The sequence below is a fragment of the Nocardia sp. JCM 38205 genome, from assembly GCF_058222935.1.
Genome location: NZ_JBYHFL010000007.1, coordinates 1 through 112,637 on the forward strand (window position 1 = coordinate 1; position 112,637 = coordinate 112,637).

Consider the following 112,637-nt stretch of genomic DNA (forward strand, 5'->3'; position numbering starts at 1 on the left):
CAGACCATGGGGTTGATAGGCCAGAACTGGAAGCCCGGTAACGGGTGGAGGTGACTGGTACTAATAGGCCGAGGACTTACCAACAAAGAAGCTACGCGTCCACTGTGCAGTATCTGAAACAACACACGCATGCTCGCTTGCCCCGGTGCGGGGCGCGCTGGCGTGGATAGTTTCATAGAGTTACGGCGGCTATAGCGGTGGGGAAACGCCCGGTCCCATTCCGAACCCGGAAGCTAAGGCCACCTGCGCCGATGGTACTGCACTCGACAGGGTGTGGGAGAGTAGGACACCGCCGGAACATCCTTTCACGAAGGCCCCCGACCACGGTCGGGGGCCTTCGTCGTTTCTGGGGTTCATCGTTAGGGTGGCTGGCCGACGTGACCGAGTTGGATTGGAAGCGAGGGGGATTCGTGACGAACCCGTACGACGGCAGCAGGCGTTGGACTGTGCCGATCCGGCTGCGACGAAGAAGATCGTAGCTTCGGAGATCGTCACCGACGCCGATCGCGAGGTCGAGTGCGCCGATGCCGGCCGCCGGATGGACATGATCCTGCTCGGCAAATTCCACTTCGTGAACAGAGAAGAGACGCGACCTACTGTTTCGCCCTGCCGAACTGACCGCTGTCGGCTGAGCCCGCTCGAGCCGGGGTAAGCCCGCCCCCTACACTCGTCCCGGTGCGCCTCGTGATTGCTCGCTGTCAGGTCGACTACGTCGGTCGGCTCACCGCTCATCTGCCGATGGCCAAGAGGCTGTTGCTGATGAAGGCGGACGGGTCGGTGCTGGTGCATTCCGACGGTGGGTCGTACAAGCCGCTGAACTGGATGAGTCCGCCCTGCTGGATGGAGGAGCGCGACGGCGACGGCGCGGGGGCGCTGTGGGTGGTCACCAACAAGGCGGGCGAGGAACTGCGGATCACCGTCGAGGAGATCGAGCACGATTCCAAGCATGAGCTCGGGGTGGATCCGGGGCTGGTGAAAGACGGTGTGGAGGCTCATCTTCAGGAGCTGCTGGCCGAGCACGTGCAAACGCTCGGGCCCGGCTACACGCTGATCCGGCGTGAGTACATGACGGCGATCGGCCCGGTGGACCTGCTGTGCCGCGACGCCGACGGGGCTACGGTCGCGGTGGAGATCAAGCGGCGCGGTGAGATCGACGGCGTCGAACAGCTCACCCGCTACCTCGAACTGCTCAACCGTGACCCGCTGCTGGCACCGGTGGCGGGAGTGTTCGCGGCCCAGCAGATCAAGCCGCAAGCCCGCACGCTCGCCGAGGACCGTGGAATACGGTGCCTGACGCTGGATTACGACGCCCTGCGCGGCACGGAGAGCAACGAGTTCCGGCTCTTCTAAGCTTGGACCCATGCCCCGCCGTAAACCGCGCCCAGCGCGCCGGACGGATGCGCCGTCCGAGCGCCCGCTCGGCGATGTGTTCGGACGCACCGAGCCGGGCCCCGGCGACGAGTTGTATGTGGTGCGCACGATCCCCGGCACTCGGGCGGTGAAGACCTACCGGTGCCCCGGCTGCGATCACGAGATCATGCCCGGCGTCGCGCATATCGTCGCCTGGCCGGCCTACGGCGGCGAGGACGATCGCAGGCACTGGCACCGCGGCTGCTGGAACGGCAGGCGCACGCGAGGCATCACCCGACGCTGGTCCTGAGGCCGCCGACGGCCGCGCTCAGCGCCGTGACGCGCGCAGGCGCAGGACGCGAGCGGTCTGCTCGTCGGCGGGCAGGAATGCCTCGAGATGGAGTTCGGCAACGGTGACGTCGGTGGCGGTGGCGAACGAGGTGAGTGTGGTGATCAGCCGCAGGTCGCCGTCGTCGGTGCGCAGGTGCAAGGGCACGGCGAAGCCGAGATGGTCGGGGCCGGGAGTGACGGTGGGCAAGTAGCCCGACAGTTCCGTGATGAGGGCGTCCACGGCGGGGTCCAGGGTGAGGGCCGCGCGGCTGCGCAAGGAGTCGATGATGTGCCTGCCCCATTCCGGCAGGTTGATCACACGGGGCGCCACACCGTCGGGGTGCAGGGCCAACCGCAGGACGTTGATCGGTGCGCGCAGTAGATGGTCGGCGACACCCTCGGTGAACAGGTCGAACGCGGCATTGGCCGTCACCAGTTCGCCGCGCGGGCGCGCTACCAGGGCGGGGTAGGGCAGGTGTCCGTCGAGCACCGCGGCGAGCGCTTCGCGGATCGGCACCAACTCCGGGGCGGCCAGATCGCTTTCCGGGAACACCGGCGCGAAACCGGCGGACAACAGCAGGTTGTTGCGATCACGCAGGGGCAGTTCGAGGGATTCGGCCAGGCGGACGACCATGGTGCGTCCCGGCTGGGACCGGCCCTGTTCGAGGAAGCTCACGTAGCGCTGACTCGTCTCCGCGCGAATGGCCAAGTCGAGCTGACTGACCCGGCGCAGCGTGCGCCAGCGGCGCAGTTGGGGGCCGAATGCGGTGGTCTGCGCGGTCGTCATGGTGCGAGTCAACCGTGTGGGGGCACCGCGCGCCATTCCCGCCAGGGTATGAGCCATCGTGCGCGGACACCGGCCGAGTCATTCCCTGCGGGGAATCGCGGGTCGACGTTCGCCCCGGCAGAGTTTCCGCCATGAGCAACAACGACATCGCCACCCGCTATGTAGCACTCTGGAACGAAGCAGACCCCACTGCCCGCCGCGCCCGGATCGAGGAACTGTTCACCGTCGACGGCATGCAGCTGCTGGTCGACCCGCCGGCCGAGGCCCGCAAGGCCGCCGCCGACCTGTCCATTCCGGCCCCGCCGCTCAGCGTGCACGGCTACGACGCTCTCGAACGCCGGGTCACCCGCGCCTATGAAATGTTCCTCGCCAGTGGCGAATACGTCTTCGCCGCGGCCGGACCAGCCGTCGCACTGCCCGCGAACACGGTCGGTGTCGCCTGGACGATGAACCGCCGCGACGACGGCGAGCCGCAGGGCGGCGGTTTCGATCTGCTCGCTCTCGATGCCGACGGCCGGATCGTGTTCGACCACCAGTTCATCGAGGGATCACGGTGAATGCCCTGGCCTATCGGGCGGATCCGCGGCACGGCCTCATCGTCGGCGCCCAGCGGCGGCCCGAACCCGGTCCACGCCAGGTGGTCATCCGGGTCCGCGCGGCCTCGGTGAACCGGCGTGACCTGATGCTGCTCGACGGAACCTATCCGCTGCCGCTCACACCGGGCACCGTGCCGTTGTGTGACGGCGTCGGCGAGGTGATCGCGCTGGGCGAAGGTGTCACCCGCGCCGCGCTCGGTGATCGGATCACCGCGAGCTATTTCGTGCATTGGGTCGACGGTCCGCAGACCTTGGCGCTGGCCGCCGAACAGTACGGCACCAACCGCCATGGCTTCCTGGCCACCTACGCAGTGGTGGAGGAGGATTCGATCGTGCACGTGCCCGCGCAGCTGACCGATGCCGAGGCCGCCACGCTGACCTGCGCCGGTGTGGTGGCGTGGTCGGCGCTCACCACCCCGGCACCGGTGCGTCCGGGCGAGCGGGTGCTGACCGTCGGCAGCGGCGCGGTCGCGCTGTTCACGATCCAGTTCGCGAAGATTCTCGGCGCGGAGATCATCGCGATCACCTCTAGTGCGGCCAAGGCGCGGCGACTGCGCGCACTCGGGGCGGACACGGTGATCGATCGGAACGAGACGCCGGAGTGGGGCATGGCCGTCTTCGAACTGACCGGCGGCCACGGGGTGGAGCACGTCGTCGACGCCGTGGGTCTGCCGACTCTCGAGCAGTCGGTTCGAGCCGGTGCCTACAACTCGATGGTGACGATGATCGGCGCGATGATGCCGGCGCCGGGAACGACCCTGCCGGATAATCCCTTCGGCTCGTCGTATCTGTCGATCCGGCGGATCGCGGTGGGCAGCCGCGCCGGCTTCGAGGCGATGAATCGTGTGATCACCGAGCATCGGCTGCGCCCGGTGATCGACCGCGAATTCGGCTTCGACGAGGCTGCGGCGGCCTACGACTACCTGCGCTCGGGTGAGTCGTTCGGCAAGGTGGTGGTCGCGGGGAGTTGACCGGCCATCGCGGGTGGCTGGTTCGGAGCCCGAGCCGGCTCCGAACACGAGGAAGGCCGCCCCCGTAGGGGCGGCCTTCGGTGCTGATGGTGTTCTGTCGCCGCGCAGGCCCGAAATCAGTTAGTTGCTGATCTCGGCGTTCTCACGCTCTTCGTCGACCACGTCGTCTTCTTCGGGCGTGACCTCGGGGATGGCCTTGGTGCGCGAACCCGTGACGGACTTGGTGCCGCTGCCGCTGATCGACTTGCGCTGCTGGTCGGGCACACCGTCGAGCAGCTCGCTCTCCCGGTTGACCGCCGCAAGCATCGCCGGAACCGAATCCAGCTGGCCGCGGATGCCGAGCAGCTGGGCCAGGACGCGCCCGCGCAGCACGCGCATCTCTTCGGCCAGTTCCTTGGCGTGCGCGATCTTGCGCTCGCTGGTCTGGGTGGCCGAGGTGATGAGGCGGTTGGCCTCGTCGGTGGCGTCCTTGATCCGCTGCGCGGCCTCGGCGCGGCTGGTGGCCTCCAGCTCTTCCATGGCACGGGTGAGCTTGGTGCGACGCTCGGCCATGGTGACTTCGAAGTCCTGCTGGGCGGCCTTGCGCTTGGCTTCGGCCTCCTTGCCGATGCGGTCGGCCTCGGCCTGGGCGGCTTCGATGATCTTGGCTGCTTCGGTGCGCGCGTTCGCCAGTGTTTGCTCGAACTCGATTTCGAGCGCTTCGCGCTTTTCCTTGGTCTCGGCGAGCAGCGACTCGTACTTGCCACGCATCTCGGTGGCCTGCTGCTCGGCGATCGACACCATTTCCGCGGCCTCGGCCTGCGCCAGGGCGCGGACCTCGGACGCCTCGTCGGAGGCCAGTCGCAGCATGCGAGAAATACGGTCGCTCATGCCTTCCGCGGTGGTCGGCGGCACGGACAGCCGGTCGACCTCCTTGCGGAGCTCATCGATCTCGTCGCGCGCGTCCTCGAGCTGGCTCGCAAGGTTACGAGCCTGCGCGGCGGCCGCATCACGATCGGTAGCGGTGACCCTCAGTTCGGCATCGAAGCGGTCGAAATAGTTACGCACCTCGTCTTGCGCATAACCCTTGCGCACAACGGTGAAGGGCAGTGCAACGAAGCGATTGCGATCGGACTCAGGTGACGACATGGCCAACAAACTACAGCCTGTGTGGGGTAGATGGTGAGTCGACTGCGAATGTCATCGAGACGAGATCTTCCGCCCCGATCTTGGTACTAGTGCGTAACATTCGGGTTCGGCTCGACCAACTCCACCAGCACACCACCAGCATCCTTCGGATGCACGAAATTGATGCTGGACCCGGCGGTTCCGGCGCGCGGGGCGTCGTAGAGCAAACGCAGGCCGCGGCTGCGCAGATGTGCGGAAACCGCCTCGATGTCGGTGACGCGGTAGGCCAGCTGCTGAAGACCGGGGCCGCTGCGTTCGATGAATTTGGCGATGGTGGAGGTCTCGTCGAGCGGGGCCAGCAACTGCAAGGCAGTCGCGTCGTCGGCGGCCGCCGGGCACGACAGCATGGCCTCTTGCACGCCCTGCGCCTCGTTCACCTCGCGATGGGTTTCCACCATGCCGAGATTGGTGGCGTACCAGGCGACGGCGGCGTCGAGGTCGGGCACCGCGATACCGACGTGGTCGACGGCGACCACGTAGTCCGCGGGGATGAATTCGTTCGAGTCGGTTGTAGTGCTCACGCTTCGAACGTAGCGCGTACCTGCGCGGGGTCGTCGCGGCCGGACCCGCTACCGTTGAGTACGAGGCTGTCGTCGCGCCGCGGTGCGGGCAGCGCTGATCCACCGATGCTGTGAACTGCAGAAGGCGAGGCTCGTCGTGACCAACTCCGTGATCGTGTCCGGTGCGCGTACCCCGGTCGGCCGCCTGCTCGGCGGGTTGAAGGATTTCAGCGGGTCGGATCTGGGCGGTTTCGCGATCAAGGCGGCGCTGGAGAAGGCCGGTGTGCGCGGCGACCAGGTCGATTACGTGATCATGGGCCAGGTGCTCACCGCGGGGGCGGGTCAGATCCCGGCCCGGCAGGCGGCCGTCGCCGGCGGTATCCCGATGGATGTGCCCGCGCTGACGCTGAACAAGGTGTGTCTGTCCGGCATCAACGCCATCGCGCTGGCCGATCAGCTGATCCGGGCCGGCGAGTACGAGATCGTCGTCGCCGGTGGCCAGGAGTCGATGAGCCAGGCACCGCATCTGCTGGAGAAGAGCCGCGAGGGTTTCAAGTACGGCGATGTGAACCTGCGCGACCACATGGCCTACGACGGGCTCTACGACATCTTCACCGATCAGGCGATGGGCGCGCTCACCGAGACCCGCAACGATGCCGAGCCGATCAGCCGCGAGGAGCAGGACGCGTTCGCGGCGGCCTCGCATCAGCGCGCGGCCGCGGCGTGGAAGAACGGCGTGTTCGACGACGAGGTCGTCCCGGTGGCGGTGCCGCAGCGTAAGGGTGATCCGGTCATGATCGCCGAGGACGAGGGCATCCGCGCCGACACCACCGTCGAGTCGCTGGCCAAGCTGCGCCCGGCGTTCCGCAAGGACGGCACCATCACCGCCGGTTCGGCCTCGCAGATCTCCGACGGCGCCGCCGCGGTCGTGGTGATGAGCAAGGCCAAGGCCGAAGAGCTGGGGCTGAGCTGGATCGCCGAGATCGGCGCCGCCGGCGTGGTGGCCGGTCCGGATTCGACGCTGCAGGATCAGCCCGCCAATGCCATCGCCAAGGCGTGCGCGAAGGAAGGCATCGAGCCGTCGCAGCTGGATCTGGTGGAGATCAATGAGGCGTTCGCCGCGGTCGGCATCGCGTCCACCCGCAAGCTGGGCATCGATCCGGAGAAGGTGAACGTCAACGGTGGCGCCATCGCCATCGGTCACCCGCTCGGCATGTCGGGTGCGCGCATCCTGCTGCACCTGGCGCTGGAGCTGAAGCGCCGTGGCGGTGGCATCGGTGCGGCCGCGCTGTGCGGCGGTGGCGGTCAGGGTGACGCGCTGATCATCAAGGTGTAGTGCTGGACGCGCCGGTGTACCGAGGTACGCCGGCGCGGTCGTTCTCCCTGTGCCCGCCGGCTGCGCGCGGGTCGGTGTCCGTTCTGTCCAGTGTGACCGGTTCAACTACGACTCGTCGTAGTGCATGCGGCACAATGGGGGCCATGGGTTCTTACGATCTGCGTACCGTCACGGGCAGGTTCCGGTTCTTCGCCATCCTCGAGGCGGTGTCGTGGGCAGGCCTGCTGATCGGCATGGCGTTCAAGTACATCCCCGATCCGGGCAACGAGATCGGTGTGAAGATCTTCGGCCCCGTCCACGGCGGCATTTTCATCCTGTTCGTGCTGAGCGCCCTGCTGGCCTCGCGTGAGCTGAACTGGAACTGGAAGACCACAGTGCTCGCATTGGCCTCCAGCATCCCGCCGTTCTGCACCGTGATCTTCGAAATCTGGGCGGCGCGCACCGGCAAGCTGGCGCAGCCGAGCGCCGTGAGCGAAGCCCCGGCCACCGCACCCGTCTCTTCGTGACAAACTGGACGGCGTGACTCGACCATCCGCTCGTCGTCCTTCGCCAGCCGTCGCCGCCGCCATGTCCGGTGCGGTGGATCTGTCCGCCCTGAAGCAGCCGCCCGCGGGTGCGGGCCCCGAAGGCGGATACACGGTGACCGAGGCCGACTTCGAAACCAAGGTGCTTCGGCGTTCGACCCAGGTGCCGGTGGTGGTGGCGCTGTATTCGCAGCGCAGCCCCGGCAGCGTCGAACTGGTGCAGCTGCTGGAGCGGCTGGCCGGTGCAGGCGACGGCAGCTGGGACCTGGCGACCGTCGAGGCCGAAAGCAATATGCGGATCGCGCAGGCCTTCGGGGTGCAGGGCATTCCAACGGTGATCGCCGTCGCGGGCGGTCAGCCGCTGGCCGATTTCCAGGGCGTGCAGCCGGAGCCGCAGGTGCGTCAGTGGCTGGCGGCCGTGGTAGACGCGGTTGCGGGCAAGCTGGAAGGCGGCCAGGCCGGGCAACCTCAGCCGGCCGAGGATCCGCGGTTCGCCACCGCCGAGGCGCTGCTGGAGCAGGGCGATCTGGCCGGTGCGGAATCGGCGTACGAGTCGATTCTCGAAGCCGAGCCGAACAACGCCGAGGCCAAGGCCGCGGTCCGGCAGGTGCGTTTCCTGGCCCGTGCTCAGCAGCTGCCGGATTCGGCGATCGCCACGGCGGACGCCGACCCCGGCAATGTCGACGCCCAGCTCGACGCCGCCGATATCGAACTGTTCCACCAGCGCCCCGAAGCGGCGTTCGATCGGCTGATCGGCGTCGTCAAGCGCACCGCCGGTGATGACCGCACCAAGGTCCGCACCCGGCTGCTGGAGCTGTTCGAACTGTTCGATCAGGCGGAGCCGTTCGTGGTGGCGGCGCGCCGCAAGCTGGCGGCCGCGCTGTACTGAATGTGCGTCACCTGGGGCGCCGCGTGTTCGCGGCGCCCTGGTGCCTCGCGTTCTCGGAGCCGCTGCCCGCCTTCGGCTTGCGCAGCGGCAACGGAAACGCGCGACGGGCCGCGAACTCTCTGCTCGGTCTCGCTTCGCTCGAAAATTGAGGCATACCTGCCGATGCCTCTGTTGCGTACCGTGTCGTGCCGGTCGTTCATCAGTGTTCGGCGGCGAGCCACACCGCGCTCGACGGCGCCAGCGCGATCACCGCCGACGCCGGCCGCCCATGCCACGGCTGCTCCTCGGCGACGACCACACCGAGATTGCCCATTCCCGATCCGCCGTATTCGACGGCGTCGGTATTGAGGATCTCGGTCCAGCGGCCGGCCGTCGGGAGACCGATGCGGTACTTGTCGTAGGCCGAGCCGGAGAAGTTGTAGACGCAGGCGATGACGGAGCCGTCGCTGCCGTAGCGCAGGAAGGCCAGCACGTTGTGTTCGCGGTCGTCGGCTTCGATCCAGGAGTGGCCGCCGGGGGTGGTGTCCTGGGTCCACAGTGCCGGATGGGCGCGGTAGACGGCGTTGAGATCGCGGACGACGCGCTGCACGCCCCGGTGCAGCGGGTTGTCCAGCTCGTGCCAGTCCAGCCCGCGGTCGTGTGACCATTCCCGGAACTGGCCGAACTCCTGGCCCATGAACAGCAGTTGTTTGCCCGGGTGGGCCCACATGTAGGCGAGCAGGGCGCGCACGCCACTGGCTTTCGTGTAGTCGTCGCCCGGCATCCGCGTCCAGAGTGTGCCCTTGCCGTGCACCACTTCGTCGTGGCTGATGGGCAGCACATAGTTCTCGCTCCACGCGTACATCAGTGAGAAGGTGATCTCGTTGTGGTGCCAGGACCGGTGGATCGGGTCGCGCCCCAGGTAGCCGAGGGTGTCGTGCATCCATCCCATGTTCCATTTCATGGAGAAACCGAGCCCGCCGACCTCGGTGGCCCGGGTGACGCCTGGCCAGGTGGTGGATTCCTCGGCGATGGTGAGCACACCCGGATGGTCGCCGTGGATGCGGTCGTTGAGTTCGGTGAGGAAGTCGACGGCCTCGAGGTTCTCCCGGCCGCCGTGCATATTGGGTTCCCATTCGCCGTCGCGGCGGGAGTAATCGAGATAGAGCATCGAGGCGACGGCGTCGACCCGCAGGCCGTCGATGTGGAATTCCTCGATCCAGTAGCGGGCGTTGGCGATGAGGAAGTTGCGCACCTCGTTGCGGCCGAAGTCGAAGACGTAGGTGCCCCAGTCGGGTTGTTCGCCGCGGCGCGGGTCGGGGTGCTCGTAGAGCGGGGTGCCGTCGAAGCGGGCCAGGGCCCATTCGTCGCGTGGGAAGTGCGCGGGCACCCAGTCGAGCAGCACGCCGATGCCCTGGCCGTGCAGGTGGTCGACGAAGGCGCGGAAGTCGTCGGGTGTGCCGAAACGGGCGGTGGGCGCGTAGTACGAGGTGACCTGGTAGCCCCAGGAGCCGCCGAAGGGATGCTCGGCGACGGGCAGCAGTTCGATATGGGTGAAGCCGGCCTCGCGCACGTATTCGGCCAGCTGCACGGCGAGTTCGCGGTAGCTGAGGCCGGGCCGCCAGGAGCCGAGGTGCACTTCGTAGACGCTCAGCGGCGCTCGGCCGGGTTCGGTGAGGGTGCGGGCGGCGAGCCAGGCGTCGTCGGTCCACACATGCCGCGATTCGGTGACCACCGACGCCGTGGCGGGCGGGACCTCGGTCGCGAAGGCGAACGGATCGGCATGGTCGACGATGCGCCCGTCCGCGCCGTGCACCCGGTACTTGTATCGGGTGCCGGGTTCGACTCCTGGCACGAACAGCTCCCAGATCCCCGAGCCGCCCAGCGACCGCATGGGTGTGCCCGCCCCGCTCCAGCCGTCGAAATCGCCCATCACGCTGACACCGCGCGCGTTGGGCGCCCACACCGCGAACGAGGTGCCGTGCACCTCGCCGTCGAGGGTGGTGTAGCGGCGTGGGTGCGCGCCCAGTACCTCCCACAGTCGCTGATGGTTGCCTTCGCCGATCAGGTGCAGGTCGAGTTCGCCGAGGGTGGGCAGGAAGCGGTAGCCGTCGGCCCCGACGACGGTCTGGCCGCCCGGATAGGTGGTGACGATCCGGTAGTCCAGCAGCTCCGGATACGGCAGCACCCCGGCGAAGACGCCGTGCCCGAGCGAATCGAGCCGGTGTTCGTCGCCGCCGACGCGGGCGGTCACCGTGTCGGCGTGCGGGCGCAGCACCCGCACCACCGTGCCGTCCGGATGCGGATGCGCACCGAGGACGGTGTGCGGGTCGGGGTGGGTGCCCGCGGCGAGCAGCATCAGGTCGCGGCGTTTCACGGCCGGGCCCCGCTCATCAGAAGTTCCTGTGGAAGGCCAGTTCGGTGCGCGCGGCCTGTGGGATCGGTGGTAGCGCGAGGATGTGCGCGACGGCTCTGGTGGGGTCGAGGCGCACGTAGTTGGTCTGCGCCCAGTGGTATTCCTCGCCGCTGACCTCGTCGTACACCACGGGATGATCGTGCCATTCGCGGCCGATGGCCGGCAGATCCAGCGAGAGCATGCCCTGTTCGGCGGCGAACGGATTGAGGTTCACCACCACCAGGACGGCGTCGCCGGTGGCCGGATCGAATTTCGAGTAGGCCAGCAGGGCGTCGTTGTCGACGTGGTGGAAGTGCAGGCAGCGCAGCTGACGCAGCGCCGGATGGGCACGCCGGATCTCGTTGAGCCTGGTCAGCCAGGGTTCCAGCGATTCACCGCGGGCCAGCGCCTCGGCGAACGGCCGTGGACGCAGCTCGTACTTCTCCGAGTCGAGGTATTCCTCGCTACCCGGGCGCACAGCCTGATGCTCGAACAGCTCGAAACCGGAGTACACGCCCCAGGTGGGGGCGAGGGTGGCGGCGAGCGCGGCGCGGATGGCGAACATGCCTGGGCCGCCGTGTTGCAGGCTCTCGTGCAGGATGTCGGGGGTGTTGACGAAGAGGTTCGGGCGGGCTTCGTCGGCCTTGGCGGCCAGTTCACGGCCGAATTCGGTGAGTTCCCATTTGTGCACGCGCCAGGTGAAATAGGTATAGGACTGGCTGAATCCGCGGCGCGCCAGCCCGTACAGCCGCGCCGGACGGGTGAACGCCTCGGAAAGGAACACCACGTCGGGGTCGGTACGCCGCACCGTGGCGATCAGCCATTCCCAGAAATCGGCCGGTTTGGTGTGCGGGTTGTCGACGCGGAAGATCTTGACGCCCAACCCGATCCAATGCCGGACCACGCGCAGTACCTCGGCGTAGAGGCCGTCGGGGTCGTTGTCGAAGTCGACGGGGTAGATGTCCTGGTATTTCTTCGGCGGGTTCTCCGCGTAGGCGATGGTGCCGTCGGGCAGCGTGGTGAACCATTCCGGATGGTCGCGCACCCACGGGTGGTCGGGGGCGCATTGCAGGGCCAGGTCGAGCGCCACCTCGAGGCCGAGCCGTTCGGCGGTGGCGACGAAATCGGCGAAATCGTCTTCGGTGCCCAGTTCCGGATGGATGGCGTCGTGCCCGCCTTCGGCCGAGCCGATGGCCCATGGTGAACCGACGTCGCCCGGTTCGGCGGTGAGCGAATTGTTGCGGCCCTTGCGGTTCACCGTGCCGATGGGATGGATGGGCGGCAGGTAGACCACGTCGAAGCCCATGCCCGCGATGCGCGGCAGCTCCTTGGCGGCGGTGGCGAAGGTGCCGTGCACCGGTGCGCCCTCGGCGTCGCGGCCGCCGGTGGAGCGCGGGAAGAATTCGTACCAGGCGCCGCAGAGCGCGCGCTGCCGCTCGACCAGCACGGTGTGCTGGGGGCCGCGGGTCACCAGGTCGCGTAGCGGCGTCGCCCGCAGGATCTCGGCGACCTCGTCGGTGAACGCCGGTGCCACCCGGGCCGGCAGCTGCTCATCGCCGCGCAAAGCGGCCGCGACCGCGCGCAACCGTTCGAACTGCTTCTTCGGCACCGCTTGCGCGGCGCGATCGAACAACCGGGCGCCCAGCTCCAGATCGTTGGCCAGGTCGGCGGCGCTCTGGCCGACGGCCAGCTTCGCTTCCACCGCGGCCCGCCAGGTGGCGATCGGATCGCGCCAGCCCTCGATGCGGAAGGTCCAGGTGCCAGGGGCGTTCGGGGTGAAGGTGGCGTTGAAGACGTCGGGTTCGTAGTCGGGAGTCATCCGGATGCGCGTGGTGCGCGAGGAGCTCGGCCCGCGCACCGCCAGGGTGGCGGCGACGGCCGCGTGCCCTTCGCTCCACACCACGGCGCGCACCGGGAACACCTCGCCGACGACGGCCTTGGCGGGCCGGCCTCCGGGGATGAACGGGGCAGTGTCATCGATAGCGATGCGGCCGGTCACGTTCCCAACCGTACCGGTCGCCGCCGGGATCCATGTGATGAGCGCCCGGGCGGGGATCGTGCTGGTCTACCCGGGCTGACAATGTTGGGTAGGGTTCGGCTGGTGAAGGCACTGCGTCGGTTCACAGTCCGCGCCCATCTGCCCGAGCGCCTGTCGGCGCTTGGCGAATTGTCGACGAATCTGCGCTGGTCATGGCATGGGCCGACGCAGGATCTGTTCGCCGAACTCGACCCGGCGCGCTGGCTCGAGGTGGGCCACGATCCGGTGCGGATGCTGGGGGAAGTGCCGCCCGAACGGCTCGACGAGCTGGCCGCCGACCCCGATTACACCGCCCGGGTGGACGCCGCTGCGGCGGATCTGCGCGAGTACCTGGAGACCCCCGGCTGGTTCCAGCGGCGCGGCACCGAGGTGCGCGGGGTGGCCTATTTCTCGATGGAGTTCGGCGTCACCGAGGTGCTGCCGAACTACTCCGGCGGGCTCGGCATCCTGGCGGGCGATCATCTCAAGGCCGCCTCCGATCTCGGGTTGCCGCTGATCGGAGTCGGGCTGCTGTATCGCTCGGGCTATTTCCGGCAGTCGCTCACCGCCGACGGCTGGCAGGCCGAGCACTATCCGGCGCTGGACCCGCAGGGCTTGCCGCTGCGGTTGCTGACCGCCGACGGTTCGCCGGTGCTGATCCATGTGGGCATGCCCGATCGCCGGGTGCTGCGCGTCCGGGTGTGGATCGCGCAGGTCGGGCGGGTGCCGCTGCTGCTGCTGGATTCCGATATCGCCGACAACGATCCGGAACTGCGCGCCGTCACCGACCGGCTCTACGGCGGCGATCAGGATCACCGGATCAAACAGGAGATCCTGGCCGGCATCGGCGGTGTGCGCGCGGTGCGCGCCTACACCCACGCCGAGGGGCTGCCCGATCCGGACGTGTTCCATATGAACGAGGGCCACGCCGGTTTCCTCGGACTCGAGCGGATCCGCGAGTATGTGGCCGCCGGACTCGATTTCGATGCCGCGCTGGCCGCGGTGCGAGCCGGGACCGTGTTCACCACGCATACGCCGGTGCCCGCCGGTATCGACCGGTTCCCGATGCCGATGGTGCGCAGGTATTTCGGTGGCCCGCACGGGGAGGCCGAATCGTCACTGCTGCCGGGTCTGTCGGTGGATCGCATCGTCGGGCTCGGACGTGAGTCGGATCCGTCGGTGTTCAACATGGCGCATATGGGGCTGCGGCTGGCGCAGCGCGCGAACGGGGTGTCGAAGCTGCACGGCGAGGTCAGCCGGGAGATGTTCGCCTCGCTGTGGCCGGGGTTCGATGCCGCGGAGGTGCCCATCGGCTCGATCACCAACGGCGTGCACGCCCCCACCTGGGCGGCGCGGGAGTGGATCGACAAGGCGCGCGAGCGGATCGGCGCCGAACTCGTCGAGGAGGCGCGTGGCTGGGAGAAGCTCCGCGATATCGACGCCGCCGAACTATGGGCGACGCGCAATACGCTGCGCGCCACCCTGGTCGACGAGGTGCGCCGCAGGCTACGGGTGTCCTGGTTGCAGCGCGGCGCCGCCGAAGCCGAATTGGGCTGGATCGACGGCGTGTTCGATCCCGAGGTGCTGACCGTCGGTTTCGCCCGCCGGGTGCCCACCTACAAACGGCTGACGCTGATGCTGCGCGATCCCGAGCGGCTGCGGTCGCTGCTGCTGGATCCGGACCGCCCGATGCAGCTGGTGGTGGCCGGTAAGAGCCATCCCGCCGACGACGGCGGCAAGGCGCTCATCCAGCAGGTGGTCCGTTTCGCCGACGATCCCGAGGTGCGCCACCGCATCGTCTTCCTGCCCGATTACGACATGTCCATGGCCCGCTATCTGTACTGGGGCTGCGATGTGTGGCTGAACAATCCGCTGCGCCCGCTCGAGGCCTGCGGCACCTCCGGCATGAAGTCGGCGCTCAACGGCGGGCTCAACCTGTCCATCAGGGATGGCTGGTGGGACGAGATGTACGACGGTGAGAACGGCTGGTCCATCCCCACCGCCGACGGTATCCGCGACGAACACCGCCGCGACGATCTGGAGGCCGCAGCGCTCTACGAGCTGTTCGAGCGTTCGGTGGCCCCGCGCTTCTACGACCGCGACGCCACCGGGATGCCGGTGCGCTGGGTGGAGATGGTGCGCCACACCCTCCAGACGCTGGGACCGAAGGTGCTGGCCTCGCGGATGGTGCGCGATTACGCGCTCGACTACTACGCGCCCGCCGCGGCCGCCTGCCGCCGCGCGGTCGCCGATGATTTCGCCGGCGCCCGAGCGGTGGCCGAATATCGCCGCCGGGTGGAGTCGGCCTGGCCGTCGGTGCGGGTGGTGCAGGTCGACAGCGCCGGTCTGCCGGATACGCCGATCATCGGGGCGCCGCTGTCGCTGACGGCGCGGATCGACCTCGGCGGGCTGATGCCCGACGACGTCACGGTGCAGGCGGTGCTCGGGCGGGTTTCGCCCACCGACGACCTGTCCGATGTCACGGCCATGCCGATGAAGCACACCGGCTCGGATTCGGGTCTCGAGCTGTTCGAGATCGAGGCACCGGTGTCGCTGTCGGGGGCGGTGGGCTACACGGTGCGGGTGTTGCCGCACAGCGAGCTGCTGGCCTCCGATGCCGAACTCGGGTTGGTCGCCGCGCCGAGTGCGTGAATCACGGCGGCGCAGTGGGCCGTCGGTGCGAACGCGCCGGACGCCGGTGGGGTCGCGCGGTGCGCTCCCGACGTCGCGCACATCACTCCTCGAGGTGGCTGACCAGGCTTGTTGTCGCGGGATCGGATAACGTCTCGAGCACCCCGCTCATTCGTTCCCGACTGGAGTACCCCCATGGCCATCGACGTGCTGACCCGAACCCGGGGTCATATCGATAACTATTTCGGTGTCAGCTCGAACGGCTCGACCGTCAAACGGGAGCTGATGGCCGGCACCGTCACGTTCCTGGCCATGTCGTACGTGCTTGCGGTGAACCCGTCGGTGCTCGGTGACCACGGCGTCCTCGGTGAGCTGGGCATTCCCACCCAGGCGGTCTTCACCGCCACCGCGGTCGCGGCGGTGTTCGGCACGCTGGTGATGGGGTTGTGGGCCAAGTATCCGGTCGCGCTGGCCCCGGGGATGGGTCTCAACGCGTTCTTCGCCTATTCGGTGGTGCTCGGGATGGGGATCCCGTGGCAGGTCGCGTTGTCGGGGACGTTCCTGTCGGGTGTCATCTTCTTCGTTCTCGCGGTGACCAAGGTGCGTGAACGCATCCTCAACGCGATCCCCATGCAGATGAAGCTCGCGGTCGGGGCGGGCATCGGCATGTTCGTGGCGTTCCTCGGGTTGAAGAACGCCGGCATCGTCGTCGCCAACGAGGCCACCTTCGTCTCGCTCGGCGATTTCACCGAGGGCACCACCCTGCTCGCGCTGTTCGGCCTGGTGGTGACGGTGGTGTTCGTGGTGCTCGGCTGGCACGGCGCCGTGCTCTACGGCATCGTGCTCACCACGATCGTCGGCATGATCAGCGGGCTGGTCGACCTGCCGAACGGCATCGCGGCGCTGCCGCGCGGGCTGGACGAGACCTTCGGTCAGGCCATCATCCATCTGCCCGACGCCTTCACCGGCCAGATGATCGTCGTGGTGCTGACCATGCTGTTCGTCGATTTCTTCGACGCCTCCGGCACTCTGATCGGAGTCGCGAATCAGGCCGGGCTGCTCGACAAGGACGGCAAACTGCCGCGCGCGGCCAGTGCGCTGGCCGCCGATTCGGTGGGCACCACGGCAGGCGCGATCATCGGCACCTCCACCACCACGGCCTATGTGGAGTCGACGGCGGGTGTATCGGCGGGCGGGCGCACGGGGTTGACGGCGGTGGCGACGGCGGGCTGGTTCGCGGTGGCGATGTTCTGCTTCCCGGTGTTCGAGGTGGTCGCCAAATCCGGGGCGGTGTCGTCGGCGGCGCTGATCGTCGTCGGTGTGCTGATGGCACGTTCGCTCGGTGAGATCGATTGGCAGCGGCTCGAGTTCGCGGTGCCCGCGTTCATCACCATCATCATGATGCCGCTGACCTATTCGATCGCGAACGGCCTGGCCATGGGCATGTTGTTCTACCCGGTGGTGATGGTCGCGAAGGGCAAGATCAAAGAGGTCCATCCGGCGATGTGGGCGCTGATGGTGATTTTCCTCGGATATTTCTTCTTCCTCGCGGAATAGCTTCTCCGGTCGCGTGGTTGGTGTCCGACGTGAAATAATCGGACCGTAGTCCGCTTCCTTTCCGAAGCTAACGGTTTCGATCAGACCGCACGATGATGAGGACAGACCTATGACCACCAACTCGACGCTCGAGCGTCTGAACGTCACCACTCGCTACGACAACGTCTCTTCCGACATCGGACTGCTGGTGCTGCGCGTCGTCTTCGGCGGCCTGCTCGCCGCGCACGGCTCACAGAAGCTGTTCGGCTGGTTCGACGGACTCGGTCTGACGGCCAACAACGCGAGCTTCGAGGCCATGGGCTACAACCCGGGCGATCTCTTCGGCACCCTCGCCGGCCTGAGCGAATTCGTCGGCGGTCTGCTGTTGCTGCTCGGCCTGTTCACCCCGCTGGCCGCGGCGATCGTGCTCGGCACCATGATCAACGTCATCCACGTGATGTGGGGCGGCGGGATGCTCGACGCGGCGGCCGGGTACGAGATGGGCCTGCTGTTCGCGACGGTCGCGGTGGCCGTGGCCTTCACCGGGCCCGGCCGGTTCTCGCTCGATCACGGGCGACCCTGGTACCGCTCCGGTTTCGCGTGGGGCGTCGGTGCGGTGGCGCTCGCGGTGGTGACCGGTGTGCTGACGCTGATCCTCAAGGGTCTGCTGTAACTCTCGCATGCGGATGCGGCGCGGTGATGCGATCACCGCGCCGCATCGGTGTTTTCGGGAGCACGCGCGGGCGGGCGGGGCAGGGCGGGGCCCGACCGATAGGATCGGCGTGCTCGACAGATCGGACTAGGAGGGCCGCAGGTGCAACCGGGTTCGGTCTTCGCCGGATATCAGATCGAACGCCGACTCGGCCGCGGCGGGATGGGCTCGGTCTACCTCGCGAAACATCCGCGACTGCCCCGGCGCACTGCGCTCAAACTGCTGAATCCGGACCTGTTCGACGACAAGGAGACCCGGGCGCGGTTCGAACGCGAGGCCGATCTGGCCGCCCAGCTCGACCATCCGAACATCGTCACCGTCTACGACCGCGGCGCCGAGGACGGCCAGCTGTGGATTTCCATGCAGTACATCGACGGTGTCGACGCCGCGTCGCTGGATCCGAACACGCTGCCGGTGCTGCGGGCGGTGCAGATCATCGCCGAGACCGCGCAGGCGCTGGACTTCGCGCACAGCATGGGCGTGCTGCACCGCGATGTGAAACCGGCCAACATCCTGCTGTCCAACGCGCACACCGGGCCCGAACGGGTCTACCTCACCGATTTCGGCATCGCCCGCCTGCGCGACGACGGCGGCCACCTCACCCAGACCGGCTCCTTCACCGCCACCATCGCCTACGCCTCGCCCGAACAACTCACCGGGGCACCGCTCGATCACCGCACCGATCAGTATTCGCTGGCATGCAGCCTGTTCTGGATGCTGACCGGGACCGCGCCGTTCTCGTCACCGCATCCGGTGGCCGTGATCCAGGGCCACCTCCAGCATCAGCCGCCGGCCATGAGCAGCGTCCGGCACGGACTGCCCGTTGCGCTCGACGCGGTGATGGCGCGGGCGCTGGCGAAGCGGCCGGATGAAAGGTTCGGCAGCTGCGCCGAATTCGCGGACGCGGTGCGGGCGGCGGTGTCGGGTGGGGCGCATCCGTCGGGGCCGCATGCGCGGGTGGGCGGGGCGTACCCGTCGGGGCCGCATGCGTATCCGTCGGGTCCGTATGTGCGGGCGGCGGGGGCCATGCAGGCACCGATGGCGACCGGACACGGGCAGCCGATCGCGGCACAACCACATACACCGGCGCAGCCGTACGCGCAGGCTCGGCCCGTCGGTGCGGGCATGCGGCATACGGGTGGACCGACCAGCGCGCCCGGGCCGCAAGCAGGGGGCCGGAGTACGACGGGACCTGCCGCGGCCGCGCCGGGCCGGGCCTCGGCGACGACGGGCGCGGCATCGCCGATGCCGTCGGTCGACGCGGTGCGTTCACGTAAATGGCTCGTCATCGGGTTGTCGGCGGCGGCCCTCGCGATCGTCGCCGTGCTGGTCGCCGTTGTCGTCGCGAACCTCCCCGAGAAGGGCGGGCCGACGGCGATCCAGGCGATAAGCGAAGAATTCCCGGAGATGGTGCCCGACAGTGATCTCGCCCTCGGGTTCGACGGCCACACCTGCATGTCGCAGGACCCCTCCCGAGGACGCGAACTGTGGAAGGGGCAGAGCGCCGACGGGCCCGATTTCGGCGAATGGTCCGGGGCCTGGCACTGCTACGACGGCCGCACCGACTACTACCTGATGAAATACGAAGACGGACACGACGTTCAGCAGGTGCTCGACGGGCTGAAACCGATGGATATCACCAGCGACGTCAACGGCTCGGTGATCTACGAGAACTACCACCTCGCGGGCAAAGACCCGAAGGAACATTCCATGGTCAGCGGCTTCCCGATCGCCGACCGTGCACCGTACCTGCTCTACACCACCGGGAAGTTCAAGACCCCGGAGGAATTCATGGACTGGTGGAAGTCGCTGCCGCTGTCCTGAACCGGCCGCTGCCGCTGTCCTGAACCCGGCCGCGCAGACGATGTCACACCCGCAGGCGCCGCGTCGTCATCTCCATGTCGACCCGACAATGACGAAGGAGACGATGGTGAGCATCGAGATCAGCAACCCCGACGGCCTGCACGACCCGACCGGATTCGGCTACAGCCACGTCGCGCGCGTACGCGGCGAACTGGTCTTCATCGCAGGCCAATACGATTCCGACGCCGAAGGCCACACCACGAGCGGAGATTTCGGCGCGCAGGTCGACCGGGCGTTCGCCAACCTCGGCATCGCGTTGCGCTCGGTGGGACTGGACTACGCCGACGTCGCCCAACTGCGCACCCACATCGTCGACCACGACCTGCCCAAGCTGGCGGTGCTCGGCGAGAAGATCGCCGAGATCTGGGGCAAGCAACCGCCCACGCAGACGCTGACCGGCGTCGCGGCGCTCGCGCTGCCGGGGATGCTGTTCGAGGTGGACGCGGTGGCGGTGCGGGAGTAGGGAGTTCGGCGTGGCCGTAGTTCTGCGGTGGTCACCGGCATGGCCCGGGAGGGCGCCTTGGTCCGGATCCCACGGCCCGCCGCCGGGCCGCCGCGCTGGTCCGCCGCGCCGCCGGGCTGCCGCGCTGCCTGGTTGCCGGGCCGACGAGGCTGCGCGTCGCCGCGCCTGCGACGCGCTGGGCTGCCACGCCGCCGGGCTGCGGGGATCGACGGGCCGCGGGATCGACGGGCCGCGGTTCGCGGAACCGCCACGGCGCCACCCGGTTACCGGGCCGATCAGGCTGCGCGTCGGTCCCGCGCCGGGCTGCCACGGCGCCACGCCCGCTGCCAGGCCGCCCCGCTGCCGGGTCAGTCGTCGCGCTACTGGCCCGCCCACCGCGCTACTGGCCCGCCCCGCCGTCGGGCTGCCACGCCGGCTAGCCGGGTCGCCACGACGGCTTCCAGGGCCGCTCCGCTGCCTGGGCGGCGCGCCCGCTGCCAGGCTGTCCGGCTGCCGGGTAGTTGGTCGTCGCGTTACATAGCCGCCTGGCGGGCGGCCGGGCGGCCGCGCCGCGACATCGCTGTGCTGCTGGGTCAGCCGGGGACGGCCGCCCATGTCGGCGCCCACCGTGCTGGGACCGGGGCGTGCCCGTCAGTCTGGGCGCTTTCGCGGTGCCGGGCAGGTGTTGTCGGCTGCGGCGCGGGCCTCGTCGTTTGCGCCGGGTTGCGCGGCGGTGTGGTCCGCGCCCAACCCGGCGAGCAGCCGCAGGCCGTCTTCGGTCGGGCTGTTCGGTTCGGCGGTCAGTACCAGGAGTTCCATCCCCGATTCGTCGGGGAGGGCGAAGTTTTCCTGGTGTAGTTCGAGCAGCCCGACCAGCGGGTGGTGGTAGGCCTTGCGGCCGTGGGTGCGGGCGCGCACGTCGGCGCGGGCCCAGAGTTTGCGGAAGCGTTCGCTGCCCATCGCCAGCTCGCCGATGAGCGAGGCCAGGCGTGGGTCGTCGGGGTATTTGCCCGCGGCCAGGCGCAGGTGGCCGACGGCGTCGAGGGTGCAGGTCTCCCACTCCGCGTACAGACCGCGGTGGTCTTCCTCGAGGAAGATGTGCCGTGCGGTGTTCATGCCCTTCAGCGGCCGGCCGTAGAGCAGTTCGGCGAGACGGTTTCCCGCGAGCACGTCCAGGCGGTGGTCCATGATCAGCGCGGGTGCGCCGGCGACCAGGTCGAGCACCCGCAGCAGCTCCGGGCGCACCCGGGCCGCGGGGACCTTCGCGCGGCGGCGGCGTTGGCGGGCGAGGCGGTAGAGATGCTCGCGCTCGGTCTCGTCCAGGCCGAGGACCCGGGCGAGGGCGTCGAGGATCTGCTCGGAGGGCTGGGTGGCGCGGCCCTGTTCGAGGCGGACGTAGTAGTCGACGCTCACGCCCGACAGATGCGCGACCTCTTCGCGGCGCAACCCTTCGACCCGGCGGCGGCGGTCGGCGGGGATGCCGACGTCGGCCGGATCCACCCGGGAGCGCCTGGTCCGCAGGAAGCCGGCGAGATCGTCCATGGCCCCAGTATGGCCGCGGCCGCGCCCGCGAACGTGGTCCTGTCGATACCAGGAAGTCCCGTCCGACGGTCGCGGCGCCCCTGAATGCGGAGCTTCCCAGCGCTCAGGATCGAACTCATCCGATCCGATAGGAGCTCCCATGAAGACGCTGATCGTCCACGCCCACCCCGAACCGAACTCGCTCAACAGCGCGCTGAAGGATCTCGCGGTGGACACGCTGGAAACCGCCGGGCACGAGGTGCGGGTGAGCGACCTGTACGCGATGAACTGGAAGGCCACCGTTGACGCCGCCGATTACGGCCCCGCCGCCTCGTCGCCGCTGCGGGTGGCCGGGGACTCGGGGCGGGCTTTCGAATCCGGCCTGCTCACCCCCGATGTGCGCGCCGAGCAGGACAAACTGCTGTGGGCCGACACGATCATCTTCCAGTTCCCGCTGTGGTGGTATTCGATGCCGGCCATCCTCAAGGGCTGGTTCGACCGAGTGTTCACCTATCGCTTCGCCTACGGCGTCGGCGAGCACAGCGACACCAAGTACGGTGAGCGCTACGGCGAGGGCACGCTGGCGGGGCGCAGGGCATTGCTGTCGGTGACCATCGGCGGCCTCGAATCGCATTACGGCCCAAGGGGAATCAACGGCCCCATCGACGACCTGCTGTTCCCGATCCACCACGGCATCCTCTTCTATCCGGGCATCGAGGTATTGCCGCCGTTCGCGGTGTACGGCGCCGACCGGTTACCCAGCGAAGACTTTCCCGATATCGCCAAGGCATGGGAGCAGCGGCTGCTGACGTTGGCCTCGACCGAGCCGATCCCCTTCCGGCGGCAGAACTTCGGCGACTACGAACTACCCGCCCTGCAACTGAAACCCGGCCTGGAACCCGCCGGCCGCACGGGATTCGGCCTGCACGTGCGCTGATTCGGAACCAGCGATCCGAATGCCCGTGAGCGCAGTCTGGGGTTTCGACGACGCCGGGCGGCGCGACCGGCGGCGGGCGAACCTCAAACCTTGGCCGCAGCGGTGAGTCGTTGCAGGGCCTTGGTGACCACCTCGGGGTCGCTGGTTTCCCAGTACGGCGGCAGCGATGCCCGCAGGTAGCCGCCGTAGCGGGCGGTGGCCAGACGGGGGTCGAGGATCGCGACCACGCCGCGATCGTCGACGCTGCGCAGCAACCGTCCGGTGCCCTGGGCCAGCAGCAGTGCGGCATGGCTGGCGGCGACGGACATGAAGCCGTTGCCGCCGCGCGATTCGACCGCCCGCTGCCGCGCGGTGAGCAGCGGATCGTCGGGCCGGGGGAACGGGATGCGGTCCAGGATCACCAGGCTCAGCGAGGGGCCGGGCACGTCGACGCCCTGCCACAGCGAGAGCGTGCCGAACAAGGAGGTCTCGGGATCGTCGGCGAACTTGCGCACCAGCGCACCGGTCGAATCCTCGCCTTGGCACAGCACCGGGGTGTCCAAGCGGCTGCGCAGCGCCTCGGTGGCGGCTTTGGCGGCGCGCATGGAGGAGAACAGCCCGAGCGTGCGCCCGCCGGCGGCGGTGATGAGGCGTTCGATCTCGTCGAGGTAGGCGGGGGACAGGCCATCTCGGCCGGGCGCGGGCAGATGTTTGGCGACGTAGAGGATCCCGGATTTCGCGTGGTCGAACGGGGAACCGACATCGAGGGAGCTCCAGCGGACCGTCTCGTTGTCCGAGGGGGCTTCGGCGCCGTTGGCGGTGGCGGTATCGGTGCGGCCCGCGGACTGGGCTGGCAGGCCCCAGGTGATGGCCAGCCCGTCGAACGAGCCGCCGATCTGCAAAGTCGCCGAGGTCAGCACCACCGTGGCCGCGCCGAACAGCCTGCTGCGCAGCAGCCCGCCCACCGATAGCGGCGCCATCCGCAAGGTGCGGCGAGTGACGCCGCGCAGTTCGTCGGCGGCGAGCCACACCACATCCCGGCGGGCCGCCGGATCGGGTTCGTCGAAGGCGGCGAGCGCGCGCACCGCCGCGTCGTGCACCTCTTCGACGGCGGCGACCGCGCGAGTGCGGGCGGCGGCGGTATCGGCATCGCCCTGTGGGGTGCTGCTGCCCTGCGGGGCGAGCGCGGTGTGGGCGTTCCAGGCGGCATCGCGGACCAGCGCGAGCACCGGGGCGATCCCCTCGGGGATGGCGTCCCAGCGGCTGGCGGGCAGCTCGTCGAGGGCGGCGTGCAGGGCCTCGCCCGCGGCTTCGAGCCGGTCCACCTCTTGTTCATCGATGAGTTTGGCGCAGCGGCGGGCCGCGGCGGTGATCGCGACGGCCGACAGTTCGGCGGTCGCCACGCCGGTGACGCGGTCGACCAGTTCGTGCGCCTCGTCGACCACGACCACATCGTGTTCGGGCAGTACCTGGATGCCGCTGATGGCGTCGATGGCCAGCAGGGCGTGGTTGGTGACGACGATGTCGGCCTGCGCCGATTCGGCCCTGGCCTTCTCGGCGAAGCAATCTTGGCCGAACGGGCAGCGCGTTTTGCCGAGGCATTCCCGCGAGGACACGCTGACCTGCCGCCACGCCCGATCGGAGACGCCGGGGGCGAGCTCGTCGCGGTCGCCGGTCTCGGTATCGGAGGCCCATTCGTTGAGTCGCTGCACCTCACGGCCCAGCCGCGAGACCGCGAAGGCGTCGAACAGTTCGGCCTCGGCCGGCTCGTCCGGAATCGCGCTGTTGATCTTGTTCAGGCACAGATAGTTGTTGCGGCCCTTGAGGATCGCGAATTGCGGGGTGCGGCCCAGTGGTTTCGACAGCGCTTCGGCGAGACGGGGCAGATCGCGATCGACCAGCTGACGTTGCAGCGCGATCGTCGCCGTGGACACCACCACCGTGCGCCCGGTGCGCACCGCGTGCCGCAGGCTCGGCACCAGGTAGGCCAGCGACTTGCCGGTGCCGGTGCCGGCCTGTACCGCCAGATGTTCCTTGGTGTCGATGGCGTGATCGACCGCGGCGGCCATCGCCACCTGACCGGGCCGTTCCTTGCCGCCGAGCGCGGAGACGGCAGCGGACAACAGGGCCGGTACGGGCGGAAGTTCGGGCACCCCGGCAGCCTACTGCGCCGCACCGACAAGCCGCCGACGGTCGCGCGGCTCGTGCCGGGGATGGCGATAACCCGCCGATAGCGTCGGCTCAGCTGTCGAGTGCGCCCTCGAGCTCCACTCCGGCTCCCCGCAGCTGCTCCAGCGCCTTTTCCGTGGTCTCCGGCGCGACCGCCGCGGTGAGTCCGAGCAGTACGCGGGTATCGAATCCGGCGGCCGCCGCGTCCAGCGCGGTGGCGCGCACACAGTGGTCGGTGGCGATCCCGACGACGTCCACCGCGTCGATATCGCGCGTCTTCAGCCAGTCGGCCAGCGGCGTGCCGTCATCGGCGGCGCCCTCGAACCCCGAGTAGGCGGCGGCATAGGCGCCCTTGGCGAACACCTCCTGCACCGGCGTGGTGTCGAAGTTCGGATGGAAGTCCGCGCCCGGCGTGCCGACCCGGCAGTGCGGCGGCCAGCTGTCCACGAAATCGGGAGTGTCGGAGAAATGCGCGCCGGGATCGATGTGGAAATCGCGGGTCGCCACCACCGCCGCGTACTCGTCGGCGTGCGCCCGCGCGTGCGCGCTGATCCGCTCGGCCACCCGAGCACCGCCCGCGACGGCCAGCGAACCGCCCTCGCAGAAATCGTTCTGCACGTCCACGATCACCAGAGCTCGTCCCATACCCCAATTCTGCCCTCGCGCAGATCACCGGGCACGTCCACGGCGTCATGGTTCGGCGGGCGCTGGGGGCCGGTCACGCGCGCACTACCGAACCATCGGTGTCGCTTGTGTGCCTCCGGCTGGATCCATCGAGCGGCAGCTGCGCTGTACCTCAGGGGTGCAGGTGCGGTGGCCGGGGACCGCTCGTCCGCCGCCGCGCAGGTCAGGTAAGGAACGTCGTCGGGATGGCGGGATCGCCGGCGGAGAGTTTGAGGCCTTCCCACGGCAGTGAGACCAACCCTCGCGCGACGAAGTCGCGGCTTTCCGCCAGCGTCGGCTGATCGAGGATCTGGCCCTTGCGGACCAGCGGGACCAGCAGGTCGCGCATTTCGAAACCGTTCGCCGAGGGCCGTTCGCCGGACGCCGGGTAGATGATCTCCTCGACGATGGTGCCGGTGCGCCGGGCCAGCCGGACCGCCCGCTTGGTGCCGCCGCGCGACTCCTTGTGACTGCTGCGTTTGGCGACCGGCACGCCGTCCACCTCGACCAGTTTGTAGACCATTCCGGCCGTCGGCGCGCCGGAACCGGTGACCAGCGAGGTGCCGACGCCGTAGACGTCGACCGGCTCGGCGCGCAGTGCGGCGATCGCGTACTCGTCCAGATCGCCGGAGACCACGATGCGGGTCTTGGTGGCGCCGAGTTCGTCGAGCTGATCGCGCACCTGCCGGGCCAGCACGCCGAGGTCGCCGGAATCGATGCGCACGCCGCCGAGTTCCGGTCCGGCGATCTCGATGGCGGTGGCTACGCCTTTGGTGATGTCGAAGGTGTCGACCAGCAGCGTGGTGCCGACGCCGAGCGCGTCGATCTGGCTGCGGAACGCGGCGGCTTCGTGCGCGCCGTCGGCGCCGCTGTGCAGCAGGGTGAACGCGTGCGCGCTGGTGCCCGCGCCGGGCACGCCGAAGCGGCGCACCGCTTCCAGGTTCGAGGTGGCGTCGAATCCGGCCAGGTAGGCGGCGCGGGCGCTGGCGGGTGCGGCCAATTCGTGGGTGCGCCGCGATCCCATTTCGATCATCCGCCGCCGTGCCGCGGCGCTGACCATGCGCGCGGCCGCCGAGGCGATGGCGCTGTCGTGATTGAGGATCGAGAGGGCGAGGGTCTCCAGCAGCACGCATTCGGCGAAGGTGCCGCGCACCGAGAGGATGGGCGAGCCGGGGAAATACAGGTCGCCTTCGGCGTAGCCGTCGATATCGCCGGTGAAGCGGAAATCGCGCAACCAGTCGACGGTGTTCTTGTCGAGGAACCGGGAGACGATCTCCAGCTCGTGTTCCCCGAAGCGGAACTCGTCCAGCGCCTCGAGCAGCCGTCCGGTACCCGCGACGACGCCGTAACGCCGTCCGTGTGGCAACCGCCGGGCGAACACTTCGAAGGTGCACTGCCGGTGCGCGGAACCATCGGTCAGCGCGGCGGCGAGCATGGTCAGTTCGTACTGATCGGTCAGCAGTGCGGTGCTGGTGACCTCGTCGCGGCGATCCACGCTGTCACTGTAATGCGGGCTGCGCGCCCGCCCAGCGTCGCGGAGCCGGGCGCAGGGGGCGGTGGGGCGGGCCGACGATGCCGCGAATCCCTCGCCCGACCTGGGTGAACCGCGGCGGCATGATAAGGCAGTCAAGCCGGATATCACGGCCGAAACGGCGGAATTGATCATGCTCGGGTGTTGTGTATCCGGGTGCTCGTCGTACCCTTGACGGTATGGCCCTGTGCAATACAGCACCCCGCTATCGGACGGACGCGGCCCGTGTCGGCGCCGTCGCGGTCGCCGCGAACGCGACGCTGTCGGCACAGGCGACGCCCGAGGCGGTGGAATACACCGAGATCCTGGAGGCGGAAGATCGGCCGTGGGTCACGGTCGTCTGGGACGACCCGGTCAACCTCATGCACTACGTGACCTACATCTTCCAGAAGCTGTTCGGCTACAGCAAAGCCAAGGCGACCGAGTTGATGCTCAAGGTGCACAACGAGGGCAAGGCGGTCGTATCGTCCGGCTCCCGGGACAAAATGGAACAGGATGTGCGTCGGCTACACGCCGCGGGACTGTGGGCGACCATGCAGCGAGACGACTGACTCGGACGGCTACCGTAGCGACGTGCGTAAGTGGAGCCGGAAGAATTCGCTGAGCGGTCTCAAACTGCGATCCGAAATGGACGCCCGGGAAGCCGGCGTGCTGCGGTCGCTGGTCGGTGCGGTCTCCGGACTGCTCACCGATCGAGCCTCCTCGGCCCCCGACGACGATCTCGCCGCGCTCACCGGTCTGCGCACCGGTAACGCCACCCCACCCGACGATCCGCGCCTGCTGCGCCTGCTGCCGGATTTCCATCGCAGCGAACCGGGTTCCCCCGACGCCGACCGCGCCGACCTCAACAGTGCCCTGCGCAGCCTGCACGAACCCGAGATCATCGACGCCAAACTGGCCGCAGGAGCCGTCGTGCTGGACACCTGCCCCTCCGACGGCGGCCGCATCATCATCACCCCCGAACAGGCCGACGCCTGGCTCACCGCCCTCACCGACGTCCGCCTCGCCCTGGGCGCAGTCCTCGGTATCGATGCCGACACGCCCGAACAGTTCGACCCCGACGATCCGCGCGCCCCGCATCTGGACGTCTATCACTGGTTGACCTGGATGCAGGATTCGCTGCTGCAAGCGCTCGCGCCGTAGACCTGTCCCGCAGCGCTCGCGGACGGTGGCCGGCGCGTCCACTCGATCCGGCGGAACGAAAGCCGTGCACACGCTGTTGCCGCAGGCGTCCTGAATGAAGACGCGAACCTCGAACCCGCTGATCAAGAGTCAACTGCCGCCGTCCAGGCGGTGCGGCGATGCGAAGCGTTCCCCGGGTCTCCGCCGACCGGTCGCCGGATCTCGAAGGTGCGTGATCGTGGTTGCGTGGCTGCCTCGGCAACGCACCCGGCGCACGCGCGGTAGCGTCGGCGGCGGGACCGGCGACAAGGAGTTCTCGTGAATGCGGTGGCGGGCGCGCGTAATTCGTTGACCGATGTGCCTGGTGTGCTGGTTGGGCATCACCACGTGCTCGATGACGAGGCGACCGTGGGGTCCGGTGCGGCGACGGGGTGCACGGTGATCCGGGTACCGGGCGCAGCGGTGGCCGCGGTGGATGTGCGCGGCGGCGGGCCGGGCACCAGGGAAACCGATGTGCTGGATCCGTTGAACACGGTGCGCCGGGCGGATGCGGTGCTGCTCACCGGAGGGAGCGCGTACGGGCTCGCGGCCGCCGACGGGGTGATGCGGTGGCTGGAGGAGAACGGCGCCGGGATTCCGATGGACCCGGCCGATCCGAGTCGCGTGGTGCCGATCGTGCCGGGTGCGGTGATCTTCGATCTTCCGGTGGGGGACTGGAACATTCGGCCGACGGCCGAATTCGGCTATCGTGCCGCCGCCGAGGCGGCCGTCGAATTCGAACGCGGCACGGTGGGCGCGGGGGTCGGGGCGCGCGCGGGCGCGATCAAGGGCGGTATCGGCAGTGCGAGCATCGTGCTCGGTGACGGTCCGGCGGCCGGGATGACGGTCGCCGCGTTGATGGTGGCCAACCCGGTCGGCTCGGTCTTCGACCCGCGCACGGGTCTGCTCTGGGGCGCGGGCACCGACGGCCCCGATCACTTCGGCCTGACTCCCGCCACCCCCGAACAACTCGCCGTCGCCAATGCCCTCCCGGTCAAGGGCACGATCCTCAACACCACCATCGGCGTCGTCGCCACCGACGCCCCGCTGGACACCCTCGCCGCCCGCCGCCTGGCCACCACCGCGCACGACGGCCTCGCCCGAGCCATCCGCCCCGCGCATTCCCCGCTCGACGGCGACACCATCTTCGTCCTCGCCACGGGAACGGCCACCGCACCGGAACCTCCGCCGCTGCCTCCGGCGTTCCCGACCGACCTGCTGGTTCTGGACCAGCTCTGCACCGCGGCCGCCGTGTGCGTAGAGCGCGCGATCGTCGACGCCATCCTCTCCGCCCGGTCATTGGCCGGGATCCCGTCGTACACCGAGCTGTTTCCGCGCTGACCCCGCCGGTGTGGAAGCGGTCGGGAGCCCGATCGGCACGTCGCATACTTCGTCACCGCCGGCACCACGCCCGAAGCCGCTCGCCGCGAGCTGGGACGCCGGAGCGCGCCCCGACGCGGGTGCATCGGTCTTGCGACGGCGTTCCGGTCGACGCCTTCGCGCGTCCTGCCGTCACCGATGCCGGCTGCCGGCCGCGGTTCGGCCCGTAATCTCGGCGTCCCCGCTCGGCCTGGGCTGGTCCATGCGTCTCCGCCGCTGGTGCCCCGCCCCTGAGCGGATCAGGCCACCGATCCCCGCTGGTCGCCGCGCTGGAAGGAGCCAGATTCAGCCCGCCCGGAATACCCGAATATCCTCACTCGTTGACGGCTGTGTCAGATCGGTGACGGCTGTGCGGATAGGCGGAAGGGTTCGATTGTGCTCGTGATCAGGGCCGACCTCGTCGACGAGATGGTGGCGCATGCGCGCGCCGACCACCCCGACGAGGCATGCGGCATCATTGCCGGGCCGGAGGGCTCCGATCGCCCGGAACGTTTCGTGGCCATGATCAACGCCGAGCGCTCGCCCACCTTCTACCGCTTCGATTCGGCCGAGCAGCTGAAGGTGTGGCGCGCCATGGACGACGCCGACGAGGTGCCGGTGGTGATCTATCACTCCCATACCGCCACCGAGGCCTACCCGAGCCGCACCGACATCTCCTACGCCTCCGAACCGGACGCCCACTACGTGCTGATCTCCACCCGCGATCCCGAGCGGCACGAGCTGCGCAGCTACCGGATCCTGGACGGCGAGGTCACCGAGGAGCCGGTGAAGATCGTCGACAGCTACGAAACCAACTGACCGCCAACGATATTCGTTTGTCACCCGAGGAGTTCTCCGATGCCGGTAACCGTGTCCATCCCGACCATCATGCGCCCGTTGACCGGAGGTGAGAAGCGGGTCGAGGCCGAGGGCTCCACGCTGGCGGCGCTGATCGAGAACCTGGACGCCAACTTCACCGGGCTCAAGGAGCGGCTGCTCAAGGACGGCAAGCTCAACCGGTACGTCAACATCTACGTCGACGACGAGGACGTGCGGTTCGCCGGCGGCCTCGAGGCCGAGGTGCCCGAGGGCGCGAGCGTCACCATCCTGCCCGCCGTCGCCGGAGGCTAGGCCCACGTGGCGCGGTACGAATCGCTGATCGCGACCCTCGGCAACACGCCGCTGGTCGGTTTGCGCAACCTGTCCCCGCAGTGGGAGGGCGAGCATCCGGTGCGGTTGTGGGCCAAGCTGGAGGATCGCAACCCCACCGGCTCGATCAAGGATCGCCCGGCCCTGCGCATGATCGAACAGGCCGAGGCCGACGGCCGGTTGACACCCGGCTGCACGATTCTGGAGCCGACCAGCGGCAATACCGGGATCTCACTCGCCATGGCGGCCAAGCTCAAGGGCTATCAGCTGGTGTGTGTGATGCCGGAGAACACCTCGGTGGAGCGGCGGCAGCTGCTCACCATGTTCGGTGCGCGGATCATCGATTCACCGGCGGCGGGCGGCTCCAACCAGGCCGTCGCCATGGCCAAGCAGATCGCCGCGGACAACCCGGACTGGGTGATGCTCTACCAGTACGGCAACCCGGCCAACGCGCTCGCCCACTACGAGACCACCGGCCCCGAAATTCTGGCCGATCTGCCCGAGATCACCCATTTCGTGGCGGGTCTCGGCACCACCGGCACCCTGATGGGTACCGGCCGATTCCTGCGGGAGAAGGTGCCGGGCATCGAGATCGTCGCGGCCGAGCCGCGCTACGGCGAGCTGGTGTACGGGCTGCGCAATATCGACGAGGGTTTCATCCCGGAGCTCTACGACGAGTCGGTGCTCACCACCCGCTTCTCCGTCGGCCCCTATGACGCGGTGCGCCGCACCAGGGAACTGGTGCTGGAAGAGGGCATTTTCGCCGGCATTTCCACCGGCGCGATCCTGCATGCCGCGCTCGGTGTCGCTCGGAAGGCCGTCAAGGCCGGCACCAGGGCCGATATCGCGTTCGTGGTCGCCGACGGCGGCTGGAAATACCTGTCCACCGGTGCCTACGACGGCACGCTGGAAGAGGCCGAGGAACGCCTCGACGGCCAGCTCTGGGCCTGAGGTCGCCGGTACCCTCGAAGGTGCGTTCGGCGGTGTCAGCGCCGCCGGCGATCGGCGTTGCCGGTGCCGGACCCGGGTCCGGCGCCGCGAGGAGGTGATGGCGGTGACCGGTGGTACCGGAATCGGGGCCTCGTTCGATCCCGAGCGGATCGCGGCGCTGCGGGCTCAGCAGTCACGTCCACCTGCGCCCGGCTCAGCACCGCCGACCAGGCCCTCGGGATCGCCCGGCCGGTTCGGCGCGGTGTGGGCACAGGCCGCTGCGATCATCCTCGGCTTCACCGCCTCGCTCTACGTGATCGAAGGTGTCGATGCCGTCTCCAGCGTCGATCTGGATCAGGCCGGCATCGAACCACGTCAGCTCGACGGGCTCTCCGGCATCCTGTACGCCCCGGTCCTGCACGGTGGCTGGGCGCATCTGATCGGCAATACCCTGCCGGTCCTGGTGCTCGGGTTCCTCGCCCTGGTCTCCGGCATCGGCCGCGGCCTCGCGGCGACGGCGATCATCTGGGTGGTCGCGGGGGTGGGCACCTGGCTCACCGGCGGATCGGGCACCGTGCATCTGGGCGCGTCGGCGCTGGTCTTCGGCTGGTTGACGTTCATCATCCTGCGCGGCTGGTTCGGCAGGCACGTCGGTCAGATCGTCATCGGATTGATCGTGTTCGCCGTCTACGGCTCGCTGCTGTGGGGTGTACTGCCGGGGCCGTCGGGGATCTCCTGGCAGGGACATCTGTTCGGCGCGGTCGGCGGTGTGCTCGCGGCCTGGATGCTGTCGGGGGATGAGCGCAAGCGGCAGCGCGCGATACCCGGAGCCCAGCCGCGGTCGCGCTGAAGTAGTTCCTGCACCGCGGATGATGCACCCGGCCAGGCCTCCCGGCCCATTTTCCTCGGCAGCTCGGGTCCAGCTCCCGGCCATCGTGTCTGCCCACGGCAGTTCGGGGTCAGCTCCTGGCATCGCCTCTGCCCTCGGCGGCTCGGTCCGGCCGGCTCCAGGCCGTCGACGGGACGCCCGACAGTGCCGGAGCGCGGCTTGTTCAGCTCGGTGTAGGTGCCGACACCGGTCGTTTCGGCCGTCGAGCCGGGTCTATCGGAGGCTCACGTAATCCGAGCGATGCCGCCCGTCGGCTGCGGAACCTTGTGGCGCCCCCGCCTTTTCGTTCGAATGGGGTGGAGCGGGGGCCGGCTGGGTACTCTCTGGTGATGAACGTCCACACCGTCGTGCGGCGCAGACCGGTCTCGTCGCGAGTTTCCGGTCCCAGCGGCTGCGGCCCGGCTTTTTGGGGGATCGGCTCTTGAGCGAGAATTCGTCGTGGCAGCATGGTGGGATGCGCCTTACCGTCCTCGGGTGCTCGGGCAGTGTGTCCGGCCCGGACTCCCCAGCGTCGGGGTACCTGCTCACCGGCCCGGATATGCAGCCGGTCGTCATCGATTTCGGACCGGGAGTGCTCGGCGCGTTGCAGCGCTACGCCAACCCGGGGGACGTATCGATCTTCCTCACCCACTTGCACGCCGACCACTGCCTAGACCTTCCGGGTCTGCTGGTCTGGCGGCGCTATCACCCGACGCCGCCGGTCGGCAGGGCGATCGTGCGCGGCCCGTCGGATACCTCGCTGCGCATCGGCAACGCCTCGGCCGAGGTCGGCGGCGAATGCGACGACTGGTCTGACGTGATCGACATGCGTCCGTGGAACGAGGGTGAGGCGGTCGAGTTCGGCCCCGGCCACACCGTCACCGCGCGCCGGATGTTCCACCCGCCGGAGTCCTACGGCCTCCGTATCGTCACCGCCGCCGGGCGCACCTTCGTCTACACCGGCGACACCGCCATGTGTGATCAGGTGCAGGAGCTCGCGCAGGGCGCCGATGTTCTGATGGCGGAAGCCTCCTGGACCCACGATCCCGCCAATCGTCCTCCTGGCATTCATCTTTCGGGCACCGAGGCGGGCCGGATCGCGGCCGAGGCGGGCGTCAAGGAGCTGCTGCTCACCCACATCCCGCCGTGGACCTCGCGCGAAGACGTCATCGCCGAAGCCAAGGCGGAGTTCACCGGACCCGTGCACGCGGTGGCGCCGGGGGAGACCTTCGACCTCTGACCCATCTGCGTGACCACTGAGTGGGACGCGCTCGAGCCCCCGCCGTCCCCTGGTCGCCCTGTCCCACTACGCTGACCCTCGTGTCGAGACGAGCCGATGGACGGGCGGACGATGAGCTCCGCGAGGTACGGATCACCCGTGGATTCACCACGCATCCAGCCGGTTCGGTGCTGGTGGAGTTCGGTCAGACGCGGGTGATGTGCACCGCGAGCGTCACCGAGGGCGTGCCGGCGTGGCGGCGCGATACCGGGCTCGGCTGGCTCACCGCCGAATACGCCATGCTGCCCGCGGCGACCCACACTCGCAGCGGCCGGGAATCGGTGAAGGGCAAGATCGGCGGCCGCACCCAGGAGATCAGCCGCCTGATCGGGCGTTCGCTGCGCGCCTGCATCGACCTGGCCGCCATCGGCGAGAACACCATCGCCATCGACTGCGATGTGCTGCAAGCCGACGGCGGTACCCGCACCGCAGCGATCACCGGCGCGTACGTCGCGCTCGCCGACGCGGTCACCTATCTCGCGGCCGCGGGCAAGCTGGCCGACCCGCAGCCGATCTCCTGCGCCATCGCCGCGGTGAGCGTCGGCGTGGTGGACGGCCGGGTGCGCCTTGACCTGCCCTACGAGGAGGATTCGCGCGCCGAGGTGGACATGAACGTCGTCGCCACCGATACCGGCACCCTCGTCGAGGTGCAGGGCACCGGTGAGGGCGCCACCTTCCCGCGCTCCACCCTGGACAAACTGCTCGATTCCGCGCTCGCCGGCTGCGAGCAGCTGTTCGCCGTCCAGAAAGAAGCGCTGGCGCTGCCGTACCCGGGTGTGCTGCCCGAGCCGGCCGAACCGAAGAAGAAGTGATGGCTCGCCGGGTACTCGTCGCCAGCCGCAATGCCAAGAAACTGAACGAGCTGCGCCGCATCCTCGACGACGCCGGGGTGGCGGGGCTCGAGATCGTCGGCCTCGATGACGTCCCCGCCTACGACGAAGCGCCCGAAACCGGCGCGACGTTCGAGGAGAACGCCCTCGCCAAGGCCCGCGACGGCGCCGCGGCCACCGGCCTGCCCTGCGTCGCCGACGATTCCGGCCTCGAAGTCGACGCCCTCAACGGCATGCCCGGCGTGCTGTCGGCGCGCTGGTCGGGCCGTCACGGCGACGACGCCGCCAACAACGCGTTGCTGCTCGCCCAGCTCGGCGACGTCCCCGATGAGCGCCGCGGCGCCCGCTTCGTCTCCACCTGCGCACTCGTGGTGCCCGGCGGCGAGGAGATCGTGGTGCGCGGCGAATGGCCCGGCTCGATCGGCCGCGAGCCGGCGGGCGACGGCGGCTTCGGCTACGACCCGCTGTTCATCCCCGACGGCGGGACGACCACCGCCGCCCAGCTGACGCCCGCCGAGAAGGACGCCGTCTCGCATCGCGGTCGCGCGTTGCAGCAGCTGCTGCCCGCCCTCACCGCGCTGGCCGGCTGAACGTTCGCGCGGTACCGGCTCGGTTCGGTGCGTCGGTCGTTCCGCGCGGTCCGGTTGTTGCTCGCGCTGCTGGTTGTTGTTCGGGCTGCTGGTCGTCGCCGCGCGCGGTCGGCCGCTGCTGCCCGCCTCACCGCCGTGGCCGGCTGAACGTTCGCGCGGTACCGGCTCGGTTCGGTGCGTCGGTCGTTCCGGCGCGGTCCGGTTGTTGCTCGCGCTGCTGGTTGTTGTTCGGGCTGCTGGTCGTCGCCGCGCGCGGTCGGCCGCTGCTGCCCGCCTCACCGCCGTGGCCGGCTGAACGTTCGCGCGGTACCGGCTCGGTTCGGTGCGTCGGTCGTTCCGGCGCGGTCCGGTTGTTGCTCGCGCTGCTGGTTGTTGTTCGGGCTGCTGGTCGTCGCCGCGCGCGGTCGGCCGCTGCTGCCCGCCTCACCGCCGTGGCCGGCTGAACGTTCGCGCGGTACCGGCTCGGTTCGGTGCGTCGGTCGCTGCTCGCCCTCCCGGCCGTTGCTGCCCGCGGTGACCGTCGTGGTCGCCCGAGCTCTGCGCTGTGGCCGCGCGTGAGAGCGCCCACCTGCTCCTACGGTCGCTGTAGTAGACGGGTACCGTGGTAAGCGTGTCCGCTCCTTCCGACCGTTCGGCGCAGCATCGCCCCCGGCATAATCGGCCCGCGCTGATCGCGCTGGTGGTCGTGGCCGCGCTGGCGTGCCTGGCGCTGGGGTGGTGGCAGTGGGAGCGGTTCGAGTCGTCCAGCGGCACCGGCCAGAACCTCGGGTATGCGCTGCAGTGGCCGCTGTTCGCGGCGTTCGCGGTATTCGCGTACTTCCGGTTCGTCCGCTTGGAGAGCGAAGCCGAAGAGGAGCAGACCGCGGCCGCGAAAGCCGCGCCGAAACCGGCGAAGGTGAAGAAGGCCGCGCCGCGTGAGATCCCGGCCGGCATCCTGCCCGAGCGGCCGAAGGCCAGGGCCGATCAGCCGAAGGCCGGGCCCGAGCGGGGCAGCGATTCCGCGCTGGCCGAATACAACAAGTACCTGGCGCAATTGCACGCCGACGAGATCGGTGAACGGGTCCGCGCCGCGGGCCTCGACACCAGCGACACCGAGAGGAGCGCCGGTTGAGCGCCAGCGACAACTCCACCGACACCACGCTGACCGACGGCGCCACCCCCGCCACCCCTGCCAAGGCCCCCGCGAACACCGGCAAGATCAAGAGCGCCCTGTTGCGCTACCGCGTGCTGGCCTGGACCACCGGTCTGTGGCTGCTGCTGCTCACCGCCGAGATGATCGCCCAGTACGGGTTCGACGTCGACACCCCGCGCTGGATCGCCGTCGTGCATGGCTGGGTGTACTTCATCTACCTGATCTTCACCGCCGACCTCGCGGTCAAGGTGCGCTGGCCCGCCGGCCGCACCGTCGGCACCCTGCTCGCCGGCACCATCCCGCTGCTGTCGTTCTTCGTCGAGCACCGCAACGCCCAGCAGGTCAAGCGCGATTTCGGCGTCTGACGCCTTTCTGCAAGATTCATCCCCGCTCGCGGCCTACGGTCGAAGTATCGAGCGAGAGGAGTTGAGGGCGATGACCGGCTTCACCGCCACCGTCGAGATCGACATCGATGCCTCGCCGCAGCAGGTGTGGGCGACGTTGACCGACCCGGAGCAGATCCGCGATTTCATGTTCGGCGCCGAGGTGCGCACCGACTGGCAGGTCGGCAGCCCGATCGTCTGGCAGGGCGAATACCAGAACCGCGCCTATACCGACAAGGGCGAGATCCTGGCCGCCGAACCCGGCCGCTTACTGAAGCTGACCCACTACAGCCCACTATCCGGCCAGCCGGACACCCCGGCGAACTACCACACCCTCACCTACGAACTGACCGGCGACGACACCACCCACCTGACTCTCACCCAGGACAACAACGCCGACGAGCAGGAAGCCGACCACTCCCGCAGCATGTGGGAGTCGCACATCAAACGCATCAAGCAGGCACTAGAACACACCAGTTAGCCCCCCGGGCAGCCAGCACATAGCTTGTCGACCGAATTGGGCCCCATACGTTATGTGACAGGGAGACTGCTTGTGTGATCACTCCGCGGCCACCGGGGTGGGCGCGGGGCGGTTATTCACAGGCGGGGGGTTGTCCACAGTGGTGGGGGAGGTGGTTGTTGTGGGGGATCGGGGGCGCCAGGATCGTAGCGGTGGGGACGTTGGAACCGATCTCTCGACGGGATGCCTTGGCGCAGGGGGTTGCCGACCGTGAGCTCTACGGACGTGCCTGGCAGCGGGTCTGTCGGGGTCAGTACGTGCCGGCCGGGCAGGCCACGGCTATGAGCGAGGTGGCGCGTCATCTGGTGCTGACGAGGGCGGTGACGCGCGAGCTGAGCGACGAGGCAGTGGTCAGCCATATCTCGGCGGCGGTCGTTCACGGCTTGCCGATCTGGTGCCTACCGCTGAACCGGGTCCACGTCACCCGCAACCGGCGGACCGGCGCCCGGACCGGCCCCAAGGTGAGGGTGCATACGGCCGCTCTCGACGCCGACGAAGTCGTAGAGGTCGAAGGACTGCGGGTGACGTCCGTCGAGCGGACGGTCGTCGACCTGGCACGGAAGCTCCCTCTCGCCCGTGCCGTCGTCCTGGGCGACGCCGCGCTTCGCGACCGTACTACCGCCGACCGCCTGGCCGTCCAGTTGGAGCGGGCGAAGGGCAGTCGCGGCTGTCCGGCCGCCCGCCGCGCGGTCGCGCAGTTCGACGGCCGGGCCGAGAGCCCGGGTGAGTCGCTGAGCCGACTCGTCATGCGGGAGGCACGACTGCCACCGCCGCAGCTGCAAGCGACCATCCTCGACGGCTGGGGAGAGTTCGTCGGTCGGGTCGATTTCCTGTTCCCGGAACGGGGCGTCATCGGTGAGTTCGACGGCCTGGTCAAGTACCGAGGCGGGTCGCCTGAGACGACGGTGATCAAGGAGAAGGTACGCGAGGACGCGCTGCGCGCTCTCGGCTGGCTGGTCGTGCGCTGGACCTGGTCCGAACTCGACCACCCCACCCGATGGCTGGCCGCCCTCAACCGCCCCAACCCCGTGCCCCGCTCCGGCTCCTGGGCGGCGGCGTCCAGCTGTCACACACCGTATCGGCCCGTCACATAACCTGTGAGGGCCGTGAGCGCGGACAGTCTGTGTGCCAGCGCTTTCAGAACTTGTAGTGGATGCCGGTTAGGCGTTCGGATTCTTCCCAGAGGCGGCGTTGGAGGTCGCGGTTTTTGGAGAGTTTGGTGGAGGGGGAGGGTTCGACCGGGCCCTGGGATTGGAAGAGGCGGGTGGGGCCCCAGTAGGTGTTGGGGTCGGCGTCGGGGTCGGTGGCGGCGAACAGGGTGGAGTGGGCCGCCTTGGCGGGCGCGTGGCCGATGAGCCGGATGAAGGGCTTGCTGATGCGGTCGAGCGGGGTCTCGGTACGGGCGAACAGGTCGGTGGCCGACACGCCGGGATGCACTGCGTAGGAGCGCTTGGTCGAGCCGGCCGCCTCCAGGCGGTGCTGGAGTTCGCGGGCGAACATCAGATTGGCCAGCTTGGACTGCGCGTAGGCGAGATTGCGCTGGTAGCGGCGGTTCTCGTAGTTCAGATCGTCGATCCAGAGCTTGGGGGTCTGCTTGTGCGCGATGCTGGCCAGCGACACCACCCGATCCCGGATGCGGTCGAGCACCAGGCCGGTGAGGGCGAAGTGACCCAGGTGGTTGACGCCGAACTGGGTTTCGAAACCGTCCTTGGTGCGCGAGAACGGCACGTTCATCAGGCCCGCGTTATTGACGAGCACATCGAATTCGCCGCAGTTGTCGGCGAATTCGCGCACCGACGACAGATCGGCCAGATCGAGCGGCGCGACCTTCACATCGCCGTCGATGCGGTCGGCGATCTCTTGTGCCTTCGCCGTATTACGGCAGGCCATGACCACCGTCGCGCCCTTGCTGGCCAGCACCTTCGTGGTCTCGACACCGAGGCCCCCATTGGCTCCGGTGACGACGAAAGTGCGCCCGGTCTGATCGGATATCTGCTCAGGTTTCCACGCCATGCACCGACCTTACTCCTGGGTAAGTTCCCTGTGAAGTGTGTCTCGGACGCTGATATCTCCCAGTGTGCCTCCTCGCCGGTATGGAGCATCGGAGGCCGGGGCGATATGGATCGCCACCCAGCGCGGCCGCCATGGCCGGTGCCGGATGCGCCGCCACGGCAGGGGCGTGGTGACGGCGGGCCCGGACTCCGATGCCGGAAGCGAGAAAACCAGTCCGCGATGGTGTTCCACCTGCGGTGATAGGCAGATCGCACCGATCTGCACGTTTTCCCTGTGCCGCGTCCAGGATCGGGCCACAATGGGTCCTCGGCAGGGGTGCCATTCGCAGGAGGGGATCACTATGCCCACATCGGGCAACACGGTGCCGCGACGTCAACTGGGCAGGCACCTGCGCGAAATGCGCCAGGCGGCAGGCCTGAGCATCGCCGAAGCCGCACGGCAGATCGGGCGCGGAGCCGGGACGGTGCAGCGGTTGGAGACCGGGCATCCCGGGAGAATCCACATCCCGGACATCGTGGGGTTGTGCGAGCTGTATGACGAGGTGGAGCAGCAGGAGGCGCTGCTGGGACTCGCCAAGGAGGCTGAAGGAGAGTCGAAGAACGGAGGATGGTGGCATGAGTACGGAGAGCTGATCCCGGAGGACTTTGAACTGTATGTGGGGTTGGAGGCCGCCGCGACGGCGTTGACCATCTTCCGTCCGGACATGATCAGCGGCCTATTCCAAACTGCTGGGTACGCAAGGGCTCTCGATGTGGCGTACTTCCCTGACGGCGGAGCAGACGAGCTGGATCGACGCATGAAAGTGCGGATGGGTCGACAGCGGATCATCACCAGGAAGCGCAACCCAGTGAGAGTGTCGCTGATCCTGGACGAGGCAGTGCTGAATCGAGTTGTGGGTGGGCGCAAGACGATGGCCAGTCAACTCCGGCACCTTGCGGACCTGCCACCAAACGTCGCTGTGCGGATACTTCCGTTTGCGGTTGGCGTACCGACAGGTATGGCGACTGGACCGTTTACCGTTCTCGACTTCAATCCGTCATCACGCGAACCGGCAACCGTGTACGTGGAGTCCTACACGGGCAACCTCTACTACGACCGGCCAGATTCGGTCGAGCGCTATCGAAAGGCGTTCAGGGCCATGCAAGATGTAGCGGTAGACACCGTTGGCAGCAAGCACCTGCTGCGGGCGAAAGCAAAGGAGTTCGAACGTGAGCGTTGACCTAAGTGATGCACGCTGGTTCAAATCGAGCCGCAGCGCAGGTGGGAACGACTGCGTCGAAGTCGCTCACCTCCGTCGTGGCCAGGTAGGTGTCCGCGATTCCAAGAATCCCACCGGTCCGGCCCTGGTCTTCACGCCTGCTGAGTGGGATGCTTTCCTGTCGCGTGCACGCCGCGGGCATTTCGAACGCGACTGACAGAGTGCGAGCGTGAAAGATGAACTAGGCGCGGCCAACTGGTTCAAATCCACGAAGAGCGCTGGGGGCCAAGACTGTGTCGAGGTTGCACACCTCGAACGTGGCAGGGTCGGGGTCCGCGATTCCAAGAATCCCACCGGTCCGGCCCTGGTATTCACGCCGTCTGAGTGGGATACCTTTCTGAACCGCACCCGGTCCGGGGGCCTCGACCATAGCTGAGCCGCCTACCGTGGTCGGCGGCAGCCCCCATCGAAACGGCCCGTCTCCCAGCCTGTTACGGCTGAGCGACGGGCCGTCTCATTGACGGATTTTGGTGCGCCCCCCGTCCTGATGGCGGGGGTGTCCGTCGTGATCCCGGCCTACGGGATCAGCCGCAGTGGCTCGGGCCGGGGGAGCGCCAGCCGGCCTGCCCTGTTGCGTCGGGCCGGCTCGCGAAACCGCCCCACCCGATGCATGTGCCGGGAGCATCCACCTTCACGGGACCGGCGTAGTACGCGAACCAGCCAGAATCCTTCTGCACCAAGTCGGGCTTCCCCCAGATCCCGAGTTCGACCCCGACGGGGGTTTTGGTGCCGACGTAGGCGGTTTTCCAGGTGACGGCGCAGTTGGTTCGGCCGTTGTAGAGCAGGTAGATGGTGGCCAGACTGCCCAGGTCGTGGGTGTCGATGACGCGGTAGCCGCTACCGCAGACCGAAGCCGGAGTCGCGGCGTTTGCAGGCGCGGCCATGCTCAGCGATCCGGTGAGGACCGCTGCGATGGCCAAGCCCAGCCGGGCTCCGTGCTTGATTACACGCATTGTTCAATTTCTTTCTGAAGAAGATCAACCGCCGAACATGGGCGGGCGATCGTTTGCCGATGGATCTTCCGGCGGTCCCAGGAGTAGTTCGCGCTCGTCGTCGACGAACGCGCTTTCTATGCGTTCGAGGGACCGGGAGTGCGGAATCAACCGCAGTGGCTCGGCGACGGCGAGTCCCAATGGATTCCGCCTCCTGATGTGATGTCGCCGGGCCGGAGTGCGCTACCGCCCCACGCGATGCATTTGCCGGGGGCATCCACCTTCACCGGGCCGGCGTAATACGCGTAGTGGTCGTAGTCCTGCCGGTGGCTGCTGGGCTGTCCCCAGATCGCGACCATGGCCCTCGTGGGGGTCTTGGTTCCGACATAGGCGTTCTTCCAGGTGACGACGCAATTGGTCCGGCCGTTGTAGAGCAGGTAGATGGTGGCGAGACTGCCCAGGTCGTGGGTGTCGATGACTCGGTAGCTTCCGCCTCCGCATACGGAGGCCGGCGTCGCGGCGTTCGCGGGAGCGGCCAGGCTGAGCGATCCAGTGAGAATTGCCGCTACGGCAAGGCCCAACCTGGCTCCATAGTGGAACACGCGCATCTTTGTAATTTTCCTTCCGAGAAACAATCCAGCGACCACGTAGCGGCGGTAATGGAATGCCGATACATGATCCGTCAAGATCCTGCACCGCGCCCGGGCGCAAAGATTCCCCATAGTGGGAAATCGCTGGATATCCGGGGCGTGGGCGGCTGCCGGGTTTGCCGTTGATCACGCGCGGTCGGGCGCCTGCCGTCGTAGCCTGAAGCTCTCAGATGCCGGACAGGAGGTTTCGCCGTGGCCGAGACGATGTCGACCGAGACGACGGTGTCGCAGGTGCTGGCCGAGCTGGCCGCGCTGGACGACCCGAAGATGCGGGCGGTGAACGAGAAGCACGGTGACGATCACGGCGTCAACCTCACCAAGCTGCGCGCACTTGCCAAACGGCTGAAGACCCAGCACGATCTCGCCCGCGAACTCTGGAACACCGGCGACACCGCGGCGCGACTGCTGTCTCTGCTGATCTGCCGCCCGAAGGCCTTCGACCGGGACGAGCTCGATGCCATGATGCGCCAGGCCACCGCACCCAAGGTCCAGGATTGGCTGATCAACTACGTGTTGAAGAAGAACCCGCACGCCGAAGAGCTGCGCCGCACCTGGTTCGCCGACCCAGACCCGCTGGTCGCGAGCGCGGGCTGGGCGCTCACCGCCGACCGCGTGGTCAAGAACCCCGAGGGCCTCGACCTCACCGAACTGCTCGACCTCATCGAAGCGCACATGAAAGCCGCCCCCGACCGCCTCCAATGGTCGATGAACACCTGTCTCGCCCACATCGGCATCACCAACCCCGACCACCGCCCCCGCGCACTCGCCATCGGCGAACGCCTCGAGGTTCTGAAGGACTACCCGACCTCCCCCGGCTGCACCTCGCCCTACGCGCCCATCTGGATCAACGAAATGGTCCGCCGCCAGCAGGACAAGTAACCGTGCGATTCACGGGATGACCCGCCCCGAACCGCCGGAGGTCGCCCGAGCCCCGAACCGCCGGAAGTCGCCCGAGCCCCACCGCTCGTACCCGGCGCAGTGCGCGGACGCCTCCGTGCCGACGCCAGCGAACGGAGTCGGCAGCCATTGGCGATGAGCTTGCCCGCGTGACACCGTCGAATTCGTCTGTGCGGCGCCGCGATAATCGCGGGCGTCCCACAACGTTGCTGGTGCCGCATGTCCTTGCGCGGGGGATGGGGACATGAGCCGGGCGATTGCGGCGTGTACCCGGTCATGCCCCCTCGTCGAGGGACTCACCACGCAGGGGCGGTGGCGCGGCGGGTGGTGTCGATGGTGTGCTGGAGGGCGCGGACGATCTCGTCGGGTGGGGCGGGGGCGAGGGTGAATTCGTCGTGGGGGTGGTGTTGCAGGAGGTAGCGGCCGTCGTTGGGCTGGTAGTCCATCCAGGTGAAGCCGCGGACGTCCGGGGTGGGGCGGCCATCGATCGCGCCGCCGGCGTAGACGCCGATCTCGCCGAGGCTCGAGCGCGGGCGGCGCACGATGCGGTTGATCTTCTCGGTGAGCGACAGACGGGTCGGGTGCTTGGCGTACTCGACGCGACTCACATCCGAGCCACGCGCCCGCAGCCCTTCGTACTTACCGCCCGCGCACTTGGGTAGATGCGCAACAACCTGGCCGGCGAGGGCAGGCGCGGGCAGCATCGACAGGATCACATCACGGCCGTAAGCCTGTGTAGCGCCGGGCAATTGGACCGCCATCGCGGCCTCCTGGCCGACGATGCCGGCGTGGATGCGCACGACCTGCCGGAAATCCTGGCCGAAGAAGCCGTGCACCTCCACCCGCACCTCCGGTTCGAGCAGCGTGGAAATCGCCCGGTGCAAGCGTTGATCGGCGATGGCGGCGAGCCGCTGCCCGGCCTCCCTGCGCATCCGCTGATAGTCGTCATAGGGGACCGGTTCGTCCGGGACGCGGCGCTCCGGCTCCCATTTGATCGGATACGGCAACCGGTCACGGCCGAACGCGTTCACCGCCAGGGTGAACATCAAACCGTCCATCCGCCAACGTGATTCGCTCATCCGCCGATCACTCCACCCGGTGGCAACGCAGGCGGTTGACTGCCGAGCAGTTCATCGCCGTGGTCGTAGATCAAATAGTCGGGTGTCTTGTGTTCGTCGTCGTCCTCGCCCTTGCCGCCGCCGCGTCCGGCAGGCATGCCCATGCCCGGCATCCCCATCCGGCCATTGCGCCCCGAGCCCGCACCCGCGCCGGTCGACGCCGCCGCCTTACCCTGCGTATTCGCCCCGCCACCGGGCACACTGCGACCCATCCCCGGTGTCGACGGCACACCGCTGCCACCAGGACCGCCGCCCGACCCCATCCCACCGGTGCCGACGCCGCCGGGCAGCCCGGACGTACCGCGCGGAAGATCCGAGTTCGGGAGCTGGGTGCTCGCCGGAGTGGTCGACGCAGGCGTGGTGGAGGCGGGAGTGGTCGACTGCGGAGTCGTATTGTCCGTGGTGTCGTCGGACGGGTTCGACTCTTCGCCGTTGCCGTTGTTCTCGCCACCCCCGTTCTCGATCTCCTCGCCCGGGTTCTTCCCGCCCCCACCCGGCGGCCAGCCGGAGGTGCCGGGCGGGTTGACCGGAGGTTTCCAGCCTTCGTCCTTGTCATCGACGGGGTTCTTGGGCTGGGGGAGGACCGGTGTATGGCCGTCGACGTCCTCGGCGCCCGGCCGGTAGTACGTGGTCATCACGAACCGGGCGTTTTCTTGCGCCTCGGTCGCCCGGTACTCGGGGCCTTTGATGACGCTCTGGAACGGAATCGCGTTGATGATCTTGTCGCCGACCGTGGTGTTGTCGGGTTTGCCGACGGAGTTCTTCGCCTGCGCGAGGTGGCCTTCCATCAGGTCCAGGCCGTGGGCAACCATCTGAAAGCAGGCTGCGATCGTGGTGAACGAGGTTGCGAATGCGCGAGTGCCTTCGATTGCGGCGGTACCAGATTGGCCATTCCAGTAGTTGGTGATGTCTTCTTCGACGCCTTTGGAGAACACCTCGATTGCGTCTCGGGCGTCCTTTGTGAGGTTGCGCCAACCATCGGCCTTCGTGTTGATCGCAGCGGGGTCGACGTCTTTTACCGCGTCGTAGATCTCCTGATGCGACATCGTTTCGAAGGGGTCTTGCACGGTGATGACGCGACCGGCGAACTGATCACTACCGTATTCGCCGAGCAGGCCCTGCCACTCGGTGCCGACGATCGCGCGGTCGGCATCCCACTTGGCCTTCTCGTCATTCACGCGCTGCTGATCATCGCGCTTGTTCTGGTCTGCCTCGCCGAAACCGAGGAACTGAACAGTCGACACGACTGGGTTGTCGATGAAGTTGCCGACGTTGCTGACCCAGTCGGTGAAGCCGAGTCCCATAGCTACTGCACCCCCGTTTGTCCCAGCACGCCAGCGGTGGACTGGTCTGTTTCCTCGATCCGGCGAATGGCGAGAGCGTAGGTCTCACTCATCAGCGTGACGATGTCGATGCTCTCCTGGAGCCGTTTCAGAGCCGAATCTTCATCGGTGCTCGCCTTCGCTGCGAATTTCTTCCGCAGTGCTTCGGCTGAATTCAAGGTGCCAAAGCCCGACACGTGCTCGAGTTGCTTGGTGTCCGCGACCATCTTGCGCAGTTCCGTGAGCAAGGTATCTGCGCGGCCCTTCAGCGCATTCCCAATTTCCGGCTCCATGCGCAGTTCGCCGTTCTCGGCTTGGGTTTTCATCGTTTTCCAGTGGTTCAGCAATCCGGGCATCTCAGAGTTGCTGGGTGTCGTCACAGTTCCCCTCCCAACACTGCCTGCAGACGAGCCGACCTGATCTTTCTCACGAGAAGATTCACAGCCGTCATCATTTTGGCAGGTAAGGCTCGAGCTCGGTAGCGTGTCGAACTGCCACACTGCACGGCGGTGATTCCGGCATTGATTCTTCCTCGCCGTAAAGCCAGCTGACAGACACTTCTAGCGTCCCTTTCGCCCACGGAAGGTTCACCCAGCAGGTCGAACGTTCCTCGTCCGATTTCTCGCCGTACGTCAAGCCGGAGCGGGGGCCGATCTGAACTTCCTTCAGCCCAGACAGGTTGGTGTTTGCTCGGGCTTCTGCCTGCGTGTATGTCGATGACCCGACGTACACGAGGTAGGGACCCTCGGTCGAATCCCACCGGCAAATCCGGTAGGTCACATCTCCGGAAGGTGCATCTGTAACTGCATCCTTCGATGCGGGGTTCACCTTCGTCGCCGCCAAGGCCTCATCAGCCAAGTCGGTGCACGGATTCCACTGCACCGTCTGTTCCCGCGTCGTCTCACTCTGCCCCTGCGCCGCCGGCTCCCCATCCACCGACGTCGAGCACCCGGCGACCAGCCCGGCGGCGGCGATTGCGCCGAGCATCGCGCGGACCGCGACCCCTCTGTGTGCACTACTCGCGGTACGCATACCCCTCCTGCTTTCGGTGCGAAAAGACCGACACTGAATAGGACGCACCTTACCGCGATCCGGTTCCACTCGATCTATCGTCCAGGATCGGTCCGGCAACCATCCGCGCTCGCTCACGGGCCGATCTCGCCACGGCGGGCGCTGAGCGTGCTCGCGATGGCTCGCGTTCGGGCACTCGCCGATCCGTCCTCGGCCTTGCAGTCCTTGCCACTACCGCGGCCGCGGTCGGACTCCTGTCCGCGACTGCCGCCCCCGCCGATGCCGCCACCGGCACCTTCATCTGGAGGGTGAACAGCCAAACCACCGAGCTGAAAGATCCGAAGGATGGCAGCTGCCATCGCATGCCAGGCGGCGCCTCGACGCAGGTCGTCGAATTCACCAACAAAACCAATAGGAGAGCCAGCGTCTTCCAGGGCACGACATCCTGTGACAGCCGGGGCCCGGGAACCGTTCACCGAGTCGACCCGGGCGGTACGGGCTACTTCACGGCCCGCAGCGATATGTCCGTGCGCATCTGGACCAGCTGAGCGCACCCTTCCTCGAATTGCACCGAGGTGAGCCCGCCCGTCGAGCAGCTGTTCGACGGGCGGGCTTCTTCGCGGCAGCGGTTCACTGCGATACGCGTGGCCCGAGTGTGGGAAGGCCGGAACTACGCGTCCGGACCGAAGTCGGCGAGGCGCTGGGCGGTGAGTTCGGCGTGGGTGATGCGGCGCAGGGCGGCGAGGATGGGTTCGTAGAGGACGGTGCCGAGTACGGAGTATTCGATGGCGGCGGCGGGGGAGTCCAGCGGCATGCGGTCGATTTCGAAGGCGGCGATGGCGGTGATGTGGGGGGCGTAGGCGCGCAGGCGGTCCTCGGTCATGGGCAGGCCTGCGGCTTCGGCGTCGGCGAGGGCTTGTTCGAGTTGGGCGGCGGCGGGGAGGTCGGCGGGTAGCTGACGGCCGAGGATGGCGAATGCGGCTCGGGCGCGCGGCAATTCGGTGTCGGTACCCGCTTCGGGTGATGGCGGGAGTGCGGCGGTGGCGGCGCCGAGGGCGGTGAGCAGGGTTTCCTCCGGGGCATCGATCAGGCCGACGATCGTCTTGATCTTCGCCAGCGCTAAGCCGTGCCCGGACAGTGCCTTCACCAATGCGATCCGTTTGACGTGCGGTTCTCCGTACTCGGCACGGGTGGCGCTGGTGGCGCGGCCCGGCATGAGCACACCCTCGCGCAGGTAGTACTTGATCGTCGGCACCGGCACTCCGGTGCGGGCCGCAAGCTCCGACATCAGCATCGCGTCTGTCCTCCTCCGAGTCACCCTTGACATTGGATAGTGTAACTATCCATTATTGGGTAGCTACACTATCCAATCGGATCTACGACGCCAGGAAGCAGTCATGGATACCTCGCTGATCTCGCCGTTCATGAGCATCGTGCTCGGGGCGACCATCCTCTCGGTGGTCACCATCGCCTTCGGCGGCACGTTCCTACTGCGCGTCTTCACCGGCGCCCACCCCACCAACGATCTGCAGAAATCCTTCTTCCGTGCCGGCCACGCGCATGCCGGGGTGCTGGTCGTGCTCGGCCTGCTGCTCGCCGTCCTCGGCAACGCGACGGGTGCGAGCCGCGGCTGGGCCGATGGCGGCGCGATCGCCGTGCTGGTCGCCGCGATCCTGATGCCGCTCGGCTTCTTCCTCTCGGTGCTCGGCCGCGAACCGCAGCGGCCGAACCGGATGATCGTCAGCGTCTGGCTGGGTGCGACGCTGCTGATGGCCGGGCTGCTGGTGTCGGGAATCGCGACGCTCGTCGCCGGGATCGACCGGTTCTGAGGGGTCCGGCGCGGCCTGCTCGGCCGGCGATCGGCGACCGGTAACAAAACAGGCCGGTCAGTCTTAATACGTTGTCAGTCCATATTTTTCGTTCGTCTCGCGTACTGTCGTCTGGGCCAGTGCATTCGAAGCAGGCCGCTCGTACCAGTTCGTCATGATTCGGAAATCGAGGCAAGCGAATGAACCACAAGCTATGGCTGCTCGGGCGATCGGTCGCGGTGGGCGGACATATCTTGGGGGAGAAGGTGGTCCGGCCGAAGGCGCGAACCATCGACGACGTTCCGGTATCCGGGGAAACGATCACACCGGCCTGGCTGACGGCGGTGCTGTGCCGTGACGTCCCCGGCGCCGAGGTCATCTCCTGTGCGACCTACAACGGCAGCCGGGGCACCTCGACCCGAGTCGCGATCGCGGTCGAATACAACGAAGCGGGCGAGCAGGCCGGGCTGCCGACGGCACTGTTCGCCAAGACGACCACGGCTTTCAGCCAGCGCATTCTGCTCGGCGGCGGCAAGATGATCACCGGCGAGACCCGCTTCTTCCGCGACTTCCGGCCCGAGGTCGAGATGGAGGCGCCGGTCGGATATTGGGGCGCCGCCGACGAATCGTCGTGGCGTTCCATCGCGCTGATGGAAGACATCGCCACCACTCGCGGTGCCGTGTTCGTGGAACCGACCACCTCGGTGAGCAAGACCCAGATGGAAGATCTGGTGCGCAATCTCGCGCGCCTGCACGGCACGTTCTGGGAGCATCCGTCGATCGCGGTCCTCAACAACCCGAGCTATATGCTCCAGGCCTATCTCGCCGCGATCGATATGAAGAAGCGCTGCGCGATCGGGCTGGAACGGGCCGGGGAAGTGATCCCCGAATCCCTGCGCGGCCAGAGCGAACGGCTGTGGGCGGGCGTCGAGCGGGCGATCGAGCTGGCCACCGACGAGCTTCCCCCGACGCTGCTGCACGGTGATCCGCATATCGGGCAGACCTACGTCACCGGCGACGGGCGAATGGGATTCGTGGACTGGCAGGTCGTGATGCGCGGCGGCTGGGCACACGATTTCGCCTACACCGTGAACTCGGGCTGCGAGCCCGAGGACCGGCGGACATGGGATCGCGATCTGCTGGCGGCCTATCTGGATGAACTCGCCCGGGTCCGTGGATCGGCGCCCTCGTTCGACGAGGCGTGGCTCGCCTATCGGCAGCAGTCCATGTTCGCTTACGCGGCATGGGCTTTCACCATCGGCCGCGCCGCCTACCAGCCCAAGATGCAGTCCGTCGAAACCTGCTTGACCCTGCTCGAACGCATCACCACCGCATTGGACGATCACGACTCATTGGATGCCCTCGGCGTCTGACCGAATCCGAACAGTCTGGAGTTCCCGCGTGACTACCTCCACCCCTTGGGCGCAGGTCACCTCGTGCCCGGTGGCCCACGGATCGCCGACGCTCACCCTCGGCCCCCGCGTGCCGCTGCACTCGGCCGAGTTCGCCGCCGACCCGCATCGGCACTACCGCGAAATGCGCGGCCGCTACGGATCTTTGGCGCCGGTCGAACTGGCGCCCGAGGTTCCCGCCACCTTGGTGATCGGATACAGCACCGCGGTGCGCATCCTCAACGATCCCGAGCATTTTCCCGCCGATCCGCGGGCGTGGCAGAAGAACGTCCCGGCCGACTGCCCGATTCTTCCGCTGCTGGAATGGCGGCCGATGGCCAGCCGCAGTTCGGGGGCCGATTTCGTGCGCTATCGCCAGGCCATCACCGCCGGCATCGACAATGTCGATCTGTATGCGCTCAACGGCGTCGTGGAGAACATCGCTGTTCCGCTGATCAACACGTTCTGCGCCGACGGGCAGGCGGATCTGATCCGCCAATATGTGTTCCCGCTGGTCTTCGAAGTGGTGAACTTCCTGCTCGGCTGCCCAGCCGAGATCGGCCAGCAGGTCGCGGCGGGCACGGCGGCGTTGCTCGAAGGAGTCGACGCCGAGAAGGGCAATCAGCTGCTCGGTGAGGCGCTGATGAAGTTGGTGACCTACAAACGCGTCGAGCCCGGCAACGACATCACCTCCGCGCTGCTGCAACACGAATCCGCGCTCGACGACGTGGAGGTGTCGCACCACGTCTCGCAGGTCTACGGCACCGGAATCGAATTCCAGCTCAACCTGATCGCCAACACCCTGCTGCTGGTGCTCAGTGATGAACGCTTCGGCGGCAGCGTGCTCGGCGGCAACCTGTCCTCGCGCGACGCCTTGGACGAAGTGCTGTTCAACGATCCGCCGCTGGCGAACCTGCTGATCACCTACCCGCGTCAGCCGATCCTGATCGACGACGTCTGGCTACCCGCCCACCAGCCCGTCGTGATCAGCATGGCCGCCTGCAACAACGACCCCGCCGTGCGCAACGGCGAACTCCTCGGCAACCGCGCCCACCTGGCCTGGGGCGTCGGCCCGCACGCCTGCCCCGCTCAGTCCCTGGCGTACCTGATCGCCCAGGACGCCATCGACCAACTCCTCGACGCCCTCCCCGACCTGCGCCTCGACCTCCCCGACGACACCCCCACCTGGCGCCCCGGACCGTTCCACCGAGCCCTGGCGGAACTCCCGGTCACCTTCCCGCCCGCCGCTCCGCTCACGATCTAGTGGTCGGTGGCGAGGAATTCCAGTCGGTTGCCCACGCCGTCGATCGTGTGGAACCTGCGGCGGCCGGGGATCTCGGCGGGGTCGGGCCAGTTCACGGGGTGGCCCGCGGCGGTCACTGCGGCTGCGGTGGCGTCGATGTCGACGATGAAGGCGGGGTGGGCCTTCGTAGCGGGCCGGAAGTCCTGTTCGACGCCGACGTGCAGCTCACCGTCCGGGCCCGTCACTCCGGGTACTCGGAACCAGCATCCGCCGCGGGCCGCGAGTAGCGGTGGCTTGGGTAGTAGGTCGGCGGGAAATGTTCTTGGGCAGTGGAACTCGGGTGGTCGTAGCGAGGCGCCAGCTGGCATTGGATCCGCGCGGTTGCCCTTGCATGTCACAGTGCGCGCACGACCAGGGCAGCGCCCATGGTGAGCATGGTGATGGCGACGAGGGTGTCGAGGAAACGCCAGGCGGTGGGGCGGGACAGGATGGGGGCGAGGAGGCGGGCGCCGTAGCCGAGGGTGATGAACCAGGTGAAGCTGGCGAGCATGGCGCCGAGGCCGAAAATCCAGCGCAGCGAACCGCGTTGGGTGGCGACGGTGCCGAGCAGCAGCACGGTGTCGATGTAGGCGTGCGGGTTGAGCCAGGTCATGGCCAGGCAGGTGAGCACCACGTTGCGTAGGGTGCCCGCGGCGCCGGACGCGCTGGTCAGGGCCTGGCCGGCGGGCGGTCGCAGCGCGCGGCGGGCGGCCATGGCGCCGTAGCAGATCAGGAAGGCTCCGCCCGCCAGGCCGGCGATGGTGAGCGCGGCGGGCCAGGCGGTGATCACCGAGCCGAACCCGGCCACACCGAGGGCGATGAGCAGCGCATCGGAGATCGCGGCGATCGCCACGACAACCGGAACCGCGTGCCCGCGCGCACCCTGGCGCAGGACGAAGGCGTTCTGCGCGCCGATGGCCACGATCAGAGACAACCCCGCACCGAATCCGGCGAGCGCCGCCGGGAAGATTCCGCTGTTCACGTCACCCGACGCTAGGGAGATCCACGGAATCAGTACAGCTAAAGTTTCTTAACTATCATTAGCTGCTGTGATGACAGAGTTGCCGTTCGATCAGGTGCGCACGCTGCTGGCGGTGGTCGACGAGGGCACCTTCGACGCCGCCGCGGCCGCACTCCACGTCACGCCGTCAGCGGTGAGTCAGCGCATCAAGGCGCTCGAACAACGCACCGGCCGGGTGCTGCTCACCCGCACCAAGCCCGCGCAACCGACCGAATCCGGGCAGGTGATCGTCAAATTCGCGCGCCAGATCGCCGCACTGCAACGCGACACGCAGCGCGAGCTGGGCATCGGTGACGAATCCGATCCGGCGCGACTGTCCATCGCGGTGAACGGTGATTCACTGGCCACCTGGTTCCTGCCCGCCCTGACCCGCGTCCCACAGGACCCGCCGATCTGCTTCGAGCTGCACCGCGAGGACGAATCGCATTCCGCGACCCTGCTGCGTGAGGGGCAGGTGATGGCGGCGGTGACGTCGTCGGCCGAGCCGGTGACCGGCTGTACCTCGCGGCTGCTCGGCCTGGCCAGGTATCTGCCGGTCGCGAACCCGGATTTCGTCGCCCGGCATTTCGGTTCGGGAACGCTGCGGCGTCGCCTGCCCGAGGCGCCCGTCATCGTCTACGACCGGCGCGACGAACTGCAGGACCGCTATGTCCGCACCATCACCGCCGGTCAGGCAGCGGCCGGCGACCTGCGCCACTACATACCCACCTCGCAGGGCTTCTGCGAAGCCATCGTCGCGGGCCTCGGCTGGGGCCTGGTCCCCGAACAGCAAGCCGTGCCGCTGCTGCGATCGGGTGCGCTGGTCGCGCTCGGCCGCCGCAAGTGGGTGGATGTGCCGCTGTACTGGCAGCAGTGGAAGCTCGACGTGCCCGCGCTCGCGCTCGTCGCGGAAACCGTTGCCCGAGCGGCCGCGCAGGCTCTGCACCAGCGTCGCTGAGCTAGCCGGGCCGGCGGGCACCGCTTCGGTCGCAACGGTGGCCGAGGGTTCTCGCCAGCGCCCGTGATTACGGAAACCGCTCGGCGATAGCCGTGGCGATCGCGTCCGGTTCGTGTTCCTGAATGAAATGCCGTGCGTTCGGCAGCTCGACGACTTCGAGGTCGGTGAACATGGCCCGCATCCGCGGGATGCACGCCTTCGGGCGGAACACCATATCCTTCATTCCCCACACCAGCAGGGCCGGCTTATCGCCCAGCGTGGCGGGCACGTCGCGTTCGAGTTCGGCCAGCAGCGGGCGGGCCCGGCGGATCTCCCTCGGCGTCTCGGCGAGGGCCTGCCTGGCTCGAGCGGTGGGTTGCACCAGGCGGTAGTGGTCGGCCTCGGTGGCGCTGAGTGTGCGTCCCAGTTCGCCGAGCAGAACCCGTTCGATCAGGAAATTCCGTTCGAGGATTCGCTTGCGCATCGGGCGGCTGCTCATGATCGTGCTGAACGCCCGATTGGCCAGTGCGTCGATGGGCCAGAGCGCCGTATTGCCCAGCACGATCCCGCGCACGCGATCCGCGCGGGTGGTGACCGCGCCGAGCCCGATCGGCCCGCCCCAGTCCTGCCCCATCACAACGAGATCGTCGAGCCGCAGATGATCGATCAACTCGCCGAGAACGGCGGTGTGCTCGGCGATGGTGTAGCCGAAACCCTCGGGGCGCTCGGACAATCCGAAGCCCAGGTAATCAAGGGCGATACACCGGTACCGGTCGCGCAGGGCCTGCACGATGTGCCGGTAGAGGAAACTCCACGCCGGTGCGCCGTGACAGAACAGGATCGTCGGCCCTGCCCCCTCGTCGATGTAGTGCACCCGTCCGGCGGATGAGTCGAACCACCTGGATTCGAATGGGTACACATCCCTGTCAGGAACGAAATCGATGAACATGGTGCCCTCCCTCCGACGCCAGATTACTGGCAGCAACCGCCTCGTGCCCCCTCGGAAGCCGGAGCGGCCCCCGGGCGGCGCGAATGAGAAGTGCGGTGAAGCGCTATCCCAGCATCCCCGCCAGCACCTTCGCCCGGCCCGGCGTGCGTAGCTTCGTCAAGCCCTTGGCTTCGATCTGGCGCACGCGTTCACGCGAAACACCGAGCGCGGCACCGATTTCAGCGAGTGAGCGGGGTGCGTCGTGATCGAGGCCGTAACGGAGGGTGAGTACTTCGGCCTCGCGGTCGGACAGGGCGGCGAGCATGGCGCGCAGTTGGGTGCCGATGGTGGCGGCGGTGGCGAGTTCGTCGGGGCCGGGGGCCGTGTCGGGGATCAGACTGCCGTATTCGGTGGCGTCTTCGCCGATCGGCGTGTGCAGCGAGATCGGGTCACGCGCCAGCTGAAGCAGTTGCGTCACCTGGGTTTCCGTCATCGCCAGGTCGGCGGCGACCTCGGCGGCGGTGGCGTCGCGGCCGAGCCGCTGGGACAGGGTGCGCTGGGTGCGGATCACCCGATTGAGCACGTCCACCACGTGCACCGGGACGCGGATGGTGCGGCCCTGATCGGCCAGCGCGCGGCCGACGGCCTGGCGGATCCACCAGGTGGCGTAGGTGGACAGCTTCAATCCGCGCCGGTGATCGAACTTCTCGATCGCCCGGATCAGGCCGAAGGTGCCCTCCTGCACCAGATCCAGTAGCGACATGCCGGTGTTGGTCGGGTAGCGCTTGGCGATGGAGACGACCAGGCGCAGGTTCGCCTGGATCATGTGTTCCTTCGCGCGCGCTCCGTCGGCGACCGTGCGGCGCAGGGCCCGCAGCTCGGCGGGCGGGAGCTCGCCGGATCGGTCGAGCCGCTGTTGGGCGCGGACACCGGCCTCGATTCGCTCGGCCAGCGCGACTTCCTCCGCCGCGCTCAGCAGTGGTGTGCGGCCGATGGCGCGCAGGTAATCGCGGATCGGGTCATCGCTGACGGAGCCGAGGGTGGGCGAGGCGGTACGGCGGGAGGGGAGGCATCGGGTGGTCAAAGGATTCCTCTCGGGAGTCGGGGAGTGCGGGGCGAATCCGCGGTGGTGGCCTGCGGTCAGCGACGAGGCGGCGTTGTGCGGAATCTCCTGCGGCGCTGTTCGGTGAATCGCATCTCATCCGGGATTTCGGTGGGGCTACCGGCGCAGTGCAGCGGGTGGGCCGTCGGTGGCCCCGCTGGTTGCCCGGCCGCGACGATTCGGCGTGCGGACGGCAGCTAGGGATGGCGCCTGCATCGCGTGATGGGATGCAGGCGCCCTCGGTGTCAGCGCCGGAATTCGCAGTGGGCGGGGCATCGTCGGCACCGCTGGCCCGCCGCGAAGACTCGGCGTGCGCGCGCAGGCCTGGATGACACCTCCGCTGCGGAGGTACACAGGCGCCGCCGATTTCAGCGCCCCGGAATGCGCAGCGGCCGGTGTGGCGCGGACCGGAACTGCTGGCTGCGGGCGAGGCTGCGCTCGTCGCGAGCCTTCCGGCGCCGCCCGGCGACCGGGAAACCGGCTTCGGTGCGCCGGGCGAGCGGGGCGGCCGCGGGGGCCGGTGGCTGGGTGCCCGCGCTGAGCATCTGCTCGATCGCGGCATCGAACGCGGACTGCGGGGTGGACTTCTCGGCCAAGGTGACTGCTCCGTTTCGGTGGGTGCTGGCGGGGCGGGTGGTGCTGTCGGGGCCGTGAGTCATGCGCGTTCTCCTTCGACTGTTTCGCGCCGCCGTGGCAACGCGAAGACAAACTTAGAGTGGACCTAAAAATATGTCAAGCATAAATTTATGACGAGTTCAGGTAGTCTGGTCCGCATGACCACCGAGACCGCCGAAACGCAGGGCCTTCGCGCCAGGAAAAAGCTGCAGACCAGGGAAAACATCTCCCACCAGGCCACCATGCTGTTCCTCGAGCGCGGGTTCGACAAGGTGACGATCGCCGACGTCGCCGCGGCCGCGCAGGTCGCCAAGATGACGGTGACCAACTACTTCCCCCGCAAGGAAGATCTCGCGCTGGACTTGGGCGAGGTGTTCGTCGATCAGCTCGCCCGTACCGTCCGTGAGCGCGAACCGGGTGAATCCGCGCTGGCGGCATTGCGCCGCGCTTACCTCACCGCTGCCGCCGAACAGGACCCCGTCGTCGGCTTCTCCGGCCCCGCATTCGCCGCGATGATCACGGCAAGCCCGGCCCTGGTCGCCCGGTTACGCGAGTTCCACGACGACCGCGAAGCCGCCCTGGCCCGCATCCTCGCCGAGGAAACCGGCGCCGCCCCCGACGACATCACCCCGCGCGTCGCCGCCGCCCAACTCGGTGGCGTGCACCGAGTGCTGTTCGACGAAACCATGCGCCGCACCCTCGCCGGCCGATCCAACGACGAGATCGCCGCCGCCCTCACCGGTTACATCGCGACGGCCTTCGACGCACTCGAGCCATCCCTGGGGACCTACGCGGTGCGCTGATCGGCGACATCGCCGGCGCGGTGTAGCCGATCGCCCGCGCTGCCGACGCCCGGCCGGCCGACTTCATCTCGGGATTCGCTGCCGTGTCGCTGCCTTCCTGGGGATGGGGACGCGGCCCATACTGGGCCGATGAGCGATGCGGTGGCAGTCGCTGAACGGGCACCTGAGCCGATGAGCCGGGCGAAGACCAATGTGGTGTTCGGGACCATCGTGCTGGGGATGCTGATGGCCGCGCTGGATCAGACGATCGTGTCCACCGCGCTGCCGACGATCGTGGCCGATCTGGGTGGGGCCGGGCATATGGCGTGGGTGGTCACCTCGTACCTGCTGGCCGAGGCGGTGGCGACGGCGCTGGCGGGCTAGCTCGGTGACCTGTTCGGGCGCAAACTGATCTTCCAGCTCAGTGCGCTGATCTTCATCGTCGGTTCGATGGTCGCGGGCCTGGCCAACGGGATGCTGCTGTTGATCGTCGCGCGTGCGATCCAGGGGGTCGGCGCGGGCGGGCTGATGGTCACCTCCATGGCGTTGATCGCCGACATCATTCCGCTGCGCGAACGCGGCAAGTATCAGGGCGCGCTCGGGGCGGTCTTCGGCGTCACCACCGTCATCGGGCCGACGCTGGGCGGGCTGTTCACCGACCATGCGAGCTGGCGCTGGTGCTTCTACGTCAATGTCCCGTTGGCGATCCTGATGATCGCATTGGCCGCGCGCACCATCCCGCACGTCAAGGCCATGGCCAAGCCGATCATCGACTACGCGGGCATCGGCCTGGTGGCGCTCGGTGTGTCGAGCCTGATTCTCGGCCTGGAATGGGGCGGAACCGAATACGCGTGGGGTTCGGTGCAGATCATCGGGCTGTTCGTGACGGCGGTCGTGCTGTTGTCGGCGTTCGTCTGGGTGGAGTTGCGCGCGCGGGAACCGATGCTGCCGATGGGGCTGTTCCGCAGCCAGGTGTACACGGTGTGCTCGATCCTGAGCTTCATCGTCGGGTTCGCGATGCTCGGCTCGATGACGTATCTGCCGGCCTACCTGCAATACGTCGACGGTGTCTCGGCCACCGCTTCGGGGGTGCGCACCCTGCCACTGGTGTTCGGCCTGTTCGTCACCTCGATCCTGTCCGGCCAGGTGGTCGGCAAGACCGGACGCTACCGCTGGTTCCCTATCGCGGGCACCGGCGTGATGGCGGTCGGGCTGTTGCTGATGTCGACGATGGGCCGCGACACCAGCGTCTGGCTGGAATCGCTGTACATGCTGATCCTCGGTCTCGGCATCGGTCTGGCCATGCAGGTGCTGACGATCGTCGTGCAGAACACCGTCCCGTACGCACAATTGGGCACCGCCACCTCGGGCGTCACCTTCTTCCGGACGCTCGGCAGCGCGTTCGGCACCGCCGTCTTCGGCACCCTCTACACCAACAAGCTCGATCCCGAACTCGCCGGCGCGCTGACCGAGGTGCGGGTGGTTCCGCCCGAAGTGGCGGCGAATCCGGAGGCGCTGCGGGCGCTGCCGCCGGAGCAGGCCGATCCGATCATCGATGCCTACGCCGCGGCGATCGACCACGTGTTCCTCTGGGTGGTTCCGGTCGCGCTGGCCGGTTTCGCGGTCGCCTGGTTCCTGAGGGAAGTGCCTTTGCGTGACAGTGCCCGCGCGGATGCGCGCGACGTGGGTGAGGGTTTCTCGGTGCCGGACTCGGCCGATCGGGTGGTGCTGCTGGAACGCGCGATCGCCACCACCCTGCGATCCGCGCGCGCCGAAGGCCCGATCGGCCCGGTGGTTCTCGCCGACGCCGGCACCGACCTCACCCGAGGTCAGGCCTGGGCGCTCGGACAGGTATATCTGCACAACCGGATTCGCGGGGAGGCCACCCTCGACGCGATCGCGCGCGTGCACCGGCTGCCCGACGAGGTGATCGCTCCCGTCTTCGGCGAAGTGCGCGCCGCCGGATACCTCGCCCTGGACGGCCCACTGCTCACCCTCACCCCGGCCGGGCAGGCGCAGGTCGACCGGATCAGGGCGGCCTGGCGGCGCTGGCTGGATGTGCGGCTCGACGACTGGGACCGCACCGATCCCACCGATCGGATGCTGCTCGACCAGGCACTGGAGAGCATTGCCATCAAACTGCTCGACCAGGACGTGCACGAACTCGTCCCCGCACACTGACCGCCACCGCGACGGGGCACCCCGGATGGGTCGAGGCTCGGATCCTCCTGCGTCTCCAGCCCCGAAAAGCGGACACACCTCTTGCGGCGCTAATACTCGCGCACGTATATTCGTAGACGAGTAAGGAGGTGTGCATGGCGACCAAACGCAAGGTCGGCAATCTGCTGGCGTTGGCGGTGCTCTCGGTGATCATCGAACGGCCCATGCACCGCTACGAGATCGCGTCCACGCTGCGCGATCGCGGCAAAGACCGCGATATGGACATCAAATGGGGATCGCTGTACACCGTCGTGCAGAACATGGCGAAGGCCGGATTCCTCGAGGTCGTCGGCAGTGAACGGGAAGGTGCGCGGCCCGAGCGCGTGATCTACCGGATCACCGACGCCGGCCGCGCCGAACTGATCGACTGGACCAGGGAGCTCATCGCCGAACCACAGCCCGAACAGCGGCAATACGTGGCCGGACTGTCGATTCTCGCGGCACTGCCGCCGGACGAGGTGATCGACCTGCTCGGACGCCGGGTCGACGCCCTGGACGAACAGATCACCACCGTGCGTGCGGAATTCGACGCGGCCGCGGGCTCCCTGCCGCGATTGTTCATGGTCGAGACCGAATACGGGCTGGCCATGCTCGAAGCCGAACGCGCGTGGACCGCCGCATTCCGCGACGAGCTGGTGTCCGGGAAGTTCCCCGGGCTGGAAGGCTGGCGCACCTGGCACAGCGAAGGCATGGATCTGGCCAAGGCCGGCGACCTCATGGAAGGGGGGAAGCCACACCCATAGCAAACACCGAGACCGAGTCCGGCGGAGGTGCGGCAACACCGCCGCCGAACTCGGGGAACCGTCTCGGACCGTGCCCGCATTCGCACACCCGGCCAGAGTTTGGCAACCACAGGATAACCGGGTGGGTGATTCGCGGTGCGGTTCGCCGTACACACACGACCCCACCAGGAGTTATTCATGTCCACAGTTCGTTCCGCGCTGGTCATCGGCGGCGGCATCGCAGGCCCGGTCGCCGCCACCGCGCTGCGCAAGGCGGGAATCGAGGCCCGCGTCTACGAGGCCTATTCCGGGCCGTCGATCACCATCGGCAGCGGGCTCGCGCTCGCACCCAATGGCCTTGCCGCCCTGGATGTGATCGGCGCCGGTGATCGCGTCCGGGCGATCGCGGTGCCGATCCCGAAGATGAACCTGTCCGTCGGCGGCAAGCGCATCGAGGTGCCGACGCTGCCCGATGTGGAGCCGATGCAGGTCGTCGACCGCGGCGAATTGCATCGCGTGCTGCACGATCACGCGATCGCGGCGGGTGTGCCGATCGAATACGACAAGCGGCTGACCGCCGTCGACGAGCATGCCGACGGCATCACCGCCCAGTTCACCGACGGCAGTACCGCGACCGCCGACGTTCTCATCGGCACCGACGGAATCCGCTCCACCGTGCGCGGATTGATCGATCCGGACGCGCCCGGCCCGGAATACACCGGCATGCTCGGATTCGGCGCGCTGACCGAATGCGAGATCGACACCCCACCCGAGACCATGGTCTTCGCGTTCGGCAAACGCGCGTACTACCTGTACTGGCCGGAGGGTGCGGGCACGATCGCGTGGGGCGCCAACCTGCCGCACAAGCAGTACCTGTCGCTCACCGATGCCCGCGCGATACCGGCCGAGCATTGGCTGACGCTCCTGCGCGAGACCTATGCCGAGGACACCCCCGGCGGCCAGTTGGCGCGTGCCACTACGGCCGACCAGTTGCAGATCACGGGCGCGCTGCACATCATGCCGCCGGTCCCGCGGTGGTATCGCGGGCGGATGGTGCTGGCCGGCGATTCGGTGCATGCGCCGTCCAACAGTTCGGGGCAGGGCGCGTCGCTGGCGGTGGAGAGTGCCGTCCAATTGGCGCGTTGCCTGCGCGATCTGGCCGGTCCCGAGGAGGCTTTCGCCGCGTATGAGGCGTTGCGCCGTCCGCGGGTGGAGGGGATCGCGGCCCGCGCGGCCAAGATCAACCGATCCAAGACGCCGGGCCCGATCGCGGGCCGGATCATGCGGGCGGTGATGCCGGTGATGATGAAAATGATGAAGGGTCAGCAGAAGACGATGGGTGCCGAGCAGCGGTACGTGATCGATTGGGACGCCCCGGTCGGTACGGAACTGGGTGCGGTGCCGGTGTCGGCTCGCTGATCGCGGACCCGCAGGGGTGGGCCGGCGGGATCCGGTCCACCCGGCGCGAACCCGCCTATGCCTCGAAGGGAATGGTGTTACCCGCAGCGTCACGCTCACCGATGCCCGCTTCGATCGCGGCGACCAGTTCGGTGACGGAGGTCCAGGTCCGTGGGGGTTCGGCGTCGAGGTTGCCGATGGTGTACCAGGTTTCGGTGTCGCGGTAGCGCACCAAGCCCTTGCCGGATTCGTCGACGGTGACATCGAGGGCGCCGGATACCGTGCCTTCCTCTTCGGTCATGACGGCAGCCGCGGCGGTGAGCTCGATGATGTCGCTTATCGGAATTCTCCTCGCTTGACGCAATCATCGACGGCGGTACGGAGGGCCTTCTGCTCGTCGGGGTCGACGGTGAGGCCGTACTTTACCTTGATCTTGACGTAGTGATCGATATAGCCACACCGGAAATTGCCCGGTGGGAGGTAGTGCGCGGCATCCTGGTCACCCTTGGACCGGTTGGCCGACGGGTCGGAGGCGATGAGGTTGCCCGCGTCGTTGGCGATGCGGCGGCGGGTGTCCTCGTCGAGTTTGTCGGCACCCGAACGCCATGCCTCGGCGAGCGGGACGATGTGCTCGGCGTCGACGGAGGCCGGATCGGTCATCCACTTGTAGGGCTTCAGCTGCCCGGTCTTACGGTCGGTGAAGCCGTACTGGTCGCGCCAGCCGCCGTCGGTGCCGATGGTCAGTTCGCAGGTCTTCGCGTCGAGGGTGACCTTGCCGGTGGCGTCGCGCAGCATCATCACTTCGCGGGTGGTGCATTTGGCGTACTGGGCGAACTCGGGACCGAAGCCGTGTTCGGGCTTGTTGGTGTCCCAGTGCGGGAACTTCTCCCGGCTGTAGCCGCTCATCGAGCCCTCGGCCGAGACGGCCAGGCGGCCGAGCAGCTCGCTGACGTCGCGCCCGGTGGTCGTTGCCGCGCCGGCGGAACCCGCGCCACGCTTGGCGAACAGGTCGTCGACATAGCCGTAGCCGACGATGGCGAGTGCGATGAGGCAGACGGCGGCCGCGATGATCGTGCGGGTGCGGCCGGAGGTGCGTGCGAGCAGATCGTTCACCGGGCGACCTCACCGTGGACGAAGGAACCGATCTGGAGTGCGGTGAAACTCAACTGACTTCCTTGTCCTGCGCCCGAAAATTACCGGGCGTCAAGCTACCCGGTGCCAGCTGCACTCGAAGGCACTGACAGCTATGAGATTACGCACAGGCCGATGACACGGCCGCGTGGACCATCCCCGGACCGGCGTGCCGGCGCCGGGCCGGGGATGGCGTGCCACGGGCGAATTCGATCACCGCCCGCGCGACTGAGGGCGGCCGGTTGTCCAGACCGGGCCGCGGCCACGACACCTCGAGGCTGATGAGGGGGTAGTCCCGGGGTGTCGTGTCGCACGAGCGCGAACTCGTCGTGACGCTCGCGGTCCGGGAGCTACCCAGACCAAGCTTTCATCTACGTATTTGGATAGTAGATGTCTGATTTCTTCTCTGCAAACACCCTACCCACTTCCCAGGATTGGGAGTTTTGTCCTGGTCATGGCGGTCGGATCTACGGTTGGAGTACGGAAATGCCGAACAGGCTGGGGGTTCATGGCTCACGCATCGGTCAGGTATGCGGTGAGCTGCGGGTTTCGGTGGGCACGATCACACCGGGGCCGGAGCGGCCGGACGCAGCAGCGAACCGTCGCGCACGCCGAGCGCGGTGCGCGATGCGACCGTGCACCAGGCGACGGCAAGCAATGCGTACAACGCGACCGCCGCGACGGCGAACAGTTCGGCGCCGGTGTGCGCGAACAACGCGGTGCTCCCGGTGACGCAGGTGCCGAGCGGGAAGGTGAAACCCCACCAGGTGAGCGAGAAGCCGAGCCCGCCCGCCCGGAAGGTGCGCACGGTGACCGCGAGCGCCAACGTCAACCACAGCATGGCGAAACCCCAGGTGGCGATCCCGAACACGGTGGCGGCCAAGGCCACACCGGCGGCCTGCGCGGGCGTGGCGACGGCCGGGGCGGCATCGGCCATCGCGCCGGCGGCGGTCACCGATTGGCCGAGCGGGCCGAGCACGATCCACAGCGTCGGCACCAGCGCGGCCGCGGGCGCGCCGAAATGCATCAGCTTCGACCAGATCATGGTGGTGGTGATCAGTGCGGCGATCAGGCTCAGTCCGAACATCGCGCCGCAGCAGGCCAGCAACGTCACCCTGGCCTGGCCGGGCGGAGTGTGCGGCAGTAGCAGGACGCCGGTGGCTGCGGACACCATCGGCGGCACCACGGGCATGAGCCAGCCGCCGAACGCCGCATCGGGTGCACCGGCCGGGGTGCGGGTGATCATCCGATAGGGCACGGCGACGGCGGTGGCCAGGCCGAGCGCGGTGCCCAGCGGCCACAGCACCCAATCCATGGCTACCGCCGCCGATTCGCCGATGACGTCCTTGCCGAGCAGCATCGCGCCGGCGCCGACCGTCAGCAGGGCCATCGGCGGCGCGCCGGAGAAGTGGGCGAGCACCGGATGATCGCGTTCGGCTCGCACGTGACCGCGATGGCGGATCATCCGCACCGCCCAGACGAGGCCGAGTGCGGCGAGCAACAGCGTGGCCAGCACCCAGACGCCGGTGGCGGCGGCGCGCTGCCCGGGGAGCTGCAGCGGCAGGGTGGCGGCGGCATTGGCGAGGATGCCGGTGCCCATGACGATCGCGAACCAGTTCAGCCCGACCTGCGCCAGCGCGCCGGTGCGCGCGGACACGGTGCGGCGGGTGACGGTGACGGGCTGGTGGGTCGCGGTGAGGGTCATGGATCCAGGCTCGCGGGCCTGCCGCGTGGCTGGTAGGCGTCATCGGTCTATGGGTACATAGAATGGTTCTATGCCTTTGTCGCCGCGGGTGCCCGATCTCGCCGCGCTCGACCTGCTGCTTTCAGTGGTCGAGCTCGGCAGCCTCGGGCGCGCCGCGCAGGCACACGGCATCAGCCAGCCCTCGGCGTCCTCGCGGATCCGCACCCTGGAGAAACTGGTCGGCGTGCCGGTGCTGGAACGCACCACGCTCGGCTCGCGACCCACTCGCGCCGGCGCGCTCATCGTGGAATGGGCCCGCGCCGTCATCGACGCCGCCGGACAGCTGGAGGCCGGGATCGACACGCTGCGCTCCGAACGCGATTCCCGCCTGCGCGTCGCCGCCAGCCAGACCGTCGCGGAATACCTGTTCCCCGGCTGGCTCACCGCCCTGCGGGCCGCGGCCGCCGATCTGACCATCGCGTTGGAATCCGGCAACTCGGTGGAAGTCGCGCAGGCGGTGCTCGACGGGCGCGCAGCCATCGGATTCATCGAGAGCAGGCAGAGTTTCGCGGGGCTGGAGAGCCGGGTGGTGGGTAAGGACCGCCTGGTCGTGGTGGTGGCGCCGGGGCATCGCTGGGCACGCAGGGGTTCGGTGAGCGTCGACGAGCTGACCGAAACACCCTTGCTGCAACGCGAAACCGGATCCGGGACGCGGAACTGGTTCGAGCACGCGCTGGCTCGCACCCGTCCAGGGGTGCGGCCCGCTGTGGCGCTGGAACTGTCCTCGACCACGGCGATCAAGACGGCCGTCGCCGCGGGCGTCGGCCCGGCCGTGCTCAGCTCACTCGCGGTGGCTGCCGAAGTCGCGGCGGGCACGCTGGTCGCGCCGACGGTGACCGGGCTCGACCTCGACCGAGTGCTGCGGGCGGTCTGGCCTGCGGGGACGCGACCGACAGGGCCTGCGCGCGACCTCTACGCGATCGCCCGCAGGGCAGGGTCGTCCGCTCGATAGGGCGTTCGGCGGTGTGTGCGGGTAACCAGCTTCGGGCCGCCCACGTTCAGTCCCTTTCTTCCTCGATGGGCTGTGCGGTGGGCGGGATGCCGGTGTCCAGGAAGCGGATGAGCCGTTCGATGCGGGCGGTGTGATCGACGCAGCGCTCCAAATGGTGGCCGAGCAGGGCCAGTTCGATTGCGGTATCGGTGCTTCCGGTCCAGGCGGGGGCGCTGAGTGCCGCGTGGAGTCGGTGGTTGAGCTCTTCCATGGTCTCGGCAGGCGGATCGGGAGCCTCTTCGGGCGGCTGTTGACCCGCGGCGACCGAGCGCAGCGCGTGCGCGGTCGCGCGGGCCGCGCGCCTGCCCATCTCGGCGAGCAAGGCCACGATCGGCTCCGGCGCCACCGGATCGGGGCTGCTCTTGTAGACCTGATCGGCCACCCGGCTGGTGAGCCAGCCGATGCGGGACAGCTCACCGGCGATCTGGATGGCGGTCACCACATGCCGTAGATCGCGGGCGACCGGCGCCTGTAGCGCCAGCAGCACCACCGTGCGCTCCTCGCAGGCCGCGTACATGGCCTGTAGGCGCTCGTCGAGCGCGAAAACCTCGTAGGCCGCCGTGAGATCGGCCTCGACGAGCGCATCGGTGACGCGCTCGGCGGCGTCTTGGGTGAGCCGGCACATCTGCGTCAACTCATCGGTCAACGCGACGAGCTCATTGGTGAACTGGGTCCGCACGCGCCAAATTGTCGCCTATGTCCACCCCGCCGGTCGATTGATCGCGTGATCTTCGTTGCCGCGACCCCGCTGGACGCACCGCCGCACCCGTCCGCGATGCGCCCATTCGACCCGGTCAACCAGTATTCCCACCAGTGCAGGCACCATAAACTGCGGTAATGGCGGGCCCAAACCCCTGGCAGGCCAAGGCTGCCCGAGACACCGGAGAATCCGCGAGCAGACACAGCTCCGATCAGCAGAACAGCCCGGAATCCGGCGGGCTCTTCGGAGCGGGTTCCGCCGGTGGTGTCGCGGTCTCGGGTGAGTTCGTCGGCGGGGGAGCGGTCGAATCGGGCGCGGCGCGCTCGGGTGCGGCAGGCGCGCCGAAGTATGCCGGAGCGGGTGCCGGTGAGGGCGCGGCCGCCAGATCAGCTGATGCGGGCCAAGGGGATGAACCCGAGCACACACGCGCTGAGTCGGTGGCGGTGAATTCGCCGGAAGGCGTAGCGGGCAGTGGTGGCGCGGCCGTCGCCGGGGGCGCCGCGACGGAAGGCGCCGGCGAATCGCGCAGGCGGCGGGCCGACGCGGTCCGGGCCAGGGCAGCGGCGGTGCGCGGCGCGAGCACTCCGTTGCGCGGGCATTGGGGTTATCTGGTGGCCGCAGTGGGGGCGTTCATCACGCTCGTGCTGATGACGCGACCGTGGCTGGTGGCGACGGGCGCCAATGGTTCGGTGGAGTCCACGGCCTTCGGGCGCATCGATGTGTCCACCAAATACCTGACGGTGTGGTCGAAGTCGGCGCCGAAAACCCCGCAGATCAGCGGACTGTGGGCGTTCGCGACGGCAGCCGTGATCGTGCTGACGATCTGTCTGGTCGTGCTCTATTTCCGGATGCGCTCGGAGTATTTCGCCCGGCTGGTGGCCCTGTCGTCGGTGGGCGTCGCGGTGCTGGTGCTGTTCACCATGCTGTACCTCGACAGCAAGGGCGCCGAACTCAAGGCCCTCACCGCGCGCAAATACGACCTCGGCGGTCAGGTCGGCCAGTTCCTGAGCTGGGTCAAGGGAAACGGCAAGTTCATCCTGCCGGGCGCGAGCCAGGGACAGTACGTCGCGACGTCCCGGTTCACCCCCTCGGCCGTGGCCGCCGCCGCCGTCGCGGTGGTCTCCGCCTTGGCGGCGGTGACCCAGTGGATGGTGGGACGCGGTATCGAACCGGGCAGCCTGATGGCGAAAGTGTCCGCCCTGCGGGAGAAATGGGACGCCGCCGGGCGTGCAGCCGCCGCGTCGTCCGTGGCCGCCGAGCCCGCGACGGCGCGTGCGGTTTCCGTGGACAAACCCGCGGCCGCCGATCCCGCCGGAGCGTCAGCGGATTCGGCCGGCCCATCGTCCACCGGTGAGCGCGCCGCCGACGCCGGCCGTTAGACCCCGGCCGGGCGCTCCTCCGGACCCGCCACGGACCGGGGCGACGGGCGCGAGCATCGCGCCGACGAGCGGATCGTGGCGGCCGGCGGCTCCTCGTCGTTCTCGGGTCTGAACACCCCTGAGATGGCCCACGAATCAGTGGTTCGCGGGCCGTTTGCCGGATTCGCGGCAACGTCGTCGATGACCGGCACATGCCCCACCGATGTCACCGCACCGGCGATATCGGTCGGTGCGCGGGGAGACTCGCGGTAATCGGTCAGGCGTGCTTGTTGTGGGAGCCGACGATGCGGTCCAACCGTGCGAGCACATCGTCCTGACGTGGGCAAACAGTCTGCGAGCGTCCGGTGCTCGATGCGCGTGGGTGCATGTCGAGCCGACCGGTCCACACTCGATGGTGACCTATAACACCGAGCCTCTCGCGTGATGTCGTATTCGGTTTCTTTGTGTTCAGGGTCACGCACCTGTCAATTTGTATGTCACCTCTCGTAACGATTAGCTTCCTGAGGGTTGGCATCGACGCCGAAAGCAGAGAGTGCGCCATGAACCCCGAAACACGCCGCCGCCCGCGCGGGTGCTCGAGCATCGCGAGCGCGGCGCGAGGACTTCGCCGATGACGCTGGATACCCGGAAGCCGCCGAGCGATTCCGCCGTCGCGATCGTGCGCAAGAATTTCTCCGGCACGGTGGTGTCGTCGCTGCGGACCTTCGGCCGCGCGGTCGGGATGGCGCAGGAGTCGGTGACGGGCGCGGTCGGTGATATCGCGCGTGGCAAGTTCCAGTGGCAGGAAACGCTGGTGCAGGCGTGGCGGTTGATCACCGTCACCGCGATCCCGGCGATCCTGATGGCGATCCCGTTCGGTGTGATCGTGTCGGTGCAGGTCGGCAACCTGATCCACACCCTCGGCGCGGACACCTTGCTCGGCGCCACCGGCGGGCTCGGTGTGATCAAACAGGGCGCCCCGATGGCGACCGGGTTCCTGCTCGGTGGTGCGGGTGCCGCGGCGATCGCGGCCGATCTGGGTGCGCGCACCATCCGGGAAGAGATCGACGCGCTCAACACCATGGGCATCAGCCCGATTCACCGGCTGGTCATTCCGCGCATGGTCGCGATGCTGATCGTCGCGCCGCTGCTGAACGTGCTGATCATCTTCGTCGGCGTGCTCGCCGGATACCTGGTCGCCGTCGGCGGCCAAGGCGTCACGCCCGGTTCGTACTGGGCGACGTTCGGCTCGTTCACCACCGTCGCCGACGTGTGGGTCTCCTTGTTGAAGGCGTTGATCTTCGGCTTCCTCGTGGTCGTCATCGCCTGCCAGCGCGGGCTGGAAGCCAAGGGCGGCCCGCGCGGTGTGGCCGACGCGGTGAATGCCGCCGTGGTGCTGTCGGTGGTGTCGATCGTGATCGTGAACCTGGCGATGTCGCAGATCAGCGCCATGTTCATGCCGACGAGGCTGGTCTGATGTCGACCTCGTCCTATGTCCCGAAGGGGCTCGGCTGGGCCGCGCGCTACTTCCGTCGCGGCAGCCGGGTGCTGCGCGGTGTCGAATCGCTGGGTTTCGTCGCGGTATTCGTCTGGCAGGTGCTGTCATCGGTGCCGTTGACGATGCGTCGCTACCGCCAGGAGACGATGCGCGCGATCACCGATATGACCTGGGGCCGCGGCTCGGTCATCGTCGGCGGCGGCACGGTGCCGATGATGATCGTGCTCGGCCTGGTGATGGGCGCCTCGGTGGGCGTGGAATCGTTCGCGATCCTGGACATGCTCGGCATGGGGCCGGTCACCGGCATCGTGTCGGCCTTCGCCTCCACCCGTGAACTGGCGCCCATCGCGGCGGCCATCGGGTTCGCCGCCCAAGCCGGGTGCCGGATGACCGCCGAAATCGGATCCATGCGCATCTCGGAGGAGATCGACGCCATCGAGGCGCTGGGCCTGCGGTCGGTGCCGTTCGTGGTCACCACCCGCGTCATCGCGGGCGCCATCGCGATCGTGCCGACCTTCCTGATCGCGCTGATCCTGAGCTACCTGGCCTGCCGCGGCCTGCTGACGCTGGTGCACAGCCAGTCCGCGGGCGTCTACGACCACTACTTCTTCCAGTTCGTGTCCGGGTTCGACGTGATCGCCGCGGTGATCAAGGTCGCGATCTTCGGCACGGTGGTGATCCTGGTGCACTCCTACTACGGGTTCTTCGCCACCGGCGGCCCGGAAGGCGTCGGCATCGCCTCCGGTCGCGCGGTGCGCGCCAGCTTCGTGGCGATCATCGCGATCGACATGCTGCTGTCCATCGCCCTGTGGGGCTTCAACGCGCCGATCAGTTTCACGGGATAGGGACAGATGCCGAAATACGGAATGCCAGGAGTGGCAGCGGATCGGACGCGCGCGATGACCGTGGGGGCGGCCATCGTCGGCGTGGTCGTCGCGGTGCTGCTCGCCACCGTCTGCTATCGCACGCTGCGCTCCGAGGACGGGCTGCGCATCGCCCTGCAGACCGAGCAGATCGGTGACGGCATCATCGCGGGCACCCCGGTGCGCGTGGACGGGGTGCTGGTCGGCGAGGTCGCCGAGATCGCCCCCGAGGCGCGCGGCACCCAGCGCATCACCCTCGATCTCGACGAGTCCCGGCTGTCCGGGCTGGACGACAGCCTGAAGGTCGATTACGCGCCGTCGAATCTGTTCGGCGTGAGCGAACTCGAACTGCTGCCCGGCTCCGGCGGTTCCCCGCTGCGCGCGGACATGGTGATCGACCTGACCGGCGACCGCGCGGCCGACGTCTACGACGCCACCATGGGCAGCTTGCTGCGCGGTATGTCGCAGGTGGGCGCGACGGTGTTCACCCCGCAGATGGCGACCGTCATCGCGCAGGCCGCCGCCGACGTGGAGGCGTTCACGCCGCTCGCGCAGGCCCTGATCGCGGCCGCGCGCACCGTCGCCGACAACCAGTCCATGCCGTCCTCGGACCTGGTCGGCCGGCTCGGCGGCGCCTTCGACGGCGGCGGCAAGTTCGCCGGCGCCACCATCGAGGTGATCGATCAGTTCGTCGAGATCGATGTGCTCAACACCGATCGCGAGCGTCTCGACGCGGGCGTGGCCGCACTGACCGGGCAGATCCTGCCCGCGCTTGCCACCACCCTCACCGAAGCCGGCCAGCTCTCCGGCTACACCGACATGCTCGCGCCGATGCTCACGGTGCTGGCACGCACGGTGTCGACCCCGCAGCAGTCGGCGGCCGATCTGCGTGCCCTGCTGACCCGGCTCGGCGCCGCCATGAAGGACACCCCGGACGGTCCCGTCCTCGATCTCGAACTGGAACTGCGTGGCGTGCCGGGTATCGCGGTGCCGCTGCTCGGGCTGCCGGTGAAGGGAGGCGCCCGATGACGGTGCGTGGTGCGGCCTGGCGGCTGGCGGTGTTCGCCGCGGCCATGGTGGTGATCCTGCTGGTGGTGATCACCGCGATCAAGCGGCCGGTCGACGGTGACACCGAGGCGCACAGCGCGCTGTTCACCGATGCCAACGGCCTCAAGGTCGGCGATGACGTGCGCATGTACGGCGTGCAGGTCGGCAAGGTCGAGGGCATCGAGCTCGACGGCTATCAGGCCGAGGTGCGGCTGACGGTCGAGACCTCGACCCCGATCTACGACAACAGCGTCCTGGCCATCCGGTACCAGAACCTCACCGGTCAGCGCTATATCGATCTGCAGCAGCAGCCGAACCCCGGTGCCCGGCTGCCCGACGGCGCCCGCATCGGCACCGATATGACGCTGCCGTCGTTCGATGTGACCAGCCTGTTCAACGGTTTGAAGCCGGTGCTGGCCACCATGTCTCCGGAGGCGATCAACCAGTTCACCGAGAGCATGCTCGCGGTGATCGAGGGTGACGGCGCGGGGCTGGGCCCGGCGCTGGACGCCATCGGCAAGCTCAGCGAGCATGTCGGCAACCGGCAGGAAGTGATCGCCACCCTGGTCGGCAACATGTCCGATCTGGCCGACCGGGTCGGCGGGCGAGTGCATCATCTGGTGCCGCTGCTGGCACGGCTGTCCGACATCTTCGAGGCGCTGCGCACCAATGTCGGCGGCCTGGCCGAATTCGCCATGACCGCGCCCTCGGTGCTCGGCCCCATCGACCGGCTGCTGGACGCGCTCGGCCTGGCCACCGACGGCAGCACCGATGTGGACGCGATGATCCGCGGGCTGTTCCCGGACCCGCAGGAAGCGGTCGAGGTGTTCGGCAGGCTGCCCGGTCTGCTCGCCGCGGTGGACAACGCCCTGCCGCGCACAGTCGCGGGCTGGAAGCCCGAGTGCAGTAAAGGACAAGCCGAACTGCCCGAGCCGGTGCAGGTGCTCATCGGCGGACAGAAGGTCGCGATATGCAACGCGTGAAACTGCCCGGCTTCGACCGGATCCGCCGCATGGTCAACGGCGACACCCCGATCATGGACGAGCCCACCCGGCTGCGTAAGGAGCTGCGGCTGGGCATCATCGGCGCCGTCGCGCTGGTGATCGCCGCCGTCGCCGCGGGCGTGGTGTACGTGGTGCCGTTCGGCAAGACCACCTATACCGCCGAACTCAGCGAAGCGCAGTCGGTGAAGGCGGGCGATGATGTGCGGCTGGCCGGCATCTCGGTGGGCACGGTGGAATCGCTCGAGCTGAAACCGGATCGGGTGATCATGCGGTTCACTGTCGATTCCGACGTGTTCGTCGGCGATCAGAGCTCGCTCGACATCCGCATGCTCACCATCGTCGGCGGCCACTACGTCGCGCTGTTCCCGGCCGGTGATCAGCCGTTGGGGGACACGCCGATTCCGGCCGAGCGGGTTCGCCTGCCCTACAGCCTGATCGAAACCTTCCAGGACGCCACCGCGCCCCTGCAGGCCACCGACGGCGACACCCTGCGCCGCAACCTGGCCTCCATCCAGACCTCGATCGACGGCGCCCCCGACACGCTGCGCACCACGCTCGACACCCTCGGCCAGTACCTGGACGCCATCGAACGTCAGCGCACCCAGGTGTCCAACGCGATCGCGGTGGCCGACGAGTACGTCACCATGTACGACGGCGCGAAAACCGATCTCGGCCGGCTGATGGACAACGTCAACCTGATGGAGACCGTGCTGCTGGACAAGCGCGCCGAGCTGAAAGCGGCGGTCGGGCTGTTGTCCTCGGTGGTGCAGCGGCTGGCGACGCTGGCACCGGCCTGGGACGACACGCTGAAACCGAAGGCGCAGCAACTGGCGGACGCGCTGCCGCGGCTGCAGAAGTTCGGCACCCAGCTCGAACCGCTCATCACCGCCGTGCAGGGGCTCGGCGACCGGCTGGGTGGGTTGGTGATCCCGGACGGTCCGGTGACGATCGACCGCTCGGGGGAAACCGTCACCGCGCCACCGGGGCTGGATCCGGGTGCGGCGCTCGGGCCGATCTGTGTTCCGGTGCCGGGGAAGGTGTGCTGATGGTGAAGCGGATTCTCGGCTCACAGGCGTTCATGTCGATCGCGGGCGCGCTGGTCATCGCGTTGCTCGCCGTGGTCGGCTATGTCGTCGCGTTCGATCCGATCAAGGAAACCCGGTCCTACTGCGCGATTATGCCCGACAGCGTCGGCCTGTACGCGGGCAACAAGGTCTCGATGCGTGGCATCGACGTGGGCACCGTGACCGGCATCCGGCCCGAAGGCGCCGCCGTGCGTGTCGATTTCGAGGTCGACGCCGAGCACCCGGTCTACGCCGACGCCTCCGCGACCACCCTGTCCGACAGCGTGGTCGCCGACCGCGAACTCGCGGTGCTGGCCAGCGGCAAGACCGCCGACGAGTGGGATGCCGGGCAGTGCATCACCAAAACGCTGACGCCCAAGAGCCTCACCGAAACCATCACCGCGCTCGCGGCCTTGTCCGAGGAGATCGGCGGTACCCCGCAGACCCAGCCGGATGCGCTGGCCGGCGGCTTGCGCGCCTTGGATTCGGCCACCGCTGGTACCGGCGCGCAGATCAACAACCTGGTCATGAAGCTGGGTTCGACGCTGAAATCCCCGGATGCCGATATCGGCCACCTCGCGGGCATCTTCGACGCGTTCTCCTCGGTGTCGCAGAAGGTCAGCACACACTGGGGTGACCTGAAGACCATGCTCACCCGGCTGGCGCCGGTGCTCAACCAGGCCAGCAACGATCTGCTGGTGCCCGGTGCGGCCCTGTTCGACGGGCTGCGCGAGGTGCTGCCCATGCTCAACGACCTGACCACCATCCTGGCCGACCCGCTCATGGGCACCCTGGACGGGCTGGTGCCGCTGGTGAAGATGTTGCGCGCCAACGTCGGATCGCTGCGCGACATCGTCCTCATGGCGCCGGCGCTGACCTCGGCCTTCCGTTCGGTGACCGATCCGGCGACGGGCGCACCCGGCCTGGTCTACGCACCGCCGAAGGTGGCCATCGCCCAGCGCGACGCCGAGCAGGTCTGCGCCGCGATCAACGCGGTCGCGCCCGGCCGTTGCGCGGGCGCGGGCAACGGCATGGTCGACGTCCAACTCGTTCAGCTGGTGCTGGGATTGGCAGGTGCGCGATGACCGCGCTGCTCGGTAAGCGGATGCGTTCGGCCGCGATCGCCGTCGCGTTGTCCGCAGCGCTGTTCGCCGGTGGCTGTGCGTTCGATCCGGCCCAGGTGCCGGTGCCAGGTACCTCGGTGTCCGGCTCGACCTACCAGGTCAGCATCGAGTTCGCGAATGTGCTCAATCTGCCCGCGCGCGCCAAGGTCATCGCCAACGGCGCCCAGGTCGGGACCGTGGATTCGGTGCGGGTGGTGCCGGCGGACGAGGCTCCCGAGGGGCGCGGCGGCTACGTGGTGGTCGACATCGACGTCTCCGATGACGTGCGCCTGCCCGCCACCACCATCGCCGAACTGCGGCAGAACACCGTGCTCGGCGATATCCACATCGCACTGACCACCCCGCCCGACGGATTCGACTCGCTGCTGGCGCCCGGCGGCACCATTACCCTCGAGCAGACCAAACCGCCGGTGCAGCTCGAGGACACGATGGCCGCCATGGCGGTGTTCGTGCAGGGCGGTGCGGTCGGTCAGTTGCAGGACGTCATCAACCGGTTCAACTCGGTGCTGCCGCAGGATCCGAGGGAAACCCAGCGCATCACGCAGGTGATCGCGGGTGACGTCGTCGATCTGGCGGCCAATCTCGATCAGGTGGACCGGCTGCTCTACGGCCTGGAAACCAATTCCAGTGTGTTGCACCAGATCCAGCCCGAACTCGACAACATCCTGCGGCCGGAATCGGTGCGGCAGATGACCGACGCCACCGACTCCATCGGCGGCGTCACCGATATCTTCGGCGCACTCGCGCCGGTCGGTGCGTCGATGACCTGGCTGACGCCGCTGGTGCAGGCCGGCGACGCGGCCGCGCTGGCCTTCGCACCGCTGATCACCGGCGCACCGCTGAACACCGCCTCGCCATCGAATCTGGCGCTGCTCACCGCATTATTGCGGGACAAGATCATTCCGTTCGTGGAGCGGGGCGCCAAGGTGAACATCGCCGACGTCCAGGTGACGCCGGCGGGCGGCGCACCGATCTCCGCCGACGACCAGATCGACCGCATCATCGAGACCCTGCGCATGATCGGAGCCATCCGATGAAGATCGGCCCGCTGGCTTCCCTCGGCGGTATCGCCGCCATCACCGTGCTCGGCGCGAGCTACCTGACCTTCGGTGTGGTGCAGGTCGATCCGTTCGCCGACTACACCGAGGCGTCGATGGTGCTGAAGAATTCCGGTGGGCTCGGCGTCGGTTCGCCGATTCTGCTGACCGGTATCGAGGTCGGCCGGGTGACCTCGGTGGACCGCACCGCCGCCGGTGTGGAGGTGGGGCTGCGCGTCGACAGCGAGCACAAGGTGCCCACCGACAGCGTCGTCACCATCGAGCATCTGTCCGCGCTCGGTGAGCCGTATGTGCAGTTCCGGCCGAAAACCGGTGCGGGACCGTACCTCGAGGACGGGCAGCGATTGCAGTCGCAGGACGTGCGCACCCCGCTGTCGATTCCCGAGGCGGCCAGGATGGTCACCGACACGATGAACCAGCTCGACCCCGAGGTGGTCGGTTCACTGGCCGAAACCATGAGCGTGGCGCTGCACGGCACCGACGCGGTGATGCCCGAACTCACCCGCGCCGCCGACCTGCTGGCCTCGACCATCGTCTCCAGGGAACCGCAGATCGCGCAGCTGCTCAACGATTTCGAAGCCGTCTCCCAGGACATCGACTGGGCCGGTCCGGCCACCGCGGCCGCCGCTCCGGCCTTCACCCAGTTCGCCCAGCGACTCGACGAACTGGTCGAATCGGTGGGCAGGCTGATCCAGACCGGCGATGCCCCGCAGATGTACCTCGAGGGCAACGGCCTGGTGCCGTTCCTGCAGCGGCTCACCGAATGGGTGCACCAGGTGGGCCCGGAGCTGGCCTCGCTGCTGCCCGGGCTGCAACCGCTGGCCGACGCCGTCACCGCCACCGGCCCGCGCCTGGATCTCTCGGCGCTCATCGCGCAGGCGCTCGAGTCCACCGACGACGACGCCGTCAAGGTCCGCGTCACCGTCAAGTAGTTCGTCGAGCGTGTCAGCGGCGCTGTTCGCGAAACGCGGCGCTCAGTGCGGATGTTGTGCGGCGTACCTGGCGCGTTCGCGTGCGCGGCGGTCGGCGCGCTCGGGGTTCTCCAGGTCGGCGGGCAGGCCGTGTTTCGCCAGCCGGTGCGCGCGGTTCATCGGCATGAACGCCACCGTGTAGAACAGCGCCAACAGCAGCGCCAGCAGCACCATCGAACCGCGCAACCACAGCTCACCGGGGAAGAACAGGAACACCGCGAACAGCGGGACGAACGGCACCAGGCCGCGCAGCACGTGCCGGGGGAAGGCGTACTTGCCGGTGAGATCGTTGCGGACCCAGTCGCGCATGGAATCGGGCAGCTTGCGCCCGCAGGCGTAGCCGAGCCATTGGATCGGGTTCGGGCGGCGGCGTTCGCGGGTCATGAGCGGGCTCCTTCGGTGCGCGTGTGGTGGGTGTTCGCTTCGGTCGCCTCGGGCTCGGCGAGCACCCATCGGCGCGCGGCCTGGTTCACCCGGGTCAGCACGGTGTGCAATTCCTCCAGGTCGGCCAGGCTGACCCCGAGCCGCTGCACCACCGCCGGCGGGATGGCCTCGGCCTGCCGGCGGAGCGCGCGGCCCTGCTCGGTCAGATCGATCACCAGGTTGCGTTCGTCGCGCGGATCGCGTTCCCGCGTGATCAGCCCGGCGCTGTGCAACCGCTTGAGCAGCGGCGACAGAGTGGGGGAGTCGAGCTGGATGGCCTCGGCGATCTCCTTGACCGACATCGGCGCCGAACCCCACAGCGCCAGCATCACCAGATACTGCGGGTGGGTCAGGCCCATCGGTTCCAGCAGCGGCCGGTAGACCGCGAGCACCGCGCGGTTGGCCACCGCGAGCGCGAAGCACACCTGGCGGTCAAGGCGCAGCGGATCGTCGAGCTCGAGATCCGTCGGCTGTCCGTTCATGCCCACCACGTTAGCGCATTAATAGTTCGTGCGTTAAGTAATGTGACCGGCATCCTTGGCCGCCTGTGGTCTGATAGATGAATGGGCACGGCAGGTACGAAGGGTGTCCCGCGGGCGGAGCGGGAACGGCAGATCCTGGACGCCGCGACCGAGGAGTTCGGCGGGCACGGATACGCGGGTACCTCGCTGGCGGCTGTGGCAGCTCGGTCCGGCGTCTCCAAACCGATGGTGCTGGCGTACTTCTCCTCCAAGGACGGGCTGTACGCGGCCTGCGTACGCCGCGCGGGCGACAACCTGACCGCCCATATCGAGCGCGCGATGGCCGACGGCGCAGCGGGCTTGCGGCTGCCCGCGCTGGTGCTCACCGCCATCTTCGCCGCCCTGGAACCGCGGCCCAACGACTGGCACGTCATCTGGGATCGCGGTTTGCCCGAGGACGGAGACGCATTGGCAGAGGCGATGCGGGTGCGTCGGCGGCTGGTCGAACAGGCCTCGCGCGGCGTCGCGGTCGTCGGCGAAGCGGTGCCGCGGACGATCGACGCCGACGATCTGGCCGTGCTCACCGAGGTGTGGACGGGCATGGTCGGCTCGGTGGTGCGGTGGTGGCTGCGGCATCCGGAGCAGTCGGCGCCGGAGATGGCCGCGCGCTGCCTGCGCATCGTCGACCTGATCGCCGAGGCGGGCATGCACGATCGGCAGGCGACCCCTTGACCTGTGTTTGACCGATCGGTAAATTACCGTGAGGTCACGCAACGGCGCGTGCACCGGACGACCGCTGCGGTGGACGTCCACGCTGGTCGAGAGGACGTTCTCGTATGTCGGCAACCTGTATCACCGATCGGTCCCGGCCCGGACAGCGCAGCCTGCCGGTGCGGCTCGCGGCGAAGGCGTTGCTCGCCGGGCTGGCGCCACGGGTGGATCGACGGGTCATCGAATCCAGTCGCCCGTTCGGACGGCCGGAGATGCTTCGGCCGCACCAGGATTCGTCGCTGTGGGCGTGGACGCACTACGGGGTCTTCCTGCCCCGTCTGCCGGGGCGCCACCGTTACCTGAACACGATGACGCTCATCGGCGCCACCGGCTCGGTCTGCTTCGACAACGACTATCTGGCCGTCGCCGATGCCAGGCACACCAGCACCGTGTTCTCCTCGACCGCGCACGCCGCGCAGCGTCACTACCGGGCCTACGACACCCGCACCGAATGCGAGTTCGCGGCCGACGGTTCGGTCCTGCGCTGGGGTGAGGACCTCGAGATCACCGGTAGCTACCCGCATTTCACCCTCACTGGGCGCTATCCCGGTTTCCGGGTCGACGCCGAGATCACCGCGACACCGCAGGTGTCGTGGTTCATCCGCACCCCCGTCTACGATCATTTCAGCCTGCTGGCCACCTGCCGCGGCACTCTCACCGACGCCGAGGGCAGCACCGATTTCGACACCCTCGGCACCGTCGAATACGCCCGCTGCCTCTCGCCACAGGCCTTGACCGCGCGTCCGGTGCCCGAGGCGCTCAAAGTGCCGGTCGACTTCTTCACCTACCAGATCATCAACCTCGACCGGCGCACCCAACTGCTGCTCACCGACGTCCGCGCCGCGGGCGCCACGGCCTGCCGGATGGCGCATCTGCGTTCACTGGACGGCGACGCCCGCGCCTTCACCGACGTGCGCATGGAGGTGCTTGCCGACCGCAACGCCGTCGACGAACTCGGCCGCGTCATGCGCGTACCGCGCGAACTGCGCTGGTCGGTGCGCGACGGCAACCGCGAGGTCTTCGCGCTGACCGTCACGGTCGACGCCCCGCTGCGCTACGGCCACGGCCGCGGATACGCCGGCGCCATGACCTACGCGGGCAGCTGGCGGGGGCGGCCGGTCGACGGGAGCGGGTACATGGAGTGGGTCGACTGCGAGAGTCGGTGAGCGGCCGAGGGATTCAGCGGCGCTGAACTCGACCGCCGGGTGCGCCGGGTCCCCGGCGGCGGGCGCGGGCCAGGAGCCAGAGGCCGACGCCTGCCGCGGCTGCCGCGACGAGCAGCAGTGCGCAGCCCTCGATCAGGAGGGCAGCCCAGCGCGGCACCCACAGGTCGAGCACTTCGACACCGGCGGCGAGCAGCAGGTAGCCCGCACACCCCAGCGCGACGGCGGCGGCACCGAGCGCGACAGCGCCGAGGAGGGCGGTCTGGAGGCGGTCGAGCAGATCGGCGCGCACCGCGAGAGCCTTGCGGCGCAACCACCTCCACACCGTACGCAATGTTCGATAGCTGCTGGTGAGCAGGCTGTCCGTGGGCGCGTCGGTGGTGTCGGGTCCCGGTTCGGTGATGGTTTCGGTCATGCCGCCTGCTCCGAGACCCGCGTCGAGAGCCGACCGAGAGCGAATCGGGCGAATGGGCGGACGAACGGGGCGGCCCAGCTCGCCGGAAGGAACGCGAAGATGGCCGGGCGGCCGCCGACGGTCCAGGAGACCTCGGTGCCACCGTCCGCGGTGGGTTCCAGGCGGAAGTCCTGCTGGTAGGTGAGCACCACCAGCGGCACCGACGTGCGGACGCCGACCACTGTCAGGCGGCGGCCCGGCTCGGCCCTGACGACCTGTTCTGCCGCCGCGAACAGCAGCGCGTCCAGGGTTCGCACGGCGCCGACGCCGCGCTCACGGCCCTGATAGCGGACGCCGCCGATCAGCGGGAACCAGGAGAACGCACCCTCGCCGAGGGCGTCGTAGACCCGCTCCGTCGGGGCCTCGAACCGGCGGACCACGGTCATCTCGAAGGTGGGTCGCCGCGATCGCAAGGTGCGCAGCAGCGTCTCCGATTCCGGTTCGGTCTCGGCGGACAGCAGTTTCCGTGCCCTGGCACGGAGGACGATCAGGGCGATGAGCCCGGCGATCGCGCCGACGGCGACGAGCACCGCGGCGATGATGACGAGTTGTTTCATGGGCTGTATCCCTCGATAGGTGGTGGTCACTGCGGCAGCAGCGGCGAGCTGACCTCGTTCACCAGCCACGATCCGTCCACGTGCTGCATGGACAAGGTGACCGCGAGCTGCCCTTCGCGCGGTTGTCCCTGAGTGCCGACACTGCTGATCGACTGCCCGATGACGACGACCGCGCGGGCGGTGTGCTCATCGCCGGATTCGATGGCGCACTGCACCTCACCCGGCCTCGACACCACCTGGCCCTTCGTCAAGACCTCGCGCAGATCCTTGCTGGTGGCGTCGAATTCCTGCTTCCACGCGCCGGTCGCACCGTCGAGCACGGCGGCGAAATAGGTGTCCAGGTTCTGCGCGTTGTAGTCGGCCAGCACCGGCGCGTATTCGCACGCCGCCAGCCGAGCGGCCTCCTTGGCGTCCTCGCGGGACCTGACCTGCTCGGCACGCACGGCGAAGTATCCGGCGGCGCCCACCGCACCGATCACCAGGGCGACACCGGCGGCCATGGCAATCCGACTGCCGCGCAACCTGTCGCGAGCCCCCGTCCGCCGCGGGGTTGGTGCGGCGGCTGCGGTGTCCTCCGCCGTCGGTGCGTCGTCGGCGTCGGCCGCGGTCGCATCCGGCTGCGCGTCCGCGTGCCCGTCGGCCTGATCGGCCGGCTTCGCGGCCGTATCGCTGTTCGAGCGGTTCGGGTCGGGATCGGTGGTGCTCATGGACACTCCTGTGGTTCGTGGCGGTTCACTTCGCGGGCAACGGGACCGAGAGTTCGTCGCCGCTGACACCGGGCGGCGGGCCGGCACCGCTGTCGGGCACCTGCGGGCGTGGCGCGTTGGCGGAGCCGCGGATCTGGATTTCCGGGCGGGTGGTGACGCAGTAGTTGTACAGGCGGACCCGGCCGTCGGAGACCTGTGCGGGGGAGACCGGAATGGTGTCGTATTCGCAGGTCGGGCGCGGCCAGATATCGGTGAGGGTGTGGAAGGCATTGTCGTGGGCGGGGATTCCCATGGCGGCCGATCCGAGCCGGATCGCCGGGAACAGCGCTCGCATGGCCGGGGTGCGCAGGCGGGCGGCGCGGGTGATGGCGACGAAGTTGGTCACCAGATCGGTGATCGGATCGGTGGTCTCGCCGATCACGCCGCCGAGCGTGGCCAGCTGGCCGGGGCCGAGGTCGAGCAGGCGCCGCACCTCCTGATCGGCGGCGGTCATCTGATCGAACAGGACGCCGGAACCGCGCACCAGCGTGCCGAGATCGGGTTGGGCGTGTGTGGTGGTCTCGGCGATGACGCTCAGGTTCCGGATGAGCTGGGTGGTGTGCGGCAGCATCCCGGTGAGCCCGGCCATGGCCTGGCTGATACCCGCGATGACGCTGCGCAGCTGGTCGGGTCCGGCCGCCAGTGCCTTGTCCAGTTCGTCCACGATGACGGTGAGGCGCTGCGGATTCAACCCGGAGATCAGCGCGCTGGTGTTGGCCAGGAACGATTCGATCGTCACGGGCGTGGACACCCGGGCCGCGTCGATCACCGAACCGTCGGCCAGATAGGGGCCGTCGCCGGTGCTCGGCCGCAGATCCAAATACTGCTCACCGGCCGCCGACAGCCGCTGCACGGCGGCGGTGGTGTGCTGTGAGATCCGCGTACCGGACTCGATTTCCGCGATCGCCGTGACCCCGGAATCGGACAACTCAACCGACCGCACCCGGCCCACCCGGACCCCGCGCAGGGTGACGTCGTTGTCGGCCAGCAGCCCACCGGACACCGGCAGCATCACCGTCACCCGGTAGGTCTCCCGCAACGGGTTGAACCGCACGATGTCGACCGCGATATAGCCGGAACCGAGCAGCAACATCGCGATCAGGCCGATCGAGGCGACCACCGTCACCCGGTCCGAGAGCCAGCTCGCGACCCGCACGAGCACACTCGCCCCGCGATCGAGCCAGCGATCCGCCAACCGCAGCCCGGCATCGAGCAGCCGCAGCAGCGGATAGATCAGGTGCCGCTTCATCGGTGCCCGCCCTGCAATCGTTCCTGGACCCGGGCCAGCACCTGCGCGAGACTGCCGACGAAGGCGGCCGGATCGCTGCCGTCGGGCAGCCGGCTGCCGCTCGGATCGGTCAGCGCACCCAGACTCAGATACGAGATCCGCGCCCCCACCGCGAGACTGGTGCCCTCGGCGGTCGCTTGCAGCGACGGATACAGGGTGTGCAGGCCGTCGAGGGTGCCCGCCAGATTGTTGCCCATCCGGGTGAACCCGCCCATCAGCCGCTGCACGCTGTCGAACAAGCTGCGGAACTGTTCGCCGGTGGTCGTGGTGAAATCGCCGAGCGCGGCCATGGTCACCGACACCTTCGCGGTGAGGTCGACGATGGCCTGGTTGTTCTCCGCGATCACCCCGATCAGCGGCGGGAACTGCTCGGCGGCAGCGCCTAATTCGGCCTTGCGGGCGTTCAGCACGGTGGTGAGCCCGGTCAGTCCGTGCAGCACGCTATCGATCTGACCGGTGCGTTGGTTCAACGCGTCCAGGGTCGCGGTCAGCTCGGTGAGCAGATGCGCAAGCTGCGGGCCGCGACCACCGATCATCGAATTCATCTCGCTGGTGATCCGCGCGACCTGATTGAGCGCGCCGCCGTCGAGCAACATCGACATCGACATCATCAGCTGCTCGACCGATGCGCCGGCCGAGGTGTGCTCGCGGTCGATGGTGTCGCCGTCGGCGAGCAGCGGGGAGCCGGGGCGCTTCGCGGGCAGGGTGAGGCCGATGAAGATATCGCCGAGCGGCGTCGCCTGGCGCAGCTCGGCGCGGGTGCCTTCGGGTAGCTGGATATCGCTGCTGATCGATAGCCGCACCTCGGCGCGGAAATCCATGGTGTCGATCTCGGTGACCACGCCGACGTCGGTGCCGCCGATCTTGACCCGTGCGCGTTCGGGCAGGTTGAGCGCGTCGTCGAAGACCGCGTGCAGGGTGTAGGTCGGGCCGTCCACTCCTGGTTGCGGCAGCGGCAGGTTGTCGACGGTGACCGCGCAGCCGCCGACGGCGAGCACGGCGAGCGCGGCCCCGGTCATACGGGCGAGCCGGCCGTTCATGCCGTCAGCCCCAGCACGGCGGCGGTCAGTCCGAAGTCGGGTCCGAAGTCCGCGAGCCGCCCCGTGCGGCACCCGTCCGACCGCAGTTGCACCCGCTCGCAGAACAGCGCCAGGGTCTCGTTGTCCAGCAGGGATTTATCGGTGAGCAGATGTAGTCGCAGGGCCCGATGCTCCGGGCTCATGGCGGCCGCGAAGTTCTGGAAGAACAGCGGGCCCACATCCACGATCTCGGTCAACCCGCGGGCGTGGGCGCGCATCTGCGCGGTGATGGTGGTGAGCCGGTTCAGTGCCGCCGTCAGCGGTGCGCGATTCTCCGCGACGACGGCACTCGTATTGGTGACGAAGTCGTTGAGCTGGGTGAGCACCGCCTGCAAGCCGGGCGCTTGATCGCTCAGCAACGTCACCAGTTCGGTGAGCCGTGCACTGAAATCACGGACGGTCCGATCGTTCTCGGCGACGACCTGGGTGATGTCGTTGAGTTTCACGATGGTGTTGGAGATCTGGTCCTTATTGGCCAGCGTCACCTCGAACGCCGACGACAGCGCGTCCAGGGTTTCGCGGATCTTGTCGCCATTGCCGTCCAGCATCGGGAACAGCACCCGGCTCGCCATCGGGCCCTCGGTGGAACTGCCCTTCAACGCGTTGCCGAGCTGTTCGAAGGTGCGCAGGATGCGGTCGAGCTCGACCGGAGTCCTGGTGCGGGCCAGGGGAATATGGGCACCATCGGCCAGCATCGCGCCGTCCTCGGTGGTGGCGGGGGTGAGTTCGATATGCCGATTGGTGATCAGCTGCGGCGAGATGAGCGCCGCCTTGGTGTCGGCGGGTAGCCTGACATCCTCGATGGTCATGCGCACTTCCACGAACGCGCCCTTGGCCTCGATCGCGTCCACCCGGCCGATCGGCAGCCCGAGCACCGACACCTCGTTACCGGCGTACAGTCCGGCGACGTTCTCGAAATCCGCGCTGATCCGCAGCAGATTTCCGCGCAGGCGATCCGGCAGCGAGGTCAGGCTGTGCGGTAGCGCCGAACAGCCGGCCGCGAACACCGCGACCAGGGCGAGCACGGCGAAACGAACAACGTTGCCGATCATCGGCACTCCTCCACGGCGTGCGCCAGGCACAGCCAGTTGTCGGGGAAAACCCACGGCAGATAGACCTCGCCGTAGGGGCCGTTGCCGAAGGCATTGTTGAACTGCCGCAACGCCACCGGCATCACCTGATAGAGGGCGTCGAGATTGTCGCGGTTCTTCTGCAAGCCCTCGGACATGGTGTTCAGGTTCTGGATGAGCGGACCCAACTGGCCGTTGTTCTGCACACCCATGGTCTGCAATGTCTTCGATACCGCTCCGATATCGTCGAGCAGGTTTCGAATCAAATCCTGTCTGCGGGCCACCGCATCGCCGATGGCCTGCCCGTGGGTGAGCAGCATGAGCACGCCGTTCTGGTTGTCGGCCACCAGCTGCGCGACGGCATCCATGTTCTTCAGCAGACTGTCCACCTCGGCACGGCGATCGCCGATGACCCCGGCCAGCACGCCGACGCTGTCGAGCGCCTGCGAGGTCAGCTCGGGCGAATCACCCATCTGCTGGTGCACCGCCTCGAGCGCGGCCCGTAGCTTGTCCGGGTCGAGGCGCTCGATGTGCTCGAAGGAGTTCTGATAGACCGGATCGTCGATGACCTTGGACAGGTTGTACGGAACGGTGGTGCGTTCGAGCGGGATGAGCTCGCCGGGCAGATCGCTGCCGGTGCCGGGATTCAGCTCGACGTGCATTTTGCCGAGGATCGTCGACATCTCGATCGCCGCACCGGCGTCCGCGCCGAGGGTGAGATCGTCGCGGATGGACAACTCGACCACGATCCGGTCCCGCCGCAGCTGTGCCGCCCGTACCGTCCCCACCTCGATACCGGCGACGTCCACGCTGTCACCCGGACGCAGGCCCGCGGCCTGCGCGAACTCCGCCCGCACCGTCCGGTGGCCGATTCCCGCCCGGGTGAGCAGACCGGATCCGGCCAGCAGTGCCAGCACCACCGCACCGGCCGTCAGCCCCAGCCACCAGTGCCGATTCTGCGAATAGCTGGGGATGGCCGCCCACATCTCGGGCATCGTGGGCAGCCCGAACCGCACCAGAATGCGGTTGATCAATCGGAACCGTGCGAGGAACCTCCGCATCACCGGCACACCTCCGAATGTGAGTTCCCGCCGACCTGCGAGAACAGCCCCTGTGGGAACAGCACGCCCCAGAGCGACACATCGAGTCCGCAGACATAGGAATTGATGTAGGTGCCGTTGCCGCTGATCCGGGCCAGCCCGGCCAGCACATCCGGCAGCTCGACGGCCGCGCGGTCGAGCCGGGCTCCATTGGACAGCAGCAGATTCACCCCGGCGGTGGCATCCAGCTGCGCCTGCGCCATCCCCGGCGCCACCTGTCCGATCAGCTCGGTGAGCGTGTCCGTCGAATCCGCGACCTGGGTGACCGCGCCCTTCAATGTCTCGCCCTGCTCATACAAGCCGGTGACCAGCGCACGCGATTGGGTGATGAGGGTTTCCAATTCCTGGCTGCGGTTCGCCAGCCCCGCGATGACGCCGCTGAGGTTGGTGATCACCGCGCCGAGAATCTCGTCGCGCTCACGGAACGTACCCGCCAGACTCGCCGCCCGGGTGATCAGCGCCGATAGTGACACCCCATCGCCCTGTAAGGCCTGCACCATCGTCTCCGACAGCGAATTCACCTCATCCGGCTGCAACATGCTGAACAGCGGCTCGAACCCGGCCAGCAGCGTGGAGACATCGAAGGAGGATTCGGTGCGCTCCAACGGAATCGACGCGCCCGCCGTCAGCCGCCGGCCCGCACCCTCGCCCGGCGCCAGCGCGATATAGCGCTGTCCGATCAGATTCTGATACCTGATCAGGGCCTTGGTGGTGGTGTAGAGCTGCTGGCGCGACTGCACCGAGAACTCCACGCGGGCCTTACGCTGCGGATCGAGTTCGATCGCATCGACACGGCCCACCCGCACCCCGGCCATCCGCACGTCGTCACCGACCCGCAGGCCGAGCACATCGGTGAATGTGGCGGAGTAGCCGGTGGTGTCGCCCGGCACCGAGCGTTGCAGGGTCGACCAGATCGTGTACGTGGCGCCGAGAGCGAGCGCCACGAAGATGGCGAGCCCGGCTATTGCGCTGCGGGAATTCATCGTCGGTCCCCCTGGTCGGTTGGTGGTGGTTCGCAGGCGAATCCGGCGCCTGCCGGGGCGCGCCTGAATCGCGGGGTGAAACGTGGGACGCCGTGGTGCGGCGGGGAAATACGGTGCACGTCAACGGCCCCCGTCCTGCGCGCCCGTGGTGTCGCGGACGGTGAGGGAACCGCCCGCGAGGACCGGGCCGAGCAGCAGCAGCTGCGCGGCGTTGGGTTCACCGCCGACGAGGGCGGCGACGGCGGCGCGCCCACGGAGCGGCCTGGCGGACGCCGACTGCCCGGCTTCGGCGGCTCCGGCGCCGGCCCGTCGGGGTCCGGGTACGGCTGTCCGATCCGGGTGGGCGGCGGGGGAGCTGTCGGGCGATGAACTACCTGGAGGTCCCGATCGCGGTGTTCCTGGCCCAGCGGGTGCCGGAGGCGCAGACTCTGGCGAAGTTGCGGGAGCCGGCGGAATCGGTCCGCCGGGGACGAGGAAGGGCAGCGGGGGTAAACCCGGGATGAGCGGGAATCCGGGCAGGCCCGGCGCCAGCGGCGTCGCGGGCACTCCGGAAGTACCGGGCGCCCCCGGGGCTCCCGGAGCACCGGGCAGCCCGAACGCTCCGGGAACGACCGGTGCGGGCCCGGCCGAATCCAGATGACGCGGGATCAGTGTCGGTGGGAACCGCTGTGCCGGTGCGGTGTTCGGCACCGAACCATCGGAGCAGCGCGGACCTGCCACATCCCCGTATCGCGGACAGTCCTGCGCCGTGTACTGCTGGAACGGTGTGAAGGTGACGTCGATGGCCCAGCTCATCTGCTTGCTCGGACCCCAGTTGAATACCGTGGCGAGCTCGCCGAGCGCGGCGTTGAGGTTGGCGACCGACACCGGGAGGGCGTCGGGGTCGGCGGCGAGGGCGCCGAAGGTCTCGTCGAGGCCGGCGACCAATTCCTTTCCGGCGTCCGGGTTGCGGGCGAACAGCGCGTTGGTGGCGTCGATGGTGCTGCTCGCACCGGTGAGCAGGGCGAGGACGCCGGCGCGGCGTTCGGTGATGGTGCGCGCCGAGGTCACCGACGCGGCCAGTACGTCGATCAGCTCGGGGGCCGACGCGCTGATGGCTGTTGTCGCCGCGCCCAGATCGCCGAGCAGGTCGCCGATTTCGGGGATCGCGCGGACCTGCGTGGTCCAGGTGTCCAGGCGTTCGATGGTCGAGCCCGGCACCCGGGCGGCGGGATCGAGGGCATCGGCCAGGGTGCCGAGCACCCGGCCGAGCTTCTCCGGCTGGATATGGTCGAGCACGGTTCGCAGGGTGGTGAGGGTGGTCTGTAGTTCGGTGGTCGCCCGGCTGGTGTCCTGTTCGATGGTCATGCCCGCGCGTAGCCCGCGTGCGGCAGGCCCGTTGTCGACGAGTTCGACGGCCGTGACGCCGAAGATATTGGCCGGCACCACCCGCGCGGTGACAGTGCCGGGAATGTCGCCGGCAGCCTCGGGCAACAGATCGATCTCGACCCGCTGCCGCTCACCCTTCGCGACGATGTCGACGCCCGCGACGGAACCGACGAGCATCCCGCGAAACTTCACGTCCGCGCGCTCGGGCAGCCCGTCGCCGCTGCTGGTCAGCATCGCGACGACGGCCACCCGATCGTCGAACGCGCCGGTATAGCGCAGACCCAGCAGCGCGACCACCGCGGCGATCACGGCCAGCATGGCCGTTCCCGCCAGGCCCAACGTGCGGTGTGACGGCCCGCGCCCACTCGGATCGATGATCATCGCCCGCCCCTATCCGGAGATCCGCAGACCCGGGTCGATACCCCAGATCGCCAGTGTGAGCAGCAGATTCGCGAAGACGACCACGATGATGGTGGCCTTGATCGCCTTACCGGCCGCCACGCCGACGCCCTCTGGTCCACCCGAGGCGACGAACCCGTAGTAGCACTGGATGAACGTCGCCAGCAGCACGAAGACCACGACCTTGAGCACCGAGTACGCGATGTCCACCGGGTTGAGGAACTGATGGAAGTAGTGGTCGAAGGTGCCGAGGGTGGTGCCGCCGAGGAACAGGATCGACAGTTCGGTGGTGAGGTAGGCGATCGCCAAGCCGATGCTGTAGAGCGGCACGATCGCCACCATCGCCGCCAGCATCCGGGTGCTGATCAGATACGGCAGCGGCCGGATCGCGATGGATTCCAGGGCGTCGACCTCCTCCGAGATCCGCATCGAGCCGAGCTGCGCGGTGAACCGGCAGCCGGCCTGCGCGGCGAAGGCCAACGTCGCCAGCAGCGGAGCCAGCTCCCGTGTGGTGGCGAACCCGGAGACCGCGCCGGTCAACGGGGCCATGGTGAGCAGCTCGAGTGCGGTGTGCGATTCCATGCCGACGGTGATGCCGCCGAAGCCGCACAGGATCAGCACAACGCCCGCCGTGCCGCCGCCGACGACGAGCGATCCGTTTCCCCAGGTCACATCGGTGATCAGGCGCAGAAGTTCCTTGCGGTAGTGGCGCAGCACGAACGGCATGGCGGCCATCGACTGCACCAGGACCAGACCGATATGCCCGAGCCGGACACTGGCCCGTGCCGGTCCGGCGACAGCGACAGCGAGTGCCCGGGCGGGGCGCAGCAACGGCGGTGTGTAGGAGCTCATCTCAGAGCACCTTCGCCGGGAACAGCGTGTTGTAGATCTGGGTGATGACGATATTGGTGGCGAACAGCACGATCGCCGAGGTGACCACCGCGGAGTTGACCGCGTTCGCCACCCCGGCCGGACCGCCCTTGGCATTGAGCCCGGTATCGCAGGCGATGACGGCGGTGAGCGCCCCGAAGATCGCCGCCTTCACGATCGCGACGACGAGGTCGGCGGCCACCGCGAACGAGGCGAAGGTGCTGACGTAGGAACCGGGCGTCCCGGACTGGATGTAGACGTTGAACGCGTAGCCGGTGGCGAAGCCGACGAAGACGACGAACCCGCACAGCAGCATGCTGATCAGCACCGCCGCCAGCAGCCGCGGCGCCACCAACCGGCGAACCGGGTCGACCCCCATCACCCGCATCGCATCGATTTCCTCGCGAATGGTGCGTGAACCCAGATCCGCGCACATCGCCGAGCCGACCGCACCCGCGATCATCAGCGACGCCACCAGCGGCGCCCCCTGCCGAATGATGCCGAGACCATTGACCGCCCCGATGAAGGTGGTCGCGCCGACCTGGCTGACCAGCGAGCCGACCTGAATCGACACCACCACCGCGATGGGAATCGCGATGAGCAGCGTCGGCGCCGCCGACACGTTGGCCATGAAGGCGGCCTGCTGTACGAATTCCCGCCCTGGAAAGCGCCGTCGCGCAAGCGAAGTGAACAGTTCGGCGAAGGCCCGGCCGGTCATGGTGACCTGTCGCCCGGCCGTCTCCACCGAACGCTGCGGATGGTCGCGCCAGTAATCGAGCCCGAACCTGATTACTCGTTCCCGGTCCGTCGGATCGGCAAGTTCCCCGGTACTGATCATGCAGCCGCCTTTGGCTAGGTAGAGCGCCTCGACCCCCGTGCCCCGCCACCATTCCTACGGTGGCGAAGCGAATTGTCTGAGACAGTAGCAAGCGCACGTGTTGACCGCTACCTTTTCGCGAGACTTTCCGGCATGTGCGGGAATGAGCCGGGCGACGGCATTCGGCCCAGACCCGAATAGCGGTCCGGCAAGACCTGCGGCGTCGATCGAGTCGACGATCCGACCGTCAGTCGTCGAACGTCGGGATCTCGATATCGAGGACGGACCGGGTCAATTCATCCAACTGATGCATGGCCGCGCCGGCATCGAGTGCCTCCAGGTCGTCGACCTCGGCGCGCAGCACGTCGAGCTCGGCCAGCAGGGCGGCGGCATCGTCGGTGACGGGCATCTGGTCGTTCGATGGCTCGCAGGGCTGCCAGGAGATGGCTTCCTGCCACCAGCCGTCCCGGCGGGCCCACGACCAGGTGACCTTGCGCGCGAGCGGCGCGTCGTCGGTGAGCAGGCGGAAGTGCAGACCGCCGGTGCGGTGGGTCAGTTCGAGGATGCCGTCGGGCAACTGTCTGATACGGAGCTGGACATCGTGGTTGTGGGCCAGCGTCAGCGCTGGATCGTCCAGGCTGCGGCGCTCCGGGATCAGCAGGTCCACCAGCGGTTCTGTCACAGTCGGGAACGCATGCGGTCCGGCTTTGACGGGCACCCGCGCCGCCGCGCGCGGATGGTGCAGGCGCCGGGCATCGACCTCGAAGACGGCCAGGTCACGGGTGGCGGTCAGGCGCAGCGCGGCGCACAGATCGGTGAGCAGATCGCCGGATCCGGCACGCAGCAGCAGCCCACGCCCGTCGGGCGGTTGCACGATCGTCAGTGGCGCCGGCCGACGCCGCAGCTGCGCGGCCACGATGCCGACCACCGGCAACGGTGCGGTGGATTCCGGCCGGTCCAGGATCGCCCGGTACTGCCCGAAAGCCTGTTCCGGCGAATCCGTTCCGGCGGCGGGCAATACGGCGAACACTGAACTCACCCGCCAAGTACAGCACCAACCGCCCCGGCATGCCCGGGCACTGCGCCGAAATCGACCCCTCAGATGCCGGAGACGTCCGCGAGCTGGCCGACTCCGTAGGTGATCGCCATGGCCAAGGCCCCACCGAGCACCACCCGCAGCACCGCCCGGCCGCGGTGGCTGCCACCGAGCCGGGCGCTGATCGACCCGGTGAGGGCGAGCGCGACGAGCACCGCCGCGAACGTCACCGGGATGCGAAGATGCGTGGGCGGCAACAGTATTGCCAGCAGTGGCAGTAGCGCGCCGACGGTGAAGGCGACGGCCGAGGAGAACGCCGCATGCCACGGGTTGGTGAGTTCTTCGGGGTTCAAACCCAATTCGGCTTCGGCGTGCGCGGTGAAGGCATCGTGTGCGGTGAGTTCCTCGGCGACTCGGCGGGCGGTCTCCGGTGACAATCCCTTGGCCCGGTAGATCGCGGTCAACTCGGCGAGCTCGGATTCCGGTTCCTCGCGCAACTCCCGGCGCTCCTTGGCCAGTAGCGCCTTCTCGGAATCGCGTTGGGTGCTCACCGAGACGTACTCGCCGACCGCCATCGAAATCGCTCCCGCACTCAATCCGGCGATGCCAGCGGTGAAAATGGTGCTGGTGGCGGTGTTCGCGGCGGCAACACCGACCACGAGCCCGGCCGTCGAGACGATGCCGTCGTTCGCGCCGAGCACGCCGGCGCGCAACCAGTTCAACCGCGTCGCCAAGGTCGCGGTGTGCGGTTCACCGCGGTGCTGCGCCGCGCCGTCGATCTCGCTCGATGGGTCCATAGCCGCAGCCTATGCCCGGGCGGCCGGCGCCGGGGCGCCCTGTTCACGGGCCAGGCCGGGATCGTTGCGGATCGCCGTCGGCGGCCTGCCCCACCAGCGGCGGCAGCAGCGGGTGAGCGTGGCCTGTTCGGTGAGGCCGACGAGGGAGGCGATCTGACTCATGGAGATATCGGTGGTGGTGAGGTAGCGGCGGGTTTCGCTGCGGCGCACATCGTCGAGCACGGCGGCGAAGGTGGTGCCCTCGGCACTGAGCCTGCGTTGCAGAGTGCGCGGATGCATCGTCAGCAGCCCGGCCACCACGGCGATTTCCGGTGGTGTGGTGCCGAGCAGCTGTTTGACGGCGGCGCGCACCGTCGGCACCACCGAGCTGCCGGTGGCGGCGTTCTGCTGGGCCAGGAACTCCATGGCCAGCCGGTGCAGGTTCTCGTCACCACCGCTGAGCTGGCGTGCGGCAAGGCTGCTCGGCACGCGCAGCAGCGCATCGCGGCGCCCGGCCCGCACCGGCGCGCCGAAGAAGGCCTCGTACACCGACAGCGGTGCGGGTGGCCGATACGGCAATTCCACCGAGCGCAGGCCGTAGCGATCGCCGGTCAACCGCTGGATCGTGCGGTGCATGAAGGCGAGACCGAGATCGGTGCCCTGAACCGGTGTCGCCGTGGCGGCTCGCACGCCATAGCGCAACGCCATCACGCCGCGTTCGCCGTACGGGTCGGGGTCGAGCGACAGGCTCAGCGAGCGTGCGTGCACGAACAGGTACCGGGAACCGCATTCGAGGACGTCGGCCAGGGTGGGCGAACTGCGGATGGCCAGCGCCAGCGGACCGAGCATGGCCAGATCCTGGCGCGCCGACATGCGCAAGCCCAGGTCGGGGCAGTCCAGCCGGTGCGCGGCCAGTTCCAGCACCGCCGCCACCGCCTGATCGGAGACCAGTAGGTCGTCGGTGTCCAGGGCGGCGACCGGCAGCCCGCACGCGGTGGCCAGCTCCTCGGCGTCGCCGCCGAGCTCGGCGACCGTGGCCCGGAAGCCGCGCAGACCGGCGGAACGAATCACCGACATGTCGCCCAGAATCAAATACTTGTCGCGTGAAGTCAAGTGGAGCGGACCCGAGCCCCGCACACTGGAGTCCATGACCGAGACCGTTGTTGCTCCGGAACACCTGGATGTGGTGATCGTCGGCGCCGGCCTGTCCGGCATCGGCGCCGCCTACCGGTTGCAGACCGAATGCCCCGGCAAGTCCTACGCCGTGCTCGAGTCCCGCGACGCCATGGGCGGCACCTGGGACCTGTTCCGTTACCCGGGTATCCGCTCCGACTCGGACATGTTCACGCTCGGCTATCCGTTCAAGCCATGGCGCGATGCCAAGTCCATCGCCGACGGGCCCTCGATCCTGCGCTACATCACCGAGACCGCCGCCGAGAACGGCATCGACCGCAATATCCGCTACCGGACCAAGGTCGTCGGCGCCGAATGGTCCAGCGATATCGCGCGCTGGACCCTCACCCTGGAACAGCGCGACGAGCACGGCGCGGTCGAACAGCGCGAGCTGACCTGCGAATTCCTCTACGCCTGCGCCGGCTACTACAACTACGACCAGCCCCACGCGCCGGAATTGCCCGGCATCGAGAGTTTCGCCGGCACCGTGGTGCATCCGCAGTTCTGGCCGGAGGAACTGGATTACACGGGCAAGCGGGTGGTCGTCATCGGCAGCGGCGCCACCGCCGTCACGCTGGTGCCGTCGATGGCCGAGCAGGCCGAACTGGTCACCATGCTGCAACGCTCACCCACCTGGATCAGCCCGGTGCCCGGCCGCGACAAGGTGGCCGACCGGATCAGGGCCACGCTGCCGCCGAATCTCGCGCATCGGCTCATCCGGACCAAGAACATCCTGTTCAACGTCGGTTTCTATCAGTACTGCCGTCGGCGTCCGGAGGCCGCGCGCAAGCTGCTCACCGGCCTGACCGCTCGGATTCTGAAGGACGAGCAGGCCGTCGCCGAACACTTCACGCCGAGCTACGACCCGTGGGATCAGCGGCTGTGTGCGGCGCCGGACGCCGATTTCTTCAAGGCCATCCGCAAGGGTAAGGCCGAGGTCGTCACCGACCGGATCGACACCTTCGTCCCGGAGGGGATCCGGCTGACGTCCGGGCGCGTACTGCCCGCGGACGTGGTGATCACCGCGACCGGCCTGCAACTGCTGGCCTTCGGCGGCATCACACCCGTGGTGGACGGACGCCGGGTGCAACTGTCGCAGCAGTTCGTATGGCAGGGCGCGATGCTCACCGGCGTACCGAATTTCGCCGTCTGCATCGGCTACACCAACGCCTCCTGGACCCTGCGCGCCGACCTGACCTCGCGGCTGATCTGCAAGGTCATCAATTACATGGACCGCAATGGTTACGCGGCCGTGGTGCCGCGCCCGGATGGCCGGCTCGACGAGCGTCCGCTGCTGGATCTGGCCTCGGGCTACATCCAGCGCTCCATCGGCGAGTTCCCGCGCCAGGGCGATCGGCATCCGTGGAAGGTGCGGCAGAACTATCTGCTCGACTCCGCCACCACGATGCGCACCGACCTCGGCAAGACGCTCGCGCCGACGCCGCGTTCGGCGGTGCGGACCCCGGTCGACGTCCCGGCCCGCTGACCCGGGCGCTGCCGCGACACGCCCGCCGGCATGAAAAGTCAACCAGCGCACAATGATTGAATCCGAAACGACCTCGGCCTCGCGGCCCGGTCCGCGGAGGGTTGTCGGTGGGGCGGGCTATCATGCGCTTGGTTCGTTCGGGTGAACGGGCACACAGGTCGTGCCGCGCTCGGCGCGGGGCGAGCCGCGATCGTCGAGGCAGAGGGGTATCGATGGACAGGCCGGCGTGGGCGCCCGAGGGCGTGGATATGCAGCAGGCGAGCCCGGCACGGATGTACGACGCCCTACTCGGCGGCTCGCACAACTTCGAGGTCGACCGGCGCGCGGCGGAGATGGGCACCAAGCTGGTGCCCGACCTACCACGGTTGGCCTTGAGCAACCGGGCCTTCCTGCGCCGGGCCGTGCGCTATCTGGTGCAGGCCGGAGTCACGCAATTCCTCGATATCGGCTCCGGCATCCCGACGGCCGGCAATGTGCACGAGATCGCCACGGAGCTCGACCCGAGCAGCCGGGTGCTCTACGTCGATATCGACCCGGTCGCCGTGGCTCACTCCCGGGCCATCCTCGGCGATGCCGAGCAGGCGGCGGCCATCGAAGGTGATCTGCGCAAGCCCGCCGATCTGCTGGCGGCGGTCCACGACACCGGGCTCATCGATGTCGACCGCCCGGTTGCGGTCCTGCTGGTGGCGGTGTTGCACCTGGTCGCCGATGCCGACGACCCGGCGGGCAAGGTCGCCGAACTCCGCGCCGCCGTCCCGGCCGGCAGCTACGTCGCGATCTCGCATCTGACCTCGGCGCTGCGCCCCGACGACGCCGCCCAGCTCGGCGCCTCGGCCGCCAACGACAACCGGGTGGGCATCCACTTCCGCTCCCGCGACGCCATCGAGGCTATGTTCGAAGGATGGGACCTGGTCGAGCCGGGTGTGGTGGAGCTGCCTGCCTGGCGGCCCGAATCCGAGCGCGATCAGCACGAAGCACCCGGCCGCTCGCTCGGCTTGGCGGGGCTCGCGCGCAAGGCCTGAACCAGGGCGGCAGGGGATGTGGCAGGGGGTGTGAGCGTGGGTGCCGGTGAGCTCGCGGTGGTGTGGGCCGATGCGCTCGACGGTGCGGTGGCGCCGGCGCTCACCCGCGACCGGATCGAGGAATTGCTGGCCGAGCTGGCCGGGCAACTCGTCGCGGCGCTGCGGGCGCAGACCGAACCGCACGCGGTGCGGGAGACGGCAGCGGCCCTCGTCGCCGCGAACTATCGCGACCCGCAGGTGGTGGGGCGAACCATCCCGGTGATCTTCGGTGCGATGGCCGAGCACGTCGGCCGAGCCGATGGCGCTGCGGAAGCGGTGCGTGAACGTGCCGTGCTGGTCGCGGCCGAATTCGCCACCGGATTCACCGCCGCCTTGCGCTCGGTGGCGCTGACCGAGCAGGAAGCCACGCTGGCCGCGGCGCTCGGGGCGGCGCGCACGGCCGAATCCCGGCGCGAGTTGTCGGAGGCCCGCTTCGCCGCGGTGTTCGCCGGTGCGTCGGTCGGCATCGGCACCGTCGACGTCAATGGGCGAGTCCTCGATGTGAACGCGGCACTGGCCGAGATGCTCGGCCTGTCGGCGGAATCCATGCCGGGGCGTCCGGTGGCCGAGCTGGTGGGCGAGGCGAATATCGGGCAGGCCTACGCCCAGATGAAACAACTGCTCGAGGGCACCATCGACCGGTTCCGGCTGGAAACCGATCACCTGCGCAGCGATGGCACCATCGCGTGCCTCGATCTGTCGATGTCCGCGGTGCGCGACCATACCGGCCGGGTGCGGTTCCTGATCGGCGTCGCGGTCGACGTCACCGATCGTAAAATGCTGGCCGACCAGCTCTGGTACGACGCCAACCACGACGGTCTCACCGGACTGCCCAATCGCGGTCTGTTCTTCGACCGGCTCGCCTGCGCCACCCCACCCGTCGGCGTCTGCTATCTGGATCTGGACGGGTTCAAGGAAGTCAACGATGAGTGGGGGCACACCATCGGCGACAAGGTGCTGCGCGTGGTCGGCGAACGTCTCCAGGAGGGGGTGGCCGCGGTCGGTGGGCTCGCGGCGCGCATCGGCGGCGACGAATTCATAGTCATGGTCGAACAGTGCACCGGCGAAGACCAGCTCACCGCGTTGCGTACGGACCTGCTCGCCGCGCTGACGCGCCCGATGATGATCGGGCACCGGCCCATCACTATCGGCGCCAGCATCGGCACCGTGTACCTCGAGGAACCGCCCGCGGCCGTGGACGAAACCATGCACGCGGCCGATACCGCGATGTACCGGAACAAGCCGTCACGATCGCGGGCACAGTAGTCGTCGCGCGCGGTTACGGCACGGTGTGCAGGTAGAGCAGGGCGACGGTGGCCAGCGTCATCGCCGGCGTCAGCAGCCAGGTCTCGATCTTGTTGCCGGTGCGCGAGATCAGCGGGACGCCGATGCGCGTGCCCACCGGCCACAACAGCGGACAGCCCTTATCGGTGAGGCAGTCGCCGATGATGTGGATCAGCACACCGAGCCCGATGGCGAACGGTAACCAGGGCGGCACGTCGGGCAGCCAGCGCGCCATGAGCAGCGTGCCGCCGCCGGCCAGGAGAACGCACGGGCCATAGGCCTTCAGCGAATCACCGGACGGGCACAGATGCAGGGCGCGCGCGCCGAGCGCCAGCATGAAGAAGATCAGCCCGAAGGTGAAGTACTTGCCCCACACATGCTGCCCTGCCCAGGTGGCCCAGCCCGCCAGTAGCACGAACAGCAGACTGTGCGTGCCATGCCGATGCCCGCCGGACACCGCGGAAACCCCTTGGGACACCAGGTGACTCACCGGACCGAGCGAATGCGAGATGGTGCCCTTCGGATGGTCGATATCGGGCAGCAGCGCCGCGCCCGCGGTGATGATGGTGCCGAGCACCAGCTCCATCGCGCTCACCCGCACCGGGCCCTGCACCAATTCCAGGACGGCGACCGGCGCCATGGTCGCCGTGGCCGCGAAGGCCAGCGCCCCGCTGGTGGCATGCGAGTGCCCGAGCATGCTGTGCTGTTCCCCCCAACCGGTGGACCGTCATGTGCCCGAACAACTTAGCAACACGCACCGACAAGTCGGTTTCCGCGCGACTACCTGCGGATCCTTGCCCGAGCGGGAAGGCATTCGATGTGTGCCATCGCGGGAAACGCCCGGCCGCACCGAACTCGCCGTCATGACGGTGCGGGCGAATCCGGAACTGTCCGAAGCCGATACCGAGGCGCACCGTTGCCGTCATGATGGGGCAGTCGGTCGCCGGTGCGATCCGAGAGCAGGGGGAGATGGGGATGGAAGAACGACGTCCATGGCTCACGCCGATTCCGCGGTACGAGCCGCCGGCCTACCCGTATGTGGCTGATCGGTTACGCCCCATGGCGCGCCGTGGCTCCGATCCAACCGTGCCGAGCGCGCGGACCACGGCACCGGGTGCGCGGTCGAGCGGCGATCACGGCCGCGCTTTCGCGGCTCGGCCATATCCGATACATTCCTGTATCGAACGATGCGTAGGCGCGAGATCGTCGGTGCCACCGGCGGTCGAGGATCGGGGCGAGCATGACGAAAACCGCGGTGGTGACCGGCGCGTCGTCGGGTATCGGGCGCGCGACCGCGCGACTGCTGGCCGAGCGCGGCTATCGGGTGATCGGCACCAGCCGCAACCCCGACACGATCGCCGAACATGATCGGATCGCGGGCGTGGAGTACCGCGCGCTCGACCTGACCGATCCCGCGTCGATCGAGGCGTTCGGCGCCGGCCTCGGCCCCGTCGACGTGCTGGTGAACAATGCGGGGGAGAGCCAATCCGGGCCGATCGAAGAGCTGCCCCTGGACGCGATCGAGCGGGTCTTCCAGGTCAATGTCTTCGGTCAGGTCCGGCTGGCGCAGCTGGTGTTGCCCGGTATGCGGGCGCGCGGTTACGGGCGCATCATCATGGTCGGCTCGATGCTGGCGAGTTTCCCGCTGGCCTACCGGTCCTCGTATGTGGCGGCCAAGGCGGCGCTCAAGGGTTTCGCCGACGCGGCCCGGTTGGAGACCTCGCCGTTCGGGGTGTGGATCAGCACGGTCGAGCCCGGCTCGATCAGCACCGGCATCGGCGAGCGCCGCACCAAATACATCGGCGAGGATTCGCCCTACCTGGCCGATTTCCACACCATGATCGACCGGCTCGACCGCAACGAACGTGCCGGCATTCCACCCGAACAGGTCGCGGCCCTGATCTTGCGCGCCATCGAAGCGGGCACACCGAAGCCGTTGTACGCCACCGGGAGCCGAGCGCCGCTGGTCTTCCTGTTGCGCAGACTGCTTCCCGGGACGGTGATCGAGAAGGTCGTGGCCCGCTCACACGGCTTACGCCGCTGATGTTTCGGTTGGTGCGTGACGGTCCACGTTCACCACGTACCGGCTCTTACCGGCGATTCCGAGGAGCACCGCTGACCAGCAGAAAAATCAACGCCGACACGGCAATCGACGCGCCGAGACCGAAGATGAGGCCGCGTTGCGCCGTCACCGCCGCGCCGCCGAGCACGGTGCCGAGACCGATCCCGGTATAGATCGCCGAGGCGTTCAGCGACACCACCAGCGGCGCTTCCGCGGGAGCCGCGTCGATCAGGCGATGTTGCTGGGCGGGCGTCTGGCACCAGGTGCCCGCGCCCCACACCAGCACCAGCAGTCCGACCAGTGCGGGCACACGCAGATCGGACATCGCGACCCACATCAGCGCCGCCAGGGCGAGGGCCATGCTCGTGTACCCGATCGCCAGCACCCGAGTCGCGCCCCAGCGATCGGTCGCGTAGCCCGAAGCCAGATTGCCCGCCACCGCACCTGCGCCGTACAGGAACAGCATCAGCGCATGGCCCGAGATACCGACGCTCGCCAGCGCGGGCACGGTGTACGCGTAGGCCACGTAACCGGCCGCCATTCCGATCACCGTCAATGGCAGGATCGCCGCGACCGCCGGTTTCGCCAGCACCGCCAGCCGCGCCCGCACCGGAACCCGCGGATTCCCCGGCAGCGGTGGGAGCAGCCGCAACAGGCAGAGCGCCACCAGCGCACACAGCGCCGCGACGATCCCCAGCGCGGCCCGCCAATCGAGCCACTGCACCGCCACATTGCCCAGCGGCACACCGAGGGCAGTGGCGACCGTCAACCCACCGACGACGATGGCCAGTGCCCGCGCCCGCAGTCGCGGCGACACCAGCGCCGCACTCACCGCGCCCGCATTCGGGGTGTAGACCGCGGCCCCGAGCGCCGCGAGCACCCGGGCGCCCAGTAGGAACGTGATCCCCGGCGCCATCGCCGAGCCGAGATTGGCCACCGCGAGCACGATCAGCGCCGCCACCAGTAGCGCCCTGCGCGGAATCCGCGCGGTCAGTGTCGCCAGCAGCGGCGCGGTCAGCGCGTACGCGACCGCGAACACCGTGATCGACAGCCCCGCCGTCGCCGTGGACACCGCGAGGGATGCGGCCATATCCGGCAGAAACCCGGCCACCACGAACGCATCGGTACCGACGGCGAAGGTCCCGAGCCCGAGCATCCACACCGCCCCGAGCCCACCCGAGCTGCGTTCGCTCGTGCCGGTTTCGCTCGTATCGCGTCCGCTCATGCTGCGCTCGTCGCCGAGCTCATGCGGGCCGGGGCCACCCGCGTCGGTCCCGCTAGCGACGGCACCACCCGCCCCGGTCCCACCCGCGCCGGCATCACTCGCGCCGGTCCGGCTCGCGCCCGGCCAACTCGCGACGGATCCGTTCGAGCCGAGTCTGCCCGGGGCGCTACCGGGAACAGCATCCGTGCTTCCACGGTGCGTTATCGGGATATCTGACATCCCCATTCTCCTCACGTGTGCACCCGCCGACTGGGCGGCTGCGTGCTAGTTCATCTGCGCATATGTGCGCCGGGTCCATTCGGCGGTGCTCGCGGGCGTCTGTGCCATCAGATCGGCGATGGTCGTCGCGGCGAGTTCGCGCCGCCAGGCCAGTTCGGCCCTGCGCATGGCGGTGGCAACGCCGCAGGGGCGGGCGAAACGCGACGCGGGTGCCGTGCTGCCCGCGCCGTCGCGGCGGATCTCGGTGCACCGGAAGGCCTCATCCGGCCCTTCGATCGCGCTCACCACATCCATCAGGGTGATCCGCTCGGGGCGGCGCGCGAGTTCGAAACCGCCGCGCGCGCCGGGGATCGATGTCAGGATCTGTGCGCGCACCAGATCCTGGAGCCGCTTCTTCAGGTACTGCTGCGGCAGGTCGAACCATTGCGCGAGCCGGGTGGTGGGGATCGGTCCCTGATCCTCGAGCCACGCAATGGTGAGGCAGCAGTGGATGCCCCATTCGACGCCCTCGCCCATCCGCATGAAGGGGATACTACATGTACCGATTAAGTCCTGTCGGGCGGGTGCGCTAGCGTCGGGGCATGCGGCTTCATGTGGGATGTGCGATGTGGCAGCATCCGCACTGGCAGCAGCGGCAGCTGCCCGCCGGGCAGCGGTTGGAGTGGTACGCGGCCCGGTGCAACGCGGTCGAGGGCAACACCACCTTCTACGCCACCCCGTCACCGCAGACCGTGCGGACCTGGGCCGCGCAGACCGCGCCGGATTTCCGTTTCGTCGCCAAGTTGCCGCGCACCATCACCCACGACCGCAGGCTCAACGGCGCCGACGCCGAACTGCGCGCCTTCCTCGACGCGATCGAACCGCTCGGCCCGCGCACGCATGCCCTGTGGGTCCAACTGCCCGGCTCCTTCGGCCCCACCGACCTCGGCGTGCTCGCCGGTTTCCTGCGCGGACTGCCCGGCGGCTATCGCGTCGCGGTGGAGGTCCGCCACAGCGCGTTTTTCACCGACGAGGGCACCGCGCGGCAGTTGGAACGCGTGCTGGCACGGGTCGACGCGGAGTGGATACCGTTCGACACCACAACGCTGTTCGCCGCTCCCGCGGCCAGCGACGGTGAACGCGAGGCCTGGGGGAAGAAGCCGCGCCTGCCGCGCCGAATGCGGGCCCTGACCGAGTTCCCGATCGTGCGCTATCACGGTCGCGACGCGACCGAGCCCACCGTGGCGGGCTGGCAGCCGTGGGTCGCGACGGTCGCGCAATGGCTACGGGAAGGCCGCTCGCCCACGGTGTTCCTGCACACCCCCGACAATGCCGCCGCACCGGAGCTGGCCCGCCGCTTCCACGACGAAGTGCGCGCCCAGGTGCCGCGACTGGAGCCGCCGCCGGAGCCGGCCTCGGCCGAGCCGATGACCTTGTTCTGACCGTCGGCCCGGCCGTGCGGCGCTACCCGAACCGGGCTAGCTCGACCGCCCACCCCGGAACGACAGCACGTGCTCGCCGTAGTCGGTGAGCGGCCGCGACTCCACCGCCTGCCGAATGCCGCTGGCGGGCAGTTGCGTCAGCTTGGCGAACATCGGCGTATTGCCGAACGCCGCCCGCACCTGCGTCTCCGAGGCGTAATCGGCGCCGTAATCGGCCAGCACCCCGAAGTTCAACGGCGCCAGCGGCGTATCCAGCGGCGTCGGTTCGGCGGGGCGGCCGAGCGCGGCGTACTGGGTCGGTACTCCCTGCTCGTACCAGCACAATTCGTAGGACAGCTGCTCAACGGTGGTCACGCTCACCACCGGCCAGCGCTGCGACAGCCGCAGCGCGAGCGGATGTCTGCCGACGGGTGCGATCTCCCAATTCAGGCTCTGCACCGCCACCCAGCTACCCGACAGTCGTTCGATCAGCACCAGATCGTCACCGAGGGCGGTCGCGGTGTTCAGTTCGGGATCCGGTGTGCTCCAATGGGTCCGGTCCACGCCCTGAAATGCGGAGATGGCGACCTGCTCGGCGCCGTCGGCCGCGTAGGCGGCGATGACGGCGGCGCGGATCTGCGCCACCGCGTCGGCCGACGAGCACCGCACCGCCAGCGCACCGAACGAGGTGGCGATATCCACCGGTTTGGACGGTGGATCCGGCAGCGCGCCCGCGGCCAGCGGCTTCAAGCCGACCAGCGCCAGATTCCAGTTGATCTCCTCGATGGTGGAGAGATCGCCGGCACTCTGGTACAGGATCTGCTGCTGGGTCAACCGTCCGGCGCGTTCCAGGGTGGGGCAGTCCAGCTTCTTCAGTGCGCCGAGAGTCTTACTGGTGAAGCCGATCTCGCCGATCTTGGTCTCGCGCATGGTCGCCGTCATCGCGGGCGAGGTGAGCGCGGCATAGCGCTCGCGGTACATGGCGACGGCCTGTTTGCGTTGCCTGCCGACCATCAGGGTCCGCAGCAGTGTGTTCAGACTGGCGAGGTACTTGCTCGCCTGATCGGGGTCGGCGGCGAACAACCGGGCCCGGATGCGCACCGCCTCCTCGGTGGCCGCTACCGCGGCGCCGGGATCCAGACGGGACAGCCACACACCGCATTTCGACAAACCGTCGGCGCACACGCCCGCGGCATTCGGATGGGTGGCGGCGACCTGACGGTAGGCGTTGCAGGCATCGCGGATGGTGGCCGTGGCCAGTTCCCGATGGCCGATCGCGCGGGCGGCCTGTTCCAGGATGCGCAGTGCGTCCTGGACCTGGCCGGCGAACTGAGCCGAGACATGGCCGTTGGTGAGCCAGCGCAGCCGGATCAGTACCGCTTCCTGAGCGGGCTCGAGGGCGGCGGCGGAGCGGTCGCGCGCGGTGGGATCGTTCTTGGTGGCGGCCAGTGCCGTGGCCAGCTCGCACAGCGAGTTCGCCAATTGCAGTTCGGATTCGGCCGAACGGTCCATGGCAGCACGTCGATCCGTGGCCACCCGGCGCTCGACGGCGCTCAGATCCATCGCGATCCCAACTCCCGCATCACCTTCCGTATCCGGTCGCCTATCGGCCGGCTCGGGTGATCGGGCCGAGTCTGCCACACATCAGAGGTGGGCAGCACCCAGATGTGCCGACCGCGATCAGGAACATGGAACCTGTTGAACGTGCCGTTGTTTAACGGTACATTAATTGGCGATCAGCAAAGCGCCGCCCGCCCTCAGCGGACCGCGACCAGGCATCGCCGAAGACCGCGGCGGTGCGATCCGAACCAGGAGTTCCGATGAATCGAACCACCGTCCTCGCCCGTACCCGGCGCGGTCTCGCGCGCGCGGCCGCCGTCGCCGCGATCGCCCTCGCGCCGGCCGCTGTGATGGTCGCGCCCGCCGTCGCCGAGCCGCTCATCCTCGAACCGATCGAATCCGCCGAGCACTCGGCACCGGACGCGTCGGCCGACGCGGTGTACTACGGCTACGGCTACGGGGGATACGGCGGTTACGGCTACGGCGGCTACGGCTACCCGGGGTATGGCGGGTACGGCGGCTACGGCGGATACAGCTACCCCAATTACGGCGGCTACTACCTGTGGCCGGTGATCGTGCTCCCGCCGACCGGAAGCGCCTACTGAATTCGCGCCATGCCCGGCGATCGGCGTGGGTGACTGCCGTAATCGGGGCGGGGCGAGGATGATGGCGGTCGTGGCCGACCGAACCGAGACACCCGATATCAAACCCCGTAGCCGCGACGTCACCGACGGCCTGGAGAAAACCGCCGCGCGCGGCATGCTGCGCGCGGTCGGCATGGACGACGACGATTTCGCCAAACCGCAGATCGGCGTGGCCTCCTCGTGGAACGAGATCACCCCGTGCAACCTCTCCCTGGACCGGCTGGCCCAGGGCTGCAAGGACGGCGTGTTCGCCGCGGGCGGCTTTCCGATGCAGTTCGGCACCATCTCGGTGTCGGACGGCATTTCGATGGGACACGAGGGCATGCACTTCTCGCTGGTCTCGCGGGAGGTGATCGCCGACAGCGTCGAGACGGTCATGCAGGCCGAGCGACTCGACGGGTCGGTTCTGCTCGCCGGCTGTGACAAGTCACTGCCCGGCATGATGATGGCGGCGGCCCGGCTGAACCTGGCCAGCGTCTTCCTCTACGCCGGCTCGATCCTGCCCGGCATCGCGAAGCTGTCCGACGGCAGCGAACGCGAGGTGACGATCATCGACGCGTTCGAGGCCGTCGGCGCGTGTTCGCGCGGGCTGATGAGCCGCGAAGACGTCGACGCCATCGAGCGGGCGATCTGTCCCGGCGAAGGTGCGTGCGGCGGCATGTACACCGCGAACACGATGGCCAGCGCCGCCGAAGCGCTCGGTATGTCGTTGCCTGGCAGCGCCGCACCGCCCGCGACCGACCGCAGGCGCGACGGTTATGCCCGGCGCAGCGGCCAGGCCGTGGTCGAGTTGATCCGGCGCGGCATCACCACCTCCGACATCCTCACCAAGGAAGCCTTCGAGAACGCGATCGCGGTCGTGATGGCCTTCGGCGGTTCGACCAACGCGGTGCTGCATCTGCTGGCCATCGCGCACGAGGCGAACGTCGATCTGACCCTGGACGATTTCGCCAGGGTCGGCCGCCGGGTGCCGCATCTGGCCGACGTCAAACCGTTCGGCAGGCATGTGATGACCGATGTGGACCGCATCGGAGGCGTGCCGGTGATGATGAAGGCCCTGCTCGATGCCGGTCTGCTGCACGGCGACTGCCTGACCGTCACCGGCCGCACCGTCGCCGAGAATTTGGCCGCCATTGCCCCGCCCGACCCGGACGGCAAGGTGGTGCGCGCGCTGGCCGAGCCGATCCATCCGACCGGTGGGATCACCATCCTGCGCGGTTCGCTGGCTCCCGGTGGGGCCGTGGTCAAGTCGGCGGGTTTCGATTCCGATGTCTTCCTCGGCACCGCCAGGGTCTTCGACCGCGAGCGGGCGGCCATGGACGCGCTCGAAGACGGCACCATCACCGCGGGCGATGTGGTCGTCATCCGGTACGAGGGGCCGAAGGGCGGCCCAGGTATGCGGGAGATGCTGGCGATCACCGCCGCGATCAAGGGCGCGGGGCTGGGCAAGGACGTGCTGCTGCTGACCGACGGCCGGTTCTCCGGTGGCACCACCGGACTCTGTGTCGGACATGTGGCGCCGGAGGCCGTCGACGGCGGGCCGATCGCGTTCGTCCGCGACGGCGACCGGATCCGGCTGGATGTCGCCGCGGGCACCCTGGATCTGCTCGTCGACGAGGAGGAACTCGCCGGCAGGCGCGCGGGGTGGGCTCCGCTGCCGCCCCGCTACACCCGCGGGGTGCTGGCGAAGTATTCCAAGCTTGTGGGTTCGGCCTCGTCCGGCGCGGTCTGCGATTGAGCCACGGGCGCTCGCGGGACCACCGCGAGCGCCCGCTGTCTCAGGCCGGCCGGCCGGTGGGCGGTGCGCCGACCGTGCGAGTCGGGTCGATGACGGCGAACGTCTCGCCCTGCGGCGCGCGCACGATGCCTTGCCGTCCGAACGGGCTGTCCTCGGGGCCGCTGATCACCGTCGCGCCGAGCTCGGTCGCCCGGGTGAGCGCGGCGTCGGTGTCCTGGACCTGGAACCAGGCCAGCCAATAGGACTGGTCATCGCCGGGCATCTTCGTCACGTCGTTGATTCCGCCGAGCGGGTGGTCGTCGCCGCCCTGGCCGAAGGTCGAGTAGACGAAGTTCGTTCCGTCGCCGATCTCGGTGTATGTCCAGCCGAAGACCTCGGCGTAGAACTGTTGCGCCCGGCGGTAATCACCGGTGTGCAGCTCGTTCCAGCAGTAGGCGCCGTGCTCGTTGTAGATCCCGGCGCCGCGGTGCGCTTTGGCCTGCCACACCCCGAACACTCCGCCGGTCGGATCGGCCGCGACGAACATGCGGCCCACGTCGAGCACGTCGAACGGCGGCATCATCACGGTGCCGCCCGCGGCGCCGACCCGCGCGGCGACCGCGTCGGCATCGTCGGCGGCGAGGTAGGTGGTCCACACCGAGGGCATCGGCATACCGGCGGGTTTGGGTCCGATCCCCGCCGCCGGTTGCCCGTTGCGCAGCGCGATCAGATAGCCGCCCGCCTCGTGCGGGCTGTCGATGATCTCCCAGCCGAACAGGTCGGCGTAGAACGTGCGCGCCTTGGTCACATCATCGACCTGGCAGTCCACCCAGCAGGGTGTTCCTTCCGGCCAGGCGTTGTCGCGAGTCGGCATCAGCTGAACCTCCCTGGCATTCGAGTCGGATGACCGACCGTCCGAACCCGGTCGGCACTCGTCTCAGTCAAGCACTCGGGTGCGCTGCGGGATAGGGGTCCGGCGAGGTTCGCGCGATTCGGGACAGGCGCTGGCCGTCACCGTGGCAGTGATCGAGCACAGACTTCGGCAGAGTGGTCGACAAGATCGTCCAGGGCGCGAGAGGATCGTGACGCCCGTCATACGGTGCGCGGGCCGAGGAGGTGGGAGATCGTGGCCGGTCGCGTGCCGAAGAGCCGTTTCGCGCGGGGGAGCAGGCTCGGCCGGCTGGCCGCGGGGCAGGCGGTGCGCGGGGTGGGCACCCGGTTGTCGATGGTCGGGCGCACCGAGCAGGCCAGGCAGGTGCTCGCCGAACGCTCGGCCTTGCAGACCGCGCAGCAGATCGTCACCGTGCTCGGCGGGATGAAGGGCGCGGCGATGAAGCTGGGCCAGATGCTGTCGGTGCTCGATATCGACATGGTCCCGGAATCGCATCGGGAACTGTTCCGGGTCAAGCTCGCCGAGCTGCGCGATCAGGCGCCAGCGGTGTCGTTCGCTCAGATGCGCAAGGTCATCGAGGACGATCTCGGCCCGCTCGCCAGGTCCTTTGCCGACTTTGACGATACGCCGATTGCCGCTGCCTCCATCGGCCAGGTGTATCGGGCTCGCCTGCACGATGGCCGCGCGGTGGCGGTCAAGGTCCAATATCCGGGCGTCGACGAGGCCATCGCCGCCGACATGCGCAACCTGGAGTTCTTCAGCAGGCTGTGGAAATCCATTCTGCCCAGTGCCGCCGACGCCGCGGTGCTCGAGGAGATCACCCGCAATCTGGAACGCGAACTGGACTATCCGCGTGAGGCCCGCACCCAGCATCGGGTGGCCGCACGCTATCGCGATCATCCGTTCATCGTGGTGCCCGACAGCGTCGAAGAGCTGTGCGCGCGTCACGTGCTGGTGACCGAACTGGTGGAAGGCAGGCAGTTCCAGCAGATCCGGGAGTTGCCAGAGGCCGATCGCGATCGGATCGGCGAGTTGATCTATCGGTTCTACGTGAGCTCGCTGTTCGTCGACTACGAATTCTGCGGCGATCCGCATCCGGGGAACATCCTGCTCGCCGACGACGGCCGGGTCGGTTTCGTCGATTTCGGGGTCTACAACCGCATGGACCCGGTGGATGCCGACTTCGAGCGTGACTGCCTGCGATTCGCCGGCGAACAGCGGGCCAAGGAGCTCTACGACGCCTGGGTGGGGCGCGGCATCATCGACCCGGCCGCCGGGGTGAGTCCACAGGAATGCTTGGAATACGTGTGGGCGGCGGCGGGCTGGCATCTGCTCGACGAGCGGATCACCATCACCCCCGAGCTGGCGACCGGGGCCGTTGTGCTCGCCGTCGACCCGCGGGCCTCGGAGTTCCGCGGTATGCGTCATCAGCTGCTGCCGCCGGAGCATGTGTTCTCCCGCCGCGCCGACCTGTTCACCTATGCCGCGCTCGGCCAGCTGGGCTCGACCAACAACTGGCATCGCATCGCGCGCGAGTGGCTCTACGGCGAACCTCCCGTCACCGAGATCGGACTTACCACGGCGCGGTGGCGTAGTCGCTAAGGTGAGCGCGAACTCATTTTCAGCGAGAACGGCAGGGGAGCGCCATGCCCTCGAAGACAGTCGGACAGCGTCGACGTCCCAGCCAGGAGCGCGCGAAGGCGACCAGGGAGCACATTCTCGATACCGCGGCCCGCTTGTTCGGTGAGCGCGGCATCGCCAACACCTCGACCAACCGGATCGCCACGGAAGCCGGGCTGAGCATCGGCACGGTCTACCGCTACTTCTCCGACCGCACCGTCATCGTGGAGGAATTGCTCGGCCGGTTGCTCGAGGACATCGAAAGACGCTTCACCCAGCAGGTTTTCGATCTGTCGGAGAACTCGGTCGAGGACCTGACCATCAATGTGCTCGAGGTGATCACCGAGGAACTGGTGGCCAACGCCGCACTGGTGCGCGCGCTCGTCGCCGGAGTTCAATTCTACAACAGTGGGATTCCGGAGTTCGAACCACGGCTGCGGCTGCTGGTGAAGGTGATGCTCATCCAAGTGCTCGGCCCCGGTGACGATCACGAATACGACCTGATGACGTTCGTGGTGCTCAACACCGGTTTCGCCGCCGTACTGCGCGCCTCTGCCCTGGAGGTCGGGATCGAGGAACGGCAGGAGGCCATCGCGATGACCGCGCGCATGCTCGGTGCCTGGTTCGAGGCCGAAGCCGCAGCTCGCGGGCTGCGCGAGTCCCGCTTCACCGGGCTGGGCAAACGCAACGGGAAGCAGCCGGCCCGGGTAGGTCGCAAAAAGTGAGCGGTTCCCCAGGTTCCGTCGCGCTCGGTTGCCGTATTTGCTCGGCGTTTTCGGCATAATGCCTGGTAGACCTGGTTCGTTGGGGTGGTGGACAACTCGAGCAAAGCGGAGTGGAAGGTGAGCGCGAGCTCGCATTAATGTTCGTTGCGTAGTACAGGTGACGAGGAGGTCACACGTGACGATCGAGAACGCGATTCGCCCCGGATGCCAGACCCCTGGACGGTCCATCTCACCGCCCGTGCGTGATGTCCGCCGGTTGACGGGCCGGCTGGTCGACCATCTGGCCGCCTCGGTGCCGCCGTTCACCACCATGGGGACCGAGGTGATGGCCGGAGACGTGGCGGCCCTGGTCCGGGTCTGCGTGGAGTGGTCCATCCAGCGGATGAACGGCGACGACCAGCCCGTGCCCACCGAACGCATCAATGCCGCCGCGACCAAGTGGGCCAAAGACGGCGTCCCCATCGACACCGTATTGCACGCCGTGCACGCCGGATTCAAAGCCGGCCTCGACCTGTTGTTCGCGCGCACCGAGCCGAACGGAAGCGGCGACATCGTCGAGGGCACCACCGCCGCACTGGAATTGCTGAACCTCATCACCTCGACGGTGAGCAAGGCCTACGTGCGCGAACATCGCGCCGGTGTCGCCGAACACCACACCGCGGTGCATACGCTGACCTCGGCCCTGCTCGGCGGCCATGCCACCTCGAAGATGGCGCGCGAGTGCGGTATCCAGATCGCGGCCGAGTACTACGTGCTCGCGGTATCGCTGCCCGCCCATCCGGACGAGAGCCATCCGCGGCTGGACCCGCACGTCGTCGCGCGGCGCAAGCTGCGCCGGGTGCAGGCCGCGCTGGCCGATCAGTTCGGCGATACCGCGCTGTCGTTGCTGTCGGTGGACGGCGGCACCATCCTGGTGCCTGCGAGCGCCTGCGCCGAATCCGACCTCGACGAGATGGTGCGCAAGCTCTCCGCGGCCGCGCTGGTGCCGATCCGCGCCACTGTGCTCACCGCCGCCGCCGCTGACGTGGCCTCGGCCGCCGACCGCGCCCATGATCTCCTCGACACCGTGCATCAACTCGGGCGCGCCCCCGGCCTGTACCGATTCGCCGAGCTGGCGCTGCACTATCAGCTCACCCGCCCCGGCATCGGCCGCGACATCCTGCACGCCCGGCTGGCGCCGCTGGACGATCACCCCGAACTGATGGAGACCCTGCGGGTGTTCTTCGCCATGGACCTCAACCGGCAGCGCACCGCGCGCATCCTGCACGTGCATCCCAATACCGTCGACTATCGGCTGCGCCGGATCGGGCAGCTCACCGGCCTGGATCTGTCGCCCACCGAAGGCCTCTGGTATCTGCGCTCGGCCCTGATCGCCCGCGTGAACGGGCCGGGGAATCCCGGAGTCGAGGCTCGCCAGCCGGCCTGAGCCGCCTCGCCACGGCCCACCGTCGGGTAGTCGGCTCGGCCACGCGTGGACGGACCGGTCCCGAGCTCCGTCGACCTCGGGCTGCGCCCGGGAGCATTTTCGCCCGGCGGTGGTACCGGCCGGCAGGCCACGGGTCTATCCTCGGTACCCGATCCTCGATGCTGTATCCATCTCGATGCTGTATTCGCTTTCTCGATGTCCTGGGCTTTTCCCAATCGTCGGAAGGATCGAATCGTGAGGAGCCGAGCACGTAGCTTCACCGCGGCGGTGGCGTGTGCCCTCGCTGTCGGGGCCGGTGCGATCAGTGCCCCGCAGGCCTGGACCCAGCCGGTCACGGAGGTCGCCGGCGCCGAATTCTATGTACCCCCGGCCCCATTACCCGGTGGCCCCGGCGCCATCGTGCGCGCCGAGCCATCCCACTTGGCGCTGTCGATGGGCGCGATGCCGGCGTCGGCGACGCGGGTGATGTACACCAGCAGCGACACCCACGGCGCTCCGGCCGCGGCGGTGGGTACCTTTCTGATGCCCGCGATGCCATGGACCGGCCCGGGACCGCGGCCGTTGGTCGCCTACGCGGGCGGAACGAAGGGCCAGGGTGATCAGTGCGCGCCCTCGAAACTGCTCGCCCAGTTCATCCATTTCGAGCCGCCGGTCAACCTGATCTTCGAATATGACGTGGTGGCGCTGTATTCGCTGCTGTCGCGCGGCATGGCGGTGGTGATGACCGACTATCAGGGTCTCGGCACGCCGGCCGTGCACGGATTCCTCAACCGTAAAGAGCAGGCCCACGCCGTGCTCGATTCCGCTCGCGCGGCGCTGCGGCTGCCGGGCACTGGCCTGGCCCCGGATTCCCCGGTGATCCTCTACGGCTACTCCCAGGGCGGTATGGCCTCCGCCGGTGCGGCCGAACTGCATCCGAGCTACGCCCCCGATCTCAATGTGCGCGGCGCCTACGTCGGCGGACCGGTCGTCGACGACCAGTACTTCGTCGGCTACAACGATGGTCGCGCCGCCGCCGCGCCCACCCACGCCTGGATCCTCAACGGCATGGCCGCCGCCTATCCGCAGGTGCGGCCGGTGCTCGACGCCGAACTCAACGACACCGGCAAGGCGATCCTGCGGGATTCGGAAAGCAAGTGCGCTATGCCCGTCGGCATGGCACAGAACCATCCACACACCGCGCAGTGGACCAGCAGCGGCCAGCCGCTGACCGCGGTGATCGACCGGAATCCGGCGCTGCGGGCGGTCTTCGCCGAACAGCGCGTCGGCTCGCTCACCCCCTCGGCCCCGGTGCTCATCGCCTCGGCGAAGAACGATGAGGGCGCGCCGTTCCCGCCGATCCATGCCACCGCGGCCGACTGGTGCGGCGGCGGCGCGACGGTGCAATTGGAGGCGAACTCCTCGATTCCGCCGATGACCGGCTTGGCCGGCACGCATGTGCTGGCGTTCTTCCCGGCGCTGGATGCCTCCCAGCAGTGGATCACCGACCGGCTCGCGGGCAGGCCCGCGCCGTCGAATTGCGCCGCGCTGCCCTGACCCCGCACCCGTGAGGTCCCGGCTTCGGGGTGGGTCGGCTCCGATCCGCCCCGAAGCCATCGCCGTGTACCCCGAGGATCAACCGAAGGAGCCTGCGATCAGCCAGAACCGGAAATCCGGACAGCGCGTACGTGCACGGTCGGCGCGCTCGCGGCCGCATATCGTCGTCGACCGGGTCGAGATCGTCACCGTGCACGGAACGCTCGCACTGCGCTTCTCCGACACGGTGGGCCTGCCGTTCTCGGTCGTCTTCCCAGCGGAATTCGCGGTGAACGCACTCGGGCCCCTGCGCTCGGCGATCCTCGAGGCCGAGGAAGCCTATTGGAGCCTGGTGCCCTCGCTGGTGCGTTCCTTCGGTACCGCCGAGCCGAACGTCGTGGCCGAGCGCATGGCGGCCTGGCATCGCGAACAGGGCTGGGATCGCGTCATCGAGTTCGCGACCGCCGACGGCCCCGCATCGGTCATGCTGCTGACCCATGCCGGGCACGTCGGCATCTGCGCCGATCCGCCCTACAGCGGTGAACCGCTGCTGGCCATCTTCGACCCGCTGCAATTGCGCCGCATCGAACCCGGCTTGGTCTCGGCCCTCGGCCAGGCCCTGCGTGAACAGGGCGGCAGGCATTGGAGCCAGCGTCTTCGCGCCGCGCGCCGTCACATCGACAGCCGCCAGTGGATCATCCCCGGCGATTATTGCGATCCCGCCCCCGAAGCCGCCGCGGCGCATATGCGGGAGCGCTACGTCGAATACCTGCGACGTTCGCCGGTCAATCCGGGGAAGTGAGCCTGCCGGTGCGGCCCTACTGTTCGCGGGTGTAGGACATGACCACCCGCAGCATCAGATCCACCCGCAGTTCCCGCGCCTCGTCGCTGCCGGGCTCCATCAGGCATTGCACCGCGGTGCCGTCGTGCACCGCGACCAGCGCGCGTCCCAATGCCTTCGGGTCGGTGACGGTGCGGCCGATCCGGTTCAGCAGTGTCTGCACCACCGGCAGCAGTGCGGAGCTGATCGACTCCTCCCTGGCGACCATCAGGTCGCGCAGTCCGGGGTTGCGCAGGGCGTGTGCGGTCACCTCGAGGCTGATGCGCTGCCACTTGTCGTCCATTGGCACCGCGTGCAGCACGTGCTCGACGACCTCACGCACGTTGCGGACATCGGTGACCGGGTCCTCCCGCAGCACCGCCGTCACGTTGGCGAGCAGCTGCGCCGACTGCTGCTCCCACATCGCCAGGAACAGCTCGTCCATGCTGGTGAACTGCGAATAGAACGCGCCGCGGGTGTAGCCGGCGCGTTCGCAGATGTGGTCGGGTTTGGTGCGGCCGAAACCCTGTTCGGCGAAGACCTCGTAGGCCGCGCCGAGCAGGCGCTGGCGAGTTTCGGCGCGCCGCTTGGTCACTCGGCGGCCGGTCGAGGGCTTCCCGGTCGTCGCGGCTGCGGCGACGTCGTCGGAGGGTGCCACGTCGTGTCCTTATCTTCCGGCGGTATGGGCGACCGAATGCATTATTGCATCTGATTCGATAGTGTATCGCCTGTGAATCGGTCGGATGCTGTGATGCCGATCGGTCCGAGTCGGTGAGGGCCGGGTCGGGCGCCGCGTTGCGTCGGCGGGGGCGAGGTCGGTTCGCTCCGGTCATATCGACTCGGCGAATGTGCCGACTCGGGCACTCGCCGATGCTTAGGTTGGAACGCAGGCGATGGGACGGTCCGGGTGGCCGCCGGCTGTCGATGCGACTATTCGAAGGAACAACATGACACACAACAGTCCTGATTCCGCGTTCGACGCCGAAGTGATCGTGGTCGGTGCGGGGCTGGCCGGGCTGGTCGCGACCTATGAGCTGGTCAAGGCCGGCCGACGGGTGCTGGTGCTGGATCAGGAGAACCGCAACAACCTGGGCGGGCAGGCCTTCTGGTCGCTGGGCGGGCTGTTCTTCGTCGACAGTCCCGAACAGCGTCGCCTCGGCATCAAGGATTCCTACGAACTGGCGCTGCAGGACTGGATGGGGTCGGCCGGCTTCGACCGCGAGGACGAAGACCACTGGGCGCGGCAGTGGGCCCGCGAATACGTGCGATTCGCCGCCACCGAGAAGCGGGACTATCTGCACGCGCTCGGGCTGCGGGTCACGCCGCTGGTCGGCTGGGCCGAACGGGGCGGGGCGTCCGCCGACGGGCACGGCAACTCCGTGCCCCGATTCCACCTCACCTGGGGCACCGGGCCCGAGGTCGTGCGCGTGTTCGCCGAACCTGTGCTCGAGGGCGAGCGAAAGGGTTTGGTGCGGTTCGCGT

114 protein-coding genes and 2 rRNA genes (1 of these 116 running past the window's edge) are annotated in these 112,637 nt (G+C 68.4%); 68 read left to right on the forward strand and 48 right to left on the reverse strand.

The genetic code is table 11. The features are described 5' to 3' along the window. The 4 genes from AC4HOU_RS23835 to AC4HOU_RS23850 form a co-directional block, all read left to right on the forward strand. Window positions 1–84, forward strand: a 23S ribosomal RNA gene (locus AC4HOU_RS23835); the annotation flags it as partial. 97 nt (window positions 85–181) lie between these two features. Then, window positions 182–298 (forward strand): 5S ribosomal RNA (gene rrf / locus AC4HOU_RS23840). A 377-nt stretch (window positions 299–675) separates the two neighbouring features. Next, window positions 676–1,350 (forward strand): endonuclease NucS, encoded by a 675-nt coding sequence (gene nucS, locus AC4HOU_RS23845; RefSeq protein ID WP_138457645.1) that lies wholly within the window; start codon window positions 676–678, stop codon window positions 1,348–1,350. Between the two features lie 10 nt (window positions 1,351–1,360). After that, on the forward strand, window positions 1,361–1,660 hold the full coding sequence (locus AC4HOU_RS23850) for an Rv1322 family protein (protein WP_195021499.1): 300 nt from the start codon (window positions 1,361–1,363) through the stop codon (window positions 1,658–1,660). A gap of 18 nt (window positions 1,661–1,678) precedes the next feature. Here AC4HOU_RS23850 and AC4HOU_RS23855 read toward each other — a convergent pair whose 3' ends face one another. Next, entirely contained in the window at window positions 1,679–2,467 is a 789-nt protein-coding gene (locus tag AC4HOU_RS23855) for a helix-turn-helix domain-containing protein (RefSeq protein WP_490725304.1), read from the reverse strand. Window positions 2,468–2,598: 131 nt separating this feature from the next. Here AC4HOU_RS23855 and AC4HOU_RS23860 point away from each other — a divergent pair, with 131 nt between their 5' ends. Beyond that, window positions 2,599–3,024 carry a hypothetical protein gene (locus AC4HOU_RS23860; protein WP_280213420.1) on the forward strand — a complete coding sequence of 142 codons (426 nt, stop codon included), beginning with the start codon at window positions 2,599–2,601 and terminating at the stop codon, window positions 3,022–3,024. After that, window positions 3,021–4,034, forward strand: a complete 1,014-nt coding sequence (locus tag AC4HOU_RS23865) for a zinc-dependent alcohol dehydrogenase family protein (RefSeq protein WP_490725305.1) — start codon at window positions 3,021–3,023, stop codon at window positions 4,032–4,034. The genes AC4HOU_RS23860 and AC4HOU_RS23865 overlap by 4 nt, the downstream gene beginning before the upstream one ends. Window positions 4,035–4,154: 120 nt before the next feature. Here AC4HOU_RS23865 and AC4HOU_RS23870 read toward each other — a convergent pair whose 3' ends face one another. Together AC4HOU_RS23870 and mce are read right to left on the reverse strand one after the other, a co-directional pair. After that, window positions 4,155–5,162 (reverse strand): coiled-coil domain-containing protein, encoded by a 1,008-nt coding sequence (locus AC4HOU_RS23870; protein WP_163817669.1) that lies wholly within the window; start codon window positions 5,160–5,162, stop codon window positions 4,155–4,157. 86 nt (window positions 5,163–5,248) lie between these two features. Then, window positions 5,249–5,722, reverse strand: a complete 474-nt coding sequence (gene mce, locus AC4HOU_RS23875; RefSeq protein ID WP_194991975.1) for a methylmalonyl-CoA epimerase — start codon at window positions 5,720–5,722, stop codon at window positions 5,249–5,251. Window positions 5,723–5,858: 136 nt separating this feature from the next. Between mce and AC4HOU_RS23880 the strand changes: the two genes are divergently transcribed. From AC4HOU_RS23880 to AC4HOU_RS23890, 3 genes are all read left to right on the forward strand, one after another. Next, window positions 5,859–7,037, forward strand: coding sequence for an acetyl-CoA C-acetyltransferase (locus AC4HOU_RS23880; RefSeq protein WP_195021497.1), 1,179 nt, complete (start codon window positions 5,859–5,861; stop codon window positions 7,035–7,037). A 134-nt stretch (window positions 7,038–7,171) separates the two neighbouring features. Continuing rightward, window positions 7,172–7,543 (forward strand): DUF3817 domain-containing protein, encoded by a 372-nt coding sequence (locus AC4HOU_RS23885; protein WP_175586024.1) that lies wholly within the window; start codon window positions 7,172–7,174, stop codon window positions 7,541–7,543. A gap of 61 nt (window positions 7,544–7,604) precedes the next feature. Continuing rightward, window positions 7,605–8,450: a tetratricopeptide repeat protein gene (locus AC4HOU_RS23890; protein ID WP_163817687.1), complete on the forward strand. Its 846-nt coding sequence runs from the start codon at window positions 7,605–7,607 to the stop codon at window positions 8,448–8,450. Between the two features lie 199 nt (window positions 8,451–8,649). Here the strand turns inward: AC4HOU_RS23890 and glgB are convergent, their stop codons facing one another. After that, entirely contained in the window at window positions 8,650–10,788 is a 2,139-nt protein-coding gene (gene glgB, locus AC4HOU_RS23895) for a 1,4-alpha-glucan branching protein GlgB (RefSeq protein ID WP_490725411.1), read from the reverse strand. Window positions 10,789–10,822: 34 nt separating this feature from the next. After that, window positions 10,823–12,823 (reverse strand): alpha-1,4-glucan--maltose-1-phosphate maltosyltransferase, encoded by a 2,001-nt coding sequence (locus tag AC4HOU_RS23900; RefSeq protein WP_490725307.1) that lies wholly within the window; start codon window positions 12,821–12,823, stop codon window positions 10,823–10,825. A 102-nt stretch (window positions 12,824–12,925) separates the two neighbouring features. Between AC4HOU_RS23900 and glgP the strand changes: the two genes are divergently transcribed. The 5 genes from glgP (at window position 12,926) to AC4HOU_RS23925 (ending at window position 20,046) form a co-directional block, all read left to right on the forward strand. Further along, entirely contained in the window at window positions 12,926–15,493 is a 2,568-nt protein-coding gene (glgP, locus tag AC4HOU_RS23905; RefSeq protein ID WP_490725308.1) for an alpha-glucan family phosphorylase, read from the forward strand. A 174-nt stretch (window positions 15,494–15,667) separates the two neighbouring features. Then, entirely contained in the window at window positions 15,668–17,029 is a 1,362-nt protein-coding gene (locus AC4HOU_RS23910; RefSeq protein ID WP_163817681.1) for an NCS2 family permease, read from the forward strand. A 109-nt stretch (window positions 17,030–17,138) separates the two neighbouring features. Further along, a complete protein-coding gene (locus AC4HOU_RS23915; protein ID WP_163817683.1) occupies window positions 17,139–17,681 on the forward strand; it encodes a DoxX family protein in 543 nt (180 codons plus the stop codon). 201 nt (window positions 17,682–17,882) lie between these two features. Beyond that, window positions 17,883–19,544, forward strand: coding sequence for a serine/threonine protein kinase (locus AC4HOU_RS23920; RefSeq protein ID WP_490725413.1), 1,662 nt, complete (start codon window positions 17,883–17,885; stop codon window positions 19,542–19,544). 103 nt (window positions 19,545–19,647) lie between these two features. Next, window positions 19,648–20,046 (forward strand): RidA family protein, encoded by a 399-nt coding sequence (locus tag AC4HOU_RS23925; RefSeq protein WP_490725415.1) that lies wholly within the window; start codon window positions 19,648–19,650, stop codon window positions 20,044–20,046. A gap of 630 nt (window positions 20,047–20,676) precedes the next feature. On the opposite strand, the gene AC4HOU_RS23930 is transcribed toward AC4HOU_RS23925, so the two are convergent. Continuing rightward, the gene (locus tag AC4HOU_RS23930; RefSeq protein WP_195021492.1) at window positions 20,677–21,567 is read right to left on the reverse strand and encodes a helix-turn-helix transcriptional regulator; all 891 of its coding nucleotides are present in this window, start codon (window positions 21,565–21,567) and stop codon (window positions 20,677–20,679) included. A gap of 139 nt (window positions 21,568–21,706) precedes the next feature. Here AC4HOU_RS23930 and AC4HOU_RS23935 point away from each other — a divergent pair, with 139 nt between their 5' ends. Next, entirely contained in the window at window positions 21,707–22,483 is a 777-nt protein-coding gene (locus AC4HOU_RS23935) for an NAD(P)H-dependent oxidoreductase (protein ID WP_163817607.1), read from the forward strand. An 83-nt stretch (window positions 22,484–22,566) separates the two neighbouring features. On the opposite strand, the gene AC4HOU_RS23940 is transcribed toward AC4HOU_RS23935, so the two are convergent. From AC4HOU_RS23940 to AC4HOU_RS23950, 3 genes are all read right to left on the reverse strand, one after another. Beyond that, entirely contained in the window at window positions 22,567–24,615 is a 2,049-nt protein-coding gene (locus AC4HOU_RS23940; protein WP_163817609.1) for an ATP-dependent DNA helicase, read from the reverse strand. Window positions 24,616–24,703: 88 nt separating this feature from the next. Then, a complete protein-coding gene (locus AC4HOU_RS23945; RefSeq protein ID WP_163817611.1) occupies window positions 24,704–25,276 on the reverse strand; it encodes an isochorismatase family protein in 573 nt (190 codons plus the stop codon). Between the two features lie 202 nt (window positions 25,277–25,478). Further along, on the reverse strand, window positions 25,479–26,789 hold the full coding sequence (locus AC4HOU_RS23950; RefSeq protein WP_163817613.1) for a nicotinate phosphoribosyltransferase: 1,311 nt from the start codon (window positions 26,787–26,789) through the stop codon (window positions 25,479–25,481). A 215-nt stretch (window positions 26,790–27,004) separates the two neighbouring features. On the opposite strand from AC4HOU_RS23950, the gene clpS reads away from it, so the two are divergent. The 14 genes from clpS (at window position 27,005) to AC4HOU_RS24020 (ending at window position 38,120) form a co-directional block, all read left to right on the forward strand. Continuing rightward, window positions 27,005–27,376 carry an ATP-dependent Clp protease adapter ClpS gene (gene clpS, locus AC4HOU_RS23955; protein ID WP_036533908.1) on the forward strand — a complete coding sequence of 124 codons (372 nt, stop codon included), beginning with the start codon at window positions 27,005–27,007 and terminating at the stop codon, window positions 27,374–27,376. Then, window positions 27,321–27,968 carry an oxidative stress transcriptional regulator AosR gene (gene aosR / locus AC4HOU_RS23960; protein ID WP_178128428.1) on the forward strand — a complete coding sequence of 216 codons (648 nt, stop codon included), beginning with the start codon at window positions 27,321–27,323 and terminating at the stop codon, window positions 27,966–27,968. The genes clpS and aosR overlap by 56 nt, the downstream gene beginning before the upstream one ends. Before the next feature lie 297 nt (window positions 27,969–28,265). Beyond that, complete coding sequence (locus tag AC4HOU_RS23965) at window positions 28,266–29,327, forward strand: P1 family peptidase (protein ID WP_195007207.1); 1,062 nt, start codon at window positions 28,266–28,268, stop codon at window positions 29,325–29,327. A 414-nt stretch (window positions 29,328–29,741) separates the two neighbouring features. After that, window positions 29,742–30,164: a M67 family metallopeptidase gene (locus AC4HOU_RS23970; RefSeq protein WP_014349442.1), complete on the forward strand. Its 423-nt coding sequence runs from the start codon at window positions 29,742–29,744 to the stop codon at window positions 30,162–30,164. 39 nt (window positions 30,165–30,203) lie between these two features. Continuing rightward, a complete protein-coding gene (locus AC4HOU_RS23975; protein ID WP_163817619.1) occupies window positions 30,204–30,476 on the forward strand; it encodes a MoaD/ThiS family protein in 273 nt (90 codons plus the stop codon). Window positions 30,477–30,482: 6 nt separating this feature from the next. Then, window positions 30,483–31,445: a PLP-dependent cysteine synthase family protein gene (locus AC4HOU_RS23980; RefSeq protein WP_163817621.1), complete on the forward strand. Its 963-nt coding sequence runs from the start codon at window positions 30,483–30,485 to the stop codon at window positions 31,443–31,445. A gap of 97 nt (window positions 31,446–31,542) precedes the next feature. Next, window positions 31,543–32,274, forward strand: a complete 732-nt coding sequence (locus tag AC4HOU_RS23985; protein WP_228806150.1) for a rhomboid family intramembrane serine protease — start codon at window positions 31,543–31,545, stop codon at window positions 32,272–32,274. A 493-nt stretch (window positions 32,275–32,767) separates the two neighbouring features. Next, window positions 32,768–33,532, forward strand: a complete 765-nt coding sequence (locus AC4HOU_RS23990; protein ID WP_163817624.1) for a cyclic nucleotide-degrading phosphodiesterase — start codon at window positions 32,768–32,770, stop codon at window positions 33,530–33,532. Between the two features lie 80 nt (window positions 33,533–33,612). Continuing rightward, window positions 33,613–34,383, forward strand: a complete 771-nt coding sequence (gene rph / locus AC4HOU_RS23995) for a ribonuclease PH (RefSeq protein WP_104362029.1) — start codon at window positions 33,613–33,615, stop codon at window positions 34,381–34,383. Next, entirely contained in the window at window positions 34,383–34,991 is a 609-nt protein-coding gene (rdgB, locus tag AC4HOU_RS24000; protein WP_163817626.1) for an RdgB/HAM1 family non-canonical purine NTP pyrophosphatase, read from the forward strand. The genes rph and rdgB overlap by 1 nt, the downstream gene beginning before the upstream one ends. 610 nt (window positions 34,992–35,601) lie before the next feature. Beyond that, entirely contained in the window at window positions 35,602–36,102 is a 501-nt protein-coding gene (locus AC4HOU_RS24005) for a transcriptional regulator (protein WP_195021487.1), read from the forward strand. After that, on the forward strand, window positions 36,099–36,488 hold the full coding sequence (locus AC4HOU_RS24010) for a DUF3817 domain-containing protein (protein WP_375139436.1): 390 nt from the start codon (window positions 36,099–36,101) through the stop codon (window positions 36,486–36,488). Before AC4HOU_RS24005 ends, AC4HOU_RS24010 begins: the two co-directional genes overlap by 4 nt. 70 nt (window positions 36,489–36,558) lie before the next feature. Continuing rightward, the gene (locus AC4HOU_RS24015; protein ID WP_195021486.1) at window positions 36,559–36,987 is read left to right on the forward strand and encodes an SRPBCC domain-containing protein; all 429 of its coding nucleotides are present in this window, start codon (window positions 36,559–36,561) and stop codon (window positions 36,985–36,987) included. Window positions 36,988–37,178: 191 nt separating this feature from the next. Continuing rightward, window positions 37,179–38,120, forward strand: a complete 942-nt coding sequence (locus AC4HOU_RS24020; protein WP_195021485.1) for a hypothetical protein — start codon at window positions 37,179–37,181, stop codon at window positions 38,118–38,120. Between the two features lie 43 nt (window positions 38,121–38,163). Here the strand turns inward: AC4HOU_RS24020 and AC4HOU_RS24025 are convergent, their stop codons facing one another. Further along, window positions 38,164–39,039: an oxidoreductase gene (locus tag AC4HOU_RS24025; protein WP_194989925.1), complete on the reverse strand. Its 876-nt coding sequence runs from the start codon at window positions 39,037–39,039 to the stop codon at window positions 38,164–38,166. Between the two features lie 340 nt (window positions 39,040–39,379). Here AC4HOU_RS24025 and AC4HOU_RS24030 point away from each other — a divergent pair, with 340 nt between their 5' ends. From AC4HOU_RS24030 to AC4HOU_RS24040, 3 genes are read left to right on the forward strand one after another with little or no spacing between them, the layout of a single operon-like run. Then, complete coding sequence (locus AC4HOU_RS24030) at window positions 39,380–40,258, forward strand: helix-turn-helix domain-containing protein (protein ID WP_195021484.1); 879 nt, start codon at window positions 39,380–39,382, stop codon at window positions 40,256–40,258. Then, entirely contained in the window at window positions 40,248–40,454 is a 207-nt protein-coding gene (locus AC4HOU_RS24035; protein WP_195021483.1) for a DUF397 domain-containing protein, read from the forward strand. Before AC4HOU_RS24030 ends, AC4HOU_RS24035 begins: the two co-directional genes overlap by 11 nt. 12 nt (window positions 40,455–40,466) lie before the next feature. After that, complete coding sequence (locus AC4HOU_RS24040; RefSeq protein ID WP_195021482.1) at window positions 40,467–40,673, forward strand: DUF397 domain-containing protein; 207 nt, start codon at window positions 40,467–40,469, stop codon at window positions 40,671–40,673. 148 nt (window positions 40,674–40,821) lie between these two features. Here the strand turns inward: AC4HOU_RS24040 and AC4HOU_RS24045 are convergent, their stop codons facing one another. Next, a complete protein-coding gene (locus tag AC4HOU_RS24045) occupies window positions 40,822–41,250 on the reverse strand; it encodes a hypothetical protein (RefSeq protein WP_195021481.1) in 429 nt (142 codons plus the stop codon). Window positions 41,251–41,396: 146 nt separating this feature from the next. Continuing rightward, window positions 41,397–41,915, reverse strand: a complete 519-nt coding sequence (locus AC4HOU_RS24050) for a hypothetical protein (RefSeq protein ID WP_228816072.1) — start codon at window positions 41,913–41,915, stop codon at window positions 41,397–41,399. A gap of 156 nt (window positions 41,916–42,071) precedes the next feature. On the opposite strand from AC4HOU_RS24050, the gene AC4HOU_RS24055 reads away from it, so the two are divergent. Then, entirely contained in the window at window positions 42,072–42,758 is a 687-nt protein-coding gene (locus AC4HOU_RS24055; RefSeq protein ID WP_195021480.1) for a DNA alkylation repair protein, read from the forward strand. 314 nt (window positions 42,759–43,072) lie between these two features. Here the strand turns inward: AC4HOU_RS24055 and AC4HOU_RS24060 are convergent, their stop codons facing one another. From AC4HOU_RS24060 to AC4HOU_RS24075, 4 genes are all read right to left on the reverse strand, one after another. Beyond that, on the reverse strand, window positions 43,073–43,855 hold the full coding sequence (locus AC4HOU_RS24060; RefSeq protein WP_195021479.1) for an ESX secretion-associated protein EspG: 783 nt from the start codon (window positions 43,853–43,855) through the stop codon (window positions 43,073–43,075). After that, complete coding sequence (locus AC4HOU_RS24065; protein ID WP_490725318.1) at window positions 43,852–45,198, reverse strand: hypothetical protein; 1,347 nt, start codon at window positions 45,196–45,198, stop codon at window positions 43,852–43,854. Before AC4HOU_RS24065 ends, AC4HOU_RS24060 begins: the two co-directional genes overlap by 4 nt. Before the next feature lie 2 nt (window positions 45,199–45,200). Beyond that, window positions 45,201–45,596 carry a hypothetical protein gene (locus AC4HOU_RS24070; protein ID WP_163817885.1) on the reverse strand — a complete coding sequence of 132 codons (396 nt, stop codon included), beginning with the start codon at window positions 45,594–45,596 and terminating at the stop codon, window positions 45,201–45,203. 70 nt (window positions 45,597–45,666) lie between these two features. Beyond that, window positions 45,667–46,248 (reverse strand): DUF3558 domain-containing protein, encoded by a 582-nt coding sequence (locus AC4HOU_RS24075; RefSeq protein WP_490725320.1) that lies wholly within the window; start codon window positions 46,246–46,248, stop codon window positions 45,667–45,669. A 287-nt stretch (window positions 46,249–46,535) separates the two neighbouring features. Here AC4HOU_RS24075 and AC4HOU_RS24080 point away from each other — a divergent pair, with 287 nt between their 5' ends. Continuing rightward, window positions 46,536–46,775, forward strand: coding sequence for a hypothetical protein (locus AC4HOU_RS24080; RefSeq protein ID WP_195007210.1), 240 nt, complete (start codon window positions 46,536–46,538; stop codon window positions 46,773–46,775). 122 nt (window positions 46,776–46,897) lie between these two features. Here AC4HOU_RS24080 and AC4HOU_RS24085 read toward each other — a convergent pair whose 3' ends face one another. After that, a complete protein-coding gene (locus AC4HOU_RS24085) occupies window positions 46,898–47,521 on the reverse strand; it encodes a MerR family transcriptional regulator (RefSeq protein ID WP_194992701.1) in 624 nt (207 codons plus the stop codon). 103 nt (window positions 47,522–47,624) lie between these two features. Between AC4HOU_RS24085 and AC4HOU_RS24090 the strand changes: the two genes are divergently transcribed. The 3 genes from AC4HOU_RS24090 to AC4HOU_RS24100 all read left to right on the forward strand — a co-directional run bounded on the left by AC4HOU_RS24090 (window position 47,625) and on the right by AC4HOU_RS24100 (window position 50,690). Then, complete coding sequence (locus tag AC4HOU_RS24090; protein ID WP_228807125.1) at window positions 47,625–48,056, forward strand: hypothetical protein; 432 nt, start codon at window positions 47,625–47,627, stop codon at window positions 48,054–48,056. A 179-nt stretch (window positions 48,057–48,235) separates the two neighbouring features. Further along, on the forward strand, window positions 48,236–49,408 hold the full coding sequence (locus tag AC4HOU_RS24095) for an aminoglycoside phosphotransferase family protein (protein WP_194992702.1): 1,173 nt from the start codon (window positions 48,236–48,238) through the stop codon (window positions 49,406–49,408). A 28-nt stretch (window positions 49,409–49,436) separates the two neighbouring features. After that, window positions 49,437–50,690 (forward strand): cytochrome P450 family protein, encoded by a 1,254-nt coding sequence (locus AC4HOU_RS24100; protein ID WP_280498692.1) that lies wholly within the window; start codon window positions 49,437–49,439, stop codon window positions 50,688–50,690. Here the strand turns inward: AC4HOU_RS24100 and AC4HOU_RS24105 are convergent. Together AC4HOU_RS24105 and AC4HOU_RS24110 are read right to left on the reverse strand one after the other, a co-directional pair. Continuing rightward, window positions 50,687–50,914 (reverse strand): hypothetical protein, encoded by a 228-nt coding sequence (locus tag AC4HOU_RS24105; protein WP_228806405.1) that lies wholly within the window; start codon window positions 50,912–50,914, stop codon window positions 50,687–50,689. The two genes, AC4HOU_RS24100 and AC4HOU_RS24105, sit on opposite strands and share 4 nt — an antisense overlap. A gap of 149 nt (window positions 50,915–51,063) precedes the next feature. Next, on the reverse strand, window positions 51,064–51,690 hold the full coding sequence (locus AC4HOU_RS24110; protein WP_280212432.1) for a LysE/ArgO family amino acid transporter: 627 nt from the start codon (window positions 51,688–51,690) through the stop codon (window positions 51,064–51,066). Window positions 51,691–51,760: 70 nt separating this feature from the next. On the opposite strand from AC4HOU_RS24110, the gene AC4HOU_RS24115 reads away from it, so the two are divergent. Beyond that, window positions 51,761–52,666, forward strand: coding sequence for a LysR family transcriptional regulator ArgP (locus AC4HOU_RS24115; protein WP_490725417.1), 906 nt, complete (start codon window positions 51,761–51,763; stop codon window positions 52,664–52,666). 67 nt (window positions 52,667–52,733) lie between these two features. On the opposite strand, the gene AC4HOU_RS24120 is transcribed toward AC4HOU_RS24115, so the two are convergent. The 3 genes from AC4HOU_RS24120 to AC4HOU_RS24130 all read right to left on the reverse strand — a co-directional run bounded on the left by AC4HOU_RS24120 (window position 52,734) and on the right by AC4HOU_RS24130 (window position 55,334). Continuing rightward, window positions 52,734–53,594: a haloalkane dehalogenase gene (locus tag AC4HOU_RS24120; RefSeq protein WP_490725323.1), complete on the reverse strand. Its 861-nt coding sequence runs from the start codon at window positions 53,592–53,594 to the stop codon at window positions 52,734–52,736. 103 nt (window positions 53,595–53,697) lie between these two features. Beyond that, window positions 53,698–54,657: a sigma-70 family RNA polymerase sigma factor gene (locus AC4HOU_RS24125; RefSeq protein ID WP_490725324.1), complete on the reverse strand. Its 960-nt coding sequence runs from the start codon at window positions 54,655–54,657 to the stop codon at window positions 53,698–53,700. A 386-nt stretch (window positions 54,658–55,043) separates the two neighbouring features. Further along, on the reverse strand, window positions 55,044–55,334 hold the full coding sequence (locus AC4HOU_RS24130; protein WP_490725326.1) for a hypothetical protein: 291 nt from the start codon (window positions 55,332–55,334) through the stop codon (window positions 55,044–55,046). Window positions 55,335–55,448: 114 nt separating this feature from the next. Here AC4HOU_RS24130 and AC4HOU_RS24135 point away from each other — a divergent pair, with 114 nt between their 5' ends. The 5 genes from AC4HOU_RS24135 (at window position 55,449) to AC4HOU_RS24155 (ending at window position 60,433) form a co-directional block, all read left to right on the forward strand. Beyond that, on the forward strand, window positions 55,449–56,093 hold the full coding sequence (locus AC4HOU_RS24135) for a TetR family transcriptional regulator (RefSeq protein ID WP_490725328.1): 645 nt from the start codon (window positions 55,449–55,451) through the stop codon (window positions 56,091–56,093). A gap of 129 nt (window positions 56,094–56,222) precedes the next feature. Then, window positions 56,223–56,456, forward strand: a complete 234-nt coding sequence (locus AC4HOU_RS24140; protein ID WP_490725330.1) for a hypothetical protein — start codon at window positions 56,223–56,225, stop codon at window positions 56,454–56,456. 54 nt (window positions 56,457–56,510) lie between these two features. Further along, window positions 56,511–58,253, forward strand: a complete 1,743-nt coding sequence (locus AC4HOU_RS24145; protein ID WP_490725419.1) for an MDR family MFS transporter — start codon at window positions 56,511–56,513, stop codon at window positions 58,251–58,253. A gap of 134 nt (window positions 58,254–58,387) precedes the next feature. Further along, complete coding sequence (locus tag AC4HOU_RS24150) at window positions 58,388–59,035, forward strand: PadR family transcriptional regulator (protein ID WP_194990488.1); 648 nt, start codon at window positions 58,388–58,390, stop codon at window positions 59,033–59,035. Between the two features lie 177 nt (window positions 59,036–59,212). After that, on the forward strand, window positions 59,213–60,433 hold the full coding sequence (locus tag AC4HOU_RS24155; protein WP_195021471.1) for an FAD-dependent monooxygenase: 1,221 nt from the start codon (window positions 59,213–59,215) through the stop codon (window positions 60,431–60,433). Between the two features lie 55 nt (window positions 60,434–60,488). On the opposite strand, the gene AC4HOU_RS24160 is transcribed toward AC4HOU_RS24155, so the two are convergent. The 3 genes from AC4HOU_RS24160 to AC4HOU_RS24170 form a co-directional block, all read right to left on the reverse strand. Further along, entirely contained in the window at window positions 60,489–60,713 is a 225-nt protein-coding gene (locus tag AC4HOU_RS24160) for a hypothetical protein (RefSeq protein WP_163815940.1), read from the reverse strand. A 35-nt stretch (window positions 60,714–60,748) separates the two neighbouring features. Then, window positions 60,749–61,525 (reverse strand): HNH endonuclease family protein, encoded by a 777-nt coding sequence (locus AC4HOU_RS24165; protein WP_195021470.1) that lies wholly within the window; start codon window positions 61,523–61,525, stop codon window positions 60,749–60,751. A gap of 580 nt (window positions 61,526–62,105) precedes the next feature. Further along, the gene (locus AC4HOU_RS24170) at window positions 62,106–63,248 is read right to left on the reverse strand and encodes a TDT family transporter (protein ID WP_195021469.1); all 1,143 of its coding nucleotides are present in this window, start codon (window positions 63,246–63,248) and stop codon (window positions 62,106–62,108) included. A 70-nt stretch (window positions 63,249–63,318) separates the two neighbouring features. Between AC4HOU_RS24170 and AC4HOU_RS24175 the strand changes: the two genes are divergently transcribed. Further along, window positions 63,319–64,239 carry a LysR family transcriptional regulator gene (locus tag AC4HOU_RS24175; RefSeq protein ID WP_194990491.1) on the forward strand — a complete coding sequence of 307 codons (921 nt, stop codon included), beginning with the start codon at window positions 63,319–63,321 and terminating at the stop codon, window positions 64,237–64,239. Between the two features lie 46 nt (window positions 64,240–64,285). Here AC4HOU_RS24175 and AC4HOU_RS24180 read toward each other — a convergent pair whose 3' ends face one another. Next, the gene (locus AC4HOU_RS24180) at window positions 64,286–64,957 is read right to left on the reverse strand and encodes a phosphate signaling complex PhoU family protein (protein ID WP_163815931.1); all 672 of its coding nucleotides are present in this window, start codon (window positions 64,955–64,957) and stop codon (window positions 64,286–64,288) included. A 158-nt stretch (window positions 64,958–65,115) separates the two neighbouring features. On the opposite strand from AC4HOU_RS24180, the gene AC4HOU_RS24185 reads away from it, so the two are divergent. From AC4HOU_RS24185 to AC4HOU_RS24225, 9 genes are all read left to right on the forward strand, one after another. Next, the gene (locus AC4HOU_RS24185) at window positions 65,116–66,357 is read left to right on the forward strand and encodes an MFS transporter (RefSeq protein WP_195021468.1); all 1,242 of its coding nucleotides are present in this window, start codon (window positions 65,116–65,118) and stop codon (window positions 66,355–66,357) included. 610 nt (window positions 66,358–66,967) lie between these two features. After that, window positions 66,968–67,813, forward strand: coding sequence for an MlaE family ABC transporter permease (locus AC4HOU_RS24190; RefSeq protein ID WP_163815927.1), 846 nt, complete (start codon window positions 66,968–66,970; stop codon window positions 67,811–67,813). Next, window positions 67,813–68,679: an MlaE family ABC transporter permease gene (locus AC4HOU_RS24195; RefSeq protein ID WP_195021467.1), complete on the forward strand. Its 867-nt coding sequence runs from the start codon at window positions 67,813–67,815 to the stop codon at window positions 68,677–68,679. Before AC4HOU_RS24190 ends, AC4HOU_RS24195 begins: the two co-directional genes overlap by 1 nt. Window positions 68,680–68,733: 54 nt before the next feature. Further along, the gene (locus tag AC4HOU_RS24200; protein ID WP_195021466.1) at window positions 68,734–69,726 is read left to right on the forward strand and encodes an MlaD family protein; all 993 of its coding nucleotides are present in this window, start codon (window positions 68,734–68,736) and stop codon (window positions 69,724–69,726) included. Continuing rightward, window positions 69,723–70,727 (forward strand): MlaD family protein, encoded by a 1,005-nt coding sequence (locus tag AC4HOU_RS24205; protein WP_163815921.1) that lies wholly within the window; start codon window positions 69,723–69,725, stop codon window positions 70,725–70,727. The genes AC4HOU_RS24200 and AC4HOU_RS24205 overlap by 4 nt, the downstream gene beginning before the upstream one ends. Further along, window positions 70,715–71,794 carry an MlaD family protein gene (locus AC4HOU_RS24210; protein ID WP_490725333.1) on the forward strand — a complete coding sequence of 360 codons (1,080 nt, stop codon included), beginning with the start codon at window positions 70,715–70,717 and terminating at the stop codon, window positions 71,792–71,794. The genes AC4HOU_RS24205 and AC4HOU_RS24210 overlap by 13 nt, the downstream gene beginning before the upstream one ends. Beyond that, entirely contained in the window at window positions 71,794–72,897 is a 1,104-nt protein-coding gene (locus AC4HOU_RS24215; RefSeq protein WP_194989538.1) for an MlaD family protein, read from the forward strand. The genes AC4HOU_RS24210 and AC4HOU_RS24215 overlap by 1 nt, the downstream gene beginning before the upstream one ends. Beyond that, on the forward strand, window positions 72,894–73,973 hold the full coding sequence (locus AC4HOU_RS24220; protein ID WP_490725334.1) for an MlaD family protein: 1,080 nt from the start codon (window positions 72,894–72,896) through the stop codon (window positions 73,971–73,973). Before AC4HOU_RS24215 ends, AC4HOU_RS24220 begins: the two co-directional genes overlap by 4 nt. Next, entirely contained in the window at window positions 73,970–74,926 is a 957-nt protein-coding gene (locus tag AC4HOU_RS24225; protein WP_163815916.1) for an MlaD family protein, read from the forward strand. The genes AC4HOU_RS24220 and AC4HOU_RS24225 overlap by 4 nt, the downstream gene beginning before the upstream one ends. Before the next feature lie 42 nt (window positions 74,927–74,968). On the opposite strand, the gene AC4HOU_RS24230 is transcribed toward AC4HOU_RS24225, so the two are convergent. Beyond that, window positions 74,969–75,349: a DUF5313 family protein gene (locus tag AC4HOU_RS24230; RefSeq protein WP_163815914.1), complete on the reverse strand. Its 381-nt coding sequence runs from the start codon at window positions 75,347–75,349 to the stop codon at window positions 74,969–74,971. Further along, window positions 75,346–75,870 (reverse strand): MarR family winged helix-turn-helix transcriptional regulator, encoded by a 525-nt coding sequence (locus tag AC4HOU_RS24235; protein WP_163815912.1) that lies wholly within the window; start codon window positions 75,868–75,870, stop codon window positions 75,346–75,348. The genes AC4HOU_RS24230 and AC4HOU_RS24235 overlap by 4 nt, the downstream gene beginning before the upstream one ends. A gap of 81 nt (window positions 75,871–75,951) precedes the next feature. On the opposite strand from AC4HOU_RS24235, the gene AC4HOU_RS24240 reads away from it, so the two are divergent. Further along, the gene (locus AC4HOU_RS24240; protein WP_163815910.1) at window positions 75,952–76,581 is read left to right on the forward strand and encodes a TetR/AcrR family transcriptional regulator; all 630 of its coding nucleotides are present in this window, start codon (window positions 75,952–75,954) and stop codon (window positions 76,579–76,581) included. Between the two features lie 104 nt (window positions 76,582–76,685). Further along, window positions 76,686–77,786: a DUF6670 family protein gene (locus AC4HOU_RS24245; protein WP_228816067.1), complete on the forward strand. Its 1,101-nt coding sequence runs from the start codon at window positions 76,686–76,688 to the stop codon at window positions 77,784–77,786. Between the two features lie 13 nt (window positions 77,787–77,799). On the opposite strand, the gene AC4HOU_RS24250 is transcribed toward AC4HOU_RS24245, so the two are convergent. From AC4HOU_RS24250 to AC4HOU_RS24315, 14 genes are all read right to left on the reverse strand, one after another. Continuing rightward, complete coding sequence (locus AC4HOU_RS24250; RefSeq protein ID WP_195021464.1) at window positions 77,800–78,198, reverse strand: phage holin family protein; 399 nt, start codon at window positions 78,196–78,198, stop codon at window positions 77,800–77,802. Continuing rightward, window positions 78,195–78,794: an SRPBCC family protein gene (locus AC4HOU_RS24255; RefSeq protein ID WP_195021463.1), complete on the reverse strand. Its 600-nt coding sequence runs from the start codon at window positions 78,792–78,794 to the stop codon at window positions 78,195–78,197. The genes AC4HOU_RS24250 and AC4HOU_RS24255 overlap by 4 nt, the downstream gene beginning before the upstream one ends. 26 nt (window positions 78,795–78,820) lie before the next feature. Next, window positions 78,821–79,501, reverse strand: coding sequence for an Rv1363c family protein (locus tag AC4HOU_RS24260; protein ID WP_195021462.1), 681 nt, complete (start codon window positions 79,499–79,501; stop codon window positions 78,821–78,823). A gap of 25 nt (window positions 79,502–79,526) precedes the next feature. Continuing rightward, on the reverse strand, window positions 79,527–80,789 hold the full coding sequence (locus AC4HOU_RS24265; RefSeq protein WP_195021461.1) for an MlaD family protein: 1,263 nt from the start codon (window positions 80,787–80,789) through the stop codon (window positions 79,527–79,529). Then, window positions 80,786–81,847 carry an MCE family protein gene (locus tag AC4HOU_RS24270; protein WP_324197452.1) on the reverse strand — a complete coding sequence of 354 codons (1,062 nt, stop codon included), beginning with the start codon at window positions 81,845–81,847 and terminating at the stop codon, window positions 80,786–80,788. Before AC4HOU_RS24270 ends, AC4HOU_RS24265 begins: the two co-directional genes overlap by 4 nt. Window positions 81,848–81,864: 17 nt before the next feature. Next, window positions 81,865–82,959, reverse strand: a complete 1,095-nt coding sequence (locus tag AC4HOU_RS24275) for an MCE family protein (protein WP_195021459.1) — start codon at window positions 82,957–82,959, stop codon at window positions 81,865–81,867. Then, on the reverse strand, window positions 82,956–84,038 hold the full coding sequence (locus AC4HOU_RS24280) for an MCE family protein (protein WP_194989545.1): 1,083 nt from the start codon (window positions 84,036–84,038) through the stop codon (window positions 82,956–82,958). The genes AC4HOU_RS24275 and AC4HOU_RS24280 overlap by 4 nt, the downstream gene beginning before the upstream one ends. Beyond that, window positions 84,038–85,060: an MCE family protein gene (locus AC4HOU_RS24285; protein WP_163815892.1), complete on the reverse strand. Its 1,023-nt coding sequence runs from the start codon at window positions 85,058–85,060 to the stop codon at window positions 84,038–84,040. Before AC4HOU_RS24285 ends, AC4HOU_RS24280 begins: the two co-directional genes overlap by 1 nt. A 120-nt stretch (window positions 85,061–85,180) precedes the next feature. Next, entirely contained in the window at window positions 85,181–86,809 is a 1,629-nt protein-coding gene (locus tag AC4HOU_RS24290; protein ID WP_195021458.1) for an MlaD family protein, read from the reverse strand. A gap of 9 nt (window positions 86,810–86,818) precedes the next feature. Continuing rightward, entirely contained in the window at window positions 86,819–87,679 is an 861-nt protein-coding gene (locus tag AC4HOU_RS24295; protein ID WP_163815887.1) for an ABC transporter permease, read from the reverse strand. 1 nt (window position 87,680) lies between these two features. Then, complete coding sequence (locus tag AC4HOU_RS24300) at window positions 87,681–88,535, reverse strand: MlaE family ABC transporter permease (RefSeq protein ID WP_194989547.1); 855 nt, start codon at window positions 88,533–88,535, stop codon at window positions 87,681–87,683. Between the two features lie 226 nt (window positions 88,536–88,761). Further along, entirely contained in the window at window positions 88,762–89,553 is a 792-nt protein-coding gene (locus AC4HOU_RS24305) for a hypothetical protein (protein ID WP_195021457.1), read from the reverse strand. A gap of 59 nt (window positions 89,554–89,612) precedes the next feature. Continuing rightward, window positions 89,613–90,347 carry a VIT1/CCC1 transporter family protein gene (locus AC4HOU_RS24310; RefSeq protein ID WP_163815881.1) on the reverse strand — a complete coding sequence of 245 codons (735 nt, stop codon included), beginning with the start codon at window positions 90,345–90,347 and terminating at the stop codon, window positions 89,613–89,615. Window positions 90,348–90,356: 9 nt separating this feature from the next. Then, window positions 90,357–91,403, reverse strand: a complete 1,047-nt coding sequence (locus AC4HOU_RS24315) for an AraC family transcriptional regulator (protein ID WP_195021456.1) — start codon at window positions 91,401–91,403, stop codon at window positions 90,357–90,359. 70 nt (window positions 91,404–91,473) lie between these two features. Here AC4HOU_RS24315 and AC4HOU_RS24320 point away from each other — a divergent pair, with 70 nt between their 5' ends. The 3 genes from AC4HOU_RS24320 to AC4HOU_RS24330 all read left to right on the forward strand — a co-directional run bounded on the left by AC4HOU_RS24320 (window position 91,474) and on the right by AC4HOU_RS24330 (window position 95,312). Further along, the gene (locus AC4HOU_RS24320; RefSeq protein WP_195021455.1) at window positions 91,474–92,985 is read left to right on the forward strand and encodes a flavin-containing monooxygenase; all 1,512 of its coding nucleotides are present in this window, start codon (window positions 91,474–91,476) and stop codon (window positions 92,983–92,985) included. A gap of 212 nt (window positions 92,986–93,197) precedes the next feature. Then, complete coding sequence (locus AC4HOU_RS24325) at window positions 93,198–94,007, forward strand: SAM-dependent methyltransferase (RefSeq protein WP_163815874.1); 810 nt, start codon at window positions 93,198–93,200, stop codon at window positions 94,005–94,007. Window positions 94,008–94,043: 36 nt separating this feature from the next. Further along, window positions 94,044–95,312, forward strand: coding sequence for a diguanylate cyclase domain-containing protein (locus AC4HOU_RS24330; protein ID WP_195021453.1), 1,269 nt, complete (start codon window positions 94,044–94,046; stop codon window positions 95,310–95,312). Window positions 95,313–95,325: 13 nt separating this feature from the next. Here the strand turns inward: AC4HOU_RS24330 and AC4HOU_RS24335 are convergent, their stop codons facing one another. Beyond that, on the reverse strand, window positions 95,326–96,027 hold the full coding sequence (locus AC4HOU_RS24335) for a metal-dependent hydrolase (RefSeq protein ID WP_490725335.1): 702 nt from the start codon (window positions 96,025–96,027) through the stop codon (window positions 95,326–95,328). Between the two features lie 543 nt (window positions 96,028–96,570). Here AC4HOU_RS24335 and AC4HOU_RS24340 point away from each other — a divergent pair. Beyond that, complete coding sequence (locus AC4HOU_RS24340) at window positions 96,571–97,374, forward strand: SDR family oxidoreductase (RefSeq protein ID WP_163815868.1); 804 nt, start codon at window positions 96,571–96,573, stop codon at window positions 97,372–97,374. 46 nt (window positions 97,375–97,420) lie between these two features. Here the strand turns inward: AC4HOU_RS24340 and AC4HOU_RS24345 are convergent, their stop codons facing one another. Together AC4HOU_RS24345 and AC4HOU_RS24350 are read right to left on the reverse strand one after the other, a co-directional pair. Continuing rightward, the gene (locus AC4HOU_RS24345) at window positions 97,421–98,617 is read right to left on the reverse strand and encodes an MFS transporter (RefSeq protein WP_490725336.1); all 1,197 of its coding nucleotides are present in this window, start codon (window positions 98,615–98,617) and stop codon (window positions 97,421–97,423) included. A 264-nt stretch (window positions 98,618–98,881) separates the two neighbouring features. Further along, complete coding sequence (locus AC4HOU_RS24350) at window positions 98,882–99,358, reverse strand: RrF2 family transcriptional regulator (protein WP_163815866.1); 477 nt, start codon at window positions 99,356–99,358, stop codon at window positions 98,882–98,884. Between the two features lie 59 nt (window positions 99,359–99,417). Here AC4HOU_RS24350 and AC4HOU_RS24355 point away from each other — a divergent pair, with 59 nt between their 5' ends. Next, entirely contained in the window at window positions 99,418–100,257 is an 840-nt protein-coding gene (locus AC4HOU_RS24355; RefSeq protein ID WP_490725337.1) for a DUF72 domain-containing protein, read from the forward strand. Between the two features lie 36 nt (window positions 100,258–100,293). On the opposite strand, the gene AC4HOU_RS24360 is transcribed toward AC4HOU_RS24355, so the two are convergent. Next, the gene (locus tag AC4HOU_RS24360) at window positions 100,294–101,799 is read right to left on the reverse strand and encodes a hypothetical protein (RefSeq protein WP_490725338.1); all 1,506 of its coding nucleotides are present in this window, start codon (window positions 101,797–101,799) and stop codon (window positions 100,294–100,296) included. 257 nt (window positions 101,800–102,056) lie between these two features. On the opposite strand from AC4HOU_RS24360, the gene AC4HOU_RS24365 reads away from it, so the two are divergent. Further along, window positions 102,057–102,401: a hypothetical protein gene (locus AC4HOU_RS24365; protein ID WP_490725339.1), complete on the forward strand. Its 345-nt coding sequence runs from the start codon at window positions 102,057–102,059 to the stop codon at window positions 102,399–102,401. Between the two features lie 61 nt (window positions 102,402–102,462). Then, window positions 102,463–104,178 carry a dihydroxy-acid dehydratase gene (gene ilvD / locus AC4HOU_RS24370; RefSeq protein WP_195021451.1) on the forward strand — a complete coding sequence of 572 codons (1,716 nt, stop codon included), beginning with the start codon at window positions 102,463–102,465 and terminating at the stop codon, window positions 104,176–104,178. Between the two features lie 40 nt (window positions 104,179–104,218). Here the strand turns inward: ilvD and AC4HOU_RS24375 are convergent, their stop codons facing one another. After that, entirely contained in the window at window positions 104,219–105,031 is an 813-nt protein-coding gene (locus AC4HOU_RS24375) for a VOC family protein (RefSeq protein ID WP_195021450.1), read from the reverse strand. Window positions 105,032–105,283: 252 nt separating this feature from the next. On the opposite strand from AC4HOU_RS24375, the gene AC4HOU_RS24380 reads away from it, so the two are divergent. The 5 genes from AC4HOU_RS24380 (at window position 105,284) to AC4HOU_RS24400 (ending at window position 111,137) form a co-directional block, all read left to right on the forward strand. Then, window positions 105,284–106,651: an ABC1 kinase family protein gene (locus AC4HOU_RS24380; RefSeq protein ID WP_490725340.1), complete on the forward strand. Its 1,368-nt coding sequence runs from the start codon at window positions 105,284–105,286 to the stop codon at window positions 106,649–106,651. Between the two features lie 44 nt (window positions 106,652–106,695). Further along, window positions 106,696–107,394: a TetR/AcrR family transcriptional regulator gene (locus AC4HOU_RS24385; RefSeq protein ID WP_490725341.1), complete on the forward strand. Its 699-nt coding sequence runs from the start codon at window positions 106,696–106,698 to the stop codon at window positions 107,392–107,394. Between the two features lie 175 nt (window positions 107,395–107,569). After that, a complete protein-coding gene (locus tag AC4HOU_RS24390; protein WP_175585994.1) occupies window positions 107,570–108,820 on the forward strand; it encodes a PucR family transcriptional regulator in 1,251 nt (416 codons plus the stop codon). Between the two features lie 234 nt (window positions 108,821–109,054). Further along, on the forward strand, window positions 109,055–110,356 hold the full coding sequence (locus AC4HOU_RS24395) for a lipase family protein (protein ID WP_490725342.1): 1,302 nt from the start codon (window positions 109,055–109,057) through the stop codon (window positions 110,354–110,356). Between the two features lie 64 nt (window positions 110,357–110,420). Then, the gene (locus AC4HOU_RS24400; protein WP_163816329.1) at window positions 110,421–111,137 is read left to right on the forward strand and encodes a hypothetical protein; all 717 of its coding nucleotides are present in this window, start codon (window positions 110,421–110,423) and stop codon (window positions 111,135–111,137) included. Between the two features lie 16 nt (window positions 111,138–111,153). Here the strand turns inward: AC4HOU_RS24400 and AC4HOU_RS24405 are convergent, their stop codons facing one another. Beyond that, window positions 111,154–111,813 (reverse strand): TetR/AcrR family transcriptional regulator, encoded by a 660-nt coding sequence (locus tag AC4HOU_RS24405; protein WP_490725343.1) that lies wholly within the window; start codon window positions 111,811–111,813, stop codon window positions 111,154–111,156. Window positions 111,814–112,102: 289 nt separating this feature from the next. On the opposite strand from AC4HOU_RS24405, the gene AC4HOU_RS24410 reads away from it, so the two are divergent. Beyond that, window positions 112,103–112,637 carry the start of an FAD-binding dehydrogenase gene (locus AC4HOU_RS24410; protein WP_490725344.1) on the forward strand. Its footprint extends 1,151 nt past the window's final position, so 535 of the gene's 1,686 nt are visible here — the first part of the coding sequence; it begins with the start codon at window positions 112,103–112,105; the stop codon falls past the right edge of the window.

Coding starts and splice junctions, on each gene's coding strand:
- AC4HOU_RS24290 (WP_195021458.1), bottom strand. CDS start 86,809: ATGATCATCGATCCGAGTGGGCGCGGGCCGTCACACCGCACGTTGGGC.
- AC4HOU_RS24270 (WP_324197452.1), bottom strand. CDS start 81,847: ATGACCGGGGCCGCGCTCGCCGTGCTCGCCGTCGGCGGCTGCGCGGTC.
- AC4HOU_RS24320 (WP_195021455.1), top strand. CDS start 91,474: ATGACCGAGACCGTTGTTGCTCCGGAACACCTGGATGTGGTGATCGTC.
- AC4HOU_RS23850 (WP_195021499.1), top strand. CDS start 1,361: ATGCCCCGCCGTAAACCGCGCCCAGCGCGCCGGACGGATGCGCCGTCC.
- AC4HOU_RS24130 (WP_490725326.1), bottom strand. CDS start 55,334: ATGACTCACGGCCCCGACAGCACCACCCGCCCCGCCAGCACCCACCGA.
- AC4HOU_RS24340 (WP_163815868.1), top strand. CDS start 96,571: ATGACGAAAACCGCGGTGGTGACCGGCGCGTCGTCGGGTATCGGGCGC.
- AC4HOU_RS23860 (WP_280213420.1), top strand. CDS start 2,599: ATGAGCAACAACGACATCGCCACCCGCTATGTAGCACTCTGGAACGAA.
- AC4HOU_RS24240 (WP_163815910.1), top strand. CDS start 75,952: ATGGGCACGGCAGGTACGAAGGGTGTCCCGCGGGCGGAGCGGGAACGG.
- AC4HOU_RS24205 (WP_163815921.1), top strand. CDS start 69,723: ATGACGGTGCGTGGTGCGGCCTGGCGGCTGGCGGTGTTCGCCGCGGCC.
- AC4HOU_RS24315 (WP_195021456.1), bottom strand. CDS start 91,403: ATGTCGGTGATTCGTTCCGCCGGTCTGCGCGGCTTCCGGGCCACGGTC.
- AC4HOU_RS24220 (WP_490725334.1), top strand. CDS start 72,894: ATGACCGCGCTGCTCGGTAAGCGGATGCGTTCGGCCGCGATCGCCGTC.
- ilvD (WP_195021451.1), top strand. CDS start 102,463: ATGGCGGTCGTGGCCGACCGAACCGAGACACCCGATATCAAACCCCGT.
- AC4HOU_RS24140 (WP_490725330.1), top strand. CDS start 56,223: ATGAGCGATGCGGTGGCAGTCGCTGAACGGGCACCTGAGCCGATGAGC.
- AC4HOU_RS23975 (WP_163817619.1), top strand. CDS start 30,204: ATGCCGGTAACCGTGTCCATCCCGACCATCATGCGCCCGTTGACCGGA.
- AC4HOU_RS24190 (WP_163815927.1), top strand. CDS start 66,968: ATGACGCTGGATACCCGGAAGCCGCCGAGCGATTCCGCCGTCGCGATC.
- AC4HOU_RS24225 (WP_163815916.1), top strand. CDS start 73,970: ATGAAGATCGGCCCGCTGGCTTCCCTCGGCGGTATCGCCGCCATCACC.
- AC4HOU_RS24245 (WP_228816067.1), top strand. CDS start 76,686: ATGTCGGCAACCTGTATCACCGATCGGTCCCGGCCCGGACAGCGCAGC.
- AC4HOU_RS23890 (WP_163817687.1), top strand. CDS start 7,605: ATGTCCGGTGCGGTGGATCTGTCCGCCCTGAAGCAGCCGCCCGCGGGT.
- AC4HOU_RS24085 (WP_194992701.1), bottom strand. CDS start 47,521: ATGCTGATGTCGGAGCTTGCGGCCCGCACCGGAGTGCCGGTGCCGACG.
- AC4HOU_RS23925 (WP_490725415.1), top strand. CDS start 19,648: ATGGTGAGCATCGAGATCAGCAACCCCGACGGCCTGCACGACCCGACC.
- AC4HOU_RS23870 (WP_163817669.1), bottom strand. CDS start 5,162: ATGTCGTCACCTGAGTCCGATCGCAATCGCTTCGTTGCACTGCCCTTC.
- AC4HOU_RS24375 (WP_195021450.1), bottom strand. CDS start 105,031: ATGCCGACTCGCGACAACGCCTGGCCGGAAGGAACACCCTGCTGGGTG.
- AC4HOU_RS24025 (WP_194989925.1), bottom strand. CDS start 39,039: ATGGCGTGGAAACCTGAGCAGATATCCGATCAGACCGGGCGCACTTTC.
- clpS (WP_036533908.1), top strand. CDS start 27,005: ATGGCCCTGTGCAATACAGCACCCCGCTATCGGACGGACGCGGCCCGT.
- AC4HOU_RS24060 (WP_195021479.1), bottom strand. CDS start 43,855: ATGAGCGAATCACGTTGGCGGATGGACGGTTTGATGTTCACCCTGGCG.
- AC4HOU_RS23990 (WP_163817624.1), top strand. CDS start 32,768: ATGCGCCTTACCGTCCTCGGGTGCTCGGGCAGTGTGTCCGGCCCGGAC.
- AC4HOU_RS24360 (WP_490725338.1), bottom strand. CDS start 101,799: ATGGATCTGAGCGCCGTCGAGCGCCGGGTGGCCACGGATCGACGTGCT.
- AC4HOU_RS24030 (WP_195021484.1), top strand. CDS start 39,380: ATGCCCACATCGGGCAACACGGTGCCGCGACGTCAACTGGGCAGGCAC.
- AC4HOU_RS23930 (WP_195021492.1), bottom strand. CDS start 21,567: ATGGACGATCTCGCCGGCTTCCTGCGGACCAGGCGCTCCCGGGTGGAT.
- AC4HOU_RS24250 (WP_195021464.1), bottom strand. CDS start 78,198: ATGACCGAAACCATCACCGAACCGGGACCCGACACCACCGACGCGCCC.
- AC4HOU_RS24235 (WP_163815912.1), bottom strand. CDS start 75,870: ATGAACGGACAGCCGACGGATCTCGAGCTCGACGATCCGCTGCGCCTT.
- AC4HOU_RS24200 (WP_195021466.1), top strand. CDS start 68,734: ATGACCGTGGGGGCGGCCATCGTCGGCGTGGTCGTCGCGGTGCTGCTC.
- glgB (WP_490725411.1), bottom strand. CDS start 10,788: ATGCTGCTCGCCGCGGGCACCCACCCCGACCCGCACACCGTCCTCGGT.
- AC4HOU_RS24345 (WP_490725336.1), bottom strand. CDS start 98,617: ATGAGCGGACGCGATACGAGCGAAACCGGCACGAGCGAACGCAGCTCG.
- AC4HOU_RS23915 (WP_163817683.1), top strand. CDS start 17,139: ATGACCACCAACTCGACGCTCGAGCGTCTGAACGTCACCACTCGCTAC.
- AC4HOU_RS24185 (WP_195021468.1), top strand. CDS start 65,116: ATGGCGGGCCCAAACCCCTGGCAGGCCAAGGCTGCCCGAGACACCGGA.
- AC4HOU_RS24280 (WP_194989545.1), bottom strand. CDS start 84,038: ATGCGGAGGTTCCTCGCACGGTTCCGATTGATCAACCGCATTCTGGTG.
- AC4HOU_RS23910 (WP_163817681.1), top strand. CDS start 15,668: ATGGCCATCGACGTGCTGACCCGAACCCGGGGTCATATCGATAACTAT.
- AC4HOU_RS23945 (WP_163817611.1), bottom strand. CDS start 25,276: ATGGGACGAGCTCTGGTGATCGTGGACGTGCAGAACGATTTCTGCGAG.
- AC4HOU_RS24075 (WP_490725320.1), bottom strand. CDS start 46,248: ATGCGTACCGCGAGTAGTGCACACAGAGGGGTCGCGGTCCGCGCGATG.
- AC4HOU_RS24260 (WP_195021462.1), bottom strand. CDS start 79,501: ATGAGCACCACCGATCCCGACCCGAACCGCTCGAACAGCGATACGGCC.
- AC4HOU_RS23985 (WP_228806150.1), top strand. CDS start 31,543: ATGGCGGTGACCGGTGGTACCGGAATCGGGGCCTCGTTCGATCCCGAG.
- AC4HOU_RS24335 (WP_490725335.1), bottom strand. CDS start 96,027: ATGCTCGGGCACTCGCATGCCACCAGCGGGGCGCTGGCCTTCGCGGCC.
- AC4HOU_RS24210 (WP_490725333.1), top strand. CDS start 70,715: ATGCAACGCGTGAAACTGCCCGGCTTCGACCGGATCCGCCGCATGGTC.
- AC4HOU_RS24300 (WP_194989547.1), bottom strand. CDS start 88,535: ATGATCAGTACCGGGGAACTTGCCGATCCGACGGACCGGGAACGAGTA.
- AC4HOU_RS24175 (WP_194990491.1), top strand. CDS start 63,319: ATGCCTTTGTCGCCGCGGGTGCCCGATCTCGCCGCGCTCGACCTGCTG.
- AC4HOU_RS24155 (WP_195021471.1), top strand. CDS start 59,213: ATGTCCACAGTTCGTTCCGCGCTGGTCATCGGCGGCGGCATCGCAGGC.
- AC4HOU_RS24065 (WP_490725318.1), bottom strand. CDS start 45,198: ATGGGACTCGGCTTCACCGACTGGGTCAGCAACGTCGGCAACTTCATC.
- AC4HOU_RS23935 (WP_163817607.1), top strand. CDS start 21,707: ATGAAGACGCTGATCGTCCACGCCCACCCCGAACCGAACTCGCTCAAC.
- AC4HOU_RS24160 (WP_163815940.1), bottom strand. CDS start 60,713: ATGACCGAAGAGGAAGGCACGGTATCCGGCGCCCTCGATGTCACCGTC.
- AC4HOU_RS24285 (WP_163815892.1), bottom strand. CDS start 85,060: ATGAATTCCCGCAGCGCAATAGCCGGGCTCGCCATCTTCGTGGCGCTC.
- AC4HOU_RS24230 (WP_163815914.1), bottom strand. CDS start 75,349: ATGACCCGCGAACGCCGCCGCCCGAACCCGATCCAATGGCTCGGCTAC.
- AC4HOU_RS23885 (WP_175586024.1), top strand. CDS start 7,172: ATGGGGGCCATGGGTTCTTACGATCTGCGTACCGTCACGGGCAGGTTC.
- AC4HOU_RS24310 (WP_163815881.1), bottom strand. CDS start 90,347: ATGGACCCATCGAGCGAGATCGACGGCGCGGCGCAGCACCGCGGTGAA.
- AC4HOU_RS24350 (WP_163815866.1), bottom strand. CDS start 99,358: ATGCGGATGGGCGAGGGCGTCGAATGGGGCATCCACTGCTGCCTCACC.
- AC4HOU_RS24365 (WP_490725339.1), top strand. CDS start 102,057: ATGAATCGAACCACCGTCCTCGCCCGTACCCGGCGCGGTCTCGCGCGC.
- AC4HOU_RS24095 (WP_194992702.1), top strand. CDS start 48,236: ATGAACCACAAGCTATGGCTGCTCGGGCGATCGGTCGCGGTGGGCGGA.
- AC4HOU_RS23855 (WP_490725304.1), bottom strand. CDS start 2,467: ATGACGACCGCGCAGACCACCGCATTCGGCCCCCAACTGCGCCGCTGG.
- AC4HOU_RS24150 (WP_194990488.1), top strand. CDS start 58,388: ATGGCGACCAAACGCAAGGTCGGCAATCTGCTGGCGTTGGCGGTGCTC.
- AC4HOU_RS24265 (WP_195021461.1), bottom strand. CDS start 80,789: ATGAAGCGGCACCTGATCTATCCGCTGCTGCGGCTGCTCGATGCCGGG.
- AC4HOU_RS24115 (WP_490725417.1), top strand. CDS start 51,761: ATGACAGAGTTGCCGTTCGATCAGGTGCGCACGCTGCTGGCGGTGGTC.
- AC4HOU_RS23920 (WP_490725413.1), top strand. CDS start 17,883: ATGGGCTCGGTCTACCTCGCGAAACATCCGCGACTGCCCCGGCGCACT.
- aosR (WP_178128428.1), top strand. CDS start 27,321: ATGTGCGTCGGCTACACGCCGCGGGACTGTGGGCGACCATGCAGCGAG.
- AC4HOU_RS24385 (WP_490725341.1), top strand. CDS start 106,696: ATGCCCTCGAAGACAGTCGGACAGCGTCGACGTCCCAGCCAGGAGCGC.
- AC4HOU_RS24195 (WP_195021467.1), top strand. CDS start 67,813: ATGTCGACCTCGTCCTATGTCCCGAAGGGGCTCGGCTGGGCCGCGCGC.
- AC4HOU_RS24215 (WP_194989538.1), top strand. CDS start 71,794: ATGGTGAAGCGGATTCTCGGCTCACAGGCGTTCATGTCGATCGCGGGC.
- AC4HOU_RS24295 (WP_163815887.1), bottom strand. CDS start 87,679: ATGAGCTCCTACACACCGCCGTTGCTGCGCCCCGCCCGGGCACTCGCT.
- AC4HOU_RS24275 (WP_195021459.1), bottom strand. CDS start 82,959: ATGATCGGCAACGTTGTTCGTTTCGCCGTGCTCGCCCTGGTCGCGGTG.
- AC4HOU_RS24015 (WP_195021486.1), top strand. CDS start 36,559: ATGACCGGCTTCACCGCCACCGTCGAGATCGACATCGATGCCTCGCCG.
- AC4HOU_RS24090 (WP_228807125.1), top strand. CDS start 47,625: ATGGATACCTCGCTGATCTCGCCGTTCATGAGCATCGTGCTCGGGGCG.
- AC4HOU_RS24135 (WP_490725328.1), top strand. CDS start 55,449: ATGACCACCGAGACCGCCGAAACGCAGGGCCTTCGCGCCAGGAAAAAG.
- AC4HOU_RS24045 (WP_195021481.1), bottom strand. CDS start 41,250: ATGCGTGTAATCAAGCACGGAGCCCGGCTGGGCTTGGCCATCGCAGCG.
- AC4HOU_RS24170 (WP_195021469.1), bottom strand. CDS start 63,248: ATGACCCTCACCGCGACCCACCAGCCCGTCACCGTCACCCGCCGCACC.
- AC4HOU_RS24120 (WP_490725323.1), bottom strand. CDS start 53,594: ATGTTCATCGATTTCGTTCCTGACAGGGATGTGTACCCATTCGAATCC.
- AC4HOU_RS24325 (WP_163815874.1), top strand. CDS start 93,198: ATGGACAGGCCGGCGTGGGCGCCCGAGGGCGTGGATATGCAGCAGGCG.
- AC4HOU_RS24255 (WP_195021463.1), bottom strand. CDS start 78,794: ATGAAACAACTCGTCATCATCGCCGCGGTGCTCGTCGCCGTCGGCGCG.
- rdgB (WP_163817626.1), top strand. CDS start 34,383: ATGGCTCGCCGGGTACTCGTCGCCAGCCGCAATGCCAAGAAACTGAAC.
- AC4HOU_RS24355 (WP_490725337.1), top strand. CDS start 99,418: ATGCGGCTTCATGTGGGATGTGCGATGTGGCAGCATCCGCACTGGCAG.